This is a genomic window from Bacillus sp. B.PNR1, assembly GCF_030386235.1.
GTDB lineage: Bacteria > Bacillota > Bacilli > Bacillales > Bacillaceae > Bacillus > Bacillus stercoris.
Genome location: NZ_JANYMN010000002.1, coordinates 458250 through 573592, shown reverse-complemented (window position 1 = coordinate 573592; position 115343 = coordinate 458250). Strand labels below are relative to the sequence as shown.

Below are 115343 nucleotides of genomic sequence, written 5' to 3'. Positions count from 1 at the left end.
CAAACCGCACCAGACTTCTCGGCATCTATTTTCATGGAACGAAGCTTATAAAGCTTAAATGGTTTCCCGCCTTTCCCTACGCGTTCCTGCGTATAAATGGCAGGCCCCGGCGTCTCCAAACAAATCAATATTGAAAATACCGCAATCATTGGCAGCGCAATCGCCAACCCAATGAGCGCAAACCAAATATCCATTACGCGCTTTATTGCCAAATAACGAGCCGTCTTTTCAGATAATGTAAAAGAATGTATTTGCTGAACTGAGAATTCACGACTCACATTCATGCTTTTCTCTGCACTCACTGACACACACCTCACGATTTGTTTGGGATGTTATGATGACCTATGCCAGTCAGTTTAGCAGACGGATGTTAATTGGATGTAAATGGTATGTTAAGAAGTGTGAATTAAGTGTTTTTTCTGATAAATGTTGTTAATACTCTTTTACTATTTTATATACAAGTCCTATTTGTTTTAATCATTTCATATAAAAAAGAGACAAATCTGTGATTAGATTTGTCTCTTTCGATTATCTGTAATAAGATACTGTGCCGTCATGAATAGCTTGTGCAGCTTTATCTTTATAAACCGCTTGCTTCAATTTACTCGCATCGGATGCATTAGTGATAAAGGCAGTTTCAACTAAAACACTCGGCATTTTAGAATATTTAATAACGTAGAAAGCAGCTGTTTTTACTCCCCGGTCTCTCGTTCCAAGATTAGTAGCTAACTTGGGTTGAATTTGTTCAGCTAGCCTCCTGCTATTTGTTGCTTGATATGTTGCATCGTAGTACGTCTCACTTCCATCTGGTGATGAGCTGTCATTAGCATTAGCATGTATACTGATAAATAAATCTGCTTGTGCTGAAGCTGCTTTATTTACTCTCTCCTGTAAAGAATAAAACGTATCATTAGATCTCGACATGACTGGAAGAGCACCTGAAGCATCTAGCTTTGTATTGACTCTTTTCGCTATATCAAGGTTGACTTCTTTTTCGAGGAGTCCATTGCCGATTGCTCCTGAATCTTGATCACCGTGACCCGGGTCAATAAAGATTGTTTCACCAACTACCGGATTTTTTAGCTGATTAGCAACCTTGGTGCTTACAGCAGGAGTGTTTCCGATAATCGTGAAGTTTGACATGTTTTTACTTCCAATGATTTTACGGGCTCCTGTAGATAAATTTTCACCATTTGTAAGGATAAGAGATTGCTTCTTCTTAGCTGCCAGTGTAGCTCCTGCAATAGAGTCAGGATAGCTGAATCCATTGCTTACATATACGGTGCTTGTTGATAAATTAAGTTTTTGTACGATATTTGCAGCAAGCTCATATCTGTTCGAACCGCTAATTCTTGTAGGAGAAGGTAACTTGTTGTATACCGTATTGCTGATACTTCCAGTTCCTCCAACAACAACGGTACTTGAAATTCCCTTATCTTTTATCACAGACGTTGTCGCACTATTTATAGATGTTTTATTTGTAAAAAGAATTGGATACCCGTTTTTCGCTGCATAAGGAATGACGGCCGGAGCGTCTGCATATAAGAAGCCATTCAAAATAACAGCTTTTGAAGTCGCACCCATCGCTTTTGCCACCCGTGCAGCCGTATCATAACGGTTGCTTCCTGCAATTCGTTTAATACTTATCCCCAAACTTTTAATCTGGTTAGCAGTGTTGGAAGAAACAGCAGGTGTTCCGCCTACAATAATTACATTTTTAGTCTGCATCTCTTTCAATCTTGTTTTCGTTTCATACGAAAGCTTATCAGAGTTAGTGTAAAGCAGTGGCGCATTCTTCTGATAAGCAAGAGGAGCTGCTGAAATTGCATCTGCATAAGAACTCCCACCGACAATTACAGCTGTACTTGCAGTTGAATACATTTGCTTTGATATTTGAACAGCAGTGCCGTATCTATTGCTTCCCCCGACTCTTTTCACCGAGTTATCAGCCAAAGCTGTTGGTACAAAAAGTATGAGTCCCAAAAAACACATTGTTAGGACTTTTATATAAGAACGCAATTGATTTCCTCCTTAAAAGGCGTTTATCCTAAAATAATTAATAAGTTGTCAGAGTTGTACCTGGATAGTAAAATTTCAAAATTGAACTATATGAATCTCCAGCTTCTGCTCTTGCTTTTGCTCCATATTGACTCATTCCGATCCCGTGACCATATCCTTTACCGCTAATTGTGTACTTTGAAGTATCTTTTTTTACAGTCACATAAGTACTTTTAAATACAGTCGCTCCAATCATTGTTCTTAACTCACTCGTTGGTACACTTATGGTTGTAATTTTGCTCAAGTTATAAGAGCCAGTACTGCTTTTAACAAAATACTTCACTTTCATTGATGCTGTTTTAGCGCGCTGCCCCTGCGTCGTACCGCTAAAGCTCAAATCTTCAATACTTGCAATTTTGACAGAATCAGCGCTTGTTTCTTTATTTTTCAAGATCCAGTTCTTAACTCCAGAAAGTCTTGCAGAATCAGTTTCAGTTGCTGAAGACCACCATGAAGAAGGCTTCGTTAAGTCCAGAGAATTCGTATCTAGCTGTTGTTTTGCTAAGGTAAGCGTCCAGCCAATTTGAGGATCCTTTGTATCTTTTTTTGCAATCAAGTAAGGTACACTTGACGACCATACTTCATTACTAGCTTCTGTGTAACCTCCATTACTGGAAGAATAAGCTGCAGTTATAAGTGATCCATTATATTTCAGAACTTTCCCTTTCGTTTGCTCAACCGCTTTATTGGTATTTGAATTCCAACTGTATCCTCCATAAACTTGAAAAGCGGTTGTATCAGGTACAGTAGCTCCTGTTTTTGTTATTGAGTACGTTCTTGCAGCAACAGTTTGTGCTTTAAGAGCCTCAAGTGACCAGCTAGCAGGCATTTCATTCGGAATCACTCCTTTTAAGTAATCCTCAAATGGAATATTTTCATTTACCGGTCGGATATATTTAGTAGATTCAATTGAGAAATTAACCGTGCCAAGATACTGCTTTCCATCAAGACTAATCCTGTTTGAAGTAGAATAGTTTTCTGGTTTAATTCTTAGAGAGTTTCCGTAAGTTTTGATGTTTGCAAGATTTAATTTTCCGCTGCTGATTTTTAAATTATAGGTGTTACCGTTAGCTAAATAAAATTCATCAGCAAGTGAATTCTCAACTTCAGCAGAAATTGAACTGGTACTTCCAATAAAGTCGTATGCATATGTGGCTTTATCTTTCGTTATACTTTTAGCCGCAGCCGGAACGCTATCTTGTTTAATATATAAAATTTGGCTGTTTTTCTTCGAGGCAAGCGTTGCGCCTACCAATACGTCTGCATATTTTGTCCCGTTCGTCATTACGACTTTATCAGCCTTCAACTTTAGTTGTTTAATTATATTTGCCGTGAGTTCATATCTGGTCGATCCAGGAATCCTTTGCACAGTTGAAGTTTTTTTAATTTGGTTTTCTACACTATCACTGACGCTAAATGAACTGCCTATAATGATGACTTGTTTTGGCAAATCATAATCCGGAAGCTTGTCTTTATCTGTAAGCAAAATAGGATATCCGTGTGCTGCTGCGTATGGAGCAATGGCTAAAGCGTCTTGAAAAACTCTTCCGGTTACAACGATCGCTTTATCATAGCTGCCCATTTGCTTTGCAATGTTTTCTGATAATACATATCTATTTTTTCCGCTTATTCTTTTTACAGCGCCATATGATTTCAGCTTGTTTTCTACATCTTTTGAAATGCTTCGCGCTCCCCCAATGATTAAAATATTATCAGGGCTATACTTAGCAATTTGTCTTTCAGTAGTCTTTGTTAACGTATCAGGCTGAGTAAATAAAACTGGCGCATCCAGCTTTTTTGCCAACGGAATAACAGGCAATGCATCAATAAAAATATCTCGGTTTACCAATATCACTGTATTAGGATTTTTCCACTGACTGCTGGATGCAAGAGTTGCAGTTTCATAGCGTGAAGCGCCTGCAAAGCGATTTGTAACAGCAACATTATCTCCAGTTACTTTATAAAATCCTGTAGGCGATAGACTGATGCTTGATTTATTTCCAATATAATTTGACAACTTAACTGAGATGTTTGAGTCTGCTGCAAAAGTAATTGATGGAATCAATAATAAGATTGCAGCAAGTGAACACACTATCAATTGTTTGCAAGATTTCAAAATTTCAGGTTCCTCCCTATATCTTAGTTGGCACGTTCAATATCTTTTAACAGAAGCTGACCCTCATTACTTTTTTCATATGTAATCGTGACCTTATCTCCATTGTTAAACTTATCAAGATCACTTGTCGATTCTTCAGTGATATCAAGACTAACCGCTTCATTATCTACTGTTACTTCTATTGTATGAGTATCAGCTAACCCTACATAAGTACCTTCTTTTGTTTCAATGTTACTGTCTGGCGATACTTCTTCACCTTGACTCTTTTGACTATTAACCCCACAACCCGAGAGAAGCAATATAAAGAACAGTAAAGCAATAAATTTTTTCATTTTTTTCACCTCATTATATTTTATCGTCAACCTATTTTATATTTTAAAGAAAAATTAAGAAACAGTGAAACTTTTTTTTATAAAAAACGACTATTTTAGGATTTCATTCTTGTATTAAATAGAGTTGTATTTATTGGAAATTTAACTCATAATGAAAATAATTTAACAGACGAGGTGCAAAGGATGAGGAACGAACGCAGAAAGAAGAAAAAAACTTTATTACTGACAATTTTAACGATTATCGGACTTCTTGTACTCGGAACTGGCGGCTATGCATACTACTTATGGCATAAAGCAGCATCAACCGTGGCAAGTATTCATGAAAGCATTGATAAATCGAAAAAGCGGGATAAAGAGGTGAGTATCAATAAAAAGGATCCTTTTTCCGTCTTAATCATGGGTGTGGATGAACGCGACGGCGATAAAGGCCGTGCCGATACGCTCATTTATATGACCGTTAACCCAAAAACGAATACAACCGACATGGTCAGCATTCCGCGTGACACGTATACAAAAATTATCGGAAAAGGCACAATGGATAAAATCAACCATTCATATGCTTTCGGCGGCACGCAGATGACGGTTGACACGGTTGAGAACTTCCTCGATGTTCCAGTTGATTATTTTGTAAAAGTGAACATGGAAAGCTTTAGAGACGTTGTTGATACACTTGGCGGCGTCACAGTAAACAGCACATTCGCGTTCAGCTATGACGGTTATTCGTTCGGCAAAGGAGAAATCACGCTGAACGGAAAAGAAGCGCTCGCTTATACCCGGATGAGAAAAGAGGATCCGAGAGGCGATTTCGGACGCCAGGACCGTCAGCGACAAGTCATAGAAGGAATCATTAATAAAGGCGCAAATATTTCATCCATCACGAAATTCGGAGATATGTTTAAAGTCGTTGAAAATAATGTGAAAACGAACTTGACCTTCGATGACATGTGGGATATCCAATCCGATTACAAAGGCGCGCGTAAAAAGATTAAACAGCACGAACTGAAAGGCACAGGCACGAAAATCAATGGAATTTACTACTACCAAGCTGATGAAAGCGCCCTTTCCGATATCACAAAAGAGCTGAAGGAAAGCCTCGAAAAGTAAAACAAAAAAGAAGCTTCGCACAATGTGCAAAGCTTCTTTTTTATTTGCCTGTAAATGAATCCGGATGCTCTTTCTTATACCCGTAATGAAACAGTAATTCTTCCACAATCCGGCGGGAAGCCTCTCCATCTCCATACGGATTAGAAGCGTGGGACATTTTCTTGTACTCACCATGATCAGTTAACAGCTGTTTTGTCAGCTGATAAATGTTTTCCTCGTCCGTCCCTGCAAGTTTCAGTGTTCCCGCCTCCACTCCTTCAGGCCGTTCCGTCGTATCACGCAGCACAAGCACCGGCTTTCCGAGAGACGGCGCTTCCTCCTGCACACCGCCCGAATCTGTCAGAATAAAATGCGATTTTGCCGCAAAGTTATGGAAATCAATCACTTCTAACGGTTCAATCAAATGCACTCTGTCCGAATCGCCAAAATGCTTCTGCGCCGCTTCCCGGACAACAGGATTCAGGTGCACAGGGTAAACGACCTGTACATCGTTAAACTCCTCAACAATTCTGCGGATGGCCTTGAACATGTTTCCCATTGGCTCACCCAAATTTTCCCGGCGGTGCGCGGTCAGCAGAATCATCTTATCATCGCCCACCTGATCGAGGACAGGATGTGAATAGCCGTCCCTAACCGTTGTGCGAAGTGCGTCAATCGCTGTGTTTCCCGTTACAAAAATAGAATCGGCTTTTTTATTTTCTTTTAATAAATTGTCTTTCGCCTGGCCTGTCGGGGCAAAATGCAAATCAGCAATCGCTCCTGTCATCTGGCGATTGAGCTCTTCCGGAAATGGGGAATACTTATTCCCTGTACGGAGCCCTGCCTCCACATGGCCGACAGCAATTTGATGATAAAAAGCGGCTAGGCTTCCGGCAAATGTCGTCGTCGTATCACCATGGACAAGCACAATATCGGGTTTGATATCTTTAAACAGCTCATCCAATTTCACAAGTGCGTTGGACGTAATCTCTGCCAGTGTCTGCCGCTCCTTCATAATGTTCAAATCGAAGTCAGGCTTGATGTGAAACGCATCTAACACCTGATCTAGCATTTGCCTGTGCTGTGCAGTGACCGTTACGTAGGAATCTATTTCAGGATATTTTTTCAATTCAAGCACTAGAGGTGCCATCTTGATCGCTTCAGGCCTGGTCCCGAAAACGGTCATAACTTTTAGTTTTTTCATATTTGTCACCTGATTTTCTGCTATAGTAAATAAATTCATACCACATATTCTACATGAAAATGTAGTATTTTAAATCATTTCATCCTTGATTCAAATAAAATGATATGAGTTTTTAATATTAAGGATAAAGCTTGTTTAAAAATGGTTTATCCTATATCATAAAAATGTGTAAAAACATAATGAAAAGGGTAAATAGAGAATAGTTTAACCATAAATTTTTTCGATCATAAGGAAGGTGCCTTTTAAATGAAAAAAGTACGTAAAGCCATAATTCCAGCAGCAGGCTTAGGAACACGTTTTCTCCCGGCTACGAAAGCAATGCCGAAAGAAATGCTTCCTATCGTTGACAAACCTACCATTCAATACATAATTGAAGAAGCTGTTGAAGCCGGTATTGAAGATATTATTATCGTAACAGGAAAAAGCAAGCGTGCAATCGAGGATCATTTTGATTACTCCCCTGAGCTCGAAAGAAATCTGGAAGAAAAAGGAAAAACTGAACTGCTTGAAAAAGTGAAAAAGGCTTCTAACCTGGCTGACATTCACTATATCCGCCAAAAAGAACCTAAAGGTCTCGGACACGCTGTCTGGTGCGCGCGTAACTTTATCGGCGATGAGCCGTTCGCGGTTCTGCTTGGAGACGATATTGTTCAAGCAGAAACACCAGGGTTGCGCCAATTAATGGATGAATATGAAAAAACACTTTCTTCTATTATCGGTGTTCAGCAGGTGCCTGAAGAAGAAACACACCGCTACGGCATTATCGACCCGCTGACAAGTGAAGGCCGCCGTTATCAGGTGAAAAACTTCGTTGAGAAGCCGCCTAAAGGCACAGCACCCTCTAATCTTGCCATCTTAGGCCGCTACGTATTCACGCCTGAGATTTTCATGTACTTAGAGGAGCAGCAGGTTGGCGCCGGCGGAGAAATTCAGCTCACAGACGCCATTCAAAAACTGAATGAAATTCAAAGAGTATTTGCGTACGATTTTGAAGGCAAGCGTTATGATGTTGGTGAAAAGCTCGGCTTTATCACAACAACTCTAGAATTTGCGATGCAGGATAAAGAGCTTCGCGAGCAGCTCGTTCCATTTATGGAAGGTTTACTAAACAAAGAAGAAATCTAAACAAAAAGGCTATTGGACATTCATCCAATAGCCTTTTTTTATTTCGGCATCAGTGTCAGTGTATGCTCTTCATTATCAACTGCGAAGACAAGATCAGCTGTATTCACAAGAAAACGATTCTTGCTGCTGTCATACAATACATCACTGTCACTTAAAGACAATGACGCCGGCGTAACAGAAGAAATGTTATGGAAGATAAGCTCTGATGCCTTATCATTCTCCAGTACATAGCTGATTTTTTCATAATCAAAATCTAACGTTTTTCTGACGTCAGTTGTATCTCCTTCAGTATATCCATTCAATTTCGATTGAATGCTGGTTCTGCTGTCTCCCAGGAATTTCAGAAAGTATTCATAGGAAGATGCTGCATTTTGCGAGACATAAGGCGCAAAGGCAGCGGCATGCAATTTAGCATGTTTCATATTAGTTGCAACGGCGCTCTTTTTCACAAAATAAGACTGTCCGTTAAACTTTATTTTCGCTGCTTGTTTGCCTTTTGCAGCTACCGTCACCTCTGTACCGAATGGCAGTGTAACGTCAGCCTTCTGTTTTAAACCTTGATCCTTATAAGCAGGGGCTTTTTCATTTGCTATAAACCCTTGCTTATTGACTGCGGTTAAGCGTTCCTCTGACTTGCCCTTTGCATTGCCATGATGATTCTTCACTTCATTTTGCGGGATAGCGCCAAACGAAGCAATTGTACGAAGCGGGGCATTAAAAAACATCGTTCCTGCCATGAATACAGTCAGGATAGACAAAATAGCAATTTGAACCGCATTAGCCAATGATTTTGGCTTTTTCTTCTTTTGGCGGAAACGGGCAAACGCTTCAGGATCTTCTTTCTTCCGCTCTTCCGTTTGCTCTTTTTTATATGTCTCTTTTTCTTTTTTCGAGAGCTTATTAAACCAGTCAATAAACGCTTTATACTCTTTGACAACCGTTTTTGTTTCATCAAACATACGAAGCTCGCCGTAGTGCATCCAAGCGACGCGGTCACACATCTTTTCAATCTGACCGATCGAGTGGCTGACAAAGAAAATGGTTTTTCCTTGCTTCTTAAACTCATTTATTCTGTCTACACACTTCTGATAAAACGTTTGGTCCCCTACGGAGAGCGCTTCGTCAATAATTAAGATGTCAGGGTCAATATGCACGGAAATCGCGAAACCGAGACGCGACTTCATACCGCTGGAATAGTTTTTAACCGGCTGATTAATAAAATCGCCAATTTCGGCAAATTCCACAATGCTGTCGTACATATCATCAATTTCTTTATTGGTTAACCCCATCATCAAACACTTAAGCCGGACATTGTCCCGGCCTGTTAATTGGTTATTTAAACCGGCAGCAATCGCAATCAGCGACGGCTGGCCGTTCATTTCAATTTCACCGCTGGTCGGCGGAATAATTTTAGCCAGCAGGTTAGACATGGTCGATTTCCCTGATCCATTTATCCCTACAAAACCGATTGTCTCTCCCTCATACACGTCAAAGGAGACATTCCGCACAGCAAAAAAACCATTATCCTTAGCCGGAAAAAACAACCCTTTAATCTTGTCCGATTGTTTTTTATACAAATGATATTGCTTTGAAACATTTCGAAACGAAACTTTTAGTTTCATCGTAAAATCTCCTTACGTATTAAAGAAAGTCAACAAACTTGTCTCTGAATTTCATATGCAGGATAGAACCCACTAACAATAAAAGGAATGTGACCAACCAAAAGTACAGCGTGTACTTCATGTCATGGAAAAACCACGCCCCGTCTAAGAAGCTGTTCCGGAATCCTTCAATAATATAGAATAGTGGATTCAACTTCAGAACAGGCACTAATTCGGGGTGGCTATGGCCGAGTTTCGCATTAACATCCCAAAAAATTGGCAACAAGAAAAACAAAAGTCTTGTTACGGCCTGCAGCAAAAATTGATAATCCCTAATCAGCACACTGATCGTTGAGTTAAACAAACTAAAAGAAAACATAAAAGCAATCATACAGATGAAGTAATAAATATATTGTAACCAATGCACACTCGGGAAAACACCATTAACTAGTAGTACAATGATATAAATCCCCATCATAATCATATAACTAAATAAGTTAGACGCAATGGCCACGGATGGTAGAGAACTAATCGGAAAGTTCATTTTAGCCACCATATTAATGCGCTTAAATACACTGTTTGAGCCATCAAGTATAGTTGGACTGATGAAAAACCATGGGATTAATCCCGCCAGCATCCAAATAATAAAAGGCACTTCGCCCGCTCCGGTTGCCACAGGACCGCCCTTTCTAATCCCCATACCAAAAACGAACCAGTAGGCCAGCATTTGGATAAGCGGATTTAAGAACTGCCATAAGACACCTAAATAATTCATTTGATATTTAGACTTGGTTTCATAAGCCGCCAATCTTAAAATTAAAGGAAATGACGTTATTTGCTCTCTGAGTATTCGCAACAAATCATTCATTTTTTATCTTCCTTAGACTTAATTGTTTTTGGGAATCTTTCGTTTGAAAATTTGAAAGCACCGCTGACTATTGTAACAGATCCTGCATTTTTTTTCACTTCTCAACAAGTATCTAAAAAGCTGCCGAAATATCGACAGCTATACATTTTACAAAATAACGCAAATTATTCAGCTTTAAATACAGTATTAACTACCTTTTCTGATGAACGTCCTGACTCTAAATAGCAGAATTTCTCATAAAAGGGATCAAAAGAAACCGGAAGCTTATAATTAGGCGATGAGATTTGCTTAATAGCCTCAATCGTTTCTTCAGTAGTTTTTACCAATGGACCAGGAGCTTCTTTTTCAAAATCAAAGTAGAAGCCACGCAACTTATCCCGGTAGGTTTCGATATCAGGGACAAAGAAAAGCATTGGCCGTTTTAAATTTGCAAAATCAAAGAATACAGAAGAATAATCAGTAATCAGCAAATCAGAAACCATATACAATTCTCGAATATCCTCATAAGCAGAAAAATCATATGCAAATCCTTCAAAAGGACCTAAATCAAAATTCTCAGCTACCAGATAATGCATTCTTAAGATTACGATATAATCATTTCCAAGCTCTTGTCTAAGTTGATGCAAATCTAAATCAAGATCGAACTTATAACGCCCTTTTGCATAGAACTGATCATCTCTCCATGTAGGAGCATATAAAATGACCTTTTTATCACGAGGTATATTTAATCTACTCTTTATCAATGATATTGTTTCTTCATTATTATCATTATGAAGAAAATCATTTCTAGGGTATCCAGATTCAATCATTGTTTTGTTAAACTGGAATGCCCGTGTAAAGATCTCAGTTGAATAACCATTTGGCGAAATCAAATAATCCCAATTAGAAGCTTCCTTGATAAAATTCCTTTTATATTTTTTGGTGTTTGTACCAGGCATATGGACTTCTTCCATATCCATTGCCAATCTTTTTAAAGGTGTGCCATGCCATGTTTGTAAATATGTTGTATGACTAGGTTTCGGAATCCATAATGGAAGCCTGCTGTTAACAACCCAATACTCAGCTCTTGCCATAGCGAAGAGCCATTTTAATGAGAGGCGATTAATATAAGGAATTCCCTTTTCGTCAAATGGCGCTGAATATTGTTTGTTTACACTCCAATACATTTTATATTCAGGGTGGTTTTCCCGCATATATTCGTAAATCGCTCTCGGGTTACAACTGTATTGTTTCCCATTAAAACTTTCAAAAATGACTGTTTTCCTTTTAACTGGCATTCTGCTAGCCATCACGAATAGTGATTTGTATGTTTTAGTGATAATCTTGTTTCTCAATTTCGTGATCTTTTTTATTTTTGATACTAATCTCTTCTTCTTTCCTTTAACAAAGTATTTAATCCTTGTCTTAAGACTGTAGTCGTTTACTCTGATACCTAGAGTCTGCTTTTTCTTTTTCTTAAAGACCTCGTAACGAACTGGTGCGTTGTTTGTTTTTATAACACTTACTAGTCCTTTTAATTTGTTTTTTCGATTTCCTAGAACAAGAGCAGTGCTGTTAAACTGAATATCCGTTCCTTCTTCGTCAATGCAAATATATTCCATAAAAAGACGATAAACATAACGTTTTTCATTTGAGAAAGGAATTTCTTTTAAAGGCACTTTCACTTCAAAATCATACAGTTCCGGGACAAAACCGTCTGCTCTCATATCTTCAAGCCCATGTTTTTTTCTTTCTAGCTCGATTGGAAACTTTTCCTCAATCGGTGTTTCTCCACCCTTTTTTAAAATAAGGTTCAAGTTTTTTATCCGGTATTGATTTTCAGAACTCAGGTAGCCCGCATAACCTGTTATGCTTATTTCTTTAGAGCTAATCTCGATTTGATCAAATCTGATGATTTTGGCCTCTCTCTTCACCTTAATAGAAAAGTTGCCTTTATCAGTTGTATAAGGTAAAATCAAAAGTTCTGTGGTTTGATCGACATGAAAGGCGCGCTCAATTGACTCTACTTCAGTAGTAAGACGCTTCAAGAGTGGTTCCTGCTCCGCATCTTCATGTTTTTGTCGAAATTCAACATAAAAATCATATGTTTGTCCCATTTCAACAGGCATTGGCAAAACATGAGCATTTACCTCAGCTTTATACTCTAATGAGCCAGTGTTTTGAAGTGGAAATTCAGATTCTGTTCCTGAACGTCTCTCTTTCAACTTTAAAAATAACTGGTGATCTTCTAAAAATTGGTGTTCTGAATCAATTGAGATCAACAATTCAAGATTTCCTAAATTGTTTTTCAAGCTTTTCAAAATACATTTAATCACAGTGTTTTCAATCATTACTTTTTTCTGCTCCTCTGTATAAAAGCTCTTTCCTTTTTGCTTCCTTTTATTAGTATCAACTACTAAGGACATACCCAAAATATTAACTCTCTTTTATTTCTGTGACCCTCCAAGAGAAATTGCCTTTTACTGTTGTATAGGACTCTACTCTATAGCCATTCGTGTCTATACTGTTTCCTGACAACTCTGTTTCTTCACTCGAAAGTCTTCGCATTGTTTTAATATGGTTATTTGCATTGAAAAGAATATAAAAATCAATGACTTTGGTTTTATTAGCCGCTATCTTTTCGATATCCACATCTTTTTCCAGATCAATTGCAAACAGTTGATCATTTTGTAAGTTTGTTGAAATAATTTCGGCCTTATTCTTTCTGTCCAAGCCCACTAAACTTATTTTTTTAATATCATCATGATCAAAGTTCTCAATGTCAATTTCTATTTTAGTTTTATCAAAATCCTCAGTATAGGAACTAATAGAAGGATCTTTTTTTCCAACCTTTTTAGAGAACTTCTCTCTCTCTACACGCACTTCAATCATCTGATTAAGAGCGAAAGCCCAATTTTCAATATAGTTGGGTCTTGAATATTTTTCAGCCATTTTAAAGGCTTGTTCTGAAAATTTCTGATGAGTACTTTCGTCTTTCATCAAAGAAATAATAGCTTGACCCAATTTCTCTATATTATACTGTTCAATGACATACCCATTTACTCCGTCAGTCACTAAACTCCTTGCTCCATAATCATAATCGTATGTTACAACTGGACACCCATTGCTCAGTGCCTCCATATTTGACAGACCGAATCCTTCAAAGTGAGAGGTTGAAATGGTTAGCCAAGCTTTTTGAAACTCTGCGTCAGGGTTATCTGTATAGCCTTTCAAAAAGACATTATTCTGCAGTTTAGTATCTTCAATCTCTTTTTTTATTTTTTCGAAATCTTCACCCGATCCAAATATATCTAGTTTTGCTTCAGGAATTTCTTTCACGACTAGACTAAATGCTTTTACTGCATGTATCAGATTCTTCATAGATGCAAGTCTTGAAATAATTACAGCTTTGTATTTTTCACTCGGCACATTCAATACAGCGGGATCAAGGGGCTTATCAATTGTATGCGGAGTAAAGAAAAACGTCTCTTGTTCCCCTGAGATCAATTTAAAATCTTCTAGCTGTTCCTCAGTTATAAAAAAGATAGCGTCTAAATTATACATCTGGCTAAATACTTCTTTATAGCGGCCTTTAATTTGATATTTATTGTTGCCGTAATGCTTGTTATGAATAATTGCTCCATAATAGGAAGAAGGTGATTTTTTCACTTTAAACACATGTTTGTCTTGCGGTCTGCTGTCCACTAAAAACAACTTAGGTTTATCATTTTCTTTTTGCAGATATTCTATCCAATATTGACGCAGTTCCGATTCATCTTTTACTTTTATCTCACCTTCAAGGGAGTACCATATAATATGAGATAATTGAACATCTTTTTCTTCATTGTTCCATACATAGAGTTTGTCTAAATATACTTGATTTTTGTCATTAATATATTCCTGCAGATACATCTTGTTTAGCTGCACATCATAATGAGTAACGAGAACTAAGTTTCCGTTCTTGGTATATTCCTCTCTCTTTATAAGCTGGTTTTTATCGTTCCAATAGTCGACATAACGGATAGTCTCTCCATCTCCATAATAGGATACAGAAATTTCATTACTATTCTTACCAAGTAATCTTGACATGGCTTTCGCAAACTTCCCCATGCCTACTTGCTTTTTCACCTGGTCAAGGCCTATCCTTTCGTCATATGATCTTTTCTCATTTGTTCTTTTACTTAAAAAATCATCGAATAGATTAATAACTTTTGTGAATTTTTCATCAATCTTACCGTTGCTGTACAATTCATCAATCTTTGAAGACAACTCTAAATCAAAACGAAACGTTAAGAAAAAGGTGTTTTGGTTACACTCTTCTCCGAATAATTTAGAACGCAATAATAATGATTTCGTCAGACCGCCATAATTACTTGGCAGTCCGCCAGAGATAAAATAATAATCCATGTCAGGAATTTTTTTTATATTAGATTCACTCACCGCATGTAATGACAATTTATTACTCCCTTTCGGCATCTAGAATAAATGATCATTGAAATTTATATCTACCCGGACACTTTAGCCACAAAAACCAATGCAAGCATCAAAAAGTACTTCTTATTTCAATAAGAAGTACTTTAATTAGATATTGAACCAATGATATCAGGATCCTAAATTATAAACCAGCAATTTCCTCTTTGATCTTTGTTGTAGAGATGCCTTCAGTTCTTGGGAGGTAAACAACCTCACACTGATCCTTGAGAAAGTCAAATTTACCTTCCCAGTCATCCCCCATAACAAAAACATCAATATTATGATCAATAATATCTTGCTTTTTTTGTTCCCAGTTTTTCTCAGGGATTACTTCATCCACATATCGAATGGTTTCTAAAATTAATTTACGGTGCTCATAGCTGTGATAAGCTTTTTTTTGCTTTTGTAAATTGAATTCATCCGTTGAAATAGCAACAACTAAATAATCACCAAGCTGCTTTGCACGCTCAAGCAATTTAATGTGACCCCAATGCAATAAATCAAAAGTTCCATATGTGATAACTTTTTTCATTTAAAGAAACTCTCCTTCCTAATGTTAAACACTATTAAAAACACTACTGACGTTAGCGATTAAATTCTAAAAAACCTGTTTGTGTTCCTTATATCGACATATTTCTCGTATGTCTTCACTGATCATTAATTATAGCATACCGCCTAAAAAAGGTTAAGTACTCACAAGGAGAAAAACATTCCAAAATATGTAATTACATTCAGACCCCATTAGCACCAAGGACTGTTGTTCATTCGTTCATTCAATTGTAAAATTGGAAACATATTTAAATTTAATGTAAAGATAATGTTAATCCTTTGTTGAAGATTTGTGTTAAAATATAAGATAGCTTGATTTTGCTTTCAGAAACTCTCGGTTTTTAACTATATAAATAGAATCTTAAAGGAAGGAGGAGCCAGACATGCAAACAGAGACTATTCACCATATTCCTTATGTTAACAGTAACTTAACATCATTTATCAATTACTTAGAGAAACATTATATTGATCAAAAGATCGGTGCTGTCATTTCCACAGTCAACCCTGAAATTGCATTTGCAGCTAGTAAAGATCGGGACTACTTTGATGTACTATCTTCTTCAAACTTCATCTTGCCTGATGGGATCGGTGTAGTCATGATGTCACGTTTGACTAACAACAGGCTTCAGTCCCGAATTGCAGGTTACGATGTTTTTAAAGAGCTTCTTGGCATTGCTGACAAAAAGAAAAAACGTATATTTCTGTACGGTGCGAAGAAAGATGTTATCAAAGGTGTTGTATCCAAAATTTCTTCCGAATACCCTGACATTAAAATCGCAGGTTATTCAGATGGTTATGTTCAAGATCGCACCCTAGTGGCAAAACAAATCGCCAAAGCAAATCCTGATATGGTATTCGTAGCTTTAGGGTATCCTCATCAAGAGAAATTCATTCATAACTACAGACATTTGTTCCCTAAAGCCGTATCTATCGGTCTAGGAGGAAGCTTTGATGTATTTAGCGGTAATGTCAAACGGGCTCCTTCCTGGATGATACGTTTAAATTTAGAATGGTTCTACCGTTTAATCTTGAATCCATGGCGATGGAAAAGAATGCTAAGCATCCCTAAGTATGCTTTAACAGTTTTAAAAGAAGAAAAAAACAAAAAAACTTTCTATCCAAAGCCTGAAAAAGATCATACAAAACAGATATAAAACGAAAACTTTTTTATAAATGGATTGATAAAAATGAAAATAAGATCATTACTGGCGAATTGCTACTTGTATTTTTTATCGGCAATCGCCTTTTTTCTGCAATGGGTGAAACCCGAAGGCAAAGTGACCCTCCTGATCTCATTCCAAGCAAACGCAAAAGCGATTCTGGAGGAATATGAACAAGGGCAATACTCATATAAACTTAACATCCTGTATACCCAACAGGCCTCGTCTATTGCCGAGAGCTTCCCTAATGTAGATGCGTATTTATTACAAGAAAAAAACCCTTTCCATCTCATTAAAGCTGTATACCTAATGTTTAACAGTAAAGTAGTTATAACAGATAATTACTTTCTATTAACAAGTGTGTTAAATAAGCGGAAGCAAACAAAATGCATTCAGGTATGGCACGCAAATGGCTCACTCAAAAAATTTGGTTTGGAAGACATTACAAATCTGCAACGGACAAAAGGTGATATTAAAAGATTCAAAAAAGTATATAATTCGTATGATTATTTAACTGTTGGATCTGAAGAAATGGCAGATATCTTTAAGAAATCTTTCGGTGTAAAAGATCATCAAATTTTAAAAATAGGTATGCCTTTAACAGATCCTTATTACAAAGAAAACAAGAAGAATAATTCGGCTACTCTAAACAAACAAAGAAAGAAGATAATCCTATATGCACCGACGTTTAGGGACTATGATATGCAATCAATTCAATTGCCCTTTACAGAAAAACAATTAATTCATCAGTTAAAAGAAGAATATGTTTTATTTGTTAAGTTGCATCCCGCCATTCAAAACAATATAACTATTAAATATTCTAGTGATTATATTAAAGATGTTTCTAATTATGCCTTGTTTGATCTGCTCATGGCTGCAGACATATTAATTACTGACTATTCTTCCATTCCATTTGAATTTTCGATTTTAAATAAACCCATTCTTTTTTATACTTATGATTTAAAACTTTATCAAGAGAAGCGGGGATTGGTTGATCATTATCTTTCCTTAATACCTGGAAAGGCCTGCTGTGACAGGGAAACATTAATAAATGAAATACAAACACCATTTAATTATTCCAAAATAAAAAATTTTTCCGATAGATGGAATAAGTATTCTAAAGGAAACTCAAGTGGAAACTTATTGCTGTTCGTCGAAAATTTAATGAGCTAAATCCTGACACTTGTCCAATACAGAACAAGTGTTCTTTTTTCTCTTGACTAGCGAACGTGTGTTTGGTTTAATGTATTTAGTTGCTTATGGCAGCAAATAATTATAGAGGTGGTAAATTCATGAGAAAAAAAGAACTGTTTGATTTCACCAACATCACACCAAAATTATTTACTGAACTTCGTGTAGCAGACAAAACCGTACTTCAATCATTCAATTTTGATGAGAAAAACCACCAAATTTATACAACCCAAGTCGCAAGCGGATTAGGAAAAGACAATACCCAAAGCTATCGCATAACTCGTCTATCTCTTGAAGGATTACAATTAGACAGCATGCTGTTGAAACATGGAGGTCATGGTACAAATATAGGAATTGAAAACCGTAATGGCACCATTTATATTTGGTCACTATACGATAAACCAAACGAAACAGATAAAAGTGAATTAGTTTGTTTTCCATATAAAGCAGGCGCGACTTTAGATGAAAATTCTAAAGAACTTCAGCGATTCTCGAATATGCCTTTCGATCATAGGGTTACACCTGCTCTTGATATGAAGAATAGACAGTTGGCAATTAGACAATACGATACAAAAAATAATAATAATAAACAGTGGGTGACAATCTTTAATCTGGACGATGCAATAGCAAATAAAAACAATCCTCTTTATACTATTAACATTCCTGACGAACTTCATTATTTACAAGGTTTCTTTTTAGATGACGGTTATTTATATTGGTATACAGGAGATACAAACAGCAAAAGCTATCCGAATCTCATAACTGTATTTGATTCCGATAATAAAATAGTGCTGCAAAAAGAAATTACTGTTGGCAAAGACTTGTCCACTAGATATGAGAATAACTTCCGGGAACCGGAAGGGATCTGTATGTACACCAATCCTGAAACCGGGGCAAAATCATTAATGGTAGGAATTACAAGTGGAAAAGAAGGAAATCGTATAAGCAGAATTTATGCGTATCATTCTTATGAAAACTTTATGAATCATGTGCCTATGCTTCGGTCCCCTTTATTAAAAACGGTGGGGCACCAAGATACACCTCCTGAAAGATTTCAACCATTTATTCAAACCTTCATTTTAGAATATAATGCTCAAAACAAAAAATGGATGGTTCCGACTTCAGGTTATTTACCATCTTACACATCAAATTTAGTCCGAAATATTACTATCAATGCTGATGGCAACTTGCAAGTCACATTAAATGAACGCTATATTAGTTTACTGCATCAATCGATAGAAGGAGATTTCCGCTTAAAACAAAAGGATATCCGAATGGGGTCCTGGTATTTTGCCGGCGGAGAAAAATCAAATGTACTTGAAATAGGTTTTATGAAAGGGAGCACAAAAATTAGACCTGATGATGCAGCCATCTCAAATGCTTCAAGAATGAGTACTTTTATGATTGTTGCGGACAAGATTGAGGTGTGATGAACAAATAGGCTGTAGCTATTAAATAGCTACAGCCTATTTGCAACTTTCTTAGTTTTTATTGATATTCCGGAACATCAAAGTAAAGTGTGTAACCGTCCAGCAATGAGTACAGGCTGTACATGCGGTTTACTTGTTTGTACGCCCAGCCGATGTCTGTTGCGTATTGGTGTGTCGCTGTAGCTGACCATCTCATTTTGTACAGTGTGTCCTGATTGTATGCTGTGTTGTGAATATACGATGAGCCTATGAATTTGGCTCCGCCGATAATGGCCGCTTCTGGTGTGAACCAGCCTTGCTCGTACGCGTATTTAGCGCCGTAGTAATTTGGGTTGCTGTCGTAAGCGCCAATTCCGTACATGTTATATACGGTTTTTCCGTTATAGGTTAACCCATTGGCTAAATCAGATGTTCCATTGCCTGTTTCAAGGAGAGCGTGTGAGATTAAGTACAGCTCGTTGATGCCGTATTTATTGGCGGCATCGATAAATGCTTTTGCTTTCCCTGTCAGGATGCCTTTACCCGCAAGCACTTTCTGATTGACTTCAGTAGCGTTTAATCCGGCCGTCTGTGATAGCTTGAGAAATTGGAAGTAGTATTTGCTGTCTCTGGAAAAGTTATTCGGGTCCACGTATTGAACCACTTCATCACTGCTTGCGTTTCGCCAGCCTAAATTAATTTTGGCCCAGCCGTTTGTCTGGCCGATGATTTTTACCTTATCGCCTTTTTTAAATTGGCCGATCACGTTCGTCGGGCTGACTTCCGGCGTTGACCGGATATTTAGTGCATCAGCCGTAACGGTTGATGTTGCTGTATTAATGTACGTGAGCGATACGTAAGCCGCCCCGTCTGTTTGCGGACTTACTGTCATTTGTTTTTGGACCATATCACGAAGCGAGAGATTGTAATTTGTTTTCATGATTTGCGGACCGTTTTTGACTTTCACGATAGATGATGCCCATCCGTATAATTGTTTTAGCTTGGATGATGCTGCAGCAGCTGTATCATTGCCTGTGAACTGTTCGTTTACGCTGATTTTATAAAGTGTATTGCTTTTCGTTGTGTAGCTCGGAGTTAAACCTTGCGATTTAAGATAGGTTAACCCATTGTTCAATGCAGTTTTGCTGCTGAGCTGGGCTGTCACGATTTTGTATTGTGTATATGCCGTTTCACTTGTTTTTGCCGTTGTGCCGGAGGTATTGTTTTGTTTAAAAAATGCTAAAACGCGGTCAATGTCTTCTTGGCTGATGATGGCTTCAGTTGTGATTCGATAGCTGCTTGCTGCCGACTGGCCGGTTTTCTGGCTTGCTGCTGATATATGATTCGACTTGTTGAAAAACGTGAGTGCCTGATTGACTTTCGTTTGATCAAGCAGAGATTCAGTTGTGATCTTGAATGTGTCAGCTATTTGTTTTTTGACTGATTTCGCAGAAGCACTCAGCTGATTTTTCTTTAATAAGTTCAATCCCTTTGTGACTTTTGATTGGTCTGATGTTTCTTCTGAGATGAGCTGATATTGATTTTCTGCTGTAGTTCCAGCTGTTGTTTTTGTGGCTTTTACTTTTTTCTGAGCAAAGAAGGCTGCTGCTTTGTTTGCTTGCTGCTCGCCTAACATTTTTGCTGTCGTGATTTGGTAAGCCGCAGACGTTGTTGTTTTTTTGACGCTGGATGACGTATAATGCCATTTTTTCTTTTTAAAGAAAGTATCTACTTTTTGGAGCTGCTGTTTTGTTATCCCCTTCATATTCACGGTATATGATGTGCTTTTTCCAACCTGTTGGTAACTGCCTGATAAGCCGGTGTTTTTCTTGATCTGGCTGATGGCGTCCTTTACTGTATTCAGGCCTTTGAAATAAGCTGATTGGACATTGTATGACTCAACGGTTGTTTTTTGATTGATTGACTTGTAGCTGCCTGTGATGCCAGTGCTTTGTTTCAGCTGCTGCAATAGAGTTTTGGCATTCGCTTCACCTGAAATGGCGGCAGTTGTAAACGTATAATAGGCTTGTCCTTTCACCGTTTCCTTTAATGATGCCTGCAGCCCCGATTCCTTTTGAAAGGCGCTTTTGATCTGCGCTGCTCTGCTGTCTCCGACGATTGTGCCTGACTGGATGGTTGTGACAGACACCGAGTGTGTGATGGGCTGATACGAGCTTTTAATCCCCGTTTGCTTAGCCAGGCTCTGGATAAGCGCCTTGACTTTTGTCTCATCAGCAATGTCTGATGTCATGACATTCATATAGGGCTGAGGTGCTCCGTACGCTTTTACAGCGCCAGCTACTCCCGTCTCCTGCTTCAGCTTTGCCAGGATTGTGTTGGCCTGTTTTTCTCCGGAAATGGCACCTGACGAGATGGTGACATATGGCTGTTTGCTTCCGACAGGACTTGACGTTCCGGTAATCGATGTCTGTTTGGTGAGTCCGCTCAGTATTGCTTTCGCTTCTGAGTCACTATGAATGCCTGAGGCGGAAATTTGGTAGGTCGTTGTTGTGCCTGAAGCCTGATAGGATGCATCCCAGCCAGTATCTTTTTCCAGTTTGGCGACAGCTTGTGAGGCTTGGCTTTCTGTACTGAACGTATTCGACGGCTCTACCTTATATATGGAGTAGTCGGTATACGCGGCGGCCTGGGCGGAACCAGACATGGCAAAAAAGGCAAGGGACGCGGCGGATAGAAGCATAGGTGCGATTAATCTCTTTTTCATTCCTTCTCCTCTTTCTTATTCTATGAGTATATAAAACTAGTTTATTTATCGGCACGCGCATGCTTCATTTATAGGTGAATCACTTCCATTTTCTAATAAAAAAAACTTAATCTCGAAGTGAGATTAAGTTTAAATATGAGATACGATAAGCGTACAAGTTCCTTTCATCGTAAAATCGGGCATTTGAGCCGGCAAAATAAAGTGATCGCCTTTTTTGAGCGGACATGTTTCGCCCTCATACATCAGCAAACCGCTTCCTTCTGTCACGCTGCAAATCAGAAAGGATTCATCCTGAGCCATTTCAGCTTCGCCATTGATGTCCCATTTATATACCGAAAAATATTCCCCTTGAACAAACGTTTTAATGGTTATTCCTTTTCTTGATTCGGTCGATTCATCTATATACCCATCCACATGGGGAACTGTAGCGGCATTGACCGCTTTGGCAAAATGAAGCTCTCTCGGATTCCCGTTGCTATCAAGACGGTCATAATCGTACACCCGGTATGTGGCATCTGAATTTTGCTGAGTCTCTAAAACTAGTGCCCCCTTGCACAATGCGTGCAGCGTTCCGCTTGGCACATAATAAAAATCACCCGGTTTAATTTTGATCCTTCGCAGCAGGCCCTCCCAGTCACCACTGTTGATCATTGTGACAAGTTCGGTTTTTGAGCGGGCCGTATGACCGTAAATGATTTCCGCGTTTTCCTTACAGTCGATAATGTACCAGCATTCCGTCTTGCCGAGTTCTCCCTCTTCGTATTCTCCGGCATAGTAATCATCAGGGTGAACTTTAATTGACGTATCTTCCTTCACATCCAGCAGCTTTGTCAGAAGCGGAAACCGGTTCCCCTCTACGCCGCCGAATAGTTCACGGTGCTCTTCCCAAAGCTCGATCAATGTCTTTCCTTTATACGGGCCATTCGCAACAGTGCTCGGTCCTTTTGGATGAGCGGAAATGGCCCAGCATTCCCCCGTTGATTCTGAAGGAATACCGTATCCAAATCTATCTCGTAAAGCGGTTCCGCCCCAGATTTTTTCTTTACACACAGGCGTTAGAAAAATTGGTGATTGCGTCATGATCCGTACCCCTCCCCTGTAAATAACTGATCATCATTTTCCCGGTGCGCCCCTCTTACAAACGCCCGTATAAGCTGCTTTTTTCAGATGACAACATATGTACAAAGCATCATCTTTTCATGATCCCTTCAAAGAAAACGCTTCCTTTCTATTATATCACGTTGAAAAGAAGCTTTGTTTCAGCCTTTTCCTCGAGAAGAATAATTCTCCTTTTTTGATACAAATTAATAAAAACCGTCAATCTGTTTATGAAGGAGAGAAACTATGCAAATCGACTCTGATCTCCAGAACAATTTAGACACACTGAAAAAAACATTGGGACAAAACGACGATATGATGTTTTATACATTTGCTTTCGGAGATAGCAGACGGAAGGCGTGTTTACTGTATATTGACGGTCTGACAGAGAATAAAATGCTGGCGCAATATGTCATTTCTCCTTTACAAAAAGAGGCTTTAGCCCATAAGGAATGCTCGATTGAAGACTTATCTGCCTTTTTTTTCGGCTTTCATCATAGCGTTGTTTCAACAATGAAAGAAATAGAGCAGCTCGTCTTTACAGGGCAAGCCATTTTGCTAGCTGATGGCTATCGCGGAGGATTAGCTTTTGACACAAAGTCAGTTAAAACACGCACTCTTGAAGAACCCTCCTCCGAAGTTGTGGAACGCGGTCCTAAAGTAGGGTTTATTGAAAACCTGCGGACAAACACGGCGCTTTTGCGGGAAAGGACGAGTGACCCTAACCTTATCATCAAGGAAATGACTCTCGGAAAAAGGACGAAAAAGAAAGTCGCTGTCGCTTATATTCAGGATATCGCCCCAGATTATGTCATCAAGGAAGTGTTTAAAAGGCTGAAATCAGTCAATATAGATGATTTGCCAGAATCGGGGACGCTTGAACAGCTGATTGAAGATGAACCTTTTTCAATTTTCCCTACGATTTTAAGCACAGAACGGCCAGATCGTGTAGAGGCTGCACTGTTAGAAGGACGAGTGTCCATATTAGTGGATGGTACGCCGTTTGCTTTGATTGTACCGGCTACGGTAGACGAATTTATTCATTCTCCCGATGATTACAGCCAGCGCTGGATTCCAATGTCACTTGTACGACTTCTCCGTTATTCCAGCATCCTGATCACCATTTATTTGCCGGGTCTGTATATTTCTCTCGTTTCTTTTCACACCGGGCTATTGCCGACTAGAATGGCCATTTCCATTGCAGGCAGCAGGCTAAACGTACCGTTCCCGCCTTTTGTAGAGGCCTTTATCATGATCTTTACGATCGAATTGATTCGAGAAGCCGGATTAAGGCTTCCTAAACCGATTGGACAGACGATCGGCCTTATCGGCGGCGTTGTCATTGGGCAGGCAGCTGTTCAGGCGCAAATCGTCAGTGCGCTTATGGTCATTGTCGTTTCTGTCACTGCACTGGCATCCTTTACCGTTCCTTCATACGCTTATAACTTTCCGTTGCGGCTGATACGCATAGCAGCAATGATAAGCGCAGCAGTACTTGGTGCGTATGGTGTCATTATGGTCTTTCTGTTTGTAATCGGTCACTTAATGCGCCTGAAAAGCTTTGGCGAGGATTACATTATCCCGATCATGGCGCAGCCTGGACAGGATTTGAAAGACACAGTCATCCGTATTCCCACAATGTTTTTAAAAAGAAGACCGACACGAAACGATCCCGAAGATAACAACAGACAAAGGTGATGGCTATGAGGAAATCAGAGCATAAACTGACATTTATGCAGACGCTCATTATGATCAGCAGCACATTGATCGGTGCCGGGGTGTTAACTCTTCCCCGCTCAGCCGCCGAAACCGACAGTCCGAGCGGATGGCTTATGATCCTGCTGCAGGGCGTTATTTTTATTATCATCGTTCTGCTTTTTTTGCCTTTTCTTCAAAAAAACAGCGGAAAAACTCTTTATAAGCTCAACAGCATTGTAGCTGGAAAATTCATCGGCCTTCTATTAAATTTGTATATCTGTCTTTATTTCATTGGGATTGTCGGCTATCAAGCACGGATTTTAGGGGAGGTTGTCGGTTTCTTTTTGTTGAAAAATACGCCAATGGCAGTTGTGGTGTTTATATTTCTTGCAGTCGCCATCTATCATGTGGGCGGAGGCGTTTATTCAATTGCAAAGGTATACGCTTATATTTTCCCCATTACCCTTATTATTTTTATGATGCTTCTGATGTTCAGCTTTCGCTTGTTCCAGCTCGATTTTATCCGGCCGGTTTTTGAAGGAGGCTATCAAAGCTTTTTCTCTTTATTCCCAAAAACACTATTATATTTCTCAGGATTTGAAATCATTTTTTACCTGGTCCCTTTTATGAGAGATCCGAAGCAAGTAAAAAAGGCTGTCGCTCTGGGCATCGCGATTTCCACAGTGTTCTACAGCATTACTTTGCTCATTGTGATTGGCTGTATGACTGTGGCTGAGGCAAAAACGGTGACATGGCCGACCATTTCCCTTATTCATGCATTAGAGGTTCCGGGTATCTTTATTGAACGATTTGATTTGTTCTTACAGCTGACCTGGACAGCCCAGCAATTTGCCTGTATGCTCGGATCCTTTAAAGGCGCCCATATCGGGTTAACGGAAATCTTTCATCTGAAAAATAAAAATAATGCATGGCTGCTGACTGCAATGCTGGCTGCGACATTTTTCATAACGATGTATCCCAAGGACTTGAACGATGTGTTTTATTACGGGACACTTCTTGGATATGCTTTCTTAATTGTGATTACAATTCCATTCTTCGTCTGGTTTTTAAGCTGGATACAGAAAAAATTAGGGAGGGGTCAGCTGCAATGAAAACAGCAACAAAGCTCGCAGTCATGTTTTTTATGCTGCTGGCCCTCTGCGGGTGCTGGGATGTCAAAAATATCGAGAAACTATCCTTTGCCAGAGGGCTGGCAATCGATGAGACAGATGATCACCAGTACAAACTGACGTATCAAAACCTGCTTCCCCAAAGCGAAGACAGCCAATCATCCGGAAAACCCGAATTTGTTAATGTGACATCCCACGGGAAGACGATCCTGGAAGCAGTCAGTGATGTATCCATCAAGGACCCTCCTGTTTACAGCGATCATTTAAAAGTGATTCTTTTGGGAGAAAAACTGATGAGAAATCAAAATGTTGACCAAGTCTTCAACCACTTTATCCGGGATGATGAGTTGCGGCGAAGCAGCTATTTGATGGCAGCCAGAGGGAAGGCGGCTGATATCTTTACAAAAGGAAACCCCAATCAGCAGCAGCCAATGCCCTCCGAAAAACTGATTGATTTGACTACTCACAGCGGGTATAACGGTAAGATTATGATACCGCTGCGCATCGGAAGAGCTTCTGTCTACTCTCAGAACGGGTACAGTTATCTTATTCAAGCCGTGAAAAACGAAAAGGGAAAAGCCAAGTATGACGGAGCAGGCATTATCAAAAGGGGCAGCAATAAACTCGTTGGGTTTCTTTCAGCTGATGAAACCCAAACACTGTCATGGGTCATGGGGACGATCCAAGGCGGTGTCATGCCGACAACAGATAAAGGGCATCCGATTACGTTTGAAATCAAAAAGTCGAAAACCAAAATTAAGCCGGAAATTGAAAACGGTAAGCCTATCTTTCATATTTCTGTTAAAACGAAGGGCATCCTGACAGAAGACCAAAACCCGAATGAAAACTCCTTTAGCAAAAGTTATTTGCACAGGCTGGAAAACATTTTTGAAAAAAAGCTTGAACGAGATGTAAAACAGGTGATGGATAAACTGCAGCACGAGTATAAAACCGATCCAGTCTTTTTCTCAAACCACATAAGGATTCAATACCCTGACTACTGGAATAAAGTAAAAGGGCATTGGGATGAAATATTTACTGAGGCTGATTTTAGGTACAATATTTCTTTTAAAATCATTAATTTTGGCTCGGTAGGAAAGTGAGCAATTAAAAAGGTGCGCATGGATTGCGCACCTTTTTTATGTTCCGACAGTTTGCTGTTTTCCGGCCTGTCCTCCTTGTCCGTTTTTGTCCCGTAAATCCTGCTCAATTTCTTCAAGGCTTTTTCCCTTTGTCTCTGTCACTTTAAATCGGACAAATAAGAAGGCCATGATACCGATTGCGGCATAAATCAGGAATAAATAACTGATTCCGATCGCTTCCATTAACATTGGATAGGTTAGTGAAACAATGAGTGTCCCAACGTGCAGCATTAAGGTCGAAACACCCGTCCCGATTCCTCTGACGTGAAGCGGGAACAATTCAGGAAGCATCACCCAGACAACCGGCCCCCAGCTGACTGCAAAGACAACGATAAACACACCTAAACAAATGACGGTCGTCCATGAGGCAGCCGGAGTGTCACCGAAAAAGAGATTTACTAAAGCGAGAACGATCAAGCTGATCACCATCCCCGCATTCCCGAATAGCAATAACGGCTTTCTTCCGATCTTGTCGATGACTTTAATCGCTACTAATGTCATGAGAACATTGACTGTGCCGATTCCGACCGTTCCTAAAATTGAAGCGGAGTTTCCGAACCCGACGTTTGTAAAGGTTTTTGGCGCATAGTAGATGATCGTATTCGTTCCGATAAATTGCTGCAAAAATGCCAATCCCAAACCGGCAATCAGGGCTGGGCGCACCCATGGATCGAACAGCTCCTTCAGGCCGCCTTCATCCTGCTTTTCCGCTTCTTTTATATCATGTATTTCCTGATCAATATCTGTTGTGCCACGCAACTTTTCAAGAATTTTCTTCGCTTTGTTTTCTTCGCCATTCGTGAACAGCCACCGCGGGCTCTCCGGCATAAACAAAATGCCAATGAGCAGGAGCAGTGACGGTACAGCAGCCAATCCAAGCATCCAGCGCCACGCTTCAGCATCGGCAAATATGTAATTGACAATATAAGAAAGAAGGATGCCGACCGTGATCATCAGCTGATTCAGTGATGACAGCGCCCCGCGCTTATGCTTTGGCGCCAGTTCAGATAAATAAAGCGGCACGATTGTTGTCGATGTTCCGACTGCAAGTCCCAAAATGATGCGAAACAGCACCATGACTCCCGTATTTGGGGCCAGTGCCACACCAAGACCGCCTATACAAAACAACAGCGCGGCCGCCATAATTGCTTTTTTTCTTCCGAAACGGTCAGTCAGCTTGCCGGCCGCTCCCGAGCCTAGTATCGCCCCAACCAGTAAGGAGCTGACAACAAGCCCTTCTGTAAACGCATTCAATCCTAATTCCTTTTTCATAAATAAAATAGCTCCGGAAATCACTCCGGTATCATAGCCATATAACGCGCCACCAAGAGCTCCGAAAAAATAAAGCCATATATTTGACTGCTTTTTCATAAAAATGACTCCCTTTCTCCATCAGCTGCAATGAGATAGTCTGTGGGATTTTTTTAGAAATCTTTTAGCCTCTTTTTCCGGTCATTAAACCTTTTAATTTTGTAGATCATGAGTCTTCCAATCATTTACTTGAATTTTTTTCAATGTCACCGAAACATTTTACCTGTTCCAGCGTCCAATATAAGGTGATTCAGCACATCATCGTTATCAATTTTCAAAAACAAGAAATTATAAATATAGGAATATTTATCGGAAAATGTCTTTCGAGGAGTTGCCCCATGGCAAAATGAATGGTACGCTTCAAATATTAAAGAAACGTGAGGTATTGATATATGGAAGAACGATCACAGCGCAGAAAGAAAAAGAGAAAACTGAGAAAATGGGTGAAAGTCGTTGTCGGTTTAATGGCTTTCTTAGTCATTGCGGCAGGCTCTGTCGGCGCCTATGCTTTTGTAAAGCTGAACAATGCTTCTAAAGAAGCGCACGTCAGCCTAGCACGCGGAGAACAATCAGTAAAACGGATTAAAGAATTTGATCCTGGAAAGGATTCTTTTTCTGTATTGCTCTTAGGGATTGATGCCAGAGAGAAAAACGGCGAGACCGTCGATCAGGCAAGAAGTGACGCGAATGTGCTGGTTACATTTAATCGGAAAGAAAAAACAGCTAAAATGCTGAGCATCCCGCGTGACGCCTATGTCAACATCCCCGGCCACGGGTATGATAAATTCACACATGCTCACGCCTACGGCGGCGTTGATCTGACTGTGAAAACAGTTGAAGAGATGCTGGATATTCCCGTGGATTATGTCGTAGAAAGCAATTTCACGGCTTTTGAAGACGTCGTAAACGAGTTAAATGGCGTCAAAGTAACAGTAAAAAGCGATAAGGTCATTCAGCAAATCAAAAAAGATACAAAAGGCAAAGTCGTTCTTCAAAAAGGAACACATACGCTTGATGGGGAAGAAGCGCTCGCTTACGTAAGAACACGTAAAGCGGACAGTGACCTTTTACGCGGGCAAAGACAAATGGAAGTGCTGAGCGCTATTATAGATAAGTCAAAATCATTGAGCTCAATACCAGCTTATGATGATATTGTCGATACGATGGGACAAAATTTGAAAATGAACTTATCTCTTAAAGATGCTATCGGCCTGTTCCCGTTCATCACTTCATTGAAATCAGTTGAGTCTATTCAGCTGACGGGTTATGATTACGAACCTGCCGGCGTTTATTATTTCAAATTGGATCAGCAAAAGCTGCAGGAAGTGAAAAAAGAGCTGCAAAATGATTTAGGTGTATAATGAACGGGATGGCGATTACGCCATCCCGTTTTACATATTTCCTTGTTGAAAATTTTCAAAGTAACGTTTAGCCTTGGTTTATATGGATTATGTTTCGCAGGCAAGCTGAACATACTACACGAAGCAGCTTCATTTTTAAGGAGGTTTCCCCTACATATGAAATGTATTGCGATTGATTTAGATGGAACATTGTTAAATAAAGAAAGCGTCATTTCTGCAGAAAACAGAGCGGCAATCAAGCGGGCCGTTGATGCCGGCATTCTCGTCACCATTTGCACGGGAAGAGCAACATTTGATGTAAAAGCGCTGCTGGATGACTTGGACATCCCAATCATTGCGGCTAATGGCGGCACGATCCACGACACGGGTTACCGTTTGATCAGCCGGACATTAATGGATCAGGAAGCCGGCAAAGCGATTGCTGATTACTTACTGTCAAAAAACATTTACTTTGAGGTATATACAGATGACCATCTGCTTTCTCCTTTTGACGGCGAAGCTAAGCTGCACGCGGAGCTAGACATTCTAAAGAGCGCAAATCCAAACGAACAGACAGATGAATTGTGGCAAGGGGCCATGACTCAATTCAAGCAGTTTGGCATTAAACCAATCCCTCATATCGAATCTGTTTTTGAGGGCGGTGAAAACATTTATAAGCTTCTTTGCTTCTCCTTTGATATGGACAAGCTGAAACAAGCGAAGGAAGAGCTGAAGCATCATAAAAAACTGGCGCAAACCTCTTCCGGAAAACATATTATTGAAATCCTGCCGGCCTCTTCAGGAAAAGGACGCGCGTTAACAAAGCTGGCTGACATATACGGAATTGAAACACAGGATATCTATGCGATCGGCGACAGTCCGAACGATTTGTCCATGTTTGAAGTCGCCGGACACCGTATCGCCATGGAAAATGCGATTGATGAATTAAAAGAAAAAAGCACCTTTGTCACAAAAAGCAATGACGAAAATGGTGTGGCCTACTTTATAGATCAGCTTCTTTCAGGGCAATATGCATAAAGAAAAGACTCCAGAGATTCTGGAGTCTTTTTTTTTATTGCACCCGTATACTTCCTGCGTATTTATCCTTCCAATACGTGCTCGTGTTCATATTGGTGATGGTCACGCCGTTTGATAATGTGACATGAACAACTTGTCCGTTTCCGATATAGATGGCGGGATTTAAGCTTGTTGATTGGAAGAACACAATGTCTCCCGGCTTCAGGTCCGCCTTCTCAATCTTAGTGCCGGCTGTGTACTGGCTTGTTGCGTATCGAGGCAGGGAAATACCGGCTGCTTTCTGGTATACATACTGGACAAATCCAGCTGTATCAAATCCTGTCTCTGGAGACACTCCGCCCTGTTTGTAAGGCACTTCTCCGACATAAAGCGTAGCTTCGGATACAATCGGATTTTCTTTCGGGATTGTCAGGTTGTCAAATCGGCGAATGCCCGTCATTTTCGATTTCCAGTAATCCTCTGATAAATAGGAAATGGTTACTTTTTCTGATCGGCTTGCCTGGATAAACCTGCCCCCGCCCGCATAAATGCCTGCATGCGAAATTCCTGTTTTATACGTATTGCTGAAATAGACGACATCACCTGGTTTTATATTCTGAGGGGCTACCTTCTCGCCCACTGCCCACTGCTGTTCGGCTGATCGCGGCAGATAAATGCCGAGTGCCTGTTGAAACACATATTGCACAAGCCCCGAGCAATCAAAGCCCTCTGACGGTGTGCTGCCGCCAAACACATATGGAATGCCGATATATTTTTCAGCCTCCTGAACGACAGGAACATCAGCCGTTGCCGGATCGGCAGCGATACGTCTCGCCCCGATATAAGACCCGCTCCAATAGCTGCTTTTTTTGTAATTGGTGATGATAACCCCTTTTGACTGTGTACTGTGAATCATTTGGCCGTCTCCGATATAGAGAGCGTTGTGTGTCGGAACAGTGCCGCTGCTTCCCTCTTTCTTGAAAAACAAAATATCACCCGGCTTCAGGTCTTCCGGTTTTACAGCTGTTCCGATTTTATACTGGTCGTTTACAGATCTCGGCAGATGAATATCAGCCTTACTGAAAACATATTGTATTAATCCTGAAGGGTCGAAGCCCTCTTTCGGCGATTCACCGCCGTATTTATACTGATAACCAAGCAGGCTTTTTGCTTCGCTGATGATCAATTCAGATGATGTATCAGCCTCCGCAATCTCCGCTTTTGTCATAATGGGAACCAAAAAACAAATGATAACCGCCACAAGCAAAAACTTCTTCCAGTTTGCTAGTGAGTTCACTTTTAGTATCTCCTCCTCTTTTTGCAGTTTTAACATCGGTATTTTTTTGAATATGTTAAGCAACATTTTGAAATTTTTACAGAATGAATATGCTGGGTAAATAAAAAGAGAGTGTCTCATCAGACACTCTCTTTTTTGAATTATTTATTGGTGCTTGCCGTTTCTTCCTGCTGTTGGATTTTATGCATCTCTGTATCAATCTTCTGTTTTTCCTGATCTGTCAGCTGATCATTGAATTTAAAAGCTGACATAAACATGAACACGATGGCTACGGCAACAAACGGCCAGATGGCTTTGACAAATTTCATCTTTATCACTCCGATTATTTAGATTTTAGTTTGTCACTATGATCAACATCAAACGTCAGTTTTCCGTCTTCTACTTTCCAAGCGAAATTAGAGTCTTTCGTCAGTTCGCGAATAATTGTTTTCTGTTTAAGGCTGTCTTTTTTCACAGGTGCAGGTGTCGCTTCATGGATATCGATCGGTGTCACTTCAAAGCGGCCTGTTCCATTTTTCTTCAGGTGATACTGAACAAGTGCACTGTCTCTCGTTCTCGTCCAGCCCTGGTCAAAGACAAAGTTTCCGAGACTGTAGAAAATAACGGTTCCGTTATATACTTCAATCGGTTCTAAGACGTGCGGGTGATGGCCGACGATGATGTCAGCTCCCGCATCGGACATGGCTCTTGCAAGCTGGCGCTGGCGGTCGTTTGGATCATTGTCATACTCTTGGCCCCAGTGTGACTGCACAACCACGATGTCCGCATATTTTTTCGCTTCTGAAATCATAGGGATGAAGATTTCAGGATCTGCGGGAAGCACGCCAGGTGTATTCTTTTTAGCTGCGAAGCCTTTCCCGGACACATCGGTAAAGCCAAGCGTCGCAATCGTTATCCCATTGACTTTCTGGTACGAAATTTTCTTTTTCGCATCACTTAAGCTGTACCCCGCTCCAACGATATCAAGGTTTTGCTTCGCAAATTCTCCAAGTGTATCTTTCATCCCCTGAACGCCGTAATCCATGGCGTGGTTGTTTGCGCTGTTGAGAACCGTGAAATTCATATCCTTCAATACTTTCACCGATTCTTTATTCGTCTGCAGATGAATCTCTTTATCTGCTTGTTTATAATTCTTTTGATAGGTTACCGGGTTTTCAAAGTTTCCTGCTACATAATCCGAGGATTTAAAGATCGGTTCAACATATTGAAAAATACTGTCTGCCCCTTTTTGCTCCGTTACTTTTTCAACATAGCGGCCCATCATAATATCGCCGACAAATGAGGCGGAGAGTACGTCGTCAGAATACGTTTTGACCTTCGGTGTTTCTGCTTGTCCCGCCCACATGAAAGCGAACATGAGGACAAAAACGATCGGAATGGCAATAAATACGTGCTTATTGGTTTTCTTTTTTTGCTGTTTTGTCAGCTTTAGCAGCTTTTCATGAAAGCTCAGTTCTTTTTTCATCGTTTGACACACCTTACATTAAATTAAGTAGTAAACAAACATGATAGCAAAGGTCGCTCCGCTCAATAGCAGCGTGCTTCCGAACGTAATCGTTAAACCTTGTTTCTGAATGGTATTGGCAATTAAACCTGGCACGATGATGCCGATTCCTCGAAATTCTGCGATTTCAAATGGTACAATCGGGTATAGAAAATCAAATGCGATTTTCAGTACGATCCCTGTTATCAGCATGGCAGCGAATTTTCTGCGTCCGTACAAAATCATAAATTTGGATAAACCGTATTTCACAATGACATACGTGAGCAAGCTCACTAGCAAAACAAGTAAAATAAAGACCGGCTGATTAAACACAAGTCCTAAATATCCCGGTACAACCAGTCCTGCCGGCACGATCCCTGTTTTTTCCGCGAAAATTAAACTGAGTAGTACACCTAAAATGAGTGCGATGTATAAATCTGATCCGAACATGTCTGCATTTCCCCCTAGCTTACGAGCTGCTTAACCTTGTATTCGTGGATTTTTTCAATTAAAGGCTCTGCGGCACCATGAATATTGCCGACGCCATATATGACACGATTGTGCATTCTTTTCTTTAATAATTCCATAATTTCATCTGTTGACTTATACTCTAGATCATGCAGTTTGTCTGCAGGAATTTTGCCTTCTTCATAGGCTTTTACGATCGGTTCTGTTGTTTCACCGATTAAGATCAGTTCACTTGCTTCAATATAAGGCAATACGTCATTTGCGAATTGCTGTGTCCGATCGACACGGTCTGCGCGGCAGTTCATGATGATGATCGGATCATCGGTCGGGTAACCGATTTCTTTTACACGTTTCCATATATTCAAAGTAGAAGAAGCGTCGTTTGCGGCAAACCCATTAACAAAGTGCCCAGGCTCGCTCGGACTGATCAACGGAAGAATTCTCATTGCTCCCGGATCTGGCGGCGCATTCAGCATTCCCTTAAATGCTGTTTCTTCATCAATGCCGAGTGCTTGAGCCACACCCAAGGCCAGAGAAGCGTTATCAGGGAATACCATGTATTCAAATTTACGTAAATATTCATCTGTAATTTTTGAGTTATCAGCAATGATGACTTTTGTGTTTCGTTCTTTTGCTTTTTGTTTAAAGAACTCGGTATATTCACTATCTGTAATGACAAGATGGCCATTATAAGGAATAGTAGCGGTAAACGCTTCCGCAATTTCATCCAGCGTCGGCCCCATGACATCCATATGATCCTCTAAAACGTTAACAATGACGCCGATATTGGCCTGCAGAAGTTCTTCCTGAAAGATGATTTGATAATCCGGGTTAACAGCCATGCACTCACTGACAATCGCGTTAGCCCCTCTTTCTACAGTTTCTCTCATGACTTCTTTTTGCTCTCCGATATTCGGCCCCTGTGGTTTCCGTTTAATCGGCTTTTCCTCTGGTGTGTCCCAGTAAATCATTCTTGCATCTGTACCTGTTGTTTTTCCAACAGTCTTGTAACCGGCTTCTATTAATATTCCGGTTGTCAGCCTTGTCACAGTCGATTTTCCTCGGATGCCGTTAATATTCACCCGAACAGGGAGGGCATCAATGTTTTTCTGATGTCGTCGTTTTTCTAATATTCCGATGACCAGTATGACAGCACAGGCTATAATGAGTAACCACATTGCTTTTCGACATCTCCTTCTATATTGTTGTAAATTCATTCATCAGTATATAGAATCACTATGAATTCTCAATCGGCATTATGTAACATAATCTCCCCTCATCGACTAAGCCAAAATTCTCTTTTGAAAGAGATTTTATACCTACAAACTGTTTTCTATTTTTGGTAAACAGCAGGACTTATACCTTATCTCTTTTTTTAAAAATCAAAAGGAATGCGCTTTCATTTTTCTTCTGATATCCTTCTGTACGTATAGTCACAGCCTGCTGTTTAAATTTAATATGCATTTCAAATCAATCTTTTTTTCAGCCTGTATTATCAAACTTCTCCTGCTCTCATGCATGTTTCCGGTTCTTATGAACACAAAATAGTTTGATCCTGTTTCTTAAGGATAAGGTCATAATGTCATCCTTTCTGCATGGAATAAGCAATATGAGGCCCATTCCAAAATGACTAAGGAGTTCCAAGATGAAAACGCTAAATTTACGAGTCCGAATTCTCTAACATAATTAAACATTTTCTGGGCTGATAGTCTTTCCTGTTTCTTTTCATTTACAGGTCTAAACGCATGACATTGAAACAATTTTAATAAAACTTAATATTTGTTCAAGAAATCTTCATCCATATTTGTGAAGACTTTGTCAAAAAAAGAGTGAAAACCTTAAATTTTTCAATTATATATACAATTTACAAATAGATTTCTTTTGATATTTTTATTGCCAACTTCGGATCACCCATGATAATCTATCTATGTAAACGGTTACATAAATGAGGAGGAGCTGTTTTGGCTACAATTAAAGATGTCGCCGGAGCGGCGGGCGTTTCAGTTGCGACGGTTTCCCGCGTCCTGAATGATAACGGCTATGTACACGAAGAAACGCGAACCCGTGTCATAGCGGCGATGGAGAAGCTGAACTATTACCCGAATGAAGTCGCCAGATCTTTATATAAAAGAGAATCCCGGCTGATCGGACTTTTGCTCCCGGATATCACAAACCCTTTCTTCCCCCAGCTTGCCCGCGGTGCGGAGGATGAATTGAACCAGGAGGGCTATCGCCTTATTTTCGGCAACAGTGACGAGGAATTGAAAAAGGAACTTGAGTACCTTCAAACATTTAAGCAAAACCATGTTGCAGGCATTATTGCCGCAACGAATTACCCGGATCTTGAGGAATACAGCGGCATGAATTATCCGGTCGTTTTTCTGGACAGAACTCTTGAAGGGGCCCCTTCTGTGTCCAGTGATGGCTTTACAGGAGGAAAGTTAGCCGCCAAAGCTATCATTAACGGAAAAAGCCGGCGCATTACGCTCTTGAGAGGCCCCGCTCACCTGCCGACCGCTCAGGACCGCTTTAACGGCGCTTTGGAAATCTTACAGCAGGCTGAAGTTGATTTTCAGGTCATTGAGACGGCTTCGTTTTCTATTCAAGATGCACAATCAATGGCGGAGAAGCTGTTTGCCGCTTATCCAGCGACAGACGGTGTGATCACGAGTAACGATATTCAAGCCGCTGCAGTTTTACATGAAGCATTGCGGCGCGGAAAAAAAGTGCCGGAGGACATTCAAATTATCGGCTATGATGATATTCCGCAAAGCGAGCTGCTGTTCCCGCCACTGTCTACAATTAAACAGCCATCATATGATATGGGGAAAGAAGCAGCCAGACTGCTTTTGCGTATCATCAAAAAACAGCCGCTGGCAGAAACGGCCATTCAAATGCCTGTCACCTATATAGGAAGAAAGACGACAAGAAAGGAAGATGATGATGCGTAATATTTGTGTGATTGGAAGTTGTTCTATGGATTTAGTGGTCACCTCAGACAAACGCCCAAAAGCCGGTGAAACGGTTCTTGGCACGTCGTTTCAAACTGTGCCGGGCGGCAAAGGAGCAAATCAGGCGGTTGCCGCAGCAAGACTTGGGGCTCAAGTATTTATGGTCGGGAAGGTTGGAGACGATCATTATGGAACAGCTATTTTGAATAACTTAAAAGCAAACGGTGTTCGCATTGACTATATGGAACCGGTTACACACAAAGAAAGCGGAACCGCCCACATTGTGCTTGCTGAAGGTGATAACAGCATTGTCGTTGTCAAAGGCGCGAACGATGACATCACTCCAGCGTATGCGATACATGCGCTTGAACAGATTGAAAAGGTCGATATGGTCCTGATTCAGCAGGAAATCCCAGAGGAAACCGTTGATGAGGTGTGCAAATACTGCCATTCCCACGATATCCCGATCATGCTAAACCCGGCACCGGCCCGCCCGCTGAAGCAGGAAACAATTGATCACGCCACCTATCTCACGCCGAATGAACACGAGGCTTCGCTCTTATTCCCTGAGCTTACCATTTCTGAAGTTCTGGCGCTTTATCCGGCAAAACTCTTTATTACAGAAGGAAAACAAGGCGTCCGCTATTCAGCTGGCAGCAAAGAGGTGCTCATCCCGTCCTTCCCTGTTGAGCCCGTGGATACAACCGGAGCTGGTGATACGTTTAATGCAGCGTTTGCCGTGGCTCTGGCTGAAGGAAAAGACATTGAAGCTGCATTGCGGTTTGCCAATCGTGCTGCTTCCCTTTCTGTCTGTTCCTTCGGTGCCCAAGGCGGAATGCCGACAAGAAATGAAGTAGAGGAGCTGCTGTCATGAAAAAACACGGTATACTGAACAGCCATCTTGCCAAGCTTTTAGCTGACCTTGGCCACACTGATAAAGTTGTCATTGCGGATGCCGGATTGCCGGTCCCTGACGGTGTTTTGAAAATTGATCTTTCATTAAAGCCGGGTCTTCCGGCTTTCCAAGATACAGTGGCAGTGCTCGCTGACGAGATGGTCGTCGAAAAAGTCATTGCCGCAGCTGAAATAAAAGCATCTAATCAGGAGAATGCGAGATTTCTAGAAAATCTTTTCTCTAAACAAAAGATTGAATACCTTTCGCACGAGGAGTTTAAGCTGCTGACAAAAGAAGCAAAAGCCATCATTAGAACGGGTGAATTCACACCATATGCCAACTGCATCCTGCAGGCGGGTGTGCTTTTCTAGAAAGGAGGAGAAAACATGCAGATTGAAATGAAAGACATTCATAAAGCATTTGGAAAAAACCAGGTGCTATCAGGCGTTTCCTTTCAGCTCTTACCTGGCGAGGTTCACGCGTTAATGGGAGAAAACGGCGCCGGCAAGTCCACGCTTATGAACATTCTTACAGGCCTGCACAAATCGGATCAAGGTCAAATCAGCATAAATGGAAACGAAACGTATTTTTCCAATCCAAAAGAAGCGGAACAGCATGGGATAGCCTTTATCCATCAGGAATTGAATATCTGGCCGGAAATGACTGTTCTGGAGAATCTATTTATCGGTAAGGAGATATCCTCCAAGCTGGGCGTTTTACAAACAAGAAAAATGAAAGCGCTAGCAAAAGAGCAATTTGATAAACTCTCTGTCTCTCTTTCTCTCGATCAAGAAGCTGGTGAATGTTCTGTTGGACAGCAGCAAATGATTGAAATCGCAAAAGCGCTTATGACAAATGCCGAAGTGATCATTATGGATGAGCCGACCGCTGCTTTGACCGAACGAGAAATCAGCAAGCTCTTTGAGGTCATTACAGCATTAAAAAAGAACGGCGTCTCCATTGTCTATATTTCTCATCGCATGGAAGAAATTTTTGCGATTTGCGACAGAATTACCATCATGCGTGACGGAAAAACGGTGGATACAACAAACATCTCAGAAACTGATTTTGATGACGTCGTCAAAAAAATGGTCGGACGGGAGCTGACTGAACGATATCCAAAACGCGCTCCTTCTCTCGGTGACAAAGTATTCGAGGTGAAAAATGCCTCCGTAAAAGGGCGTTTTGAAGATGTCAGCTTTTATGTTCGTTCCGGTGAGATCGTCGGTGTATCAGGATTAATGGGAGCCGGCCGGACAGAAATGATGAGAGCGCTGTTCGGCATTGACAGGCTGGACACGGGCGAAATATGGATCGCTGGGAAAAAGACAGCTATTAAGAACCCGCAGGAAGCGGTGAAAAAAGGACTCGGCTTTATTACAGAGAACCGCAAGGATGAAGGGCTTCTGCTCGACACCTCGATTCGCGAGAATATTGCCCTGCCCAATCTGTCCAGCTTTTCACCAAAGGGTCTGATTGATCACAAGCGGGAGGCTGAATTTGTCGATCTGTTAATCAAACGCCTGACTATCAAAACAGCATCACCGGAAACGCACGCACGCCATTTGTCAGGTGGAAACCAGCAAAAAGTGGTGATAGCCAAGTGGATCGGCATCGGACCGAAAGTGCTTATCTTGGATGAGCCAACCAGAGGTGTGGATGTTGGAGCCAAACGAGAGATTTATACGCTGATGAATGAGCTGACCGAACGCGGCGTCGCTATCATCATGGTGTCATCAGAGCTGCCGGAAGTCCTCGGAATGAGCGATCGGATTATCGTGATCCATGAAGGCAGAATCAGCGGAGAAATCAATGCGCGAGAAGCAACACAAGAACGAATTATGACACTTGCCACGGGAGGGCGGTAATATGAAAACGGAACAACTGCAAACAGAACAAAAACGGATTCACTTCGACGGAGTCATGCAAAAACTCGGCCCGTTTCTTGGTTTATTTATTCTCGTAATCATTGTATCTATTTTAAATCCCAGCTTTCTTGAACCGCTGAATATATTAAACCTGCTTCGCCAGGTCGCCATTAACGGATTAATCGCGTTCGGCATGACGTTTGTGATTTTGACAGGCGGCATTGATCTTTCTGTCGGCGCTATTCTTGCTCTGTCCAGCGCTTTAGTTGCGGGAATGATTGTATCCGGTGTTGATCCGGTTCTCGCGATCATCCTTGGCTGTATCATTGGTGCCATGCTCGGCATGATCAACGGATTATTGATCACAAAAGGAAAAATGGCGCCCTTTATCGCCACACTTGCGACTATGACTGTGTTTCGCGGACTGACGCTTGTGTATACTGACGGAAATCCAATTACCGGACTTGGCACAAACTACGCTTTTCAGATGTTCGGACGCGGTTACTTTTTAGGCATTCCTGTACCGGCAATTACGATGGTTCTTGCCTTTGTCATCCTTTGGGTGCTTCTTCATAAAACACCATTTGGACGCCGAACATACGCTATCGGCGGCAACGAAAAAGCCGCGCTCATTTCAGGCATCAAAGTGACACGCGTGAAAGTGATAATCTATTCTTTAGCCGGACTTTTGTCCGCTCTTGCAGGTGCCATATTGACTTCCCGCCTGCATTCAGCCCAGCCGACTGCCGGGGAATCGTACGAACTTGATGCTATCGCGGCAGTCGTCTTAGGCGGGACAAGTCTTTCCGGCGGCCGCGGACGCATTGTCGGCACGTTAATCGGGGTGCTGATCATCGGCACACTTAATAACGGGCTTAATCTGCTTGGCGTCTCATCATTTTATCAGCTGGTTGTCAAAGGGATTGTCATCTTAATTGCGGTATTGTTAGACCGCAAGAAGTCAGCATAGGAGGGTTTTCACATGAAAAAGGCTGTATCCGTCATTTTAACGTTATCATTATTTTTGTTAACCGCCTGTTCGCTTGAGCCTCCCCAATGGGCAAAGCCGTCAAACTCGGGGAACAAAAAGGAATTCACCATCGGCTTGTCCGTCTCAACGCTTAATAATCCTTTTTTTGTCTCATTAAAAAAGGGCATCGAAAAAGAAGCTGAAAAACGGGGAATGAAAGTGATCATTGTGGATGCACAAAATGATTCATCGAAACAGACAAGTGACGTGGAAGATTTAATTCAGCAAGGCGTTGATGCATTATTAATCAACCCGACTGATTCTTCGGCGATCTCAACGGCAGTAGAATCTGCAAACGCAGTCGGTGTGCCCGTCGTCACAATCGATCGATCCGCCGAACAAGGAAAAGTTGAAACTCTCGTTGCTTCCGATAATATAAAAGGCGGTGAAATGGCCGCGGCGTTTATTGCCGACAAACTTGGAAAAGGAGCAAAGGTAGCAGAGCTAGAAGGCGTGCCTGGCGCATCTGCCACACGGGAACGCGGCTCAGGCTTCCATCACATTGCAGATAAAAAGCTCAATGTCGTCACAAAACAATCAGCTGACTTTGACCGCACCAAAGGCCTGACAGTCATGGAAAATCTGCTGCAGGGGCATCCTGATATCCAAGCTGTTTTTGCTCACAATGACGAAATGGCGCTCGGTGCTCTCGAGGCAATTAACAGTTCGGGGAAAGACATATTGGTGATCGGTTTTGACGGCAATAAAGATGCGCTCGCTTCCATTAAAGACGGAAAGCTATCAGCCACCGTCGCTCAGCAGCCTGAATTAATCGGTAAACTGGCTACAGAAGCAGCAGATGACATTTTGCACGGAAAAAAAGTAAAAAAATCAATATCCGCGCCTCTCAAACTAGAAACACAAAAATAATAGTCAAGGATCAGATTTTTATCTGATCCTTTTTCATGTTTAGAAACCTGCGATAACGTGAATAGGGATATAGAATGAATTATTTCTCTTACGTGAGGAGAGGAACGACATGAACAAACCAATAAAGATATTTTCAACTTTAGCACTTGCGGCTGGAATGACTGCGGCTGCTGCAGGCGGCGCTGACACGATCCATGCTCAACAGCCAGAAACAACTGTAAGCATTGACGATTTATACAGTTATCCGATTGATTCTTATTTGGTGTCAGCAGAGGCTCTAAATGTCAGAACGAAGGCTTCCGCATCAAGCCAGAAAGCCGATACACTGCACTTAGGCGATAGCTTAAAGCTGATTTCCTTCTCAAGTGCTGACTGGGCAAAGGTTCATTATAAAAACGGAAAAACAGGCTTTGTCTCCACTCATTACATTGTAAAAGCAGCAACAACAGTAAAAACCAAAACAAAAACGAAAGTATACACATCCGCTGACGGAAAGAGCATTAAGACTCTCCCAGCAAACACAAGCGTTTCTTTTTTAGGCTGGAGTAAAACGAATAAAGGCGGTTTTGATTTTGATTGGGTATTCGTTGATTACGGCGGTGCGACAGGTTATATGAAAACACAGGATTTACGCATGACAAAATAACTGAGAGGGATTCCGTATTTGTGCGGAATCCCTTTTATTATGAATGGATTTGTCACATTCCCAAGATATTTCTCAGGAAATATTGTCGTATGCTGTGTCAAAACCTTACATGATCATCGACATTTTTGTTCACGCTAAAAAGCGGAGGTGTAAATATGGATCAATTTGAAGCAGCATACGAATCGTATAAAGCCCGGCAAACAACTGCCGATCAGGAAAATGTTCCATCTGGAAAAGAAGAAATTATTGCGGTTAGAAGAAATGAGGAAGACAATATTATCGCAGTGAAAACCAATACAGGAAGAGAGCTCGATTACCCTACAGCTCTGTCAGAAGCAAAAGCAGGAAAGCTCGCTCATGTTGATGTCTTTCATAAATACGGGCGTGACATTTTGCGAAGTGAACCGGACGGCACGAAGGAAAATAACCTGTCTGAACTGCCGGATTTTTAATCACAAACAGCCCTGCCATATGTCGGGCAGGGCTTTCTTTTAAACAAAAGGCTGCTGGATGTATTCGGCTAATCGTTTTGCACTGAGAGAAATATCCTCTGAAGTTGCATAATTCACACCATAGAACACATATGGAGGCAGATACTTCATACCGATCAGATTACTCGTGGCCTGAAATGGTTTCAATAGCTCACTGATCGAGTAATGATTGGCGCCGCCGGCTTGATATTTTTCCGCTTCGCTTCCTGTTGACACAGCCAGCATCAGCTCCTTGCCATGCAAAGCATTTCCTTCTGAACCAAATGCCCAGCCGTAAGTCAGCACAAGATCCTGCCATTTTTTCAAGAGTGGCGGAGAGCTGTACCAATATAGCGGGAATTGAAAGACAATCCGATCGTATTGCTCGCACAACTGCTGTTCCTTCGCAACATCTATCGCTTCGTCCGGGTATTCCTTATAAAGATCCCGTACTGTGATATTGTCATGTTTGCTCAATTCTTCAGCCCACGCCTTATTAACAACTGAGGTCTCCATATGAGGATGAACTGCCAAAACCAATATTTTCATCAGACCACACCCTTACTGTTTTGATGTTATTTTATCTAAAATCAGGAAAAGAGCCAAATAAAAAGAAAGCCCTGCAAAAAGGGGCTTTCTTTTTTTCTTTTATTCAGGGCTTCCTTCAGTTGTTTCGATATCTTTCGCAAAATCAGGGTTATCCAGATTCGCATTAAAGAAATCCGCTGTGTTCGGAAGTCTGAGATTCATGTTCATTTTTTGAGAAATCGTAACCGTGCAATCCTCTAGCACATAGTCAAAAACGTGTCCGCCTGAATTGCGTCCTTCGTCAATGAAGTGCAGGTGATAGCCAGAAACGGCGATTCCGTTTGCATAAGCTGGTGTCAAGAAACCTACGATCGTTCCTCTCACGTTGTCGAAGTTGAAGATCGGCTGTGTTTTGACCGCTTCAACCATTGGCACGTAAGGTTTTTCTTGCAATTCTACCGTTCTTGTCTGCACCTTTTTAAACAGTCCGTCAATACGGATTGCGTAAAATAAGTTTTTGCTTGGCAGAATGCTGTTGATCTCTTTTTCAAATTCTTCACGTGTCATTTTCGCATCAATTTTGTGCGTCATGTCCGGTGTAAAGAATGTAAATGAACAGAACGGTGAACGGTCCCCTTTTTGGACCGGTGTCGCGGTTCCGTCTGAGCGGAGACGGTAAAATTCCCCGTCAAACCCAATCAGCTCTCCGTCAAGCTTGTTAAAGGTTCCGATACCGAAGTCCCCATATTTCGGAATCTCTGACAGTTCAAAATCCCCGTCATATACTCCGTCTAATAGAGAAGTCATTGTTGATACTTGATAAATCTGGCTCACAGGCTGATCTTTTTGGCCGCGGTGGAGCACTTGAATGTTGCTTTCGCGTTTCATATTTCCCTTCACTCCTTTTAATTAGTGCTGTTCATAAAACAGTGTCGTGATGCGCAGAGTGCTAGAGAGCTTTCGTTTTCATGAGTTCCCCGAATTCTTTCGGAAGCTTGTCACTTGCTAAATTAATGTTATCACTATAGTCAACCGGGACATCAATGATAACAGGACCTTCAGCGTTCATGCCTTGACGCAGAACATCTGCCAGCTGGTCTGGTGATTCTACGCGCAAGCCAGTTGCCCCGAAGCTTTCCGCATATTTCACGATATCGATATTTCCGAAATCGACCGCAGATGTACGGTTATATTTTTTCAATTGCTGGAATGCAACCATGTCATATGTGCTGTCGTTCCATACAATGTGTACAATTGGTGCGTTTAGTCGAACTGCTGTCTCTAACTCCATTGCTGAGAATAAGAAACCGCCGTCACCAGAGACAGAAACCACTTTTTCTCCCGGTTTCACCAATGAAGCGCCGATTGCCCAAGGAAGCGCAACGCCGAGTGTTTGCATACCGTTACTGATCATTAATGTTAACGGCTCGTAGCTGCGGAAATAACGTGACATCCAAATCGCGTGTGAACCGATGTCACAGGTCACTGTAACATGATCATCGACTGCATTACGCAATTCTTTAACGATTTCAAGAGGATGCACTCTGTCTGATTTCCAATCTGCAGGCACCTGCTCACCCTCATGCATATATTGTTTTAAATCAGAAAGGATTTTCTGCTCACGTTCTGCAAAGTCCACTTTTACAGCATCGTGTTCGATATGATTGATCGTGGACGGAATGTCACCAATCAATTCAAGTTCCGGCTGGTAAGCATGGTCAATGTCAGCAATAATCTCGTCTAAATGGATGATTGTCCGGTCTCCATTGACATTCCAGAATTTCGGATCATATTCAATTGGGTCATAGCCGATAGTCAGAACGACATCCGCCTGCTCAAGCAGCAAATCGCCAGGCTGGTTGCGGAATAAACCGATCCGGCCGAAGTACTGATCCTCTAAATCTCTTGAAAGGGTACCGGCAGCCTGATATGTTTCAACAAATGGAAGCTGAACCTTTTTCAAAAGCTTGCGAACCGCTTTAATCGCTTCCGGTCTGCCGCCTTTCATGCCGACTAAAACGACAGGAAGTTTTGCTGTTTGGATTTTTGCGATGGCCGCACTGATTGCATCATCTGCTGCAGGACCGAGTTTTGGCGCTGCAACAGCGCGCACGTTTTTCGTATTTGTGACTTCATTCACAACATCTTGCGGAAAGCTCACAAAAGCGGCCCCAGCCTGCCCTGCTGACGCTATCCTAAATGCATTTGTAACAGCTTCCGGTATATTTTTTACATCTTGAACCTCTACACTGTATTTTGTAATCGGCTGAAATAGCGCCGCATTATCTAAAGATTGATGTGTCCGTTTTAAACGATCTGAACGGATCACGTTTCCAGCAAGCGCAACGACAGGGTCTCCTTCAGTGTTCGCTGTCAGCAAACCTGTTGCCAAGTTAGATGCACCCGGCCCTGATGTGACTAACACGACTCCCGGTTTTCCAGTTAAACGGCCGACTGCTTGCGCCATAAATGCTGCATTTTGTTCGTGCCGGGCAACGATAATTTCAGGTCCTCTATCTTGTAAAGCATCGAATACCGCATCAATTTTTGCACCCGGAATGCCAAATACATGTGTGACACCTTGCTCCACTAAGCAATCAACAACAAGCTCCGCCCCTCTGTTTTTCACAAGGGATTTTTGTTCTTTTGTTGCTTTTGTCAACACCCTCACTCCTTATTATGCATTTTAACGTAAAATTTTAAATGACTTGTGATACGTTTCACTATACACTCTTTGGAAATTGACCTCCAATATCGATTCGCCTTATGATTAATATGTAATACGAATTATTAACCTATGGAAAGGAATGCATATTTAATGGAGCTTCGCCATCTTCAATACTTTATCGCGGTAGCCGAAGAGCTTCATTTCGGAAAGGCTGCCCGACGGCTGAACATGACGCAGCCTCCTCTCAGCCAGCAGATCAAACAGCTGGAGGAAGAAGTCGGGGTGACGCTTCTGAAAAGGACAAAACGATTTGTCGAGCTTACCGCAGCAGGAGAAATCTTTTTAAATCATTGCCGCATGGCATTGATGCAAATCGGACAAGGAATTGAACTGGCACGGCGGACGGCCCGAGGCGAGCACGGCCATCTCGTAATCGGTTTTGTCGGATCAGCTACATATGAATTTCTGCCGCCGATTGTCCGGGAATACCGCAAAAAATTCCCATCTGTAAAAATAGAGTTACGTGAAATATCCTCGTCTAGGCAGCAGGAGGAGCTACTAAAGGGCAACATTGATATTGGTATACTTCATCCTCCCTTACAGCATACAGCTTTGCATATCGAAACCGCCCAAAGCAGCCCTTGTGTTTTAGCTTTGCCTAAGCAGCACCCATTGACTTCTAAGGAATCAATTACGATTGAGGATTTAAAAGATGAACCAATTATTACTGTAGCTAAAGAAGCATGGCCTACTCTATACATGGATTTTATTCAGTTCTGTGAGCAAGCGGGCTTCAAACCCAACATCGTCCAGGAAGCTACAGAATACCAAATGGTGATTGGTTTAGTCAGTGCTGGAATTGGTATTACATTTGTTCCTTCCTCAGCCAAAAAATTATTTAATTTGGATGTAACTTATCGAAATATGGACCAAATACAGCTTAATGCAGAATGGGTTATCGCTTACCGCAAAGACAATCATAATCCGCTTTTAAAGCACTTTATTCATATTTCAAATTGTCAGCAGACAAGAACTAAAGAGAGTGATGCAGGTACATGAACGTTACTTGCAATCTCTTTTTTCTTTTGGGATTCTTATGGAATTTTTATTAATTTAATATAATCGCTTAGTACAACTTCATATCAGTATACGTATACATACAGTACAAATAGTTGGCAAGGACATTAGTAAGCGCATGACAATCGTCTGATTTTAATAATGAAAGATAGAGAGGTGAAGTAAATTATTGAGTTCACCAGCATATTAACATTGCTCGCTTTTTTCGCAACACTGATTTTTATTTACTGGAGGCCAAAAGGACTAAATGAAGCTATCCCCGCAACATTAGGCGCTTTAATGGTTTTATTGTGCGGAAGTGTGTCATTGGCAGACTTAGGGGAAATAGGAACAAAAGTCACGGGTGCATCGGTTACAATCCTTGCCACTATGATTATGGCCATTGCACTGGAGAGCTTTGGTTTCTTTTATTGGGTGGCTGCAAAACTGCTCCAACAATCCAGGGGTTCTGGCATCAAGCTTTTTTGGCTAACCAATTTGCTCTGCTTTCTCATGACCATTTTCCTAAATAATGATGGGAGCGTTTTGATTACAACCCCAATCCTTTTGCTTGTACTAAAATATTTAGGTTTAAAAAAACATCAAAAAACCCCATATTTATTAAGCGGTGTTTTAATAGCCACAGCCTCTAGCGCACCGATTGGCGTAAGTAATATTGTGAATTTAATTTCTCTCAAAATCATTGGAATGGATCTTTATCTTCATACCGCCATGATGTTTGTCCCTAGTATGATGGGACTCATTTTTATGACTTGTCTACTGTTTATGTTCTTTTATAAACGTCTTCCCAAGAGCCTGCCAGATATACCGGGCCATTTTCAGTCTCTGCAGCATAGAAGGTACCATCCTCTTCATTCGCCGTCAGCTCCTTTACGAGAACGAAATCAAACAAAAATCATGCTGTTTGTGCTTGCATTTGTTTTTCTCGTCAGATTAAGTCTATTTGCAGCATCATATACTGGTATTTCTGTTCCTCTTGTCGCTGTCATCGGGTCTTTTATTCTTTTGGGCTGGAGATGGATTTATTTCAAAACCTCCCCAAAAGACTTGTTATACAAATCTCCTTGGCACATTTTTATATTCGCTTTTACTATGTATGTCTTAATTTATGGTCTGCATAATATCGGATTCACTGAGTTACTTGTGAGCTATTTTGAACCAGTGGTTTCTGGAAGCCTCGCCCATGCAACTTTCGCATCGGGTATCTCTACTTCAGTCTTTTCTAATCTATTTAACAACCATCCAGCTTTAATGATCAGTACTTTTACCTTAACTGAAATGCCACTGAATCCTTCAACAACAAAAATCATCTACTTGGCAAATATTATCGGCAGTGATATCGGTTCATTATTATTGCCTATAGGAACCTTGGCAACACTTATTTGGATGCATATACTAAAACAGCATGATGAAAGTATTTCATGGGGCGAATATATCAAAACGACCATTATCATCATTCCGCTGACTGTTCTTTTTACGTTGACATGTTTATATGTTTGGATCAGTTGGTTATTTCTTTAGCCAGTATGGAATGAAAAACTGCCTTCCGCTATTCAAGAGGGCAGTTCTTATAAACTAGGGAAGATGCATTGTCTTTAGATGATTCAACTTCCAAATGATCGGCTCTCCACTTGCGTTAATCAGCTCAATTATATTATTGGAAACATCTTTTAATAGTCCGACTTTTTCTGGCACCTCTCCCATATCGAAGATGACCAATTCACCAATATATTTTTTGATCTGCTCCTCAAAATTACGGACAAGAGGAACATTGGAAGGCACGACAGGCAATTGTGAGTTATCAAGAGTATACGGTGTTTGTTCAGTTGAATAAGGGGTAAACCATTTTAAATGATGCATAGATATAAAAAGGATTTTAAATACGGGTGAGAAAAATACAATATAATCGTTTAAAATGTTTGTAACATACCCATGTATCGATCGACCCCCAGTTACATAAACTTCAATAAATTGGCCTTTGACCTTGTTTAATGTATTTCTATATGAAAAAGCTTGAGTTTCTGCCTCCGTCATTGGATCTTCCGGATTGATCAAAATTGATTTCTTATTGCTGGTCATAATTTTCGCCTTGTTCATTTGATGAAGATGCAATAATGGAATATAAAGATAATTGCAGCCATCAAATATAACAAAAATATCCTGTCCGACATCTATGAGGGTGCCAACAAACCTTGTATCTCCTGAAATGACAACCTCAACATCTGTGTCAAGTAATTGATTCAAACCTTTCACTATTCTCCTCCTTTAACTGAAAAAGGGCATCACTCAATCTGATGCTCCCCGTTATCAATTAAAATTTGCGTTTCCAGTGATAGTCTATCGTTCTGACAATCGTTTCATGGCTATAATCTTCTTTTTGTCTTCCTGAACTTTTGAAGGAACTTGAATAATCTGATGATCTTGGTGATCGTTTAGATGATTTTGATGAACTTCTTGAACCTGATGAGCTGTAAGACTTTGATGATTGATAATCTGAAGATTTTGATGATCGTTTAGATGATTTTGAAGAACTTTTTGAACGTGACGAACGATAAGATTTTGATGATTGATAATCCGAAGATTTTAGTGATCGTTTAGATGATTTTGAAGAACTTTTTGAACGTGACGAACGACCAGATTTGGATGATTGATTATCTGAAGATTTTAGTGATCGTTTATATGATTTTGATGAAATGAACGAACTGCTGTCTTTATCATGATTGTCTTCTTGGTTTTGCTCATTCTTTTGATCCTCTTTTTTGTGCGACCCTTTTGGACCTAAGCTGATGCTTTTTATGTGAAAAGGATAGATGCGAAGCACCTCTTGATTTTTCACTAAAGTATAATGGCCGTCAGCATTATCTACAAGGATACCCTCAATTGCTTCCGGACCTCCACGATTAATGGAAACCCATTTATGAGTTAGGCTCTTAAAAACCTCGCTTAATTCATCAGCTTCCAGGACACCCGCTGGCGTCTGTTCTTCTGTTTTCAAATCGGGCTCATGTTTACTTATGCTTTTGATGTGATGGATAGCAAAATACACTACCCCATCCTCATTTGTGTTTAACGCAGCGTAATCATCTCCCAGCCAGACTAATCTTCCTTTTTTAGATTCCGGACCCCCTTGATTAAATTGAACTGATTGGTTCATTAATTGTCCGATTAAGCTATGAAAATCATCAGCATCGGGCATTTCCTCAGTCTCAATTGTTGTGGTGCTATTATTGGTATCCTCAGTAATGCTTTTCACATGATCCAACTGATAATAAATTATTTTTTTTTCAGCTTGTAAAGCAATATAATCTGATTTTACAGCTGCTAATTTTCCTTTTTTAGATTCCGGACCTCCACGATATACAGTAACAATTTTATCTTTCATTGAGTGCAAAAAGTTATAATAAGATATTTCATTATTTGAATGATATTTCATTCTCCTCTTGCTCATTCAAATTCCTCCTAGTCACTTATACATAGATGATAAACATACTGCATATATACGTGTCACATTTATTTGTTGAACTAATTCAATAGCCTAATTGTCGCTTTTTCAGCGGATACCCATTTTCACACATTTATAAAATACTTAAATGATTTTTGAGGTATTGTGAACGGTTTATAATATACTCGCAGATAACATCCGGCTCACGGTCAAAACGCTCAATATCATTCTTTTTATACGGGTCCATCAGGACAAACGGCCTAATTCGTTCATACATCGCCATGATTTTCGGTTTCATATATTCTATTGTAAAAAGAGATTGGAGCGTTTTTTCTAACAGGCGCTTGTAAGACCTGCGAAAATCGGGTTCATCCAATATCCGGGCGGTTAGTGTATTAAATCCTTGAATCCTTACATAATCGGCAGCCATCCGCTCTCCATGGATATCCCTGCCCCAGGTCGCGTCATAATCCCAAGGAATCACCTCAAATAATCCGGTTTCTCCGCTTCTGTATAATGCGTAGTTGTGGACAAACCCGTCATAGTTTGAGGTGAATACAATACCGGCAAGCCATCGCAAATACTTATCGACATCCACATGCTTTGTCACTTCTGATTTAAACTGAGCTTTAGGGACAGTATTAATTTTAAAAATCATATCCTGTAAATAAAAATCATCCTCCTCAGTCCCTGTCTTCTTTTCATATCCAAGCTCCAGCGAGGTCTTCGTTTCTCTTTCCAAATCGCTCATCAGAGAAAAGTTAGCATCATCATCCACCGCGTAAAAAATCGCACCGTCCGCCAGCTTCCTTTTTGCTAAGTAATATTCATCAACGGATTCTAGTTCAAGATAAACCCCTTCATTCTTCCCATTCAGCTTTACAAACACAAACTCTGCCTTTGGAGACAGCGTCCCTAGCTCTGAGAAAAAATCCAGAGACAATTTATTTCTCATCAAAGAAGGATCTTTATACTCCGCATTTAAGTGAATCTCTCGTGCGCCGCGGAATAACTTAGGCTGATAAAAGGAAATATGGTATGACTTCTTTTTGAAGTCTCTGATATGTGACCCCCGATACGCGATATCAATATCCAGCCTTTTTTGGTTTACCTTCATCACAGCCGGCACCGGATCATCGTCCCATATATCCTTTTTTAATTCACGCAAATCTTTTGGATGAACAAACAGCTGATAAAGCGGTAAATTGGATTGATTCTTCATCCATAATCCCCCTTACAAATTTTAGGCGTTTATTTTTATGCGATCTCAGCGGAACACTTATACACTTTTTAAAACCGCGCGTACTATGAGGGTAGTAAGGATCTTCATCCTTAACATATTTTTAAAAAGGAGGATTTCAAATTGGGCCACTACTCCCATTCTGACATCAAAGAAGCGGTGAAATCCGCTAAAAAAGAAGGTTTAAAGGATTATTTATACCAAGAGCCTCATGGAAAAAAACGCAGTCATAAAAAGTCGCACCGTACTCACAAAAAATCCCGCAGCCATAAAAAATCATACTGCTCTCACAAAAAATCTCGCAGCCACAAAAAATATTACTGTTCTCACAAAAAATCTCGCAGCCACAAAAAATATTACTGTTCTCACAAAAAATCTCGCAGCCACAAAAAATCATACCGTTCTCACAGAAAATCTCGCAGCCACAAAAAATCTCGCAGCTTCAAAAGATCGTTCTGTTCTCACAAAAGATCTCGCAGCTTTAAAAAGTCACGTCGCACACACAAAAGATCTCGCAGCTTTAAAAAATCATGCCGTACACACAAAAGATCTCGCAGCTTTAAAAAATCATGCCGCACACACAAAAAATCTTACCGTTCCCATAAGAAACACTGCAAAAAGCACGATGATTATGACAGCAAAAAAGAATACTGGAAAGACGGCAATTGCTGGGTAGTCAAAAAGAAATACAAATAATTTAAGTTTCCATTGTTTCAATAGGCTGCCGGCTGAGGTACGGAAGCCTATTTTTTCATTTCCCCTGTATTAGATATATGTCATGACATAACATATGCAACCCGCATCATTTGGTTTCCTCGAAACCATTTCGTTATAATCAAGATATCCTAACGATAAAGGCGGTTGTTGCCATGTACATATTTCAAGCTGACCAACTTAGTGCCAAAGACACATACAAGCTATTGTCAGGTACCGTTATTCCCCGCCCCATTGCATTTGTGACAACACTTTCTTCAGGAGGAACGGTAAATGCCGCGCCTTTCAGCTTTTATAACGTCGTCAGCTCAGATCCTCCGCTCCTCAGTATTTCTGTGAACAGGGCGGGAGGGCGCCAAAAAGATACAGCGCGAAACGCAGTGGAAAACGGAGAATTTGTCGTTCATGTCAGTGATGAAGCCATCATTGAAGATATCAATGAAACGGCTGCAAACTTAGGGCCGGATGAAAGCGAGCTTACGCGCACCTCGCTTCACCCTGTTGAAAGCAACGCTGTTTCGGTTCCCGGCATTCAGGAAGCCCGTGTTCGCTTTGAGTGCACATTAGAGCGGCATATTACCTTTAACAATGATCAAGGAGTCACTACAGCAGATCTGCTCATCGGAAGAGTTGTCTGCTTCCACCTAGACGAAAAGGTGTATGATGCAGAAAAGGGATATATTTCGACAGATGAATTAAAGCCAGCCTCACGATTGGCGGGAAACATTTATGCCAAGCTCGGGGAAGAATTCACACTGATTCGTCCCAGCTGAACAGAAGGACTATTTAAATAGAAGAAACTAGTCAAAAAGACCTTGTGATTACATAATGTTACCTATAAAAAAAGAACACCCGGAGAAAGCTTCGGGTGTTCTTTTATGAAACGTTTTTCCTTTTTCTTCGTATAAAGGTAGATTAGGAGGAATTGGAATGACAAACTTTTGGATTTTAATGCTGATCGCTATTACCACCAGCATGGCCTCTCAATTTTTTATAAAGAAAAAATACGGTATTGATAATTCCGGCTGGCGATATAAACATGTCAGCAGTACACACAAATGGATCGAAATCATTTTACTTATTTTGTTTGTGTTTTCACTCTCCTTTTTTCCAGTTGAATATTTGCTTCTCTTATTTTTTATTGTGATTGACTCAATACGTATTTTTGTGGAGTGGAATTATAGACCTGAAGATAAACAGTATATGTACCACATTGTAGAGGTCTCCCTCCTGTTTATGCTTTTGATTTATATTTGTATCCTATAGTTATTTAAACCCCCACAGCCGCTCCGTCTCCCCGGGGATCAGCTCCGCCTTGGAGAAATCCTTCTTCATCAACTTTGATTGCTGCCGCATGTCCCATCAGCGGATCATAGTCACCGACAACCTCCACGAGATGTCCGCTGTCTTTCAGTTTTTGGATTGTTTTCTCTGTGAATCTGCCCTCGACTCTGAGGCCTTCGTATTCCTCTCCCCACGTTCTGCCCCATACCCAGCGCGGTTCGCTGATTGCCTGCTGTGGATCCATTCCGTAATCCAGCATTCGGGTAATGATGGCCGTCTGGGTCTGCGGCTGGCCTTCGCCGCCTTGTGTTCCGTACAGGATTTTCGGCTTTCCGCCTTTACAGACCATAGCCGGCATCAGCGTATGGAAGGTGCGCTTTCCCGGTTCAAGTGTGTTGACATGATGTTCATCCAATGAGAAAAATGACCCGCGATTTTGCAGCAAAATGCCTGTATCACCGGCAGTGACTGCCGAGCCAAATTCAAAGTACAAGCTTTGAATGAATGACACTGCGTTGCCATCCGCATCGATTACGGCCGCATATGCCGTATCACTTCCCACCGGTCTGCTTGCAGCCGGTACTGCGAGATAGCCGATTTCTTCTGCCAATCGTTTTGCATAACCTTTGTCCAATAGCCTTTCAAGCGGGATGTCTGCAAACGCCGGATCAGTCAGGACGGCATTCCGATCTAGAAAACTCTTTTTCAATGCCTCCACAAGCACATGATAATACGTAAAAGATCCATGTTCGATTTTGGTGAAATCATAGTTTTCCAAAATGTTCAGTGTTAATAAACCGGTAAATCCCTGAGAATTCGGCGGCGCCTGATACACACTGTATCCTCGATAATCACTTGATACAGGCTCCGTCCACTCGCCCCGGTGCGCTTTAAAATCATCGAGTGTCATGTAACTGCCGTTATTTTGTAAATACGAGACAATCCGCTGAGCGATATCTCCTTCATAAAATGCGCTTCTTCCTTTTTTGGCAATCATGTTCAAGCTCTCTGCAAGATCTTTTTGCACAAACCGCTCTCCCGGAATAGGTGCTTTGCCTCTTCTTGTAAAAATGTCGGCTGTGTAAGGCGTGGAGACGAGCAGTTCAAGATTCGTTTCTGTGTGACGGCACTGATCGGCTGATACAGGAAACCCATTTTGGGCATAATCGTGTGCTGGCTCCAACACGTCCTCAAGAGACATGCGACCATACTCCTTCAGTACCGCATCCCAGCTATCAACCATCCCGGGCACAGTAATGGCACTGTCAATTCCCCGCAGCGGAATCACGCTTTTTCCCTTATATACATCTCTCGTTACGTTTTTTCCTGAACGTCCGGTGCCATTGTAGACTTTTACTGATTTTGTTTTCTGATGAAAGGTCAGCCAAAAGGCATCCCCGCCAAGTCCGGTCATATGCGGATACACAACCGCCAGGCAAGCACTCACCGCAACGGCGGCGTCAAATGCGTTACCTCCTTTGTCCAGTATGCGGTTTCCGGCCTGAGAAGCAAGATAATGCGGACTAACGACCATTTGCTTTGTACCGATGACAGATTTGTTCATCACAAGTCCCCTTTTTAAGAGATTTTCTTCAGTATAGGGAGCCTGATTTTTCACATCTACTGATCCGGCAGAAAAACTGACGAACTTTCTTCTTTTCGCAAACAATAAGATATTTATTCGTTCATTTCGAAAACAAATAAATTTTTTTTCGTTCGAAACGTAACTTTTTATGATAAAATGATGGCTAAAAGGCTACGAAAGCAGGTGGAGCAATTGAGTCATGAATATCAAATCCCCAACCTTGTACTTGATGAGACTGATAAACAAATTCTCACGATTTTGCATGAAGAAGGCAGAATTTCTTATACGGATCTTGGCAAAAGAGTCGATTTGTCCCGAGTCGCCGTCCAGTCTCGTATCAACCAATTAATTGAAGCTGGCGTTATTGAAAAATTCACCGCGGTCATCAATCCCGCTAAAATCGGCATCCATGTATCCGTGTTTTTCAATGTCGAGGTAGAACCGCAGTTTTTAGAAGAGGTCGCTCTTAAGCTTGAGGAAGAGCCTGCGGTCACCAGCCTTTATCACATGACAGGTCCGAGCAAGCTGCATATGCATGGGATCTTTGCCAACGATCAAGAAATGGAAGAGTTTTTAACAAAACGGCTGTATCCATTGCGAGGCGTCGTCAGTGTTGATTGCCAGATGCTGATCAAACGATACAAAAGCCGTATGGGAATGAAGCTGTAAAGGAGAGAAACAAATGAAAAAGCATCCTTATCGGGATATGGCGGCCGCGATGGTGCGCACCGGCATATTAGGATTCGGCGGCGGACCTTCCGTGATTCCGCTGATCCGCCATGAAGCGGTCAATAAATATAAATGGATTGACGATGATGAATTCGGAGAAATATTAGCAATCGCTAATGCGCTTCCCGGGCCGATTGCCACAAAAATGGCTGCGTATCTGGGCTTTAAGCTTAAAGGCACATTAGGTGCCATTGTGGCGACACTCACCCACATTCTGCCTACATGTCTTGCGATGGTGGGCTTGTTTGCGGCAGTAAATGTGTTAAGCCATTCAGCAGTTGTTGCCGGCATGATAGGCGCCGTCACGCCGGTGATTGCAGTAATGCTCGGAATTATGGCGTACGAGTTTGGCCAAAAAGCGCTTAAAGGTTTCGGCTGGGTCACCGGAATCCTGTTTTTTATCATCGCTTTTATCGGCCTGCAAACGTTTCAGATCAATCCCGGCCTTGTCATTATCATTTTCTTAGCGTACGGGGCGTTTCATTTTAAACTGAAAGACAAAGTCACAAATAAACATGATAAAGGAATGTCGGCCTCATGATATCGATCTATTTATTTATGGCGTTTTTTATCGCAAACCTACTGGGATATGGCGGCGGACCTGCATCTATCCCGCTAATGTTTGAAGAAGTCGTAAACAGATACAGCTGGCTTTCAAACGATCAATTCTCAAATATGCTCGCACTTGCGAACGCATTGCCGGGCCCCATCGCCACCAAAATCGCCGCGTATGTCGGCTACAGCGCAGGCGGTTGGCCCGGCTTCCTGATTGCCCTGATTGCAACCGTTGTACCGTCGGCGCTCGCATTGATCGTCCTGCTGCGCATCATCCAGCGCTTCCGTCAATCCCCTGTTATCAAAGGCATGACACTGTCCGTTCAGCCTGTCATCGCGGTCATGATGCTCATTCTTACCTGGCAAATCGGCGCAGACGGCATCAAAGCAATCGGATGGATCCAATCTATTGTAATTGCGGGGATCTCCCTCCTTGCCATGACAAAATTCAAAATGCATCCGGCATTTTTGATTATTGCGGCGTTTTTATATGGAGGCCTTGTAATTCCTCATTTGTAGAAAAAAGCACCCTGAAAGGTGCTTTTTTATTTTGGACCAGAAATGCCGTTCGATATGACAGCTGTTTCTTCTCCTGCGTCACTCTTGATGATGTGCTTGACTTGCAGCGTGGTTCCTGCCATTCTCACAGATTTCTTCAACTGGGGTGAATCGGTTTCAACATGTATCCAAACAGGAGGCTGGACCTTCCAAAATAAAAAGAATGCAAGAATCAGCATGCCAGCAATGACCGACAGCAAAAACTTCATATCGCATCGCTTCTTTTCAGTAAGCGGCTCGCAACGGACAGCGCCTGATGATCACGAAGAATATCGCCTGGACGATTGCCTTCTCCCAGCACATAACCTTTAAAGGGCATTCCCATAAAATGAAAAATATGTTCAAATTGCTGAATCAGCGGCAGCCCTTTTATTTTTGGATTGTCTCCGCCCACTGCTGTTACATATGCCTGTTTCGCTGACATTTGCTGTTTAAAATCAGGAAATCTCGGATCTCTCAACGTCTGTGACCAGCGATCAATAAACAGCTTTAATGTCCCTGACATGCCAAACCAATAAATTGGGGTGGCGAATACAAGAATATCGCACGGCAATATCCGCTCAATGATAGAATCGTAGTCATCTTGAACAGGACGAAAGCCGTCTTGGTCGTGGCGCAGATCTTCAATTGGCTGGATTCGATATTTCCGCAAATGAATGTGCTCTGCATCAAATCCTTGAACAGCCTTCTCCGCAAGAATATCCGTATTTCCGCCAGACCGAGTTCCGCCATTTATAACCGCAATTTTCATGATGCATCTGCTCCTTTGTTTACGAATGATTTTCTTCATTTTATAATGGATTCATCAATCAATACAGATGATTATTTCGATTAATCCAATCGCTAAAACCGATTTAGAAAGGAAGAGAACAAGTGGAATTGAAGCAGCTGATCACCTTTATTACGGCGGCAGAACATGTAAACTTCACCCTAACCGCCAAAATGCTTAATTATGCACAATCAAGCGTTACCTCTCAGATCAAATCACTTGAAGAAGAAATCGGGACGCCTTTATTTGAACGGCTCGGCAAGCGGCTTATCTTGACAGAAGCAGGAAAAACGTTCAAATCTTATGCACAGAAGATTATTGCGTTAACAGAAGAAGCGAAAATGGCCGCAAATCAAGTAAAAGAAACAACCGGAACCTTAAAAATCGGGGCGACGGAAAGCCAGTGCACATACCGCCTGCCGCCTATCATAAAAGAATTTAAACAGGCATTTCCCCAAGTAAAGCTCATATTCAAACCATATATCTCCAATGAACAAGCGAAAGAACAGCTCTTACAGGGCCAGCTTGATATCACCTTCATCTTGGATGTAAACCGGACGGAAGACGCACTGCACGTTGAATCTTTGATTCAGGATGAGATCAAAATGGTGGCTGCTAATGACCATCCTTTTCCTGCGGATTTACCAGTAACATTGAAGGATCTTCAAAACGAAACTCTTCTGCTGACAGAGGACGGCTGCTCGTACCGCACGCTCTTTGAGAACAATTTGCATGACTCCGGTGTCTATCCTAACAAATTGGAATTCGTCAGCATAGAAGCCATCAAACAATGCGTGATGGCCGGACTTGGGATTGGAATCTTGCCTGAAATGACAGTAAAAGATGATATTGCAGCAGGCCGAATGAAAGAACTCAATTGGCAGAGCGATTGCCCCGTTTTCACTCAATTAGCATGGCATAAGGACAAGTGGATGTCTGCGCCATTAAAGGCTTTTATCGATTTGACGCGGAAAACATTCAAATAAAATCTTTCCACAAGGACAAGGTTTTTGAGATCAGGAAAGCACACAGCATACAAAAAAACACTTGATGGCTTGGAGCCCCAAGTGTTACCCGTGATTTTTCTGATAAAACGTTCGCAAGACATGTGTTTCAAGGTCAGCCAGGCGGACAGGGATCGGCAGCCTGCTTTCTTGATTGATTAAGCTCATCGTGATCTGATAGCTGCTTTCTAAATCAATATAATTACCGCAAGACAAGAAAATAGGCTTCACGTCCCGCCGCGTCCGCAGCGCCCGTCCATATACTTCGTTGTCAATGAGAATATCGGTAAATGCGCCTACTTCATTTTCAGGCATCACGAAATCACAGCCTTTGATTTTGAGATAGGTTTTCGCAATCCCAATCGTCGGCTTACCCAGAAAAAAAGCCGCATGGGTGGCAACGCCCATATGATTGTAATGCAGATATCCGTTGCCATCAAACAAGAAGACATCCGGCTCCGTCTCCAGCTTTTTCGCCGCTTCAATGATCAAAGGCAGCTCGCGAAATGCAAGAAAACCCGAAACGTACGGTACGCTGATTTTCCCCATGCTATGCACTTTTTCAATGACTTCTTTTGTATCAGCGTCAACCACGATAATACTGCACACCCCGTATGGTTCTCCATTCTGCTCCCAATAGGCTAGATCGACGCCTGCGCAGGTGTTAATGGAGTCTGGATGGATCGTGGGGGATAGGTTGATTTTATGGATAAGAAATTGTTGTGTTTTTACAAATTCTTCTCTGTTTAGGTTGAAAGAATGTATTTGTTTAACATGCATCTAAAATCAATCCTACCTCCTGTTAACTAGTGTCTGTTTTTCGTTGTATTCATTTTCACTTTGAAAATTCCAGTTTTAATACTTGCCACTTCAAGTTCTGCAATCTTTTTTAATAGTTTTAGTTGAATGTTTAACTACATTTCATTATTCGTAACTTTGTTTAATATAAATTCTATATTTTTAACTATTTCAATATGACTATTTGTTTGAAATTCATACATGGGTTGATCCCAATCCTCATTTTGTATCATAACTAGCTGATAAAATCCATTAGCATCCGCATCTGGATACCAACCTAAATCAAGTAAGTAGTTTTTTCGAGAGTATGTTAATTGCATTAAATCTTGTGAAAAAAACAACCATTTTTCATCGTCTGGTGCTAGGTTTTTCGGATCAATTTCTCTAAAACTGTTTTGATTTATGGTCCATCCTTTTGGAATCCTTAAGGGTTGTAAACTTATTTCTGGCATTTTTTTTATCTTTCTCATAAAAGCCTCCTATTACTTATCAATACCAAGTTGTTTTAAATACTTATCTAATCGACTTCCAGCTATCGGATGACCATGATATTCACCACCAGAAAACTCCGCTCTAATCCAGCTTGTTGGTGTACCTAGATCATAACCGACTGTTTTTCCTGCATCATAAATGAAATAATAGTTGTTATTTCCATTATCAATAATATGACCTTTTAGAAGTGCCTCTTTTTCTAAAGCTTTGTTATTCACATCTGGTAAGTACTGAGCAGCTTTTTTACCTGTCATACTAAATCGTTTTGCTTCTTCAGGTGTTTTAGCCTTAACATGTTTATGGCCATGCGGAGTAAACGAAGCATTATTAAGCATTGTTCTAAATTCTTTACGACCATAATATCCATCGTGCGCTACTTTATCGTGATTTTTAGAAATGTTAGGACTATGAGATATTCCCTTACGGCCGCCATCACTAACCATCTTCACAATCCCAAGATCCTTAACAGCCGTCTTTTCCACATCGACACGGACTGTCGGGATTCCGAATGTGAAGCCGTCAGGAGTTACTGGGCGTTCTGCGTATACACGGACGTTTGTTGGGACTTTAAATTGTTTTACTTTTTCTAGGGTTTTGTTAGCTTTTTGAACTTTTGAATGGGTTGCAAGCGGGATGCCTTTATCAATGTGTTTCGCCAATGCGCCGGCTCCAACTAAGCTCAGTACAGCTTCGAGCGCCCCCTGTTTCCGCTTCTCCTCAGACACTTTGTTTCCAAACATATCCCGTCCCGTGACGGCTTCTGAGAATCCGTTTGACGCAACAAGGCCGTATGCACTCATTTCTGTCATTTTGAGAATGTCTAAGGATTTGCCTGTTTTGTAGGCGTCTAAAGCGTGTTCAGCAGCGATAGCTGCTTTTCCGGTTTTGCAGATGGCTTTTCCGCCTTTGAAGGCGCGGCCTGCCCAGCCGACAACCGATATGAATCTGGCTGCGGCCATGGCGCTGGCTATGACGCGTTCAAAGCCTATACTTATTTACGCTATATAAAACAGAAGACAACAATCTAATAAAAAAACCTTGAAAGGCTTCAGTGCCAATCAAGGTAGAAAATCAAACCAACTCGAAGCGTTTATTTGTTTTTAATAATGCCTTAAGATTTTTTAACAATACTATTAATTCCTTCAAATATAATATCTCTCATAACTTCATTATTACTGTTATAATTTCTTTCATTTCTAATTTTATTAAAAACCTGCTTTATAACCCCATCAATCATTATTGTTAATCCTTCTATATCTTCTTCACTACCCTCCTTTTTAAAACTTTCATTTATTATTACCAAGCTATCATCTTTTGACATTTTATTTTCTCCTTTACTCTCTTTCTTTCTCATTAAAAACTTTGTCTATATAATTTACATCATCAAAAATCCAGTATCTATCCTCTTCAGGAATATAACTAGTAAAGTCTTCCCGAACCCCTGTCCAATTATTAGGAACATAATTTTCAAAAGGTAATAACTCAGGATACAGCGAAAGAAGCATTTTTTGATTAAAGTCTATATATAATGATGGCCTTAATTCTAGAATAGTACTTTCATAATCCTGATGTTCAACTAACTTTTTTAATTCTGAAGACGGGATAATGTAGTCAGTATATTCTTTTAAATAAAGACGATAATTATCTTCATTTACAACTAAAATGTTATTTCTTAGAGAAAGAGCAAAGTCCATATCAAAACTAAACCCGTTTTTTTCATAGGCTTCTTTATATTTCATGATATCTAGTATCCAAACATCTCTTTCTGTTAGATACCATGAGAATTGAGAAGAAGCCTTTACCCCGACTATTATATTTTGGGCATACTCCGGTTTTAATAACAACGAAAACACCACTTTCTCATTCTATTTTTTTGGCGGAATGCCCATATTCCTCTAACCACTCTATCCATGGTTCCGCCGGAAGTTCATAACTAACTCCTGGTGTGGTAGGATCAACAAGCTTTGGAGCAGTCCTTCCCTGGTTACGAGGGTTTTTAGTATATCCATACTGATCAATGACTGTCTCCTTAATTAAATCATCAACCTCTTTAGGCACTTTAAATTCTACAATTTCTCCGCCTGGTCTTGCTACATCTCGATAATATTTAGCGTGTTCTAAATTGTAAGCACTTATGTTTAAATCAGCATTTTTAATAGGAATAGTAATGCTTCCGTCACTATTTACTTTAATTCTATACTGACTTGTTTTATTTCCTGCTCCTCCTCCTTGAACTCTGTAATAACTTACTGAGTGTTCAACAGGATCGACAGATTTTTCACTTGATTGTAACTTATCATTATTCACTTTTTTCGTATATAATTGTTTCTTCTCTGGCTTTAAGTCAAATGTATGGCCAGTCGAAGTAACAATCTGTTCTTTATTTATATGACCACTTTGCTTAATTTTAGAAAAAGAATAACTCTTGTCAAGATTTCTTCCCATCGATAACGTATTGTCAACCGACTTCGCCAGTGCCCCTGCACCAACCAAACTCAATGCCGCTTCCAGCGCACCCGTTTTCCGCTTCTCCTCAGACACTTTGTTTCCGAACATATCCCGGCCTGTGACGGCTTCTGAGAATCCGTTTGACGCTATAAGGCCGTATGCACCCATTTCTGTCATTTTGAGAATGTCTAAGGATTTGCCTGTTTTGTAGGCGTCTAAAGCGTGTTCAGCAGCGATAGCTGCTTTTCCGGTTTTGTAGATGGCTTTTCCGCCTTTGAAGGCCCGGCCTGCCCAGCCGACGACCGGTATGAATCCGGCAGCGGCCATAGCTCCTGCTGTCACACGTTCTGCGGTGGAGAGTTTTTCTCCGGTAACCGGATCAACGCCTTCGGTTGCTCTTTTATAATCATAATAGCCAGTGACTTCTCCAGTAAAGTTGCAAACTCCATCCCATGTTTTTTCGTACCATGGTTTGTTTGCTTCTTCCTCGGCTTTTTCCTGGAGACGTCTTGCTTCTGCTTGCTGGGCTTTTGCATCGATATAGGTTGTTCCTTGATTTTCTACTTCAATGACGCTTTTGTAGACTTCATTGCTGTGGAAGGCTTTTTTGTCATAGTACATAGGGGATGCGCTCTTCCCGTTGCTGGTGGCCTGCATGAGAACGGAATATTTGGTGAGCACTGCTTTGTCTAGAGATTCTAAATTTTGATATTCAGTGGTCAGGGATTCATCAAGCTTATCGACAGCTGTGATCGTGTCACGTCTGATTTTTTGGGCATCGCCCATCTTATCTGCATAGTCGTCAAGCGTATACATGTCGAGGTCAATAATATCGCTGATGCCTGACAAAATAGAATCGATTTCTTCTTTATGGGCGGAGACTATCTCTGAGGCTTTCAGGTCTCCATTGGGCAGCTCATGATCCAAAAAAGAAGTTTCCACATATGAATCATTCAGTTCTTGATCTTTAATATCTCCTGAAATGCCATTTAAAAACGCAATTTGAGCAGAGACAAGCGTCAGCCAGCTGTCTACGATTTCCGCCTGCCCCTGAAAAAAATCTTTAATATTATCCGCGCCTTTTCCTTTAAAATTGTCGCCTAAATCGGCAACTCCCTGAAACGCTTTTTTCAGCGTATTCAGCTGCTCTTCAAGCGTCTCATATTGCTTTTTTCTGCTCTTCGCTTCTTCGATTAAAGATTTTGATTCAAATACTTTACTCATCGCACTGCCCTTTCTGTTCTATTTTACAGCTATCGCCTCGTCCTGTTCTTTGAGTGAATCTACGTTATCCTTTGTATCCTCAATATTTTTCTGTACCGCTTTTTTGTAATCTCCGAGCATGGTTTTGATGTTCTCCTCACGCTCATGATATTTTTTCGTATAATCGAGTTTGTTTTTTCCATTGGATCCCGCGGCGCCGATTGATACGTCAGCAAGCGCATCTTTGACAGAATCTAATGTTTTGATGACTGTGTCGTACTTCAGCTTAATTTCTGACATAAAAAAAGATCACCACCATTTTAGTTTACTAATTTGTCTTCCTGCTTCTTCTACAAAGTCTTCTCCTTTAGCAAGAAGGTCGCCTGCGGCATTCGCTGCGCTTTTTGTCAAATTCAGCTCAAATTTCTCTGTCTCAAGCCAGAATATTTTGCTTTGAATCGAAGCCATATACTCGTTATATTTATCATTCACAATCTTGGATGCTTCCGATTTCGCCTCTTCTCTTCCCTTGTCGAAATCATCCGCTTTTGTTCCCGTCCAGTGCTTGCCCAATTCTGGTTTTACAATTTCTTTGATTTCAGTGATTGCCTCTTCTTGCAGTGTGTCTATGTCCTTTTTTGCTTTTTTCAGCTTTTCGATCTTGTCTTCCACGTCGGAAATTTTTCCGTTAAGCGAACTTTTGATATCCGCCAGCATACTTTCATAACCCATCTGAATCACCTCTTAATACTCAAAAAGTCGTATGGAGGGGCTGATGAAGATAGACTTTTCCATACTTTATTTCCATATATTATATTTTAAAATAGCCAGAAGGCGGCTTAAATAGGGTAAATGGCTTAATTTAGGCTTATAACACTCTTAAAACATAGGTATATGCTCTTGTTTTTGTTCGTTATACAGCTAATAAAAGCGTTTTATTAAATAGAAATACCTAAAGTCATAGTAATAAAGGCACTTGAAAGAGGCAGATGTTGTTGATCTGCCTCTGTTCATGTTTATGTCTTCATCGGTTCGGCCACGTCTGATTTTGTCATTCGGCTTATATTATTTCCGCTTCTAATCAAGTATGACCCTTTGGATCAAAAGCTTGTATTAGCTGCAGTCCCAGTTGTACAGAACGTTTGAAAAATCTTTTTTCCTTAAATCGTCAGGTGTGATGAAAAAATTGGCGATGCCGACGTCTCCCCACATTGAATCGATATCATCGTCTGAATCAATTTGTAAAAGCATGATGGTGTGTTCTTTATACGCGTATTCCCGCGGATCATGCTGGGTAAAAGAAGCGTAGCCGCCAATTTTATGGCCAAATCCGTTTTCAGCCAGTTCATTATAAACGTCTTCTTCATCCTCGCCGAACTGGCCAAAGAACTCCATTGTTTCCATGCCCGTATACTGCTCAAATTGAAAATCTGTCGGCAGGACCCATTCCGAAGATTTCACAGGCTCAACTGCTGCTTCTGATAAAATCGGAAAATCACATTCGCCTGTTCCAATAAATGAAAAATCAGAAACAAGCTCGTCTTCGTTTTCTATGATATTTTCAAAATAGATCACTCTGAAATCCTTTTGTTCACATCGATCGTCAAAATTCAAGCCATAAACATCATCATGAACAGAAATGTAGAACTGCAGGATACCCGAAGAAGGATAGCCGTCAAGCTGGGGAATGTGCGAGAAATTAATCTGCGCCAGAAGCTTCATCGGCTGTCCATTTTCATCAGTCGGGTATGTTTCATGCTTGGGGAAATAGGGATCACCGGCAATTTTACTGTCATATCGTCCTGTTTTCCCTTTTCGGACATTCAATTTTACGTATTCTTTCGCTGATTTCTCCAGCAATTCGCGGTACGGTCTCATTTTTTCAGGCAGATGATTCATCAGATGACTCTCCTTTTCCGGCATCTCCAATAATTTTTGAAAGATTTTATTTTCTGGTTTTCTTCGTTTCTTCTAATGTTTTATCAAACGATTGTGTAAAGAAGCTCTAATTCTGCATACTTTTCCAAACAATAGTTAAATAGTAGCAAATGTATTCAGCACACCGCAATAGACGAAAAAAAGACTGGTGCGCAACCAGCCTTTCTTTTTCAATTATTGAATTAAACCTGACGGCACAACCGCCTTTCGTCCGACAGAATAATACTCCACTCCTGCAGCCAAAGCTTCATCCAATGTGTAGCAGTTTCTGCCGTCAAATATGAGCGGCGTTTCCATCAAATCCGGATAAGCCTCTAACGGGAATTGTTTAATGTCAGACCAGTCGGTTAAAATCATGACGGCGTCGGACCCTTTGACAGCTTCCTCGATCGTCTCTTTATATTCAACAGCTTGCGGGAGAACATGCTTTGCATGGCTAACTGCAATGGGATCGTAGGCTCTAATACGGGCGTCGAGCGCAGCGAGACGGTCTGCAATGACAATTGACGGCGCTTCCCTCATATCGTCCGTATTCGGTTTAAATGACAGGCCTAAAAGGGCAATCGTTTTTCCCGTCACCCCGCCGAGCCTGTTCAGCGCTTTATCAACCAGCATCGCCTGCTGATTGTTGTTGACTTTGATAACCGATTTCAGCAGTTCAAAATCATGCTCGACATTGCCGGCAATTTGCACGAGGGCGTTTGTGTCCTTTGGAAAACAAGAACCGCCGTAGCCAATGCCCGCTTTTAAAAACTGGCTCCCGATCCGCTTATCCTGTCCCATCCCGTAGGCGACCGCTTCGATATCGGCGCCGACCTTTTCACATATATTCGAAATTTCGTTTATAAAACTGATCTTAGTGGCCAGAAAAGCATTTGAGGCATATTTGATCATCTCAGCGCTTCTGATATCCGTTTTGTAAATCGGGATTTGAAACGGACGGAAGAGCTCCTCAAGCGTATCGGCTGTTTTCTTATCGGCTGTTCCGATCACGATCCTGTCTCCATGAAACGTGTCAAAGATCGCCGACCCCTCACGCAAAAATTCCGGATTGGATGCGACCGATATACTGATAGGCTCAGCTAGATGTTCAGTGATCAGTCCATTAATCAAATCGTTTGTCCCGACGGGCACTGTGCTTTTCGTTACCACAATGGCATCTCGTTTGACATGCTGTGCGATGCGTTTGGCCGCATCTGTAATTTGCTCCAGATTGGCGTGTCCGTCGCTTTTCTGCGGAGTGCCGACCGCTATAAAAATGATATCTGCCTGTTCCAAGCCTTTCTCATAGCTCGTTTCAAAGTTCAGCCGTCCATCAGCTGTATTTTTTCTCATCAGCTCTTCAAGACCAGGTTCAAATATGGGGGAAATGCCCTTTCTCATTTCATCAATCTTGTGAGCGTCAATATCAATGCAGGTTACATGATGTCCAATCTCAGAAAGAGAAACACCTGTCACAAGACCGACATAGCCTGTTCCGATGACTGTAATATTCATTGTTTCCCTCCAACAGTTAAATTGCTGCTTTGCAGCTTCCGTAATATCGTATGAGAACATCCTATCATGAATGCGAATGATCTCCCGCATAGCCTGTCGGGTACAGCCTGTACAGATTTCTGAAATGTGATTCAATCATACAATACACTATTATATCGCTCTCAAAAAGAAAGTGGTGAAATGAGAATCGGCTGTTAAAAGAGACCAAACAATTTTCTTCTTTTGACCGGCTGCGGAGGCTGTCTGAAGATGGTCTGGTTCCGCAGGAGAAGCTCCGCATTTTCCGTCAGCATGTAAGGGAAGTCCGGGCCGAATTCTTTCTGTAAAACATAAAGGGCCTCTTGAGTGTGAAAATTTCTCGTTTTCACATTATGGGCATCTGAGGCTACGAAATGGATCAAATTGGCTTCAACTAGCCGGAGAGAAAATGCTTTCAGCTGCTTGCCGAAGGTCCCCGCAAGACTTCCTGAAGTCATCTGAGATGCTGCTCCTTTTTCCACAAGATGATACAGCAAGGAGGGGTTTTCGCGAATTTCCCTGTTGCGTTCAGGATGGGCGATAACCGGAATATATCCTTTCAGCTGCAAATCATAAAAAAGCTGCTCCGCATATCGGGGAACGTGATCAAACGGAAACTCAATCAAGATGTATTTTGTGTCATTCAGCGAAAGAAGCTGCCGTTTCGCAAGGTCTTGTTCCACATCGCCGTAGATTCTGATTTCCTGTCCCGGAAGCACATGTAAAGGGATGTCTTCTTTGATTAAACGTTTGTTTAACTGATCTGCCGCTTCTTTGACTGCGGCTGGCTCATTTTCATACACACCGTTTTTATGATGAGGTGTCGCAATGATCGTCCGGATTCCCTGACGAACAGCGGCCTTTGCCATTTCTATGCTGTCAGCTGAATCACCTGCCCCGTCATCCATTGCCGAAAGAATGTGACAGTGAATATCGATCATGTCCTAGCCCCCTTTTTCACAAAAATAAATAACGGGCACGATGCACGTTATTTATTTTGCATGAAATTGTCTTTATTTCCGTAATAACCGTATTCAGAGTGCTTTGAAAGCTTTTTGCCGTTCATAATCGCCCCAAGGAGCTTGCTTTTGCACGTTTCAAGCGCTTCTTTCGCTTTTGCGGCTTGTTCTTTTTCTGTTTTTCCGCTTGAAATAACCAGAACAGAACCGTCTGCCACGTTGCCTAAAATCTGTGCGTCTGCTACGGCAAGAATAGGCGGCGTATCAAAAATCACCATATCATATGCCACACTCGCTTCGTCGGCAAGCTCCTTCATCCACTTCGAGGAGAGAAGCTCGGCAGGGTTTGGCGGGATCGGGCCGCTCGTCAGCACGTCAAGATGTTTTTCATTTGAGGCTTGCACAGCTTGCTCCATTGAGCTTTTCTTTAATAAAACAGATGTTAAGCCAACCGTGTTTTCAAGAAAAAAGGCCGTATGTACTGTTGGTTTCCGCAAATCAGCATCAATCAGGAGCACTTTTTTTCCCTGTTGGGCAAATACGACAGCCAAATTGGCGGCCGTTGTTGATTTCCCTTCCCCCGGACAAGCCGATGTGATCATAACTGATTTCATTTGCCGGTCCACTGAAGCAAATTCGATATTCGTGCGAATCGTCCGATATTGTTCAGAGTTCAAAGATTTCGGTTCTGTCATTGCAATGACATTCCTGCGCATCCAAGAGCCTCTGCTTTTTCTAAGCGCCAAAATGTCCACTCCCCGCTTTTTCAGATTGGAAACCCTGTATGGCCTTTGCTGTTTTCTGCTCATTCGCAATGGTGGAAACCGTCCCTAAAACAGGTATGTCCAGCAGGGATTCGAGCTGCTCTTCCGATTTGATCGTATTATCCAAATGCTCAAGCAGGAAGGCCAGTCCGATGCTTCCCGCCAATCCGGCCGCAAACGCGATGGCGATGTTTAGAAGCGGCTTTGGCGATACAGGGGACGGATGTTCTGAAACCTCGGCTTTTGACAAAATGCTGACATTGTCAACATTCATAATGGATGTGATTTTGTCTTGAAAGACAGACGCGATGGTATTGGCAATATGAGCCGCTGTTTCCGCGTTTTCATCCCTGACCGATATGTTGACCACTTGGGAGTCCTGTTCGCTGGATACGGTAATTTTGTCATTCAGTTCTTGGGATGTCATCGACAGGCCCATTTCTTTAATGACTTCATCTAAGATTGCAGGGCTCTTAATGATGACATTGTACGTATTGATTAACTGAAGGTTGGTTTGAACATCGTTAAATTGGACTTCTTTTCGGTCGTTTTTCGATTGATTGACTAGAATCTGAGTTGAATTTTCATAGATGGGTGTAAGTGCGAAGAAACTAATGAGTCCGCCTGCAGCAGTGGCAGCTGCGGTTACAATCATAATCAAAAGTATGCGTTTTGTTAACGTTGATAATATCTCTTTTAAGCTAGTAGATTCTCCCATGATACCTCCAAATCTCTTATAACATCCTTTTCCATCTACGATTATACAACGTTGAAACCGCATTTCTAAAGCTTTTCACGTGACATAATTCGACATTTTTTTACAAAACGTTATGTTCCTTCATTTTATGTAAGCGCTTTACCAACCGTCTTGACACTGCTGCCTCTTTTTCTCTTATTCAGGCAGTCACGTCATCTCGCATAAAAAAATCCCGCAAAAGGCGTGCGGGATTTTTATGTTGCATATCCATTTTTAATATGAGAAATCAAATTTTCAAGCATTTCCTTCGTCGTCATTTCAGATGACTGCTCACCAATTTCATGTGCATGCATCAAAATTTTCAGAAATTCTTCTTGATTCAATTTCTTTTCACTCATCTTTTTTTTCCTTTCAGCTTCCATAAGTTGAAAACACGATTATTATATGATGCCGGTTATCAATTTGCAATCTCTAATACATCATTCGACACATCCCATTTTTTATGTCCTTTTTTAGGAAAAACTTTTTAAGGCCGATGTGTTGCGATATAATAGAGAAATTGGATCTTTTTATTACGTGACTCGGTTAGGAGCGATAATCATGCTTCAGAATATGATTTCCAAAGACGATGTGCTGGCATCTGCTGAACAGTTAAAGGAACTTCTTCCTTACAATGAGGAAAATGTTCAGCTGATCAAAAAAGCCCTTATTTTATATCGGCAGGATTCAGTCTATCGTTTACAAGCAGTGAGTCCGACGGAAATTACGGCTTACGTGCAGGATGTTGTGCCTGTGCGGGTCACATTGAACTTGTTTGTCATAGTCAAAAGCGGCTGTTCATGTCCGTCCGGAAGAATCTGCCGCCATATGCTGGCTGTGTTTTTATATGTATATGCAATGTTCGAGCGAGTGGGTACTTTTACAGAGTATTGGCTGGAGAGGGAAAAGCTTGAGGAAAGCAAGGAGCTCGTCCGCCGCCAGTTTCAGGAAAAGGTGCTGCCGAATGAAGAATCGCTTTCAAGCTGGCTCACTTTTTTTGATTCAGAGTTTTCTCTCTGGCAGGCACGCACGCCAGAAGGCAGCCAAAACATGCAGGGCCTCTATTACGGCTACCTGTCCGCATTAAAAAAACATGCGCCGAACAAACCGGAGCTGAAAAGCCTGTATCAGATTCATTCTGCGATTGCGGTTTGGCTTCGCATGTTCACATTGATCGAAGCAGGCAAGCTGAACCCCGAACAAGATTTTTATTCCCTCAATCCGTACGTTGAACAGCTGATGGATACAATCTACAGCTCTATTGATAAATTAAAAACGTACGCACTGTCTTTTGCGCTCGATCCATTTTTGGATAAAACACCGGATGTTATCCGGCATTTGCTGTTGAAAGAAGAAATTTTCCAATATGAACGCATCCGTGTCTTTGGTGAAATTTGGAGTGCGCTGCTTTCGCGTCCAAAATGGGTGACACGCGAACAGGAGATATTGAAAAAAGAAGCAGGACGGCGTTTTTCTCCTGAATTGCAATTCGGGCGCCTGCATTTGGAGTTCCTGCAAAAGAATGATGACGTGATTTTTGCGGAAGTTGATCAATTCCCGCCGGAAGCGCTCCCTTATACGTTCCAATGGCTGAGTGAAATGACTGCCAAGAAGGACTGGAAACGGCTTAAAACATGGTACCAGCAAATTGAACCGATTGCGATGGGTTATACGAAGCTGGATAAGCCGTTTAAAGAGATTCGCGATGTGATCGGCGAGCTGTTCCTTCTGCTGAATGCCTATGTGAAGCAAACCAATGATCAAGCGCTGTTTGAACGCTATGCCGCGGGCTGTCTGCCGTATACGTTCACAGAATACAGCCATCATTTATATGAAAAAAAACGCTATGCCGAGTGGATTGAAATTCACAGCCTTGTCGGCTTTTCCATCAATGAAATGGATAAAATCATGCTGAAGGAAATTGGAGCGAGCGACCCAGAGGCGCTTATACCCGCTTACCATAGAGAAGTGTCCTTTTTTATCGATCAGAAGAACCGCAGCTCGTACAAGGAAGCCGCACGGTATTTGAAAAAACTGCGCACCCTGTACAGAAAAGCGAAGAAGCTGAAGGTGTGGGAGCGGTATATTCAGCAGCTGAGCTCACATTACAAGCGCCTGCGCGCGCTTCAAGAAGAACTGCAGAAAGGAAAGTTGATTGATGGCGAGTCTTAAAGAAATTCTCATCCACGTCGAACAAATGGAAGATGGATCATTTACGCTCTCGGCCTTTGATGAGAATGAGCAGCCTCTTCCCTACACCCATATGAAAAAGCATTTGTTCCAATGGCATGAATCCTCATTTTATGGAACCTTTCTTGAGGATGTCAGCTTCATCGGGACGACTGCTGTTCTGCTATCTCCATGGATGACTGTAGAGCTTCTCGGCAAAAACTCGTTCAACTCATTCAGCTCCGTGCAGCTTACAAAAGAAACGGAGCCGCTGATCGAGGCGGCATCGACCATCTATGAATTTATCGCAGACGGCGATTTTATGCCTGACTATGAAGCATGGACAAACGGTGTTTTTCGCTGGAAGGACCGCGACAATATATTGGAAGGCTTTACTGCGGAATGGTTTTCCGCTGCCGTTCAGGATTACATCCAATATGACGATGACCTGCGGGAGAAATGGGAACACATCAAGGAGAAATCGCCTGCGGTTACGACATTCCGCGGCCATTTTCTTGATGAAGAGGATTTTTTGGAGGGGATTGGCTGGATTGACGGTCAATCTCCATTTACAGTCGGCTTGCGCTTAAATGAACCGGACTTTGACGGAGACGATTGGAAAATCGAAATGTTTTTACGTGATAAAAAGAGCGGTGCTGTAGAATTTTTTGACGGGCTGAAGAGCCTCAAAAAATCGTGGCAGGCGTACAGCGATAAAATTGCGCGTGAGCAGGACCGCTTTCACAGAACGGTTCCGTGGCTGTCATTTGATTCAGGGACAACGCTGATCTCTGAGGAAGAAGCCTGGATCTTCCTATCAGAAGCAAGTGAGACGCTTGTCGATATGGGCGTTGAAATTCTGCTCCCATCCTGGTGGCAGATCGTCAGAGACAGCAACATGATGCTGAAGGCAAAAGTGTCGTCGGCCCCGCGCGGCGAGTCATTTGTCGGCATGAATGCGCTGCTTGATTTCAATTGGCGGTTTGCGACAAATGGAATCGAGCTGACCGAGGCTGAATTTAATGAGCTCGTCGCCAGCAACAGGCGCCTCGTTAATATACGGGGGCAATGGGTAAAAATCGATCCGCAGTTTATCAAACAGATGAAACGCCTGATGGAAAAAGCGGAATCGGAAGGACTCCACATGTCTGATATTCTGGCGCGCGAACTAATGGATCAGGGGGAAGGCGGGCTTGAGGATTCAGATCTGATTGATACATCCGCTTTTGCCGGTATTCAATTTGATCTGTCCAAACAGCTCAGGTCACTGATTCGAAAGCTCACTGCCGCAGAAAACCTGCCGGAGCACGAAGTCAGCCCTTCTTTCCAAGGGACACTCCGCCCTTATCAGAAATACGGCATGAACTGGCTGCTATTTCTGCGGGAAAGCGGTTTTGGCGCCTGTCTGGCTGACGATATGGGGCTTGGGAAAACGATTCAAATGATCGCCTATTTCCTGCACGTGAAGGAAAGCGGCCGGCAAAAAACGCCTCATTTGATTATCGCGCCGACATCCGTACTCGGCAACTGGCAGCGGGAGCTTCAAACCTTTGCCCCTAATCTGTCTGTCGCGCTCCATTATGGGCCGCGCCGTATAAAGGGTGATGATTTCACCGCTCATTACGAAAACGCAGACGTGGTGCTCACTTCATACGGGCTGTCACATGCCGATGCTGAAGAGCTTTCTTCTGTGACCTGGAACACGATTTGCCTTGATGAAGCGCAAAATATTAAAAACGCGCATACAAAGCAATCACGCGCAATCAGAAAGCTGAAGGGGCTTCATCATATTGCGCTGAGCGGCACGCCGATGGAAAACCGTCTGACTGAGCTGTGGTCCATTTTTGACTTCATGAATAAAGGCTACCTCGGCAGTTTGACAGGCTTCCACAAACGCTATGTGCTGCCGATCGAGAAAGACCGGGACGAAAAGAGAATCGGACAGCTTCAGCAGTTAATCCGGCCGTTCCTTCTGCGGCGGACCAAACGTGATGAAGAGGTCGCGCTTAATCTTCCTGAGAAGCTGGAAGAAAAAGAATTTATCCCGCTGTCAGCCGAACAGGCATCACTTTATGAGCAGCTTGTCAAAGACACGTTTGACCATATGACATCACTGACCGGCATGCAGCGAAAAGCACTGATCCTCAGCATGCTCGGACGGCTTAAGCAAATATGCGATCATCCCGCGCTCTATTTAAAGGAAGAGCAAACCGAGCTGCTGGCTGGCAGATCAGTCAAGCTCGAAAAATTGCTGGAACTGATGACAGCGATCCGCGCCCAAAACGAAAGCTGCCTGATTTTCACGCAATACATTCAGATGGGGAACATGATGAAGCGGCTGCTTGAAAAAACGTTCGGGGAACCTGTGCAATTTTTAAACGGGAGTCTCTCCAAGCAGGAGCGGGATACACTCGTTGAGAAATTCCAGAGGAAAGAATATCCGACACTGATACTTTCACTCAAAGCTGGAGGTACGGGACTTAATTTGACCGCCGCCAATCACGTCATCCATTATGACAGATGGTGGAACCCCGCGGTTGAAAATCAAGCGACTGACCGTGCATACCGCATAGGCCAAGAGCGCTTTGTCCACGTTCATAAAATGATTACGACTGGAACAATCGAAGAAAAAATTGATGCCATGCTCGAATCGAAGCAAACCCTGAACGATCAAATTATCCAAAGTGAAAACTGGATTACCGAGCTTTCCACACAGGAGCTCGAAGAACTGTTTACATTAAGCGCAACAGCGCAATGATCATGACTAAAAAAGCTGGCTCTATAGAGCCAGCTTTTTTCCGTTCATAGCCGTCACGCCGAATTTCCAAGAATCCGTTACGCCGGTTATCAACAAGGATGCACTTTTGGTGCAGCACCTATACCTATAGCAAATGCTTAATCATATGTGCAACACCATGTTCGTCATTGGTCAAGGTGACAGCGTCGGCTATCGCTTTAATATCTTTCCGGGCATTGCCCATCGCTACCCCTTTTCCCGCAGCCTCAAGCATCGATTTGTCATTTAAACTGTCACCTACAGCCGCGGTTTCCTCGAGCGGAATGCTCAGCCGTTCCGCAAGCCTCTTCAGCGCCTGCCCCTTGGAAGCTTTGCGGGAAGAAAGCTCAAAGTTGTGCTCAGCCGAACTGACAAGCGTCAAATCTTCAGCGTGCTCATATCTTTTCCAGCCTGCCTCAAGCTTTTCTTTAAAGAAAGAAAAGCCGAGAATATTATAAAAATCGATTGGCTGATCCGCTTCAAACAGCTCTTGAAAGGAATTAATGTAAGCAAAGCCCGATTGGCTGTATTGCACCTCGGCCGCCTGCATAAGAACAGAAAGATCTGCTTCCGGATTTGCGCTTCTGAATCGGTCCAGTTCAACGTCTAGAAGTTCTCTGCCGTTTTGCGGTGTATAAATGGCTGAACCTGAGAATACCTCGTAATAATAGTTTTCTGATTCAAGCCATGAGAGAATGTCATACGCCCTTTGCTTATCAATGGTTTCGTGATGATAAAGCCTGCCGTCGGGATCGTGAATGACGGCGCCGTTTGCGCTGATGACCCACGTTTTGATCCCCAGCGGTTCAAAAATTGACCTGACATCAAAATGAGCGCGCCCAGTTGACACCACTACTTCAATGCCGTCCCGCTGCGCCTGCCGCAGTGCGTTTTCATTTTCCAAGCTCACCTGATGCTTGCTGTTGAGTAAGGTTCCATCTAAGTCAATCGCAATTAATTTCATGTTTGTCAGCCCTTTCCTTCATCCTGCTCTGTCACGAGAAGCTCCACGCCGTTGCGGTCAAGCAAGTCACAAAATGCCTGATTCGGCAGCCTGTCTGTGATCAAGAGATCGATTTCATTCAGCTCTGCATACTGATAAAAACTGGTGCTGCCCAGCTTCGAATGGTCTGCAAGCGCGATTACCTGCTTTGCCTGCTGAATCATTTTCCGCTTCACCATGCCATCTTCTTCATGCGCAATGGTAATGCCGTGTTCGGAAATACCGACCACACCGATCACCGCTTTATCGACGTGGTAGCTTGAGAGCTTTTCAATCACAGAGGCGCCGTACAGAAAGCGGTGCTCCTTTTCCAGCTTGCCTCCCAGCAGATAAATTTCAATTCCTTCTTTATCGGACAGCACATCCGCAAGATTAATTGAGTTGGTGATTACGGTACAATCAACCGCTTGCAAATGCTTTGCACAGGCCTGAACGGTTGTCGAAGCATCTAAAATCACCCGGTCACCATCATGAATAAGCGATGCTGCAAGCCTGCCGATCTTGTTTTTTTCCTCTGATACTGTTTTCAAGCGGCCGGAATAGCTTTGAATTTTCTGATGAACAGTCGGCAAAATGGCGCCGCCTCTAGTGCGGATGATGACATTCTGTTCCTCCAGCTTTACTAGATCGCGTCTCGCTGTATCCCTTGACACTTTCAAGAGCGTACAGATTTGCTCTGTTGTAATTCGGTTATGCTGTTTTAAAAAATCCAAAATCGCTACTAATCTTTCTTCTTGATACACGCCCTCATTCCTTTTCTTAGCAATCATCTTTAAGTAATTATAAGTTTTTTATCGATTTTATTCAACACTATTAAGTGTTTTTAAGCGAAAATGCATCATATGAACCAATTTTTCCTAAATAAACAAAAAGAAAGAACCAGTCTGGTCGACTGGTCATTTTCGAGGGGATGATGCGGAGATCCGACTGAGTGAATGGATAGAAAACGGGAGGAGCGGGGGTTGTCAATCAGCAGCTTTTTCCCGGGGTTTAGGGTCCATAAAACGAACAGTGTCAGCCAATACTTCTGTTACATACACGTTAACCCCTTCTGCGTTTTCATAGCTTCTTGTCTGAATCCGTCCGCTTACGCCGACAAGAGAACCTTTTTGGCAATACAACGCGGTGTTTTCAGCTGTCTTTCTCCAAAGTGTGCAATTGACGTAATCAGCTTCGATTTCACCTGAAGCATTTTTGAAGCTGCGGTTCACCGCGAGCGTAACGTGGGCGACTGCCGCACCGGCGGAAGTATAGCGAAGCTCGGGATCTTTTGTAAGACGTCCGACAAGCATGACCTGATTGAACATGCGATTCCTCCTCTCCTTGCGGTTGTATGTATTGTAAATGATGCAACAAGAAAAGAAAAACGCTTAAAAATGGCTTTCAGCCTCTGTTTTTATCTTTCGTTTTCATTTTCCCTTCAGCTAAAAACATCTTTTGCTTTTTCCCTTTAAAGAAATATGTACTTTTTAAAAAACGGAAAAAGATTTGCTTCGTCAGCCAATTTTGCGTATTCATGCGCACATAGGAAGAACCATCCCACGCAAACCACTGAAAGCTCAACTTTTTTTCCGGCATTGACAGCTTGATTTTATACTGCTCCATGCCATCTTGTGTTTCGTATAAAAAACTTATCCTTCCTTTTTTGTTCAGATGGACCTCAAACACTTCCTTACGGCTTAACATATATGTTACTTCCTTTTGAATCAAATGGTTTTCAGAAGGAGCGCCGTCAATATAAATTTCCTTTAAACGAAATTGATTCATACCACATCTCTCCGTAATCCATAGTCAGTTACAGTATAATGAAAAAATAGAAATTATTAAATGTTTCACTCATACAAAATTCTTTAGCCTTAGCATTGCAGCATTTTTTCCTCGAAAACGTTTATGTTATAATGGAAGGCAAGAAATCTTTGGAAGTAATCGGGGTGAGAAGAAATGAAAACCTTTAAACTGGTTGACCTGAATGTGGAACGAGTGGACAAGGAAGAACAATCAATTGAACAGTTTCCTCTTATTGACGGACTGATTATCAATAAAGAAGACGGTGAAAATCACTGGCTGATTGAAGCGCTTGTACAGAAAGAACATCTTTCTTTTTTTGAACAGCTTCAAAACAGCCAATCTGAAGCCAAAGTATTTGTAACGATTACGAAAAAAAGCAATCGCCCCGCCCAGCTGACAGCAGCAGTGAAAAATATCGTCAAGCTGGAAGAAAGCATACAGGTTTTACTCTACGGACAAATGGTCACAAGAAAACAGCAGGGAACTGAGACCATACTCGAATCCCTTGTAAAAGAGGGCTATACAGGAACAAAACTTATTGAGGCATTTAAGCAAAAAATATAAAAAAGAAGCGAAAAAGCCGCCGTTCTAAAACGGCAGCTTTTTTTCACTCTAGCATAATTAATTGGTATGGCCAAAAGAATCAACCAATTCCCCTTTCACAACGAGGCGCCCTTCGGTTTTGACCGCCTTGTCACATGTGATTAACGTAATCTCCTTTTTGTTTGTCTCCTCAATTACATCTGCATCCATTTCCGATATGATGTCTTTAGATGTCACAGAATAGATATAATCCTTTTTAAAATCCGTGATAACAATTTGGGCACCTGTTTTTACGTTTTCCAGAGGCCCGAACAGAAGACTCTTTTGCTTCAAATGATGGCCTGCCAACGGATAATTCCCCTCGCCCATTTTTTGATCCGGGCGCATTGTTGCCGCCCCTATCAATAGATTTTCGTTGGTTGTTCCTTTTACGATCGGAAGCTCCAGATCGACGCTTTTAATCGTTATCCGTCCAATAACCGCTTTTTGATCGTGTTCAAAGCCGGCCTTTATGGCATCCATCAACTCAGGCGGTTCGATTGAATCAAATTCAAATTCCGCTTCTCTCTCATTATTTTTTTTCAGCTGCTCTACAGTTAAGGCCGACTCACTTTGGCTTTTGCTAAGATAGGCTATGATTCCTCCTTTGATATAAGGAGAAGAGATCAGCAGCAGTCCTAAAAGAATGAACACCGTAATGATCATTTTTTTGTACATGCAAAAAACCCTTTCTTATGCTTCCTTCTAAAAATGCGCCTTGTCAGTTTCACTTTTAAAAAAGCACCTGATCGGTTCTTCATTGATCAGGTGCCTTCCTATTTATCCTTTTTTTTGCTTCTTTCTTGAGGCAACAGCTAAGCCTCCGCCTGCCATAAGCAGCAGGATGCCAATCATGGCCGTCAGCATGCTGTCTGTATCTCCGGTTTTTGGAAGAGTGTTGTCTGTGTTCGTCTGACCATCCGAGCTGCCATCTGTACCATTGGTTTTCGAATGATCTCCATCATCTTTACCATTTCCGTCCGGTGTAGGTTTATTAGGATGATCATGTTTATCTGGCGTTGGTGTTTTCACTTTTTGATTAGAAACAACGATCTCAACAGCTTTTGACTGTCCTTTTTCAATTGTGAATTCAATTGGTGTTTCATCAAGTTTGTAACCTTCGGGAGCCTTTGTTTCAATCAACTGATAGCTTCCAGGCGCAAGGCCTTTTACAGTGAACTGTCCATCGTGATCCGTTTTCCAGAGTTCAGAAAGCTCTTTTCCATATCCGTCAGTTTTTACAGGCTTGCCGCTTTCATCCAATAACTTGAATTCAGCGCCTTCCAAAACGGTATTTTTATCATCTTGATCCACTTTTTTCACATTTACGTCACCTGGTGCCAAAATGTTTTCCGCGGTGATTTCGACTGTTTTCGTGTCTGTGTTTGTGATCTTGAACGATATAGGAGTTTGGTTCAACTCATAATCTTTAGGCGCTTTTGTTTCAACAAACTGATATTCGCCAGCTTTAAGGCCGTGCACCGTGATTTGTCCTTTGTCATCGGTAACCAAACCGGACTTCAGCACTTTGCCGTTGGCATCTGCCAAATTGAACTCCGCACCTTGCAGAACTTTATTTTTATCATGCTGATCCACTTTGGTGAGAACGACAAGGTTCTTTGTATTAACCGCTGTCACTTTCACTTGCTCAGGTTTGCCGCCATATTCTGCTTTAATGGTGAATAGCACTGGTTTTTCGGATAAAAGATATCCATCTGGCGCCTGTTTTTCAACAAATTGATAGCTTCCCGGCGCTAACCCGTCAACTTCAATTTTACCGCCTTCTTTTGAGACTAGATCGTCCCTCACAGTGTTCCCATCGCTGTCCGTGATTTTGAATACCGCACCTGCTAAGCCTTTTCCATCTTGGTCTTCCTTCGTCAGCTGAACCGATCCTTGATAGTTCACGACGATCCCGGCATCTGCGGATTTTGGCCTTCCTGCGGCTGATTCAGAAATGATAAACTCTTTTTTCTCCGTGTTCAGCACATAACCGGCTGGCGCTTTCGTTTCCACAAAGGCGTAGCGTCCCGGCGCAAGACCCGTAGCCTTCACTTTTCCGTCTTTATCGGAAGTCAGCTCTTCTTGAACCGTATTTCCTTTTTCGTCGACAATGTTGAAAACTGCACCTTCAAGCTTCTCGCCTTCAGCATTTTCCTTCGTCAACTCAACGGAGCCTTTATGGTTAATGGCTACCCCGGCATCTGTAGCTGCAGGCTTTCCTTCAAAGGAATCAGAGATCTCAAACTCAATTTTCTCTGTATTCAGCACATAGCCCGCTGGCGCTTTCGTTTCAACAAAAGCGTAGCGTCCCGGTGCAAGGCCTGAGGCTGCGACTTTCCCGTTTTTATCCGAGGTCAGTCCTTCTTGAACCGTATTGCCTTCGTTGTCGATAATTTTAAAGACGGCTCCTTCAAGCTTCTTGCCATCGGCATCTTCCTTCGTCAGCTCAACAGAGCCTTTATCGTTAACGACGATTCCGGCATCTGCGGCTTCAGGTTTTCCTGCTGCAGATTCTGAGATGGTAAATTCTTTTTTCTTTGTATTCAGCACATAACCCGCTGGCGCTTTTGTTTCCACAAGGGCGTAGCGTCCCGGCGCAAGGCCCGAAGCCTCAATTTTACCGTCTTTATCTGAAGTCAGCTTCTCTTGAACGACCTTCCCATCTTGATCGACAATGTTGAATACTGCGCCTTCAAGTTTTTGGCCTTCAGCATTTTCTTTCGTCAGTGAGACTTTCCCTTGATAGTTGGTCATTTTTCCTAAATTCACATCAGACACTTGATTCTTTTCATTCTTTGCGATTGAGAAGTGAATCGCTTTTGTATTTACGATAAAGCCTTCAGGAGCTTGTGTTTCTGTCAAGCGATAGTATCCCGCCGGCAAACCGTTCATTTCTACTTTTCCGTTTTTATCCGATTTGATATCTGTTCGTATGAGAGTATAGGTGCCGTCATTTGACTTTTTCTCCAGCTTGAAAACAGCACCTGCCAAAGGATTGTTTTGTTCGTCTTGTTTGATAAGCGTCACCTTGTTCTGTTGATTTACGACTTTGTACAGCGCTCCTGTCTTGGAGGAGTTGCTGTCTATTTTCACAGAGACTCCTTTTGCATAAGCATCACTGATGGTATATCCGTCAGGCGCTTTTACTTCTTTTAATACATAGGAACCATAGCTAATATTTCCAAATGCAAGCTTCCCGCCGGCATCCGTCGTGCCAGTGCGGAGGAGCTGTTTGGAGTCCTCAGACCATAACTGGAATTCTGCTCCTTCTAGAGCTTTATCGTCCTCTCCAGTCTTAAAAATCGTCAGGCTTCCTTTTTCTCCAGATCCGGAACCGTCACCGCTTGAAATGGCAACAAAGATCGAGCTGCTGTTTTCTTGAGTCTGCTCCTTCACATTAGTTCCTGAAATGGACACCTTATTTTTAACATGGCCGCTCGTGCCGGCTATGTTAATTAGAGACCGGTATTTAATCACATAGGCACGGTCAATTTGTTTATAGCTTCCTATAAATGTAAGGACAAATGATTGTTCACCTGTTGTATTGTCCGTTTTGATGTCTAACGTGTAATCCTTGTCTTTTTGAAGCTCAAGATCGCCCGCGGTCAGATTTCCGCTGCTGTCTTTGACCACTCCGTTTTCATCATATTTTGCTTGATATACTTTAAAAGAATCTGCATCTAAAATTTGATTTTCATCCGGCGTGTCTGTGACTTTTACATCATCCAGCGTTGATTGGCTGGAGTTGACATTGATGTTCCAATCGATGTAGTTTCCATTTTGTTTGCCGCCTTTGAAAACCAGGCTTCCTCCGTTCGTAACTGAAACAGAGCCCGTCAACGTACGGTCTGCATAGCCGTCATTATAGTAGGTTGCCTTGTTTGTGTACTGATTCTGATCAATGACCTGTCCTTTGAGTGATGTCTTAAACTCAATCAGATATGGTACAGAATCGCCTGTTTTAAGATGTACCGTCAGAGTGCGTTCATTATTCGCAGAAGGCTCTTCGACATCATACTTGGAAGGATCAAGCGCGTCTCCTTCTGTGATCGAGCCGTTTTTATTGATCGTATAACTCTTAACGACAACGGAACCCGGCACAAATTGCTGAGGATCTGTTATGGCATCTTTGATATAAGGATTTTTCGTCGGCTCGCCGTTATAGTTGACGCCGATTTTCCACGTGATTTCCTTTGAAACCGCGTTATACGAACCGTTTTTAAACCCATTATTTGAAGTCTGGTGATTCGGCGTAAAACCGTTTGATACTTTATTCGCGCGCTCATTGCCGTTTTGATCAGTCCATGTCGACTGAGCTGTATTCTTAACGATTTCGTTAGAATAATCGGCATTGAATGTTGTCGTATAAGTGATCTTAAATTGACTGTCTGTTTTTGCATAATCCCCGATCAATGCCAAAGTAAAGCCTTTATGATCCGGTTTTTTTGTTAACGTGTAGTCTTTGTCTTTCTGCAATGTTTTGTTGTTCGTTATGTCTTGAAGCTTGAACGATTCATCAAGCAGAACCATTCCGCCGCTTTCAAATTGATCATCCAAAGCCCAATTGTGCATCAAGTATTTATTTTTATTAACGGTAATCGTCCAATCAACCGTCTTCTTTTCATAATCTACGTTTGAATATCCTTTGATGAGATTCTGCTGAATGGCTATTCCGGAAGCTTCTTTTGAATCCCCTGTTCCGGTCACCACGCTATTGGTATATGTTGTAGATTTATCAATGATCACTCCGGTGTTGACCTTTGTTTGATATGTGATTTTGTAAGCGCTGGTAATGGTTTTATTAAATTTGATTTCAAATCCGTTTCCATTATCGATCAGCGTGTAGTCCTCGCCTTCCTTTAAAGGCGATCCCGCTTGCTCGCCGCCATTCTGTCCGAAGGTAATAGGAACAACCTTCAAAGAATCTTTTACAAGATGCAAATCGCCAGTTCCAAAAGAATCTTTAATGCTGGCCTTGGATTGGTCGATCTGTTTCTCACCGTAGTTGTATGCAAGAGCCCAGCTGAATGTTTGAGATTCTCCATCATAGCCTGTTGATGATTTCGCGATCATTTTTCCATATTTGGCTGCAACAGTGGCTTCTGCAGAAATGGGCTCCAGTTGATCTCCGCTGAATGCTGCCTTGTTCATCAGCGTTATATTTCCGCCTTCACTCGGCTTCGCACTATTGTCAATGTCGGTTTCGTATATAAGGCGGTAGGCTGAATCAATTGTTCCGTCAAATGTGACATTTCCTTTTGAATCAACACTGTAGCCGGAAGAAACTTCATTTCCTCTGCTGACAGAACCATCAATGTTCACATTGAGTTCATACACTTTAACTGAACGGTAGATTACGCCATCTGGAAGGCTCTCCGTGAGTTTGGCATTTTTGACTTGATCCAACTTTTTATTGACATCGACCGTCCATGTTACTTTACCAGGGTTGATGCCTTTATCCAGCACACCTGATTTATCAATGGTTTTACTCACATTGGGTTTAAAATAAACTGTTGTTTCAGGCGTATCGGCATTCACAGGGAATGGAATCTTTTGTGTTGTCGAACCCGTAATTTTTTTCTCGTTGAACTGCGTATTGATAACCAAAGTACCTTTGACATGAGAACTTTCTTTTATCTCGCTGTTAAATGTCATCACCACATGTCCGTTCGTATCAATAGAAAATGTCCCGAAGGTGGTGTCTCCGGCGCTTAACGGCAGGTTCACAATGTCATTATGCATAATAAATTCTTTAGGCAAATCAAATTCATATTTATCGCCGGCATTGATTGTTTTTCCTAAATCGTCAGGAATGGCCCAATCAATTGAAATTTTCACCGGAGAATTCGTATTGGCGCGATTGCCCTTGTCATATGGCTCTCCGTTTGCATCCGTCAATGTCACGCCGGTTAAAATATTTTGCGTGATTTGTTTTTCTTCAGTTTGCAAGCTTTTGAAAGCTGATTGACTTGAGGATGACACTTTTTTTGAATCATCACTCTTAGAGGATTCGCCGCTCTTAGAATCCGCTGACGGCTGCTGTTCTTCCTCTTTTTGCTCCTTGCTGACTGAAGGTGCAGATTTGTCATCTGCTCCTTTCTGATCACCCGCAGTATCAGAAGAGTCGTTTTTTGGCTCTTCCTCCTCATCATCTGGTGTCTCCTCTTTCTTAACAGGGATGATCACCTGCTGGGTTTTGCCTCCCCCTAGCTGAAAAAGAGCTGCTGCTGTGTGTTCATCGTCTTTTACATCTGCAGTAAACTTAGCTGGCAGTGTAATGGTCCCCTTGGCATCAGGAGAATCCGCGGATGCAGTTGTTAATTTTACCGTCATGGTGCTGCTGCCCGCCTGCACTTGATAGCTGCCGATGACCTGATCAGCAGATTTGATCTCACCTTCTGCACCTTTATCAAATGTAAAGCTTTTAGGTATCTCCACATTGATATCCTGTTCGCTATCTGCTTTTTTGACTTTTTCCAATGACCATTCATATGTCAGTGTCACGTCGTCCCCCGGTGTTAGTGCCGGTTCGCTTCCTTTTGATCCGTCAACAATCCGGCCCTTGGCGTCCTTAACTGTTACCGAATCGAAGAATTGACTGTCACTTGGCGTTATACCTACAGCCTGCGCTGTAAGAGTATAGCTGGCGATCTGGCTGAAGAAGAAAAAGATGGCAAGGCTTATGATCATGACGATCCGCCCGCTTTTTTTCAGCCCTAAGGGAAAACTCCTCGTTCTCAACTTTTCATTCCTCCCTCTCCTATCTATTTTTCACTTGCCGATTGATCCGCGAGACCATAAAATCATGTCTCATCCCCCACAATGAACTGCTAATACCGAATGTGCTCCAAAACTAAGATTTGCCATCCGAACCAAACTACATTGTATGAAATGGAACTATACAATTTCTGTACAACTCAAAAATCATGTATGATTGAAGTGAATTGGAGAGTTGAAGATTCAACCAGGAGACATATGGCGAGGGCCTTCCCTTTAGCTGACATGCACAAAAAAACCAGTGTGCATCGAAAGGCAATCGACACATACTGGTTTGGAGTTTTTTAATTAATTTGATCCTTCATTTGTTTGTAACGCTGATATTCTTTTATCGCCTCTTCTACCTTCCCGTTTTTGTTAAATAGCTGCAGCTTGTATTGCATGATTTTATGATCACAAGGCTCAATTTTCTCGGCTTGCAGGCAAACGTCCATCGCTTGGTGATCGTTCATTTCCTGAATATGATAATCGATCAGTTCATAGGCCTTTCCAAGCCAAAGCTGGGAAAGACGCGCTTTTTCCGGTTCTGCCCAAAGATAGCCGTGCTCCATTAGATAATGATTTTGATAGGACAGGAAAATATCCATGTGCAGATGTAATGTAGCTTCATTGAGCGGAGGCGCCCCTTTGAGTGATTTTTCCCATTCCACAACATCGATTTTTGCGTCTGAAAGCCGAAGAATATATCCAGTATCAGTCTTCTCGATTGTTTGGCTGAAAGGGATCTGGCTGAATAATTTTCGTATTTGATAAATGGTGGAGTAAAGCTGGGTGCTTGCTTTTGAAATATCATAATGAGGCCAAAAAAGATCGATCAGCATGTCTTTACTGACCACACGGCCATGATTGTGAAGTAAAAATAAGTATATTTCACGTGCTTTCGACGTTCTCCACTTGACTGGAATATTTGTTTTGATACCCTTTAAGATTTGATGAAACTGCAGGCTTCCAAAGCATTGGATCGAAAAATGCGCCTCGGTATTTTCTGCATTTTGTCTGAGCATATGATTCGTTTTGATTCGTTCAACAGTAGTCTCAAGCCGCTTGTATACGACAGGCTTCAGCAAATAATCAATGGCATTCAGCTCAAACGCTTTGATAGCAAACTCATTATAAGCCGTGATGAAAACGACTTGGATGTTTTCATTCATCGATTGAATGGCCTCAGCAAGCTCAATGCCGTTTACCCCCGGCATTTCAATATCAAGAAACACCGCATCTACAGCAGGAGTCTCAGGATGCTCCAAGGCTTCAACCGGATCTTGATACGCCATAATAGATTGAAAGGCGTTTGTTCGTTCAAGCATTTTCTTAAAATGAAGCAATGCCAAGCGCTCATCATCAACAATTAACGCTTTCACAAAACATCCCACCCTATATGTAAAATCGAGATATCAGTAAATAACTTCTATTATATCATGACAAATAACCCCTTTATCTGGATTCTTTTTCTTTCTATTGTAGTTTTTGAAATTTTACACTTACAATATTTATAAAAAAATAGGAATTTAGAATGATCTGATCCTATTTGAATAAAGGAGCCATGATATGAAAGAGAAATTCATCTTTACTTCGATTATTTTTGGTTACGCTGCATTCTTTATGGTTTTCATTGCCATTGACCATTCTTCCGGGTCAACGCTTCCTGAGGCAAGGCATGGGGTCATGAACTTAGAGAATTGGGATTTTCAGAAGGATGGGAATGTACAGCTGAACGGAAAATGGACATTGTATCCAAATCAGATTCTGTCACCAAAAGAGATCGCTACAGCAAAAGGAAAAGATCCTCTCTTCGTTGATGTTCCCAGCAATGTAAAGCTGTCCAAACAAGGTATGAATGTGGATTACGGAACATATAAGCTAACCATAAGATCAAAGCAAGACCATCAGGTATTTGGGATCAGCACGTCGTTTATTTACAGCGCCAATCGCATCTATTTTAATGGACAACGCATTGGCCAAAGCGGAAGCCCTACAGATAACCCTGATTTCGCGGCACAAAACCGCCCATATACGAGCTTTTTTACGCTTCACAAGGGTGACAATGAACTTGTCGTACAATTTTCGAACTTCGGAAAAACGCCCGGATGGGGAATCGCAAAGCCAATTACTTTTGGCACTCAGGACCAAATAGTGCGGGAAAACAAAATTTCCTTTCTTAATGATACGATCATGATTACAGCTTTTTTCATTACCGGATTATATTTTCTGGGCTTTTTCCTGCAAAGAAAAAGAGATAAACATTTGTTGTTTTTTTCTGTTATGTGTCTTCTGTTTTCGTTCATTATTCTGATGATCGGAAAAGAGCGGATTATATTTCTCCTTTATCCGTCAATCTCATTTTCATTGCTAAATTCATTGAGGGCCATCTCTACAGTGTTTGTCAGCATTGCGGTTTTTCTTTATCTCTATTTTGCTTACAGAGAGATTGTTTCAAAGCGTTTTATTCGCATAGCCACCGTCTCTTCCGGACTGGTCTTAGTCACAGATTTTTTAACCGTCGGTTTTATCGGCCATACCTCGTACATCTTACATTCTGTGCTAGCCGTCTCGACTCTGGTTTATATTACATATATTTTTACGATTGCTGCGATCCGCAAAATGGAAGGAAGTCTGTATCTGACCATCGCCTCTATATCAATGAGTGCTTTTGTCATTTTAACCACCATATCAGCTTATAGCGGCAAAACAGCCTTTTCCTTTAATTCGATTTATTCATTGCCAACAGTTATCGCTTTGCTGGCGATCGTTCTGCTAATGGCACAGCAATTCGCCGGGGCATTCCGTGAAAATGAAGTGCTCTCGTGGAAATTGCTCAAAAGTGACCGTTTAAAAGATGAATTTATCGCCAAAACTTCACATGAATTCAAAACACCGCTGAACAGCATCATTAATATATGCCAGACCCTGCTGGCCGGCAAAAGAAAAAGAACAATAGAAGAAGAAAAGGAAAATATGCAGCTCGTCATCCGCATGGGCTACAGGCTGTCCAATCTCGTAAATGACATCTTGGATTTAGAAAAAATAAAGCAGGGCATGCTTCAAATCCACCCGGTTCCTGTTGATATTTATACTTTAGTTTGTTCGGAAATGAATTTCTACAATCTTTTATCGAGACATAAAAACTTGAATATGGTGAATCATATCCCGGACGATCTTCCTTTAGTGCTCGCGGATGAAAACCGCTTCCGCCAAATATTAACCAATTTAGTCGATAATGCAATTAAATATACAACAGAGGGCCAAATCACACTTTCTGCTTCAAGACTGAACGACAGCATGATCAAAGTGACAGTAACGGATACGGGAAGCGGCATTTCAGAAGCTGATCGCCAAACCATCTTTGAGTCTTTTCAGCAAGCCGAAGCGAATAAAGACGATGGTGCCGGTCTTGGCCTTAGCATTGTCAAACAGCTGGTTCAGCTCCAAAACGGAGACATTTGGGTCGAATCGAAAGAGGGAAAAGGTTCGGCATTCCATTTCACATTGCCAATCGCCCAAAATGAATCTGTATCTGAAACAAAGAAACGTCTTCCTGAATTGCATTCCAAGAAAGATCTGTCGGATATCTCATTTAGCACACCTTATTACTCTGAGCGTATTGACGCTCCAACCATTCTGATAGTCGATGATAACATTGATAGTTTGAAAATTTTGAGCGATATGCTTGAAGGTGTACCCTACAATGTGATTGCTGCGAAGAATGGAAAGGAAGCATTAGAAATCATCTCTTGCACGAAGCTTGATTTGGTTATTTTGGACTTGATGATGCCGGATATGACTGGTTTTGAAGTCTGTATGAAAATTCGCGAACGATTCAGCATGGTCGATCTCCCGGTTCTGATGATTACAGCAGCCATTATCGGCCATGACAAATACAAGGCGTTTCATGCCGGAGCGAATGATATTTTGCAAAAACCTTATCATTACTCTGAATTTATGGCGCGTATTCAAAACCTGATCATGATGAAACATACAGCAAATCAAGCGACAAGAATGGAAATGGCATTTCTCCAATCGCAAATCAAGCCTCATTTTCTTTATAATGTCTTAAACACGATTATTTCTCTCACTCATTTGGATATTGAAAAGGCCCGGGAGGTAACAGAGGAATTTACCAACTATTTGAGAATGAGTTTTGACTTTCAAAATACATCTGCCATCAGTTCCTTCAGACATGAGCTTTCGATTATCAATTCCTATCTTTCTATAGAAAAAACGCGATTCGGCAATCGGCTTGAGGTTCTTTTTGATATAGATGAAGACATTGACTTTATCCTTCCGCCTTTAATGATTCAGCCCTTGGTGGAAAATGCCGTTCTTCACGGTGTCAGCAAGAAAAGAGGCGGAGGATGGATTAAACTGACAGCTAAAAAACAAAGCAAAAATGAGTATTACATTAAAGTAGAGGATAACGGTGCGGGGATGCATCCGGAAAAACAAAAAGATCTCTTATCTGCGGATTTCGATCGCAGCGTCGGATTAAAGAATATCAATCAGCGGCTGAAACATTTTTGCGGAAGCGAGTTGATGATCAGCAGCAATCCGGATGCAGGCACCTCAGTCTCAATGCTCATTCATCTCGCTGAAACAACGGAAAGCCCCCCGGGACTGAAGGACATAGAACGCACCTAAACGAAAAAAGAGATAAAAAAAGACGCCGTTTCTAACGGCATCTTTTTTATTCCGGCGACTTCGTTTGCTGCTTCAGCAGGTCTCTGATTTCTTTCAGCAGCTCCTCCTGCGCATCCGCAGCTTCCTCCGCCGCCTCTTCTTCTGCTGCTTCTTTTTTGCGCCTTAATCCATTCAAAGTCCGAATGACGATAAAAATGGAGAACGATATAATTAAGAAGTTCACAATCGTCTGTATAAAGCTGCCATACTTCACTACAGCGTCGCCAAACGTAAACGACAGGCCTGAGAAGTCAAGCCCTCCCAGCAGCAAACCGACCAAAGGCATAATGATATCATTTACTAGAGATGTGACAATCTTGCCGAAAGCGCCGCCTATCACAACACCAATCGCTAAGTCTACGATATTTCCCCGCATGGCAAAGGCTTTAAATTCATTCCACATACAATCACCTGCTTTTCTATTTTTGTAAAGAAAAAGACAAATGTGCCCCTGGCCATCTGCCTTTTTTCATTTATTCTCCGAGGGCAAAAGTCAGTTCAACTTCGCAAACGACTTCGCCATCAACTGTGGCAACGCCTTTTCCGCGCCCGATTGTGCCGCGGGCACGAATGATTTCAACCTCTAGGTGAAGCTGGTCACCAGGCTTGACTTGTTTTTTAAAGCGGCAGTTATCAATGCCTGCAAAAAAAGCCAGTCTGCCGCGGTTTTCTTCTTTAATCAGCATCGCAACAGCTCCGACTTGAGCAAGCGCTTCTACGATTAATACGCCGGGCATAACCGGATACTGAGGAAAATGTCCGTTAAAGAACTCTTCATTTGCGGTTACATTTTTATAGCCTTTCGCCCGTTTGCCTTCTTCAACTTCCGTAATCCGATCCACAAGCAAAAACGGATAACGGTGAGGAATAATTTCTTTAATTTGCTGAGTATCAAGCATTGTCTTGACATCTCCTTCATCTGCATTAGTATGTATAGCAATCATCAAAGATCCAATCTGTACATTTGAAAAGTATATTATGAATTAATCTCTTTTTCAACTGCACTAACTATGTAACCAACTGTCAATGAGAGCCGTCAAAAGTTATGATATGATAATTATAGATTTTACCAATAGCAAAGAGGTAGGAAAATGATTTCGAAGTTTATTGAAAAAAGAATGCTAAACATGTTAGACGAGTGGTATTCCGCAATGAGCAAACGCAAAATGAATCACGTTTGCACACTGAAAGAGAAAATTGACCAGCACCTTCCGAAGATCAAAAAGAACACAAAGCTTTGGATGCGTTATCAATTGTTTCAGGCCCGCCATCAGCTGCTTTTTGAAAACCAGAACGGACTCGATTCATTGTTCGATGACCTATATGGCCTGGAAGACAAAATGGATGATGAATTGAAGTATTATCTGTATTTTTTCTCTGGATTATATGAAATGGTAAAAACAGCTCCGAAACATGCAGTACATCATTTTAAAAAAGCTGAACAGTACCTGGCCGCCATTCAAAATACGTTTGAAGCCGCTGATTTATATTATCAAACCGCCGGCGCCTATTACTTGATGAAATCACCGCCGCTTTCCATCCAATACGTCAAAAAAGCATTACACATCTATTTGCACCAATTCGGCTATATCAAAAAGGTAATCACCTGTAAACTTTTGCTCGCCGTGAATTATATTGATCAAGAACGCTATGAAAAAGCTGAACAGCTTTTCAAAGAAATCATTAACAAAACCCAGCAACTACATGACGAAAACCTGCTTTGCCACGCTTATTATAACCTTGGCTTTTTAAAAGCGACCGAGAAAAAAGACCAGGAGGCGCTTCTTCACTTTAGAAAAGTATTAAAGAATCAAGAATTTGAATTGAATTCACCAGTCTCATATCTTCATTGTGTGTACGAGTCTGTCAGAGCGCTGTTTAAAACAGGTAACATCACAGAAGCTAAAGCCGTCCTTCAAAAAGGAAAAGAATTATCTGAAAAGGTAGACATTCAAACCATTTATTTAAAATTAAAAACGCTTGAAGCCCTCTACACATCAGCGGAAGATCCCTATGAGCAGCTGCTCGAATATGTGATTGAATTAGAAAAAATCGAGGCTTGGGTGGATTTAGAAGTCCTGCTAGAAGATATTACGGAATACTACAAAAAAAAGGACGATTTCGAAAAAGCCGCTTTTTTTATCATGCGCGGCTGAGTGAAAACGCCCATTTTCTTATTATCTGACTGAATTGATTAAACCCAGCATTTGATCTCCCATTGTGATCGTTCTGCTGTTCAGCTGATATGAACGCTGAGACGTAATCAAATCTGTCATTTGTTCTGAAATATCGACATTGGACATCTCAAGTGAGCCCTGCTGCATGCCAATGTTTTGTCTATTTGCGCCATTCAGCTCTTCAAAAGCTGCCGCATTATCAATAGAGAAAAGGTTATTCCCTTCCGATTTCAGCTCTTGAGGGTTATTCACTTGGACAACCCCAAGGTTAAACCGCTGAACCGCATTTCCGTTAGAGGCGGTTAACGTGCCGTTCTTATTGATGGTGATATTCTTCATTGAACTGTCGATGTTCACTGTATTGCCTTTTTCATCAAGAACCGGATACCCATTTCCAGTAACGAGCTGAAGCTGGTTGGCATTATTGGCTGAAGGCGTTAAATATAATGCTCCGTCTCTCGTATACTGGCGGTTTCCATTTACATTCACCTGAAGATATTGGTATGGTGACGTAAACGCGATATCAAGATCACGATCCGTCTTCTGAACGCTTCCTTGATCAGAGACAAGGCGTGAATTCATCATCGCTCCGACGCCAAGGCGCAAGCCGGGCGGCGTTTTTCGGGCTTTTGCCACTTCCTCGTTTTTTTCATCAACCTGATCGAATTGCTGTCTGACAAGCTCAGAAAAATTCGTATCTTTTGCCTTATAGCCGGTTGTGTTGCTGTTTGAAAGGTTGCTGCTGATGGTGTCAATCTGCTGCTGCAGCTGGTTTAAGGTTGTTGATGCTGTTAGCATTGACCTGAGCATGGTTCATGTCCCCCGTTTTTTTCTTCCGTTATCTTAAATTTTTCCGATTTCATTCGCTGCTTTATCCATACTTTTATCGTAAGCCTGAATAACCTTCTGATTCGCCTCAAACGATCTGTACGCTTCAGTCATTTCTGTATAGGCGCTCGTCACATCCACGTTTGAAAGCTCTGAGATGCCTTGTTTTAATGAATAGGATACTTGATTATTTCCAGCTGCGCTTGGCAGATCATTGCCGTCCGCCGTGCTGTACAAATCGTTTCCGTCCCTTTTCAGATTGCGGACATCTTCCGCCATTCTGACATCAATCTGGCCGGCTGTCCGTCCGTTTGTTGTCACAGTACCATTTTCAGACACAGTGAAATTCTCATTATCAACAGTAATTGGCTGGCCATCCGTCGATAAAACAGGGCGTCCGTTGATCGTCAGCTGATTATTCTCATTTAGTGAAAATGTGCTGCTTTTTGAATAACGGATTCCATCCGCTGTTTGAACCGGATAAAAAAGAGCCGCGTTTTCATTGGTTTCCGCATTGATCGGAACTTGATTTTCGACCAATGCAATGTCTGTAGGCTGTTCTGTAGACTTCAGGCTCCCCTGTGTAAGGAGTGGCTTAAGCTCCTGCATGTACACTCCCGTATTCACGGAACCGATTTCCGTCCTCGATGTTCCGGCCGGAGATTTTGATTCAATTCTGCTGAGCAGCATCTCAGGGAACGCTCGCATCGAGCCTTGATCAGCTTTATATCCTGATGTATTTGCGTTTGCAATGTTATTTGAAAGCATTTCCGTTCTTCTTTGCTGGGCAATCATTGCGGATGTTGCTGTATATAATCCTTTTAACAAATTTTCCACCTCTAAAAATGGCATTTTTTCCAGTTGTCATATAGGAACGTTTGTTCTATAATGAAAATCAGTATTTTATCCTATTATCGTCATTTAATATCTTTTCGTGAAGGCTTTTCATAAAAAAACCTCATTCTTTTTCAGAATGAGGTTTGTGAAATCAGCTTAGTTTGCGTTTAGGAAGCTTGTCCATATTATCAAGCATGACACCTGTGCCGATGGCTACGCAATCCATAGGATTTTCAGCAACGAGGACCGGTACCCTCAGCTCTTCGGCAAGCAGCTGGTCAAGGCCGTTTAAGAGCGCGCCTCCGCCGGTAATAATCACGCCGCGGTCAATGATATCAGCAGAAAGTTCAGGCGGTGTTCTTTCAAGCACTTGTTTCGCAGCCTGCACAATAACAGCGACAGATTCACGAAGGGCTTCTTCAACTTCTTTACTGTTGACTGTAATTGTTCTTGGAAGACCGGAAACCATGTCCCGTCCGCGAATGGAAATTTCCTCGTGACGTGCGTCTGGGAAAACCGTTGCGACTTTAATCTTAATATCCTCCGCAGTACGTTCACCGATCAGCAGCTTGTACTCGCGTTTGATATAATTTAAGATTTCCATGTCAAACTTGTCCCCAGCCATTTTAATAGAAGAGGAGGTGACAATATCGCCCATTGAAATAACCGCGATATCCGTCGTACCGCCTCCGATGTCTACAACCATGTTACCGCTTGGCTGGAATATTTCCATACCCGCGCCGATAGCGGCAACTTTAGGTTCTTCTTCAAGGTATACATGTTTCCCGCCGCTTTTTTCTGCAGCTTCTTTGATTGCTTTTTGCTCAACAGATGTAATATTCGTCGGGCAGCAAATGAGCATGCGCGGCTTTGAAAACAGGCCTTTTACATTTAGCTTGTTAATAAAATGTTTCAGCATTGCTTCTGTTACTTCAAAGTCAGCAATAACTCCGTCTTTCAGCGGGCGAATCGCAACAATATTCCCAGGTGTACGTCCAACCATTCGTCTTGCCTCTTCGCCAACCGCCAGCACTTTGCCGCTGTTTTTATCAAGTGCAACTACGGAAGGTTCATTCAGAACAATTCCTTTACCTTTAACATGGATCAGTACATTTGCAGTACCGAGGTCAATACCAATATCCCTTGCAAACATCTATTTATATCCTCCTTGAAAATCTGTTTCACAGTAAATATCCACATTGTGCCCTAATTATATATATTATCATAAAATATAGAAAAAAAGTTGGAAGCACATTAAGTTCTTTACAAATTTTTGCGGATGTTTTATGAACGATTTCAAGAAGACAACGCCAGGCGATTACGATTGCTGAACAGGCTCTCCCTCAAGTATTTCATCTTTTTTATATTTGAGTTTTGTCGCTTCTCCTCCTCTTAAATGCCTGATGGATTTATGATAATCGAGTATTTCTTTCACTTCGTTTGCCAAGTCGGGGTTAATTTCAGGCAGACGCTCTGTTAAATCCTTGTGTACTGTACTTTTGGAAACACCAAATTCCTTCGCAATGACACGAACGGTTTTCTTTGTCTCCACGATGTACTTCCCTATCTTGATTGTTCGCTCTTTGATGTAATCGTGCACACCACTCGACCTCCCTAAAATGGATGTGAGAAGTGTGAAATGAGATCCGTATTCTGTAAAGAGTCATTCATTATGCCGCTTCTTCGTTGTATGGTTTTAAAAGTAAGTTTGTGAAATATGCCCACGATCCCTCACCTCAAACACTCTCTTTGTTAGGTTTGTAACAGTGTATTAGCATTCTTTTGGGAATATGCTAAAAACTCAATAAGGACAAGGGGTGAAACGAACTTTTTCAGCGTCAGCAAACTATTTCGCGTCACTAAATTTTCATCTTTACATCTATTCACCGCTCCTGTAGAATGAAATAAGCAATTAGTTACTTAGGTAAGTTTTTTAGAAGGAGACAGACATGACCTACGTCAACAGACACCTCATTCATCAAATCAACCAAAGCGCCCGCCTGATTGCCAAGAAAGCCAATGAACAGTTGGAGCCATTCGGCCTTTATTCATCTCAATGGTCAGTTTTATATTGTTTGCGTACGATCGGACCAATGACTCAAAAAGAGATTTGGTCCTATTTAAATGTGGAAGCGCCGACTGTCACACGGACGATCAAACGCCTGGAGGAGAACGGCTGGGTCCAGAGACGGCAAGGTGAAGACAAACGGGAAAAACTTGTTGTCCTCACCAAAGAAGCCGAGAAAAAATACGAAGAAATCAATGTGAAAATGCTGAAATTTGAGGAAGAGCTGCTTGCAGATTTCCGGGATGAAGATAAAGAAGCCTTTTCTCATTTATTCCGCATGTTTTTACAACAATGATAATAAGGAAGTGACATACATTTGAAAAAAGCGGATGCGATATGGACCAAGGATTTTATTATGGTCCTGCTTGTCAATTTATTTGTGTTTGTGTTCTTTTATACATTTTTAACTGTATTGCCGATCTATACGCTTCAAGAGCTTGGCGGCACAGAATCACAAGGCGGGCTTTTAATCAGCCTGTTCCTTCTGTCTGCGATCATTACTCGGCCATTCTCCGGGGCCATTATTGAGCGTTTCGGAAAGAAAAGAATGGCGATTGTATCGATGGCGTTATTCGCCCTATCATCTTTTCTGTATATGCCGATTCATAACTTTTCCCTGCTGCTCGGATTGCGGTTCTTCCAAGGGATTTGGTTCAGCATTTTAACGACTGTCACAGGTGCAATTGCCGCTGATATTATTCCAGCCAAACGGCGCGGTGAAGGGCTTGGATACTTTGCCATGTCCATGAACCTGGCTATGGCGATCGGGCCTTTCCTTGGCCTGAATTTGATGAGGGTGGTCAGCTTCCCTGTATTCTTTACAGCCTTTGCGCTGTTTATGGTTGCGGGCTTACTTGTTTCGTTCTTAATAAAAGTGCCGCAAAGTAAAGACAGCGGCACGACTGTATTCCGTTTTGCGTTCTCGGATATGTTTGAAAAAGGCGCACTCAAAATTGCGACGGTCGGTTTGTTTATTTCTTTCTGTTATTCAACTGTTACATCATATCTGTCTGTATTCGCCAAATCAGTTGATCTTTCGGATATCAGCGGATATTTCTTTGTTTGCTTTGCGGTGACAATGATGATTGCACGTCCGTTCACAGGGAAACTGTTCGACAAAGTCGGACCTGGCATTGTCATTTACCCATCAATCCTGATTTTCTCTGTGGGACTCTGCATGCTGTCCTTCACACACAGCGGCTTGATGCTTCTGCTTTCAGGAGCGGTTATCGGGCTTGGATACGGATCAATCGTTCCATGTATGCAAACATTGGCGATTCAGAAATCTCCGGCTCACCGCTCCGGTTTTGCAACGGCAACGTTCTTTACCTTCTTTGACAGCGGAATTGCTGTAGGATCGTATGTATTCGGATTGTTTGTAGCATCTGCCGGCTTCTCTGCCATTTATTTAACAGCGGGGCTGTTCGTTTTAATTGCCCTGCTCCTCTACACGTGGAGCCAGAAAAAACCTGCAGAGGCTGAAGGAAAAGTGTCTATTGCAGAATAACTTGTCAGACTGCCGGGAAATCCCGGCAGTCTTTTTTGCATCTAAAAAAAATGTTCCGCTCGATTGAACGAGAGAACGCCGCTTATAGCAATTATTCAATGACTTTCCGCGCAGGTGAATCAGGATCTAGCGTAAAGTCATACGACTCTTCATCACGATACATCGGATCGGCATAAATGGATTGCGAATCGTTATTTGTTGCTTTTCGATACGACGAAAACGAATCATATTCTTTCTTTTTCCACATCCATATTCCGTCTTGATCCGCTTCCTTGTGGTACACGTTATGATTGACCGTATTTCCTTCATTTTCTGTAAAATCGTTTCCGATAAATAACCTGGAATCACCGGCCGTCAAGATATTCTTTTCAATAGTGTTGTTTTTCGTATCGTACTGCAGCAGCAGCTGTCCGCCGTACAGTCCCTTTGTGTCATTCCGGTACATAATATTGCGGGCAATCAGAGAATTGCTGGTGCCGCCCCGCTTTTTGTCATATCCTCCGATTGAAATACCGGTGTACGCATTGTTGTACACTTTGTTATCTGTGATCTGAATGGCATTTGCATACTTTCCTTTGTGTTCAGATGTTGCTTCAATCCCAATATCGTTATCGTAAACTGTGTTGTTCTTAATCTCGATACCGTTTCCGCCATCGACATAAATCCCGCCCGCTGAGTAGTCGTCCCCATAGGCAGGATTGCCGTAAGTCGAGTTTTGATAAACCGTATTGTTTTCCACGACACCGTTTCGCACGTAATCGTTTTTATCTGCGGTTCCCTCATAACCAATTAGGTCAATCCCGATGTTGTTATTATTGCGGACCACATTGCCTGCAACAGTGAAGCCATCGATATTACCGTTCAGCACAACTGCTTCACTCGCTCCAAGCGTCAGTTTCTCAACTGTATTGTCCTCGATTCGGATGTCCTTCATGCTGCCAGTCCCATAAACTGCGATTCCATGGGCATTTCCTTCATCCGCTGTTGTCTTAATACCCTGGATATGATTATCCTTAATGGCGATATGACTGCTGGACCCTGACACATAAATCCCCATAGCAGTTGCTTTCTCAGATGAAACAGAAAGATCTTGAATCGTTAAACCGCTGATGGCAATGTCATGTTTATCGTGAATGCGAATCAGCGGTGTTTCATATTCAGCGTTCGCAACGGATTCACCGGTAATCACGACGTTTTCATTTTCATAGTTTCGGAACGTGATAGGCTTTCCGTTCGTACCGCTGTGCTTCACATCAAGGGTCTCATGATATGTGCCCTCCCGAATCATGACAGTTGTGCCGGGAGCTGCCTTCTCAGATGCGTGTGCCAATGTACGAAACGGCTTTTCTTTTGTTCCTTCATTTTGATCACTGCCATTTGGCGAAACATATAGGCAGTCTTCATCTCTTTCCTCATTCGCTTTTGTCTTATCAAACACGAAAGCAAGGATGCCCAGCGCTAAAACACCTGCCAAAAGAATAAAATACCTTTTTCTCATTTTCGATTCCCATTTCGTTTTAGAATAGATTTCTAAAACCATTATAAATGCTCTATTTATGGAAAACCATTTCAAAAATATGAAAATATACCGTTTATATAGATCTTATTCAGCCTGGCGGACCTGTGCAGGTTCAACCGTTTCAATTGCCGACGATGCAGGCGGGTGAACACGCATCAGAACAATGTAGAAAAGAAAGGAGATCAGCACACCTACAAACCAAGAGATATCGTATAAGCTCTTTAATGCAGGAACATACATGCCAATCAGCGAAATCAGCGCGCCTAACATTGTGGCTGCGAACGCACGGTAATTGTAGCCCTTCCAATACACATACCGTCCTGTTTCGGAATACAAGTCATCTACCGAGAGCTCACGTTTGCGAATGATAAAATAATCGGCCATCATCACGCCTGCCACCGGTCCAAGCATGCCGCCTATTAAACCGAGAAATGCATACACGCTTGTCGCACTCTCCATCAGCTTCCACGGAACCGTAAATAAAGCGAGCAACGCTGTGATAAAGCTGCCGCGTTTGAAATTAATATATTTCGGCAGGGCATTCGCTATATCATAAGCGGGCGATACGATGTTCGCCGCGACGTTTACAGAGATCGTGGCGATGCAGAGCGTGATGACGGACAAGACGATGACATAAGGGTTATCAAACCGCGCCAAAATATCGACAACATCCCAAATCGGTTCTCCGAACGCGACCTGCGAGCCGGAGGTCACCGTAATACTGGCGAAAGCGAACAGCGCGAATGTTCCCGGCAAACCGTAAAATTGCCCTTTGATTTGCTCCTTTTGCGTTTCTGCAAACCGTGTAAAATCAGGTATATTTAAAATTAATGTCGCCCAGATGCCGATGATGCCGGTCACTCCGGCAGCAAACGGCCAGAATGTTTCTGAGAACGTATGGAACTTTCCTGGCTGAGAGTATATCGGTCCCAATCCTCCGGCAATATCGACGGCCCACCATACCATGCCGCCAAATACCAGATACACTAAAGGCCCTGCCCATACCTCAAAACGTTTAATTGACTCCATGCCATGATGCAATACGAGTAAATGAACGGCCCAAAAGAATACAAAAGAAAGCAAACCAGACAAGTGAAGGCCGAGAATGTTCCACTCGCCGCCAATTTCACCCCAGCCCGGCCACATATTCAAAAGCAAAATGTTCAGTGCCGTGCTGCCCGCAAAAGTCTGGATACCAAGCCACATGATGGCTGTAAACGCCCTCAGAAGCGCGGGGACATTTGCGCCGTATATCCCGTAAGAAGCCCGGATGATCACTGGAAACGGCAGCCCGTATTTTGTCCCCGCATGGCCGTTTAAGGCAAGAGCGCCAAATAAGATAAGCGATGCCGTAATAATGATCGCCAGCACCTGCCAAGGCGAAAGGCCGATCGCAATTAATCCTCCCACCGTCGCGTATGTCGGTATATTATGTATACATCCCATCCAAATGGAGGCAAAGTTCATTGCTCTCCATGTCCGTTTTTCCTGCCCCAAAGGCACCAGATCTTCATTGCTCAGCCTGTTGGATTGCTGCTGAATCTCTTTTAATTTCATAGCCGGCTCCCCTTTCGATATTGTCTGCTTTCCATTTCATGTATCGTTTTCTGACATTCGATGTCACTTAATATAACTGAAGAATCAGACAATAACATTGGCTATGATGTACAATTTTCTTATTTGTATTTGAACAGCCTAAACAAGAAAAAGAGACAGACCCTCAGAGCCCGTCTCTTTCTCAAGATGCAATTTTCATTAATGCAGCAAATCTCACAGCCATTAACAGGCTTGCTCCTCCCGTGATGATCATAATGATTCCCATCATATCAAAATGGGCTGCCGTGATTTCCTCACCAAAAAGAATGCCAAGAATCACCGAAGACAAAATCGATCCTAGGTAACGGCAGGTTTGAAACAGGCCGGAAGTCGTTCCTACCATGTTGGAAGGACTCGTTTTCAGCATTGCTGCCTGAAGCGCGACATTTCCCAGTCCGTAGCCTATGCCCAAGAGCGATAGAATGAGGCCTTTCCCGATGGTCTCGACATTGATAAAAAAGATGGTTAAGAGCACAGCTCCAGCCGTCATCAAAAGCGCTCCAGCAAAGATTGGCTTGACAACACCTGATCGGTCGATCCATTTGCCCGTAACAGGTGACACAATGATGCTCATTCCAGACATAAACAGCATAAACAGGCCGCTCGTTTGAACAGAAAGGTGCATTTCATCCTGAAAATAACTTGGCAGGCCAAAAAATAAACAATAGAAGAAAACATTCAGCAAAATAAATTGAACATATACAGCTGACAGGTTTCGCTGTGTTTTAAACAGACGGACATCAATGAAGGGCTTATCCGTTTTCAGCTCGCGCCAGACAAACGCACAGAGCAGAAGCACGCCAAGCACACCTTCAACTGCATGCGGCGACGTGCTGAACGACAGCAGGAAGGATAGAAGGAAAATGATTCCCCCGGCAAATAAAACAATTCCAAGAATGTCGAGCTGCCGAATAATCGTTTTGATTCCTGCCCCTTTTTTCTGATCCTCCGGGAACATATACAGGCCCAAAAAGAAGCTGAGGATAATAAACGGCAAATTAACGATAAAGATCGCCGGCCAGCCGCCCCACACAATCAAAAATCCGCCGACTGTCGGCCCCAGCGCCGTCATGGCGGACGCAAAGATCGAAAGTACAGCCAGGGCTGAAGCTTGGCGCTCATGAATATGATTCCGAATCAATCCGACACCTGACGGATAAATCGCACTGCTCCCCACCGATTGAAACAGCCGCATGACCAATAATGTCATAAATGTTGGCGCAAACGGCGCTCCGATGGCTGAAACCGCTACAAGAATAAGCCCGAATAAAAACAAGCGTTTCCGCCCAATTAAATCACCGAGCTTTCCCGTTACAGGCTGCGCTACGGCACTTGCCAGGTAAAACGAGGAAATCAGCCAGGAAACCGTTGTAAACGAGAGGTGAAACTCATGCTGGATGCTATGGAGCGCGAGAGAAATCATAGACGAGTTCAGCGGATTCAGCATTGTTCCAGAAGCCACCGCTGTTAAAAAAACAGCCCGGCTTTTTTTCGATAACATCATTTCACTTGTTCCAGAAATTCTTCCGTTGTCCGCGATTTACCGATTCTCGGGAAAATAAAGCGCAGTGTGGCTTCATGCTCTTCATCGCTAAACGTGGACATGGCATCTGTAATAAAAATCTGCTGATAGCCAAGCTGAAAGGCCTCGCGCGCTGTACTTTCCACCCCAATGTTCGTTGCAATGCCGCACAATACAATCGTATCAATGCCGCGGCGTCTCAGCTGCAAGTCTAAATCCGTGCCAAAAAACGCACCCCACTGCCGTTTTGTCACCGTGTAATCTCCATCCTGCACACCGATTTCCGGAACAAATTCGGCCCAGTCCGCCGGCATCTCCCCTGAACCTTCCTGCGCGGGCTCATCCGTTTGCGGCTTCAGAGCGTCGGCTCCATCGTGAAAGGCTACATTTACAAAGCTGATGAACCCGTTCTGTTTCCGAAATTCATCTACAAGCTTTTTCGCATTCGGGACAACCTGGCCGCTTTGATCAATCGGCACAATTCCCTTTTGTAAATCAATGATCACCAATGCTGTTTTTTGAAAATCAATGTTGAGTGTATTCATCAACGTCTCCTCCTGATACTGTTAGTGTTTCTCACATCGCATATTTTACTCTTCACACTGCCTAAGTTCTTTTTTGATGCTTGTGAAATTCTCAGAAGGAGCGTTTTCTCATGATTTTTCTTTTATGTAATAGTAACAAGTTGTGCATACGAACAAACCGGCAAGCACTGTAATCATAAGGGGCGTCATCACTTCATCACCTGCCTGCCGTCTATCGGTTCCTGCCTGAAAATGCCTATGAATTTGCGGCGATCCACCCAAAGCAGGATGAGACACATAACCATTAATATCGTGCTAAGATCCTGCACGCCAATATCAAAACAATAGTTAATCAAGACGATGTTCACTATAATGGGCATAAAAATAACTGCCCCTAATGCAGCCGTTCGCGGAATCAGTAATAAAACAGCTGCTAGGATTTCACCAAAACCTATAAACAATTCATAGACATGAGAATAACCGAAAAATGTCCACGCGATGGTAAACCCCTTCCCGGCAGCCGCCTCGATTTCAGGCGTCACCTCGCCAAACTGGCCAATCACCACTTTCGCCAAACCATACACAAAAAAATTAAAGGCTAAAAACAATCGGAACGTCGCGGGAATCGACTTACATATCGCTCTCCTCAACCTGCCGCCTTTATTCATCATACATCCCCCTCAGTGTATTATTTGATTTAGTACACTTAATACAGTATAGAGCTTTCTAATCAATGTCAATTCCCTTTTCCGCTCATATGAACAGCTTCTTTTATAGATATAAAGTCTTATATCATAAAAAATGCTGTTCTCCTTTCTTTCCATCCCTCGATAACATTCACTCAAAAACCATGTTAGGAAATCTTACATGAAAATGTTTTATCGTTCTTTTTTCTCTATAATGAAGAACTATAATAATTGCTTTTTATTCTGAAAGATACGGAGGAATGAGACATGCAAATGGGCGATACAGTTTTTATGTTCTTTTGCGCTTTACTCGTGTGGCTGATGACCCCGGGATTAGCGTTATTTTATGGAGGGATGGTAAAAAGCAAAAATGTGCTGAGCACTGCCATGCACAGTTTCTCTTCCATTGCCATCGTTTCCATCGTTTGGGTGCTGTTCGGATATACACTTGCCTTCGCACCAGGCAATTCCATCATCGGCGGACTGGAGTGGGCAGGCCTCAAAGGGGTCGGATTTGATCCGGGAGATTACAGCGATACCATTCCCCACTCGTTATTCATGATGTTCCAAATGACGTTCGCTGTCCTGACTACAGCGATTATTTCCGGGGCTTTCGCAGAGCGGATGCGATTCGGCGCTTTTCTTTTATTCTCGGTTTTATGGTCCTCCTTGGTTTACACACCCGTAGCGCATTGGGTATGGGGCGGCGGCTGGATCGGCCAGCTTGGGGCGCTCGATTTCGCCGGCGGCAACGTTGTTCATATTTCCTCCGGTGTGGCAGGACTTGTTCTTGCTATTGTGCTAGGCAAACGGAAAGATGGCACAGCGTCTTCTCCGCATAACCTTATTTACACCTTCTTAGGAGGAGCCTTGATTTGGTTCGGCTGGTTCGGCTTTAACGTCGGCAGCGCTTTGACCTTAGATGGCGTGGCCATGTATGCCTTCATCAACACAAACACCGCGGCAGCAGCCGGAATTGCCGGCTGGATCTTAGTTGAGTGGATCATTAACAAAAAACCGACAATGCTCGGAGCAGTATCCGGCGCGATTGCCGGGCTTGTCGCCATTACGCCGGCAGCCGGATTTGTCACACCGTTTTCTTCCATTATTATTGGCATCATCGGCGGGGCCGTCTGTTTCTGGGGTGTATTCTCGCTGAAAAAGAAATTCGGATACGATGACGCGCTTGACGCCTTTGGCCTGCACGGGATCGGCGGGACATGGGGCGGAATCGCGACAGGATTATTCGCAACAACCTCTGTTAACTCAGCGGGAGCAAATGGGTTATTCTACGGTGACGCAAGCTTAATCTGGAAACAAATTCTCGCGATAGCCGCCACTTATGTTTTTGTATTTATTGTCACTTTCGTTATTATTAAATTTGTAAGCCTCTTCCTTCCCCTTCGTGCAACCGAAGAAGAAGAATCACTTGGGCTTGACTTAACGATGCACGGGGAAAAAGCATATCAAGATTCTATGTGAGGAGTGACGTTATGAGCGGTCAAATGTTCAAGGTAGAGATTGTAACGCGTCCGGCAAATTTTGAAAAGCTGAAGCAGGAACTCGGAAAAATCGGTGTCACCTCTCTCACCTTCTCCAATGTTCACGGCTGCGGCCTTCAAAAAGCACATACGGAGCTCTATCGAGGGGTAAAAATAGAAAGCAATGTATACGAGCGTCTAAAAATTGAAATCGTGGTCAGCAAGGTGCCTGTTGATCAAGTGACTGAGATCGCTAAAAGGGTGCTGAAAACAGGATCGCCGGGTGACGGTAAAATATTTGTCTATGAAATCAGCAATACGATCAACATCCGCACAGGCGAAGAAGGACCTGAAGCACTTTAATGGTTTAGAAGAGATCCGAAATTCCGGGGTCTCTTTTTTTGTCCCCCATAAACACTGCTCCCTCTTCGAATTCTCTTCAAGCGTCATTCTTTCTGACAAACTCTTTTTGATTTGAAACTTTTTATGAGTATAATGAGTCTATTATTAAAAATGTAAAAGGTGATTATTTGAACTACGAAATTTTTAAAGCCATCCATGGTCTATCTCATCACAATTCCGTTCTCGATTCTATTATGGTCTTCATCACGGAATATGCCATTGTCGCCTATGCCCTTATCCTATTGGCGATCTGGCTGTTCGGGAACACACAAAGCAGAAAAAATGTACTTTACGCAGGCATCACAGGAATTGCAGGTCTTGTGATCAACTATTTGATTACACTTGTTTATTTCGAACCGCGCCCGTTCGTTGCGCATACTGTGCATACATTGATACCGCATGCTGCGGATGCTTCATTTCCAAGTGACCATACGACAGGTGCATTAGCGATTTCTATCGCGATGCTTTTCAGAAACCGTAAAATCGGCTGGCCGCTTGTCATTTTCGGGCTTTTGACAGGCTTTTCGAGAATTTGGGTGGGACATCACTATCCGGTAGATGTATTAGGCAGCCTCGTTGTCGCCATCATTATCGGGTTCCTATTCTTTAGATTTTCAGAACTGCTTCGCCCGTTCGTCGATTTGGTCGTGAGGATCTATGAAGCCATGATCAATAAACTGACGAAAAAACCAACCGATCAAAATTTCTAAAAAGACAAAAGCCGGCGTCTTTAACCAAGACAGCCGGCTTTAATATTTTTCATACATCTCTTGTTTTCTCCGCTTCGCCAACACATATAATCCATAAAACAATCCAATTCCAACAGCATCGATGAGCACATCTCGAATGCATCCATTCCTGCTGAAGAAGAGCTGAAGAACTTCTGTGAAAAAAGCAAACGCGAATGAGCCAACTGCTGCTGATCTTATGCTGCCCCGCTGTTTCCACAGCAAATAAGTCAGCACAAAGAAGGAAAACGCGTGCCCGATTTTTTGAATACACGCTTCAGGTACAGTAAGCTCAGTAAAATCCATAACGAAAAATTGAGACAGGTCAGGGTGCGGCTGAAAATGAAAAGCCACCGTTTGCGATACGACCATACCACTGAAGCTTTCCGTACAAACAGAAAGCAGGATAAAAAAGATCCAGCCTGCGAGCAATAGGCGGTTCATGACATAACCTCCTTTATAGTCTACGTGCTTATGTGTAACTACATAGACGATTAAATAAAGCAGAAAGTAACAAAAAAAACGCCCATCACACGGATAGACGTTTTCTAGATTAAGACTGTTCAGTGTCTTCTGTTGTGCTGCTTTCTTTAGAACCAGATTTGTCAGTTGAATCGTCCTTTTTCTCACCGGACTTTTCTTCTGTTCCTTTTTCAGTTGATCCATCCTTTTTTTCGGAAGATTGCTGAATGGATTCTTCTGTTTCTTGTGTGGCAGCTTTTTCTTCAGCAGCTGCTGCTTTTTCAATAGAAGAAACCGGCTTGTCCATAAAGTTTAACGGATTCATTGCGACTCCATCTTTACGGATTTCAAAGTGCACGTGGTTTCCGCTGTCTTCACTGTAAAGGTTCTTGCCAGATTTTCCGATCACTTGGTTTTGTTTTACTTTGTCACCTTGCTCAACACTTGCTTCAGAAAGGGATTGATACACAGTCGACAAACCGTCGGCATGTTCAACTTCCACAACATATCCCAGCACTGGATCTTTTTCAGCTTTGACAACCGTACCGCTCAGAGAAGCAGAAACATCGAAATCTTTTCCGTCTTTCTCAGCTAAGTCAATTCCTTTGCTTAGGCTGTACGTGTTATTATAGGTAACGAGTGCTGCTTCTTTCTCTTCTTTTGCGGCATCGGTTTCATAGAACTTTTTCACAACAGAAACGTTTTCAGAATCAACAACCGGCATTGCGACATTTTCCATTGACTTTCCTACTTCAACTGCATCGTCGTTGTTGTCATATGCAGAGTTTCCGCCGTTATCAGCTAACTGATCCTTTACCTCATCATTTGATACTGATTGATACCAAAGGACAGCTGTTAAAATGACGGCCGCACTGACTAAGTAAATTGCAGGGAACACCCAGCGTTTACGAAAAAACTGCTGAAGTTTTTTGACTTGAGAAGTTTTCTTTTCTTCCTCTCTCATTGTTTCATCACCTCAGCAACATTCTGAACACTTTTCTGAAAATATATACACCTATCCAAAAAAACTTTTTTTAGATGTAGTTTGCGCAGACTAATACGAAAATATGTCATTTTTTTGAGAGGAGTGCCAAATACGCATGAACATGACATTGCGTCTTGCTGAACATAAAGATCTGGAGGCTGTTGTTGCGATTTATAATTCAACGATTGCTTCTCGAATGGTAACAGCCGATACCGAACCGGTAACTCCTGAAGATCGGATGGAATGGTTTTTGGGACATACAGAGTCACGTCCGCTCTATGTTGCCGAGGACGAAAACGGAAACGTCGCTGCCTGGATCAGTTTTGAAACATTTTATGGAAGGCCGGCCTATAATAAAACAGCGGAGGTCAGCATATACATTGACGAAGCATGCCGCGGCAAAGGTGTTGGATCATTTTTGCTTCAGGAAGCGCTCCGCATTGCGCCGGATCTTGGCATCCGCTCACTTATGGCCTTCATTTTCGGACATAATAAACCAAGCCTGAAGCTGTTTGAGAAGCACGGGTTTGCAGAATGGGGACTATTCCCCGGCATCGCCGAAATGGACGGGAAAAGATACGATTTAAAAATTTTAGGGAGAGAGCTGTCATGATTAGTTTGGATAAAGATGAAAACGAAATGGAAAATCATAATGAGGAAAACAGCCCCGTTGAGCAGGAGACTGCGCCTGCGGAAAATGAGAGCCGCCAGCTGAGCGCCTCTGCTGTCAAGTCTCTATCCGCCATTGCCAAGTGGGGCAAAATTTCCGGCATCTTGTTCATTATTATGGGATCGCTTGTTACTCTGTCTGCTTTAATGACAGTGATTGGCGCCATTCCGGGCGTACTGCTCATTATTTCAGGCGTATTTTTAATGCGCTCGGCAAAAGCAGCCGCTGAAGCCGAAGGAAATTTAGCCGGCAGCGCTGGCGAAAGCATGCTTGAAAATTACGCGACATTTATTAAAATGCAGCTGTTTTACGCAGCATCCAGTATCGTCACCTGCCTGATCGGAATCATTGTAGCCATTTTCGTGCTGGTGATAATCGGCATTGCTGCTTTTGAAAATACCCCTTCGTATGATGATCCGGATTCTTACTATTATGAGGACGATCCGGTGTTTGAATAATGATGAAGCAGGACAGGGCATGAGTTCCGGATCAAATGGAACCATGCCTTTTTTATTTGTCGATTTCCGTAAAATTGTCAATCAAAGCAGGCTGGCGTAAACACCAAGTATTGAAGCAAGCATACAATCAGACATCATTAGTGGAGGAAAATCAACCCAGAAATAAATAATAAAAAAACTGTCCATGAGGTCTGGTATCTGCATACAAAAAAACACCCGGATTGTCTGGAAAATCCAACAATCCGGGTGCAGCTTTTATTCATACATTTTCTTGCGTCTGTCTTCCTCAGTCAAAAATTCAACAAAACTCCGCATCGCAAACGGTTCTTCCTTTATCTGTCGTGCGTAGGAGTTTTTCCGTTCTTCTGAAAGGATGTCGCTCTTTTTGATCCTGTTCAGCATATAGATGTGAACCGTTTTTTGGATTTGTTTGTGCTGATAGCCTGCCTCTTTAAAAAACGCCAGCCCGAGCGCCGCCAAAAGAGCGAATATGCCCGCACTGATCAGGGATCCCCTGTCAGCTGAAGCGTGAAATAGAAAAGCAGCTAAATTAAAGAGAGAGAATGCAGCAAGCGGAATAGCAAGAAAACGGTAAATGACGGTTTTTTTCATGAAAGGCTGTACAGCCTTTTGAATTTTTTGCATTTCTGTTTTGATGAACCCCGGCATTTGTTCGACTCTGTAAAAGTTCATGTTATCCTCCCCCTTTATTTGTTGTTGCAAGGCTTCACGAACGTTATCATATGTGTTTATTTTAACGCAGGTGCAAGCCGGTTTTAAAGAAATCTGCCCGTATTTTTCACGAAGAATCTGGATCGCCGCTCTTTATTCTTTTAAAATGTGAGTGTTATAATTTGTAATGGGAATCAGATTACTGTTATTCATGGAATACTAATGGCAATCTTCTTGATAAATATGAATGAGCGGGGTTACAAAGTGAGTATTTCTTCCATCCTTTTATCACTTTTTTTCATTTTAAATATTCTTTTGGCGATCGTTGTCATCTTCAAAGAACGGCGCGATGCCAGCGCATCTTGGGCGTGGCTGCTTGTTCTTTTCTTTATTCCCGTTTTAGGCTTTATTTTATACCTATTATTCGGCCATAATCTTAGACGCAAGCATTTGTTTCAATGGGAAGACCGAAAAAAGATTGGAATCGAAAGGCTGCTGAAGCATCAGCTTGAAGATTTAGAAACCAAGCAATTCCAGTTCAACAACCGGGCAACCTTTGATAACAAAGATTTAATTTATATGCTGATCATGAATAATCATGCTGTGTTTACAGAGGATAATTCAGTTGACGTCATTACAGACGGAAGGGATAAATTTCAGCGGCTGCTGAATGACATTTCAAAGGCTAAGGATCATATCCACTTACAGTATTATATTTATAAAGGTGATGAATTAGGCAAAAAATTGCGGGACGCTCTCATCCAAAAAGCGAAAGAAGGTGTTCAGGTCAGAGTGCTTTATGATGAACTCGGGTCCAGAACGCTGAGAAAAAAGTTTTTTAAAGAGCTTCGCGAGGCTGGCGGGCATGTGGAGGTCTTTTTTCCTTCAAAGCTCAGGCCGATTAACCTGCGGCTGAATTACCGGAACCACCGAAAGCTTGTGATCATAGACGGCATGACCGGTTATGTCGGTGGTTTTAATGTCGGAGATGAGTATCTGGGGCTTAATCCGAAATTCGGTTATTGGCGGGATACGCATATCAGGCTGCAAGGGACGGCCGTGCACGCCATCCAAACACGGTTCATCCTTGACTGGAACCAAGCTTCACATCACCATACGCTGACATATATTCCGAATCACTTTCCTGATTACGGCCCAAAAGGCAACGTCGGGATGCAGATTGTCACAAGCGGCCCTGATTCGGAATGGGAACAAATTAAAAATGGCTACATTAAAATGATATCGAACGCCAAGCGTTCCATTTTGATTCAAACGCCTTATTTTATCCCGGATGCAAGCCTTCTGGATGCATTAAGGATCGCTTGCCTTTCGGGCATTGACGTCAACATTATGATTCCGAACAAGCCTGATCACGCCTTCGTATACTGGGCCACGCTTTCATACATCGGCGATCTGCTGAAGGCCGGAGCGACTGTCTATATTTATGATAACGGCTTTATTCACGCGAAAACCATCGTGGTGGATGACGAAATCGCTTCAGTCGGCACAGCGAACATTGATGTCCGAAGCTTCAGGCTGAATTTTGAGGTTAATGCATTTATTTACGATATCACCATTGCTAAAAAACTGGTTTCAACTTTTAAAGAAGATTTGCTAGTATCCAGAAAATTCACCTATGAGGAGTACCTGCAGCGCCCGTTGTGGATTCGAATAAAAGAATCTGTCTCGCGGCTGTTGTCGCCGATCTTATAAGATGCGCCAAAAACCCGGCCTTTACGGCCGGGTTTTGTCTTGATGGTCACAGTAAATAATGATCGCCTCCCGCAAAAAAGCGGCAAGACCTTCTCCATATTGATCGATCGAATCAGTAAATCGCGCGTCAGTGATATACACTTCTCCAAGTCCCCTGAAAATGTCGAGTGTGCAATCGTAATGATATTGGCAAATATGATCGCGAAATGCCCCCACTGCGGCCTGAACCTCTGTATCATCGGGCCCATGTTTCATTCGTGCCGCAATTCGTCTGTAAATCGAATCGAATTCAGACATGATCGACCGCCAATCATCTGCCGAGTAAGAAGACGTCTTTTTCTCTGTTTCTTCTGCGATTTCCTTTCCATACAGCTTTCTGACTTCATCAGCGTATGTCCGCTGGTGCTCTTCAATGTCTTTCATGCTTAATCCGGCAAATAAATCCCGCTTATTCATCGTTTCCCCTCCATCAACGGACAAAAGCGTCCTGTCTATTGTTTGAATCATTTCTTCCATTCTTTGATTTTTCTTCATCAATATTTCCTTTTGCGACTGAAGCGCCGCTTTCCGGTCAAAATTCGGATGATCCAGCATCTCTTTAATTTCATCCAGACGAAACCCAATTTCCTTGAAAAATAAAATCTGCTGCAGTCGTTCCAGATCTGCGTCACTGTACAATCGATACCCAGCATCAGTAAGCGCTGAAGGAATCAGAAGCTCAATATGGTCATAGTGATGAAGCGTCCGAATGCTGACGCCCGATATTTCCGCCACTTGTTTGACTTGATATTTCATACATAACACCTCCTCTTTTTTATCGTAAACAATCACGCAGCGTTAGGGTCAATCCCAAAAATGTTGTTTTCTATATACAAAACTTCTCACAAATAGTGTATAAAAGAAAAGTGAGTATTTTTTTGTAAAGGGGAGCTACTATACATGAATCCTGAAACAATGAACAAAACCCTCATCAGCATTTCAAAATGGGGAAAAGCTACAGGCATTTTATTTATTATTATGGGCGCAATTACCGCGCTTTCAGGCGCGTTCTTTTTTCTAATCGGTGCCGTGCCGGGCGTGCTTCAAATTATTTCCGGCATCTTTTTGATGAGGTCAGCTAGAGAAGCAGGCCAAATGGCTGAACACAATAGCGGACAGTCTGAAGACTTAATGCTGGAGAATTACGCGAAATTCGTAAAGATGCAAGGGATTTATTTGATCGTAAGTATTGCTGTATCCATTCTTGCGATTATCGCCTTCTTCATCTTTTTAATGCTTGGGATTGCTGACGGCCTTTTCAGCGATACGTACAGCACTTATTAATGAGAAAAACCCGGAGCTGGCTCCGGGTTTTTTATTATTCCGCTTCGCTTACTACTGTGAAGCGCTCATTTTTGTGTTCGGGATTTTCAAGCTCATCCAACACGGCAATCGCATAATCTGCATAGCTGATATAGCTGTCGCCTTTGGCATTTACGATGACATTGTCTTTCCCTTTTTGGTAAGAGCCAGTCCGTTTTCCTGCCGGATCAAAAAATGCCGCAGGACTGAGGAATGTCCAGGAAATAGAGTCTGTCTGCTGCAAGTCTTTCAGGTTCTCGCCTTGATTTGATGCAGTTGGCAAATATTCTTTCGGAAATTCGGGCGTATCCATTAAACGGATTGTTTTGGCTTCATCAACAAACAGGCTTCCCGCTCCGCCAACAACAAGCAATCTTGTGTGCTTCGCGTCTTTTAATATGCTGATGAGTGCTCTGCCTGCTTCTACATGAAGATGTTCCTGGCCGGGCGCTGCCCCAAAAGCATTTACGACCGCGTCAAAAGGCTTGATGTCTTCTGCAGTCAGTTCAAACACATCTTTCTCCAAAACCGCTACGTCCTGTTCCTGCACTTTTGAAGCATTTCGGACGATGGCAGTCACTTCATGGCCTCTTGTTTTCGCTTCTTTCAAAATCTCATTTCCTGCTTTTCCGCTTGCCCCGATAATTCCAATTTTCATTTTTCATTTCCTCCTTGTTTGTAACAACTTTAGTTACATGTTGGCAGTGAGAAGTCATCCCTTTTGTCTAAAAGAGATGATTCATAACATCTTTTAATGACTTGCTTGCCAGTTCATTTTCCATCGCTCTTTGGACACTTTCAAACGTTTCATCCAGGGCGTTCTGAATTTTTTTCCCTACCGGACATTTCGGGTTTGGGTTTTCATGAACCGCAAAGAGTTCTTCTTGCTTTTGGACAGCCCGGTACACTTCTAAAAGAGAAATATCCGCCGGATCTTTTCTGAGGCTTGCACCAGGCACACCTGCGCGTGAGGTGAGAATATCAGCTTTTTTCAGCAGGCTGATCATTCTTCGGACCACTACCGGATTTGTGTTGACACTGTCAGCAATGATTTCTGAAGATGTTTTTTCATCCATCGAGATGAGGGATAAAATATGAATGGCAACAGCAAGACGGCTGTTAATCATGTTTTTTCACCACCGTTGTAACTATAATAGTTACATTTAGTTCGTTTGTCAACATCTAATATACACTAAATACACGTGTTTTGTGCACCGTTTTTAGTCAATAGAACGGCCGGATGCACTCCGGCCGCGTCTTATCAGAATAAAAAATATCTTTGTCCAAGCGGAACATAATCGACAGGCTGGCAAGACAATTCCTCCCCATCAGCGAAGACCTGATAGGTTTTTGGATCAACCTCAATTTTCGGCAAAGCTGAGTTCAATTTCATATCCAGCTTGCTCAGCTTTCTGATATTTTTGACAGGAGAAATTCTTTTTTGCAACCCTAACCTTTCCGCCACACCCCGCTCTATGCTTGCCTGTGACATGAATGTAATCGAGGTTGAGTTGTTGGCTTTTCCGTAAGACGCATACATTTGGCGCATGAAAACCGGTTCAGGAGTCGGGATGGAAGCGTTTGGATCTCCCATTTGCGCACGTGCAATCATGCCGCCCTTTAAGACCAATTCCGGTTTTACACCGAAAAATACCGGGTCCCACAGAACGAGATCGGCAAGCTTCCCTTTTTCTACCGAGCCGACTTCATGGCTGAGCCCGTGCGTAATTGCCGGATTTATCGTGTATTTGGCAATGTACCGTTTTGCGCGCACATTGTCGTTCCCATTTTCGCCGGCAAGAGCGCCTCGCTGCTTTTTCATTTTATCGGCTACCTGCCACGTTCGGATGATCACTTCACCGACCCGTCCCATCGCTTGGGAATCCGATGATGTCATGCTGATCGCACCGATATCATGGAGAATATCCTCCGCGGCAATCGTCGCAGCCCTGATTCTGGAATGGCTGAACGCCACATCTTCAGGCACTTTCGCATCTAAATGGTGACAGACCATCATCATATCAAGATGCTCATCCATCGTATTAACGGTATAAGGAATGGTTGGCGTTGTAGATGACGGCAGAATGTTCGCGTAAGAGGCAAGCTTCATAATATCCGGGGCGTGGCCGCCGCCTGCACCTTCAATGTGATAGGTATGAATGACCCGGTCCCCAATCGCGTCGAGCGTGTTTTCCAAAAACCCCGCTTCGTTAATCGTATCTGTATGGATGGCAACTTGAATATCAGCCTCATCCACGACTTCCATACACGTTTTAATGGCGCTTGGCGTCGTGCCCCAATCTTCATGAAGCTTAAGGCCGATGGCGCCGGCTTCCACCTGCTCGATCAGCGGCGCTTTATCGGATGCATTCCCTTTCCCTAAGAAACCGACATTGATTGGAAACGCTTCGGCCGCTTCCAGCATTCTCGCCATATACCATGCGCCGGATGTACAAGTGGTCGCTTTGCTGCCAGTTGCGGGTCCTGTTCCGCCTCCCAAAAGGGTCGTCACACCTGAAGAAAGCGCAACTTCCATCTGCTGCGGACAAATAAAATGAATGTGTGTGTCCACTCCCCCGGCTGTTAAAATTTTGCCTTCACCGGAAATCACCTCTGTACCCGCTCCGATGACCATATGCGGATCGACACCATCCATGATATCAGGATTTCCGCTTTTTCCGACGCCGACAATCCGGCCATCCTTCACACCGACATCAGCTTTGACAATGCCTGTGTAATCCAATAGCACGACGTTGGTGATAACCAAATCCAAAGCGCCGTCCTTCCCTGTAATTCTGCCGTTTTGGCCCATGCCATCGCGGATCGTTTTTCCACCGCCAAAGATCATTTCTTCACCGTAGACTGTGAAATCCTTTTCGACTTCGATCCATAAATCCGTGTCGCCCAATCTGATTTTATCGCCCGTTGTCGGGCCAAACAGCTCCGCATATTCCTTCCGTGACATTTTCATCGGATTACACCCTCCATCCAGCCGGCTTGTTTTAAGTTGGCCAACGTTTTTTCTTTGCCGCGTTCATCGATAAACGTGTCAGCCATTCCGTTCAGGCCTCTAATTGTCTTGCGTCCCCCGATTTCCACAAGTGTGACCGTTTTCTGCTCTCCAGGCTCAAAACGGACCGACGTGCCCGAAGGAACATCAAGGCGCATGCCGATCGCCAGCTCACGGTCAAATAATAAAGACCCGTTTGCTTCCGCAAAATGAAAATGCGAGCCGACTTGAATGGAGCGTGATCCGGTGTTTTTTACCGTAATCTCCCGTGTCTCACGGCCTTCATTAATCGTTATCATTCCCTCAGCAATTTGAAATGCCCCCGGCTTCATGACTTCACCTCCGCAGAAATTGGCTGATGTACCGTAACAAGCTTTACTCCATCCGGGAATGTGGCCTCTACCTGAATGCTGTCCAGCATCTCAGGCACACCCTCCATCACATCTTTTTCCGTTAACACATGGCGGCCGGCTTCCATCAGCTCTGCTACTCCCTTCCCATCACGCGCGCCTTCCATAATAAAGCAGGTGATATAAGCGGCAGCCTCAGGATAGTTCAGCAGAACGCCCCGCGCCTTTCGCTGTTTGGCTAATTCCCCCGCTGCAAAAATGAGCAATTTTTCTTGTTCAACCGGTGTCAGTTTCATCTGTAATCCTCCTTCTTTTGTCATATAAAGCGGATGCGGTTACTACGAATTTTTGGAGCATGCAGGCGGGACATCACCTCCCTTTCTTCAAGTACCGGGTCATACGGTAAGATGCCTTTCAAAGCGGTGTGCCGTTTCTTCATCGG

At 42.3% G+C, this 115343-nt stretch carries 110 protein-coding genes and 3 pseudogenes (2 of these 113 cut by a window edge); 42 read left to right on the top strand and 71 right to left on the bottom strand.

All coding sequences use genetic code 11. The features are described 5' to 3' along the window. The 4 genes from NZD81_RS14260 to lytA all read right to left on the bottom strand — a co-directional run. Positions 1 to 302, bottom strand: the 5' end (the start) of a protein-coding gene (locus tag NZD81_RS14260) for a sugar transferase (RefSeq protein WP_003242561.1). 358 nt of this gene lie to the left of the window's left edge; the window shows 302 of its 660 coding nt (coding positions 1–302); the start codon lies at positions 300 to 302; its stop codon lies off the left edge, out of view. Positions 303 to 528: 226 nt separating this feature from the next. After that, on the bottom strand, positions 529 to 2019 hold the full coding sequence (gene lytC, locus NZD81_RS14255; RefSeq protein ID WP_040081652.1) for an N-acetylmuramoyl-L-alanine amidase LytC: 1491 nt from the start codon (positions 2017 to 2019) through the stop codon (positions 529 to 531). 37 nt (positions 2020 to 2056) lie between these two features. Then, a complete protein-coding gene (locus tag NZD81_RS14250) occupies positions 2057 to 4174 on the bottom strand; it encodes a SpoIID/LytB domain-containing protein (RefSeq protein WP_282373692.1) in 2118 nt (705 codons plus the stop codon). A 23-nt stretch (positions 4175 to 4197) separates the two neighbouring features. Further along, the gene (gene lytA, locus NZD81_RS14245) at positions 4198 to 4506 is read right to left on the bottom strand and encodes a membrane-bound protein LytA (RefSeq protein ID WP_282373693.1); all 309 of its coding nucleotides are present in this window, start codon (positions 4504 to 4506) and stop codon (positions 4198 to 4200) included. Between the two features lie 183 nt (positions 4507 to 4689). On the opposite strand from lytA, the gene tagU reads away from it, so the two are divergent. Beyond that, entirely contained in the window at positions 4690 to 5610 is a 921-nt protein-coding gene (gene tagU / locus NZD81_RS14240; RefSeq protein WP_040081649.1) for a polyisoprenyl-teichoic acid--peptidoglycan teichoic acid transferase TagU, read from the top strand. Positions 5611 to 5650: 40 nt separating this feature from the next. Here the strand turns inward: tagU and wecB are convergent, their stop codons facing one another. Continuing rightward, on the bottom strand, positions 5651 to 6793 hold the full coding sequence (wecB, locus tag NZD81_RS14235) for a non-hydrolyzing UDP-N-acetylglucosamine 2-epimerase (RefSeq protein WP_172640945.1): 1143 nt from the start codon (positions 6791 to 6793) through the stop codon (positions 5651 to 5653). A gap of 246 nt (positions 6794 to 7039) precedes the next feature. On the opposite strand from wecB, the gene galU reads away from it, so the two are divergent. After that, a complete protein-coding gene (gene galU, locus NZD81_RS14230; protein WP_040081646.1) occupies positions 7040 to 7918 on the top strand; it encodes a UTP--glucose-1-phosphate uridylyltransferase GalU in 879 nt (292 codons plus the stop codon). 38 nt (positions 7919 to 7956) lie between these two features. On the opposite strand, the gene tagH is transcribed toward galU, so the two are convergent. From tagH to tagD, 5 genes are all read right to left on the bottom strand, one after another. Next, positions 7957 to 9540 (bottom strand): teichoic acids export ABC transporter ATP-binding subunit TagH, encoded by a 1584-nt coding sequence (gene tagH, locus NZD81_RS14225; RefSeq protein WP_282373701.1) that lies wholly within the window; start codon positions 9538 to 9540, stop codon positions 7957 to 7959. Positions 9541 to 9559: 19 nt separating this feature from the next. Further along, the gene (gene tagG / locus NZD81_RS14220; RefSeq protein ID WP_040081639.1) at positions 9560 to 10387 is read right to left on the bottom strand and encodes a teichoic acids export ABC transporter permease subunit TagG; all 828 of its coding nucleotides are present in this window, start codon (positions 10385 to 10387) and stop codon (positions 9560 to 9562) included. 164 nt (positions 10388 to 10551) lie between these two features. After that, entirely contained in the window at positions 10552 to 12792 is a 2241-nt protein-coding gene (tagF, locus tag NZD81_RS14215) for a teichoic acid poly(glycerol phosphate) polymerase (protein ID WP_282374357.1), read from the bottom strand. Between the two features lie 10 nt (positions 12793 to 12802). Further along, on the bottom strand, positions 12803 to 14821 hold the full coding sequence (gene tagE / locus NZD81_RS14210) for a poly(glycerol-phosphate) alpha-glucosyltransferase (RefSeq protein WP_282373703.1): 2019 nt from the start codon (positions 14819 to 14821) through the stop codon (positions 12803 to 12805). 160 nt (positions 14822 to 14981) lie between these two features. Then, on the bottom strand, positions 14982 to 15371 hold the full coding sequence (gene tagD, locus NZD81_RS14205) for a glycerol-3-phosphate cytidylyltransferase (protein WP_003227921.1): 390 nt from the start codon (positions 15369 to 15371) through the stop codon (positions 14982 to 14984). Between the two features lie 400 nt (positions 15372 to 15771). On the opposite strand from tagD, the gene tagA reads away from it, so the two are divergent. The 3 genes from tagA to NZD81_RS14190 all read left to right on the top strand — a co-directional run bounded on the left by tagA (position 15772) and on the right by NZD81_RS14190 (position 19169). Continuing rightward, positions 15772 to 16542 carry an N-acetylglucosaminyldiphosphoundecaprenol N-acetyl-beta-D- mannosaminyltransferase gene (gene tagA / locus NZD81_RS14200; protein ID WP_282373705.1) on the top strand — a complete coding sequence of 257 codons (771 nt, stop codon included), beginning with the start codon at positions 15772 to 15774 and terminating at the stop codon, positions 16540 to 16542. A 33-nt stretch (positions 16543 to 16575) separates the two neighbouring features. Then, complete coding sequence (locus NZD81_RS14195) at positions 16576 to 17721, top strand: CDP-glycerol glycerophosphotransferase family protein (protein WP_282373706.1); 1146 nt, start codon at positions 16576 to 16578, stop codon at positions 17719 to 17721. 119 nt (positions 17722 to 17840) lie between these two features. After that, on the top strand, positions 17841 to 19169 hold the full coding sequence (locus NZD81_RS14190) for a phage baseplate protein (RefSeq protein WP_040081632.1): 1329 nt from the start codon (positions 17841 to 17843) through the stop codon (positions 19167 to 19169). A gap of 58 nt (positions 19170 to 19227) precedes the next feature. Here the strand turns inward: NZD81_RS14190 and lytD are convergent, their stop codons facing one another. Both lytD and manA read right to left on the bottom strand, forming a co-directional pair. Then, positions 19228 to 21873: a beta-N-acetylglucosaminidase LytD gene (lytD, locus tag NZD81_RS14185; protein ID WP_282373708.1), complete on the bottom strand. Its 2646-nt coding sequence runs from the start codon at positions 21871 to 21873 to the stop codon at positions 19228 to 19230. A gap of 129 nt (positions 21874 to 22002) precedes the next feature. Beyond that, positions 22003 to 22953, bottom strand: a complete 951-nt coding sequence (gene manA, locus NZD81_RS14180) for a mannose-6-phosphate isomerase, class I (RefSeq protein WP_069150441.1) — start codon at positions 22951 to 22953, stop codon at positions 22003 to 22005. 264 nt (positions 22954 to 23217) lie between these two features. On the opposite strand from manA, the gene gerBA reads away from it, so the two are divergent. The 3 genes from gerBA to gerBC are packed head-to-tail and all read left to right on the top strand — an operon-like array spanning position 23218 to position 26902. Beyond that, the gene (gene gerBA, locus NZD81_RS14175) at positions 23218 to 24669 is read left to right on the top strand and encodes a spore germination protein GerBA (RefSeq protein WP_282373711.1); all 1452 of its coding nucleotides are present in this window, start codon (positions 23218 to 23220) and stop codon (positions 24667 to 24669) included. A gap of 5 nt (positions 24670 to 24674) precedes the next feature. Next, positions 24675 to 25781 (top strand): spore germination protein GerBB, encoded by a 1107-nt coding sequence (gerBB, locus tag NZD81_RS14170; protein WP_282373712.1) that lies wholly within the window; start codon positions 24675 to 24677, stop codon positions 25779 to 25781. Further along, positions 25778 to 26902: a spore germination protein GerBC gene (gene gerBC, locus NZD81_RS14165; RefSeq protein WP_282373714.1), complete on the top strand. Its 1125-nt coding sequence runs from the start codon at positions 25778 to 25780 to the stop codon at positions 26900 to 26902. The genes gerBB and gerBC overlap by 4 nt, the downstream gene beginning before the upstream one ends. 36 nt (positions 26903 to 26938) lie before the next feature. Here gerBC and NZD81_RS14160 read toward each other — a convergent pair whose 3' ends face one another. Next, positions 26939 to 28312 (bottom strand): sugar porter family MFS transporter, encoded by a 1374-nt coding sequence (locus NZD81_RS14160; protein WP_040081624.1) that lies wholly within the window; start codon positions 28310 to 28312, stop codon positions 26939 to 26941. 332 nt (positions 28313 to 28644) lie between these two features. On the opposite strand from NZD81_RS14160, the gene tagT reads away from it, so the two are divergent. Both tagT and ywtE read left to right on the top strand, forming a co-directional pair. Then, complete coding sequence (tagT, locus tag NZD81_RS14155; protein WP_014665604.1) at positions 28645 to 29613, top strand: polyisoprenyl-teichoic acid--peptidoglycan teichoic acid transferase TagT; 969 nt, start codon at positions 28645 to 28647, stop codon at positions 29611 to 29613. Between the two features lie 156 nt (positions 29614 to 29769). Beyond that, positions 29770 to 30630 (top strand): 5-amino-6-(5-phospho-D-ribitylamino)uracil phosphatase YwtE, encoded by an 861-nt coding sequence (gene ywtE, locus NZD81_RS14150; protein WP_014665605.1) that lies wholly within the window; start codon positions 29770 to 29772, stop codon positions 30628 to 30630. Positions 30631 to 30664: 34 nt separating this feature from the next. Here the strand turns inward: ywtE and pgdS are convergent, their stop codons facing one another. From pgdS to pgsB, 5 genes are all read right to left on the bottom strand, one after another. Further along, the gene (pgdS, locus tag NZD81_RS14145) at positions 30665 to 31906 is read right to left on the bottom strand and encodes a gamma-DL-glutamyl hydrolase (protein WP_282373718.1); all 1242 of its coding nucleotides are present in this window, start codon (positions 31904 to 31906) and stop codon (positions 30665 to 30667) included. A 140-nt stretch (positions 31907 to 32046) separates the two neighbouring features. Continuing rightward, positions 32047 to 32214 carry an extrachromosomal elements maintenance protein EdmS gene (gene edmS / locus NZD81_RS14140; RefSeq protein WP_014665607.1) on the bottom strand — a complete coding sequence of 56 codons (168 nt, stop codon included), beginning with the start codon at positions 32212 to 32214 and terminating at the stop codon, positions 32047 to 32049. Positions 32215 to 32228: 14 nt separating this feature from the next. After that, positions 32229 to 33371 (bottom strand): capsular polyglutamate synthetase PgsA, encoded by a 1143-nt coding sequence (gene pgsA, locus NZD81_RS14135; RefSeq protein ID WP_040081622.1) that lies wholly within the window; start codon positions 33369 to 33371, stop codon positions 32229 to 32231. 18 nt (positions 33372 to 33389) lie between these two features. Then, positions 33390 to 33839 (bottom strand): poly-gamma-glutamate biosynthesis protein PgsC, encoded by a 450-nt coding sequence (gene pgsC / locus NZD81_RS14130; protein WP_003227889.1) that lies wholly within the window; start codon positions 33837 to 33839, stop codon positions 33390 to 33392. 14 nt (positions 33840 to 33853) lie between these two features. Further along, positions 33854 to 35035 (bottom strand): poly-gamma-glutamate synthase PgsB, encoded by a 1182-nt coding sequence (gene pgsB, locus NZD81_RS14125; protein WP_003227883.1) that lies wholly within the window; start codon positions 35033 to 35035, stop codon positions 33854 to 33856. Positions 35036 to 35818: 783 nt separating this feature from the next. On the opposite strand from pgsB, the gene NZD81_RS14120 reads away from it, so the two are divergent. The 8 genes from NZD81_RS14120 (at position 35819) to NZD81_RS14085 (ending at position 42569) form a co-directional block, all read left to right on the top strand. Further along, positions 35819 to 36808, top strand: a complete 990-nt coding sequence (locus tag NZD81_RS14120; protein ID WP_282373719.1) for a LacI family DNA-binding transcriptional regulator — start codon at positions 35819 to 35821, stop codon at positions 36806 to 36808. Further along, the gene (gene rbsK, locus NZD81_RS14115; RefSeq protein ID WP_136653835.1) at positions 36801 to 37682 is read left to right on the top strand and encodes a ribokinase; all 882 of its coding nucleotides are present in this window, start codon (positions 36801 to 36803) and stop codon (positions 37680 to 37682) included. The genes NZD81_RS14120 and rbsK overlap by 8 nt, the downstream gene beginning before the upstream one ends. Beyond that, a complete protein-coding gene (gene rbsD / locus NZD81_RS14110; protein WP_282373720.1) occupies positions 37679 to 38074 on the top strand; it encodes a D-ribose pyranase in 396 nt (131 codons plus the stop codon). Before rbsK ends, rbsD begins: the two co-directional genes overlap by 4 nt. A gap of 15 nt (positions 38075 to 38089) precedes the next feature. After that, positions 38090 to 39571, top strand: coding sequence for a ribose ABC transporter ATP-binding protein RbsA (gene rbsA / locus NZD81_RS14105; RefSeq protein ID WP_282373721.1), 1482 nt, complete (start codon positions 38090 to 38092; stop codon positions 39569 to 39571). 1 nt (position 39572) lies between these two features. Beyond that, complete coding sequence (gene rbsC, locus NZD81_RS14100; protein ID WP_282373722.1) at positions 39573 to 40541, top strand: ribose ABC transporter permease RbsC; 969 nt, start codon at positions 39573 to 39575, stop codon at positions 40539 to 40541. A gap of 12 nt (positions 40542 to 40553) precedes the next feature. Further along, positions 40554 to 41471 carry a ribose ABC transporter substrate-binding protein RbsB gene (gene rbsB / locus NZD81_RS14095; protein ID WP_069150446.1) on the top strand — a complete coding sequence of 306 codons (918 nt, stop codon included), beginning with the start codon at positions 40554 to 40556 and terminating at the stop codon, positions 41469 to 41471. Between the two features lie 109 nt (positions 41472 to 41580). Further along, complete coding sequence (locus tag NZD81_RS14090) at positions 41581 to 42117, top strand: SH3 domain-containing protein (RefSeq protein WP_136653838.1); 537 nt, start codon at positions 41581 to 41583, stop codon at positions 42115 to 42117. A 155-nt stretch (positions 42118 to 42272) separates the two neighbouring features. After that, positions 42273 to 42569 carry a DUF3892 domain-containing protein gene (locus NZD81_RS14085; protein WP_014665619.1) on the top strand — a complete coding sequence of 99 codons (297 nt, stop codon included), beginning with the start codon at positions 42273 to 42275 and terminating at the stop codon, positions 42567 to 42569. A 39-nt stretch (positions 42570 to 42608) separates the two neighbouring features. Here the strand turns inward: NZD81_RS14085 and NZD81_RS14080 are convergent, their stop codons facing one another. The 3 genes from NZD81_RS14080 to alsS form a co-directional block, all read right to left on the bottom strand. Next, entirely contained in the window at positions 42609 to 43136 is a 528-nt protein-coding gene (locus tag NZD81_RS14080) for an NAD(P)H-dependent oxidoreductase (protein WP_014665620.1), read from the bottom strand. A gap of 99 nt (positions 43137 to 43235) precedes the next feature. Further along, entirely contained in the window at positions 43236 to 44003 is a 768-nt protein-coding gene (gene budA / locus NZD81_RS14075; protein ID WP_014665621.1) for an acetolactate decarboxylase, read from the bottom strand. A 61-nt stretch (positions 44004 to 44064) separates the two neighbouring features. Continuing rightward, the gene (gene alsS / locus NZD81_RS14070; RefSeq protein WP_040081612.1) at positions 44065 to 45777 is read right to left on the bottom strand and encodes an acetolactate synthase AlsS; all 1713 of its coding nucleotides are present in this window, start codon (positions 45775 to 45777) and stop codon (positions 44065 to 44067) included. Positions 45778 to 45933: 156 nt separating this feature from the next. On the opposite strand from alsS, the gene alsR reads away from it, so the two are divergent. Then, on the top strand, positions 45934 to 46842 hold the full coding sequence (gene alsR / locus NZD81_RS14065; RefSeq protein WP_147772617.1) for an acetoin biosynthesis transcriptional regulator AlsR: 909 nt from the start codon (positions 45934 to 45936) through the stop codon (positions 46840 to 46842). Positions 46843 to 47052: 210 nt separating this feature from the next. Next, the gene (locus NZD81_RS14060; protein WP_069150448.1) at positions 47053 to 48381 is read left to right on the top strand and encodes an arsenic transporter; all 1329 of its coding nucleotides are present in this window, start codon (positions 47053 to 47055) and stop codon (positions 48379 to 48381) included. A 54-nt stretch (positions 48382 to 48435) separates the two neighbouring features. Here the strand turns inward: NZD81_RS14060 and NZD81_RS14055 are convergent, their stop codons facing one another. The 3 genes from NZD81_RS14055 to cotH all read right to left on the bottom strand — a co-directional run bounded on the left by NZD81_RS14055 (position 48436) and on the right by cotH (position 51524). Further along, on the bottom strand, positions 48436 to 49113 hold the full coding sequence (locus tag NZD81_RS14055; RefSeq protein WP_282373730.1) for a DUF2642 domain-containing protein: 678 nt from the start codon (positions 49111 to 49113) through the stop codon (positions 48436 to 48438). Between the two features lie 58 nt (positions 49114 to 49171). Beyond that, a complete protein-coding gene (locus NZD81_RS14050) occupies positions 49172 to 50308 on the bottom strand; it encodes a spore coat protein CotH (protein WP_282373731.1) in 1137 nt (378 codons plus the stop codon). 127 nt (positions 50309 to 50435) lie between these two features. Continuing rightward, positions 50436 to 51524, bottom strand: a complete 1089-nt coding sequence (gene cotH, locus NZD81_RS14045) for a spore coat protein CotH (RefSeq protein WP_014665627.1) — start codon at positions 51522 to 51524, stop codon at positions 50436 to 50438. 141 nt (positions 51525 to 51665) lie between these two features. Between cotH and NZD81_RS14040 the strand changes: the two genes are divergently transcribed. The 3 genes from NZD81_RS14040 to NZD81_RS14030 all read left to right on the top strand — a co-directional run bounded on the left by NZD81_RS14040 (position 51666) and on the right by NZD81_RS14030 (position 53522). After that, complete coding sequence (locus NZD81_RS14040; protein WP_081483647.1) at positions 51666 to 52238, top strand: CotG/ExsB N-terminal domain-containing protein; 573 nt, start codon at positions 51666 to 51668, stop codon at positions 52236 to 52238. 173 nt (positions 52239 to 52411) lie between these two features. Continuing rightward, positions 52412 to 53029 carry a flavin reductase family protein gene (locus tag NZD81_RS14035; RefSeq protein WP_282373733.1) on the top strand — a complete coding sequence of 206 codons (618 nt, stop codon included), beginning with the start codon at positions 52412 to 52414 and terminating at the stop codon, positions 53027 to 53029. Between the two features lie 157 nt (positions 53030 to 53186). Beyond that, entirely contained in the window at positions 53187 to 53522 is a 336-nt protein-coding gene (locus tag NZD81_RS14030) for a DUF4181 domain-containing protein (protein WP_040081604.1), read from the top strand. 4 nt (positions 53523 to 53526) lie between these two features. On the opposite strand, the gene ggt is transcribed toward NZD81_RS14030, so the two are convergent. Further along, positions 53527 to 55104 (bottom strand): gamma-glutamyltransferase, encoded by a 1578-nt coding sequence (ggt, locus tag NZD81_RS14025; RefSeq protein WP_282373736.1) that lies wholly within the window; start codon positions 55102 to 55104, stop codon positions 53527 to 53529. A 213-nt stretch (positions 55105 to 55317) separates the two neighbouring features. On the opposite strand from ggt, the gene chrS reads away from it, so the two are divergent. Genes chrS through chrA form a run of 3 tightly spaced genes read left to right on the top strand, consistent with a single transcriptional unit; the run spans position 55318 to position 56928 of the window. Then, complete coding sequence (gene chrS / locus NZD81_RS14020) at positions 55318 to 55794, top strand: chromate efflux transcriptional regulator ChrS (RefSeq protein WP_014665632.1); 477 nt, start codon at positions 55318 to 55320, stop codon at positions 55792 to 55794. 13 nt (positions 55795 to 55807) lie between these two features. After that, the gene (chrB, locus tag NZD81_RS14015) at positions 55808 to 56395 is read left to right on the top strand and encodes a chromate efflux transporter subunit ChrB (RefSeq protein ID WP_014665633.1); all 588 of its coding nucleotides are present in this window, start codon (positions 55808 to 55810) and stop codon (positions 56393 to 56395) included. Then, a complete protein-coding gene (chrA, locus tag NZD81_RS14010) occupies positions 56392 to 56928 on the top strand; it encodes a chromate resistance efflux protein ChrA (RefSeq protein WP_014665634.1) in 537 nt (178 codons plus the stop codon). Before chrB ends, chrA begins: the two co-directional genes overlap by 4 nt. 26 nt (positions 56929 to 56954) lie before the next feature. On the opposite strand, the gene NZD81_RS14005 is transcribed toward chrA, so the two are convergent. Then, entirely contained in the window at positions 56955 to 57176 is a 222-nt protein-coding gene (locus tag NZD81_RS14005) for a hypothetical protein (RefSeq protein ID WP_014665635.1), read from the bottom strand. Further along, positions 57173 to 57718, bottom strand: a complete 546-nt coding sequence (locus NZD81_RS14000; protein WP_014665636.1) for a flavodoxin family protein — start codon at positions 57716 to 57718, stop codon at positions 57173 to 57175. Before NZD81_RS14000 ends, NZD81_RS14005 begins: the two co-directional genes overlap by 4 nt. Positions 57719 to 57840: 122 nt before the next feature. Between NZD81_RS14000 and NZD81_RS13995 the strand changes: the two genes are divergently transcribed. Next, entirely contained in the window at positions 57841 to 58722 is an 882-nt protein-coding gene (locus tag NZD81_RS13995; protein WP_040081599.1) for a LysR family transcriptional regulator, read from the top strand. An 84-nt stretch (positions 58723 to 58806) separates the two neighbouring features. On the opposite strand, the gene NZD81_RS13990 is transcribed toward NZD81_RS13995, so the two are convergent. The 15 genes and pseudogenes from NZD81_RS13990 to NZD81_RS13920 all read right to left on the bottom strand — a co-directional run bounded on the left by NZD81_RS13990 (position 58807) and on the right by NZD81_RS13920 (position 69952). After that, entirely contained in the window at positions 58807 to 59520 is a 714-nt protein-coding gene (locus NZD81_RS13990) for an endonuclease V (RefSeq protein ID WP_282373746.1), read from the bottom strand. Positions 59521 to 59654: 134 nt separating this feature from the next. Then, complete coding sequence (locus NZD81_RS13985; RefSeq protein WP_282373748.1) at positions 59655 to 60008, bottom strand: hypothetical protein; 354 nt, start codon at positions 60006 to 60008, stop codon at positions 59655 to 59657. Between the two features lie 12 nt (positions 60009 to 60020). After that, a pseudogene (locus NZD81_RS13980) lies at positions 60021 to 61010 on the bottom strand (T7SS effector LXG polymorphic toxin); the annotation flags it as partial. Positions 61011 to 61141: 131 nt separating this feature from the next. Then, a complete protein-coding gene (locus NZD81_RS13975) occupies positions 61142 to 61351 on the bottom strand; it encodes a hypothetical protein (RefSeq protein WP_021480772.1) in 210 nt (69 codons plus the stop codon). A gap of 13 nt (positions 61352 to 61364) precedes the next feature. Next, on the bottom strand, positions 61365 to 61883 hold the full coding sequence (locus NZD81_RS13970; RefSeq protein WP_014665644.1) for a hypothetical protein: 519 nt from the start codon (positions 61881 to 61883) through the stop codon (positions 61365 to 61367). Between the two features lie 7 nt (positions 61884 to 61890). Next, positions 61891 to 63702, bottom strand: coding sequence for a ribonuclease YeeF family protein (locus NZD81_RS21215; RefSeq protein WP_206868695.1), 1812 nt, complete (start codon positions 63700 to 63702; stop codon positions 61891 to 61893). 18 nt (positions 63703 to 63720) lie between these two features. Beyond that, positions 63721 to 63981: a YwqI/YxiC family protein gene (locus NZD81_RS13960; protein ID WP_003227825.1), complete on the bottom strand. Its 261-nt coding sequence runs from the start codon at positions 63979 to 63981 to the stop codon at positions 63721 to 63723. Between the two features lie 9 nt (positions 63982 to 63990). Then, positions 63991 to 64413, bottom strand: coding sequence for a YwqH-like family protein (locus NZD81_RS13955; RefSeq protein WP_010332155.1), 423 nt, complete (start codon positions 64411 to 64413; stop codon positions 63991 to 63993). Positions 64414 to 64632: 219 nt separating this feature from the next. Next, positions 64633 to 64736 (bottom strand): annotated as a pseudogene (locus NZD81_RS13950) (hypothetical protein); the annotation flags it as partial. A 58-nt stretch (positions 64737 to 64794) separates the two neighbouring features. Further along, complete coding sequence (locus NZD81_RS13945) at positions 64795 to 65580, bottom strand: YwqG family protein (RefSeq protein ID WP_040081592.1); 786 nt, start codon at positions 65578 to 65580, stop codon at positions 64795 to 64797. Positions 65581 to 65793: 213 nt separating this feature from the next. Next, a complete protein-coding gene (gene uglF, locus NZD81_RS13940) occupies positions 65794 to 67116 on the bottom strand; it encodes a UDP-glucose 6-dehydrogenase UglF (RefSeq protein WP_014665649.1) in 1323 nt (440 codons plus the stop codon). Between the two features lie 194 nt (positions 67117 to 67310). Next, positions 67311 to 68075, bottom strand: coding sequence for a tyrosine-protein phosphatase (locus NZD81_RS13935; protein WP_014665650.1), 765 nt, complete (start codon positions 68073 to 68075; stop codon positions 67311 to 67313). A 47-nt stretch (positions 68076 to 68122) separates the two neighbouring features. Then, complete coding sequence (ptkA, locus tag NZD81_RS13930) at positions 68123 to 68839, bottom strand: tyrosine-protein kinase PtkA (RefSeq protein ID WP_148343272.1); 717 nt, start codon at positions 68837 to 68839, stop codon at positions 68123 to 68125. Next, positions 68829 to 69575 (bottom strand): protein-tyrosine kinase activator TkmA, encoded by a 747-nt coding sequence (tkmA, locus tag NZD81_RS13925; RefSeq protein ID WP_014665652.1) that lies wholly within the window; start codon positions 69573 to 69575, stop codon positions 68829 to 68831. Before tkmA ends, ptkA begins: the two co-directional genes overlap by 11 nt. 233 nt (positions 69576 to 69808) lie before the next feature. Further along, positions 69809 to 69952, bottom strand: coding sequence for a YwzD family small protein (locus NZD81_RS13920; RefSeq protein WP_003242876.1), 144 nt, complete (start codon positions 69950 to 69952; stop codon positions 69809 to 69811). A 202-nt stretch (positions 69953 to 70154) separates the two neighbouring features. Between NZD81_RS13920 and NZD81_RS13915 the strand changes: the two genes are divergently transcribed. Together NZD81_RS13915 and NZD81_RS13910 are read left to right on the top strand one after the other, a co-directional pair. Continuing rightward, complete coding sequence (locus NZD81_RS13915; RefSeq protein WP_069838559.1) at positions 70155 to 71765, top strand: SWIM zinc finger family protein; 1611 nt, start codon at positions 70155 to 70157, stop codon at positions 71763 to 71765. Further along, a complete protein-coding gene (locus NZD81_RS13910) occupies positions 71752 to 74520 on the top strand; it encodes a DEAD/DEAH box helicase (protein WP_282373751.1) in 2769 nt (922 codons plus the stop codon). Before NZD81_RS13915 ends, NZD81_RS13910 begins: the two co-directional genes overlap by 14 nt. 124 nt (positions 74521 to 74644) lie before the next feature. Here NZD81_RS13910 and ywpJ read toward each other — a convergent pair whose 3' ends face one another. The 4 genes from ywpJ to ywpG all read right to left on the bottom strand — a co-directional run bounded on the left by ywpJ (position 74645) and on the right by ywpG (position 77308). Beyond that, positions 74645 to 75502 carry a phosphatase YwpJ gene (gene ywpJ / locus NZD81_RS13905; RefSeq protein ID WP_014665655.1) on the bottom strand — a complete coding sequence of 286 codons (858 nt, stop codon included), beginning with the start codon at positions 75500 to 75502 and terminating at the stop codon, positions 74645 to 74647. 5 nt (positions 75503 to 75507) lie between these two features. Next, positions 75508 to 76284, bottom strand: a complete 777-nt coding sequence (glcR, locus tag NZD81_RS13900; RefSeq protein WP_040081586.1) for a transcriptional regulator GlcR — start codon at positions 76282 to 76284, stop codon at positions 75508 to 75510. Positions 76285 to 76506: 222 nt separating this feature from the next. After that, positions 76507 to 76848 carry a single-stranded DNA-binding protein SsbB gene (ssbB, locus tag NZD81_RS13895; RefSeq protein ID WP_014665657.1) on the bottom strand — a complete coding sequence of 114 codons (342 nt, stop codon included), beginning with the start codon at positions 76846 to 76848 and terminating at the stop codon, positions 76507 to 76509. Between the two features lie 76 nt (positions 76849 to 76924). Continuing rightward, a complete protein-coding gene (ywpG, locus tag NZD81_RS13890) occupies positions 76925 to 77308 on the bottom strand; it encodes a DynA interaction protein YwpG (protein WP_014665658.1) in 384 nt (127 codons plus the stop codon). Positions 77309 to 77482: 174 nt separating this feature from the next. Between ywpG and NZD81_RS13885 the strand changes: the two genes are divergently transcribed. Beyond that, on the top strand, positions 77483 to 77893 hold the full coding sequence (locus tag NZD81_RS13885) for a YwpF-like family protein (protein ID WP_014665659.1): 411 nt from the start codon (positions 77483 to 77485) through the stop codon (positions 77891 to 77893). 57 nt (positions 77894 to 77950) lie between these two features. On the opposite strand, the gene NZD81_RS13880 is transcribed toward NZD81_RS13885, so the two are convergent. The 3 genes from NZD81_RS13880 to NZD81_RS13870 all read right to left on the bottom strand — a co-directional run bounded on the left by NZD81_RS13880 (position 77951) and on the right by NZD81_RS13870 (position 86052). Beyond that, positions 77951 to 78589 carry a class A sortase gene (locus tag NZD81_RS13880; RefSeq protein ID WP_040081584.1) on the bottom strand — a complete coding sequence of 213 codons (639 nt, stop codon included), beginning with the start codon at positions 78587 to 78589 and terminating at the stop codon, positions 77951 to 77953. A gap of 102 nt (positions 78590 to 78691) precedes the next feature. Continuing rightward, positions 78692 to 84655, bottom strand: a complete 5964-nt coding sequence (locus tag NZD81_RS13875; RefSeq protein WP_289860852.1) for a SpaA isopeptide-forming pilin-related protein — start codon at positions 84653 to 84655, stop codon at positions 78692 to 78694. Between the two features lie 320 nt (positions 84656 to 84975). Continuing rightward, the gene (locus tag NZD81_RS13870; RefSeq protein ID WP_282373753.1) at positions 84976 to 86052 is read right to left on the bottom strand and encodes a response regulator; all 1077 of its coding nucleotides are present in this window, start codon (positions 86050 to 86052) and stop codon (positions 84976 to 84978) included. A gap of 187 nt (positions 86053 to 86239) precedes the next feature. On the opposite strand from NZD81_RS13870, the pseudogene NZD81_RS13865 reads away from it, so the two are divergent. Together NZD81_RS13865 and NZD81_RS13860 are read left to right on the top strand one after the other, a co-directional pair. Continuing rightward, a pseudogene (locus NZD81_RS13865) lies at positions 86240 to 88177 on the top strand (sensor histidine kinase); the annotation flags it as partial. Between the two features lie 177 nt (positions 88178 to 88354). Beyond that, positions 88355 to 89326: a histidine kinase gene (locus tag NZD81_RS13860; RefSeq protein ID WP_231560767.1), complete on the top strand. Its 972-nt coding sequence runs from the start codon at positions 88355 to 88357 to the stop codon at positions 89324 to 89326. Positions 89327 to 89372: 46 nt separating this feature from the next. On the opposite strand, the gene mscL is transcribed toward NZD81_RS13860, so the two are convergent. Both mscL and fabZ read right to left on the bottom strand, forming a co-directional pair. Next, positions 89373 to 89768, bottom strand: coding sequence for a large conductance mechanosensitive channel protein MscL (gene mscL, locus NZD81_RS13855; protein WP_014665664.1), 396 nt, complete (start codon positions 89766 to 89768; stop codon positions 89373 to 89375). 70 nt (positions 89769 to 89838) lie between these two features. Further along, on the bottom strand, positions 89839 to 90264 hold the full coding sequence (gene fabZ, locus NZD81_RS13850) for a 3-hydroxyacyl-ACP dehydratase FabZ (RefSeq protein WP_003221796.1): 426 nt from the start codon (positions 90262 to 90264) through the stop codon (positions 89839 to 89841). 192 nt (positions 90265 to 90456) lie between these two features. Between fabZ and rapD the strand changes: the two genes are divergently transcribed. Beyond that, entirely contained in the window at positions 90457 to 91521 is a 1065-nt protein-coding gene (gene rapD, locus NZD81_RS13845) for an aspartate phosphatase RapD (protein WP_040081579.1), read from the top strand. Positions 91522 to 91542: 21 nt separating this feature from the next. On the opposite strand, the gene flhP is transcribed toward rapD, so the two are convergent. The 5 genes from flhP to NZD81_RS13820 all read right to left on the bottom strand — a co-directional run bounded on the left by flhP (position 91543) and on the right by NZD81_RS13820 (position 94932). Next, on the bottom strand, positions 91543 to 92352 hold the full coding sequence (gene flhP, locus NZD81_RS13840; RefSeq protein WP_014665666.1) for a flagellar hook-basal body complex protein FlhP: 810 nt from the start codon (positions 92350 to 92352) through the stop codon (positions 91543 to 91545). A gap of 33 nt (positions 92353 to 92385) precedes the next feature. After that, the gene (flhO, locus tag NZD81_RS13835) at positions 92386 to 93198 is read right to left on the bottom strand and encodes a flagellar hook-basal body complex protein FlhO (RefSeq protein WP_014665667.1); all 813 of its coding nucleotides are present in this window, start codon (positions 93196 to 93198) and stop codon (positions 92386 to 92388) included. Positions 93199 to 93358: 160 nt separating this feature from the next. Then, positions 93359 to 94360 carry a cell shape-determining protein Mbl gene (gene mbl / locus NZD81_RS13830; RefSeq protein ID WP_014665668.1) on the bottom strand — a complete coding sequence of 334 codons (1002 nt, stop codon included), beginning with the start codon at positions 94358 to 94360 and terminating at the stop codon, positions 93359 to 93361. Positions 94361 to 94525: 165 nt separating this feature from the next. Continuing rightward, positions 94526 to 94807: a sporulation transcriptional regulator SpoIIID gene (gene spoIIID / locus NZD81_RS13825; protein WP_003221804.1), complete on the bottom strand. Its 282-nt coding sequence runs from the start codon at positions 94805 to 94807 to the stop codon at positions 94526 to 94528. A 14-nt stretch (positions 94808 to 94821) separates the two neighbouring features. Beyond that, the gene (locus NZD81_RS13820) at positions 94822 to 94932 is read right to left on the bottom strand and encodes a protein usd (RefSeq protein ID WP_010886628.1); all 111 of its coding nucleotides are present in this window, start codon (positions 94930 to 94932) and stop codon (positions 94822 to 94824) included. 224 nt (positions 94933 to 95156) lie between these two features. On the opposite strand from NZD81_RS13820, the gene NZD81_RS13815 reads away from it, so the two are divergent. Together NZD81_RS13815 and NZD81_RS13810 are read left to right on the top strand one after the other, a co-directional pair. Next, positions 95157 to 95570, top strand: coding sequence for a MarR family winged helix-turn-helix transcriptional regulator (locus tag NZD81_RS13815; protein ID WP_003235672.1), 414 nt, complete (start codon positions 95157 to 95159; stop codon positions 95568 to 95570). A gap of 21 nt (positions 95571 to 95591) precedes the next feature. Beyond that, complete coding sequence (locus tag NZD81_RS13810; protein ID WP_040081577.1) at positions 95592 to 96782, top strand: MFS transporter; 1191 nt, start codon at positions 95592 to 95594, stop codon at positions 96780 to 96782. Positions 96783 to 96873: 91 nt separating this feature from the next. On the opposite strand, the gene NZD81_RS13805 is transcribed toward NZD81_RS13810, so the two are convergent. The 5 genes from NZD81_RS13805 to NZD81_RS13785 form a co-directional block, all read right to left on the bottom strand. After that, positions 96874 to 98280 (bottom strand): right-handed parallel beta-helix repeat-containing protein, encoded by a 1407-nt coding sequence (locus NZD81_RS13805; RefSeq protein WP_282374358.1) that lies wholly within the window; start codon positions 98278 to 98280, stop codon positions 96874 to 96876. A gap of 105 nt (positions 98281 to 98385) precedes the next feature. Beyond that, on the bottom strand, positions 98386 to 99858 hold the full coding sequence (gene pucI / locus NZD81_RS13800) for an allantoin permease (RefSeq protein ID WP_282373755.1): 1473 nt from the start codon (positions 99856 to 99858) through the stop codon (positions 98386 to 98388). A 181-nt stretch (positions 99859 to 100039) separates the two neighbouring features. After that, positions 100040 to 101398 (bottom strand): MFS transporter, encoded by a 1359-nt coding sequence (locus tag NZD81_RS13795; RefSeq protein ID WP_282374359.1) that lies wholly within the window; start codon positions 101396 to 101398, stop codon positions 100040 to 100042. Next, entirely contained in the window at positions 101398 to 101967 is a 570-nt protein-coding gene (locus NZD81_RS13790) for a hydrolase (protein WP_081483648.1), read from the bottom strand. Before NZD81_RS13790 ends, NZD81_RS13795 begins: the two co-directional genes overlap by 1 nt. A 185-nt stretch (positions 101968 to 102152) precedes the next feature. Continuing rightward, positions 102153 to 102614 carry a hypothetical protein gene (locus NZD81_RS13785; protein ID WP_014665676.1) on the bottom strand — a complete coding sequence of 154 codons (462 nt, stop codon included), beginning with the start codon at positions 102612 to 102614 and terminating at the stop codon, positions 102153 to 102155. Positions 102615 to 102896: 282 nt separating this feature from the next. On the opposite strand from NZD81_RS13785, the gene amtB reads away from it, so the two are divergent. The 3 genes from amtB (at position 102897) to bcrC (ending at position 105222) form a co-directional block, all read left to right on the top strand. After that, a complete protein-coding gene (amtB, locus tag NZD81_RS13780) occupies positions 102897 to 104111 on the top strand; it encodes an ammonium transporter AmtB (protein ID WP_014665677.1) in 1215 nt (404 codons plus the stop codon). Between the two features lie 11 nt (positions 104112 to 104122). Next, the gene (locus NZD81_RS13775) at positions 104123 to 104473 is read left to right on the top strand and encodes a P-II family nitrogen regulator (protein ID WP_014665678.1); all 351 of its coding nucleotides are present in this window, start codon (positions 104123 to 104125) and stop codon (positions 104471 to 104473) included. Between the two features lie 167 nt (positions 104474 to 104640). After that, positions 104641 to 105222 (top strand): undecaprenyl-diphosphate phosphatase BcrC, encoded by a 582-nt coding sequence (gene bcrC, locus NZD81_RS13770; RefSeq protein WP_014665679.1) that lies wholly within the window; start codon positions 104641 to 104643, stop codon positions 105220 to 105222. Between the two features lie 39 nt (positions 105223 to 105261). Here bcrC and NZD81_RS13765 read toward each other — a convergent pair whose 3' ends face one another. Together NZD81_RS13765 and spoIIQ are read right to left on the bottom strand one after the other, a co-directional pair. After that, on the bottom strand, positions 105262 to 105684 hold the full coding sequence (locus tag NZD81_RS13765; protein WP_014665680.1) for a VanZ family protein: 423 nt from the start codon (positions 105682 to 105684) through the stop codon (positions 105262 to 105264). Between the two features lie 109 nt (positions 105685 to 105793). Then, on the bottom strand, positions 105794 to 106666 hold the full coding sequence (gene spoIIQ / locus NZD81_RS13760) for a stage II sporulation protein SpoIIQ (RefSeq protein WP_014665681.1): 873 nt from the start codon (positions 106664 to 106666) through the stop codon (positions 105794 to 105796). 142 nt (positions 106667 to 106808) lie between these two features. Between spoIIQ and NZD81_RS13755 the strand changes: the two genes are divergently transcribed. Both NZD81_RS13755 and NZD81_RS13750 read left to right on the top strand, forming a co-directional pair. Beyond that, positions 106809 to 107300 (top strand): GNAT family N-acetyltransferase, encoded by a 492-nt coding sequence (locus tag NZD81_RS13755; RefSeq protein WP_080488051.1) that lies wholly within the window; start codon positions 106809 to 106811, stop codon positions 107298 to 107300. Then, positions 107297 to 107815, top strand: coding sequence for a DUF5362 family protein (locus NZD81_RS13750; protein WP_014665683.1), 519 nt, complete (start codon positions 107297 to 107299; stop codon positions 107813 to 107815). Before NZD81_RS13755 ends, NZD81_RS13750 begins: the two co-directional genes overlap by 4 nt. Before the next feature lie 255 nt (positions 107816 to 108070). Here NZD81_RS13750 and NZD81_RS13745 read toward each other — a convergent pair whose 3' ends face one another. Beyond that, complete coding sequence (locus NZD81_RS13745; RefSeq protein ID WP_014665686.1) at positions 108071 to 108508, bottom strand: DUF5392 family protein; 438 nt, start codon at positions 108506 to 108508, stop codon at positions 108071 to 108073. Between the two features lie 243 nt (positions 108509 to 108751). Between NZD81_RS13745 and cls the strand changes: the two genes are divergently transcribed. Next, the gene (cls, locus tag NZD81_RS13740; protein WP_040081569.1) at positions 108752 to 110200 is read left to right on the top strand and encodes a cardiolipin synthase; all 1449 of its coding nucleotides are present in this window, start codon (positions 108752 to 108754) and stop codon (positions 110198 to 110200) included. Positions 110201 to 110221: 21 nt separating this feature from the next. Here cls and NZD81_RS13735 read toward each other — a convergent pair whose 3' ends face one another. After that, positions 110222 to 110995: a MerR family transcriptional regulator gene (locus tag NZD81_RS13735; protein WP_289860831.1), complete on the bottom strand. Its 774-nt coding sequence runs from the start codon at positions 110993 to 110995 to the stop codon at positions 110222 to 110224. Positions 110996 to 111139: 144 nt separating this feature from the next. Between NZD81_RS13735 and NZD81_RS13730 the strand changes: the two genes are divergently transcribed. Continuing rightward, a complete protein-coding gene (locus tag NZD81_RS13730) occupies positions 111140 to 111523 on the top strand; it encodes a DUF5362 family protein (RefSeq protein ID WP_003227738.1) in 384 nt (127 codons plus the stop codon). A gap of 34 nt (positions 111524 to 111557) precedes the next feature. Here NZD81_RS13730 and NZD81_RS13725 read toward each other — a convergent pair whose 3' ends face one another. From NZD81_RS13725 to NZD81_RS21295, 6 genes are all read right to left on the bottom strand, one after another. Next, on the bottom strand, positions 111558 to 112199 hold the full coding sequence (locus NZD81_RS13725) for an NAD(P)-dependent oxidoreductase (protein ID WP_069150476.1): 642 nt from the start codon (positions 112197 to 112199) through the stop codon (positions 111558 to 111560). A 67-nt stretch (positions 112200 to 112266) separates the two neighbouring features. Then, positions 112267 to 112668, bottom strand: a complete 402-nt coding sequence (locus NZD81_RS13720) for an Rrf2 family transcriptional regulator (RefSeq protein ID WP_014665691.1) — start codon at positions 112666 to 112668, stop codon at positions 112267 to 112269. A gap of 134 nt (positions 112669 to 112802) precedes the next feature. Further along, on the bottom strand, positions 112803 to 114512 hold the full coding sequence (gene ureC, locus NZD81_RS13715) for an urease subunit alpha (protein WP_014665692.1): 1710 nt from the start codon (positions 114510 to 114512) through the stop codon (positions 112803 to 112805). Then, entirely contained in the window at positions 114509 to 114883 is a 375-nt protein-coding gene (gene ureB, locus NZD81_RS13710) for an urease subunit beta (protein WP_134975004.1), read from the bottom strand. The genes ureC and ureB overlap by 4 nt, the downstream gene beginning before the upstream one ends. Next, a complete protein-coding gene (gene ureA / locus NZD81_RS13705) occupies positions 114880 to 115197 on the bottom strand; it encodes an urease subunit gamma (RefSeq protein ID WP_003227724.1) in 318 nt (105 codons plus the stop codon). The genes ureB and ureA overlap by 4 nt, the downstream gene beginning before the upstream one ends. Before the next feature lie 99 nt (positions 115198 to 115296). Continuing rightward, positions 115297 to 115343 carry the final stretch of an urea ABC transporter ATP-binding protein gene (locus NZD81_RS21295; protein WP_282373756.1) on the bottom strand. 238 nt of this gene lie beyond the right edge of the window, so 47 of the gene's 285 nt are visible here — the last part of the coding sequence; its start codon lies beyond the right edge, outside the window — the gene reads right to left on this strand; the stop codon is at positions 115297 to 115299.

Excerpts from the sequence above, each read along its gene's own strand:
- lytA (WP_282373693.1), bottom strand. The coding sequence starts at position 4,506 with ATGAAAAAATTTATTGCTTTACTGTTCTTTATATTGCTTCTCTCGGGT.
- tagU (WP_040081649.1), top strand. The coding sequence starts at position 4,690 with ATGAGGAACGAACGCAGAAAGAAGAAAAAAACTTTATTACTGACAATT.
- wecB (WP_172640945.1), bottom strand. The coding sequence starts at position 6,793 with ATGAAAAAACTAAAAGTTATGACCGTTTTCGGGACCAGGCCTGAAGCG.
- galU (WP_040081646.1), top strand. The coding sequence starts at position 7,040 with ATGAAAAAAGTACGTAAAGCCATAATTCCAGCAGCAGGCTTAGGAACA.
- tagH (WP_282373701.1), bottom strand. The coding sequence starts at position 9,540 with ATGAAACTAAAAGTTTCGTTTCGAAATGTTTCAAAGCAATATCATTTG.
- tagG (WP_040081639.1), bottom strand. The coding sequence starts at position 10,387 with ATGAATGATTTGTTGCGAATACTCAGAGAGCAAATAACGTCATTTCCT.
- tagF (WP_282374357.1), bottom strand. The coding sequence starts at position 12,792 with ATGTCCTTAGTAGTTGATACTAATAAAAGGAAGCAAAAAGGAAAGAGC.
- tagD (WP_003227921.1), bottom strand. The coding sequence starts at position 15,371 with ATGAAAAAAGTTATCACATATGGAACTTTTGATTTATTGCATTGGGGT.
- tagA (WP_282373705.1), top strand. The coding sequence starts at position 15,772 with ATGCAAACAGAGACTATTCACCATATTCCTTATGTTAACAGTAACTTA.
- NZD81_RS14195 (WP_282373706.1), top strand. The coding sequence starts at position 16,576 with ATGAAAATAAGATCATTACTGGCGAATTGCTACTTGTATTTTTTATCG.
- NZD81_RS14190 (WP_040081632.1), top strand. The coding sequence starts at position 17,841 with ATGAGAAAAAAAGAACTGTTTGATTTCACCAACATCACACCAAAATTA.
- lytD (WP_282373708.1), bottom strand. The coding sequence starts at position 21,873 with ATGAAAAAGAGATTAATCGCACCTATGCTTCTATCCGCCGCGTCCCTT.
- manA (WP_069150441.1), bottom strand. The coding sequence starts at position 22,953 with ATGACGCAATCACCAATTTTTCTAACGCCTGTGTGTAAAGAAAAAATC.
- gerBA (WP_282373711.1), top strand. The coding sequence starts at position 23,218 with ATGCAAATCGACTCTGATCTCCAGAACAATTTAGACACACTGAAAAAA.
- gerBB (WP_282373712.1), top strand. The coding sequence starts at position 24,675 with ATGAGGAAATCAGAGCATAAACTGACATTTATGCAGACGCTCATTATG.
- gerBC (WP_282373714.1), top strand. The coding sequence starts at position 25,778 with ATGAAAACAGCAACAAAGCTCGCAGTCATGTTTTTTATGCTGCTGGCC.
- NZD81_RS14160 (WP_040081624.1), bottom strand. The coding sequence starts at position 28,312 with ATGAAAAAGCAGTCAAATATATGGCTTTATTTTTTCGGAGCTCTTGGT.
- tagT (WP_014665604.1), top strand. The coding sequence starts at position 28,645 with ATGGAAGAACGATCACAGCGCAGAAAGAAAAAGAGAAAACTGAGAAAA.
- ywtE (WP_014665605.1), top strand. The coding sequence starts at position 29,770 with ATGAAATGTATTGCGATTGATTTAGATGGAACATTGTTAAATAAAGAA.
- edmS (WP_014665607.1), bottom strand. The coding sequence starts at position 32,214 with ATGAAATTTGTCAAAGCCATCTGGCCGTTTGTTGCCGTAGCCATCGTG.
- pgsA (WP_040081622.1), bottom strand. The coding sequence starts at position 33,371 with ATGAAAAAAGAACTGAGCTTTCATGAAAAGCTGCTAAAGCTGACAAAA.
- pgsC (WP_003227889.1), bottom strand. The coding sequence starts at position 33,839 with ATGTTCGGATCAGATTTATACATCGCACTCATTTTAGGTGTACTACTC.
- pgsB (WP_003227883.1), bottom strand. The coding sequence starts at position 35,035 with ATGTGGTTACTCATTATAGCCTGTGCTGTCATACTGGTCATCGGAATA.
- rbsK (WP_136653835.1), top strand. The coding sequence starts at position 36,801 with ATGCGTAATATTTGTGTGATTGGAAGTTGTTCTATGGATTTAGTGGTC.
- rbsD (WP_282373720.1), top strand. The coding sequence starts at position 37,679 with ATGAAAAAACACGGTATACTGAACAGCCATCTTGCCAAGCTTTTAGCT.
- rbsA (WP_282373721.1), top strand. The coding sequence starts at position 38,090 with ATGCAGATTGAAATGAAAGACATTCATAAAGCATTTGGAAAAAACCAG.
- rbsC (WP_282373722.1), top strand. The coding sequence starts at position 39,573 with ATGAAAACGGAACAACTGCAAACAGAACAAAAACGGATTCACTTCGAC.
- rbsB (WP_069150446.1), top strand. The coding sequence starts at position 40,554 with ATGAAAAAGGCTGTATCCGTCATTTTAACGTTATCATTATTTTTGTTA.
- NZD81_RS14090 (WP_136653838.1), top strand. The coding sequence starts at position 41,581 with ATGAACAAACCAATAAAGATATTTTCAACTTTAGCACTTGCGGCTGGA.
- NZD81_RS14085 (WP_014665619.1), top strand. The coding sequence starts at position 42,273 with ATGGATCAATTTGAAGCAGCATACGAATCGTATAAAGCCCGGCAAACA.
- NZD81_RS14080 (WP_014665620.1), bottom strand. The coding sequence starts at position 43,136 with ATGAAAATATTGGTTTTGGCAGTTCATCCTCATATGGAGACCTCAGTT.
- budA (WP_014665621.1), bottom strand. The coding sequence starts at position 44,003 with ATGAAACGCGAAAGCAACATTCAAGTGCTCCACCGCGGCCAAAAAGAT.
- alsR (WP_147772617.1), top strand. The coding sequence starts at position 45,934 with ATGGAGCTTCGCCATCTTCAATACTTTATCGCGGTAGCCGAAGAGCTT.
- NZD81_RS14050 (WP_282373731.1), bottom strand. The coding sequence starts at position 50,308 with ATGAGCAAGAGGAGAATGAAATATCATTCAAATAATGAAATATCTTAT.
- cotH (WP_014665627.1), bottom strand. The coding sequence starts at position 51,524 with ATGAAGAATCAATCCAATTTACCGCTTTATCAGCTGTTTGTTCATCCA.
- NZD81_RS14035 (WP_282373733.1), top strand. The coding sequence starts at position 52,412 with ATGTACATATTTCAAGCTGACCAACTTAGTGCCAAAGACACATACAAG.
- NZD81_RS14030 (WP_040081604.1), top strand. The coding sequence starts at position 53,187 with ATGACAAACTTTTGGATTTTAATGCTGATCGCTATTACCACCAGCATG.
- ggt (WP_282373736.1), bottom strand. The coding sequence starts at position 55,104 with ATGAACAAATCTGTCATCGGTACAAAGCAAATGGTCGTTAGTCCGCAT.
- chrB (WP_014665633.1), top strand. The coding sequence starts at position 55,808 with ATGAAAAAGCATCCTTATCGGGATATGGCGGCCGCGATGGTGCGCACC.
- chrA (WP_014665634.1), top strand. The coding sequence starts at position 56,392 with ATGATATCGATCTATTTATTTATGGCGTTTTTTATCGCAAACCTACTG.
- NZD81_RS14005 (WP_014665635.1), bottom strand. The coding sequence starts at position 57,176 with ATGAAGTTTTTGCTGTCGGTCATTGCTGGCATGCTGATTCTTGCATTC.
- NZD81_RS14000 (WP_014665636.1), bottom strand. The coding sequence starts at position 57,718 with ATGAAAATTGCGGTTATAAATGGCGGAACTCGGTCTGGCGGAAATACG.
- NZD81_RS13990 (WP_282373746.1), bottom strand. The coding sequence starts at position 59,520 with ATGCATGTTAAACAAATACATTCTTTCAACCTAAACAGAGAAGAATTT.
- NZD81_RS13985 (WP_282373748.1), bottom strand. The coding sequence starts at position 60,008 with ATGAGAAAGATAAAAAAAATGCCAGAAATAAGTTTACAACCCTTAAGG.
- NZD81_RS13975 (WP_021480772.1), bottom strand. The coding sequence starts at position 61,351 with ATGTCAAAAGATGATAGCTTGGTAATAATAAATGAAAGTTTTAAAAAG.
- NZD81_RS21215 (WP_206868695.1), bottom strand. The coding sequence starts at position 63,702 with ATGAGTAAAGTATTTGAATCAAAATCTTTAATCGAAGAAGCGAAGAGC.
- NZD81_RS13960 (WP_003227825.1), bottom strand. The coding sequence starts at position 63,981 with ATGTCAGAAATTAAGCTGAAGTACGACACAGTCATCAAAACATTAGAT.
- NZD81_RS13955 (WP_010332155.1), bottom strand. The coding sequence starts at position 64,413 with ATGGGTTATGAAAGTATGCTGGCGGATATCAAAAGTTCGCTTAACGGA.
- NZD81_RS13945 (WP_040081592.1), bottom strand. The coding sequence starts at position 65,580 with ATGAATCATCTGCCTGAAAAAATGAGACCGTACCGCGAATTGCTGGAG.
- uglF (WP_014665649.1), bottom strand. The coding sequence starts at position 67,116 with ATGAATATTACAGTCATCGGAACAGGCTATGTCGGTCTTGTGACAGGT.
- NZD81_RS13935 (WP_014665650.1), bottom strand. The coding sequence starts at position 68,075 with ATGATCGATATTCACTGTCACATTCTTTCGGCAATGGATGACGGGGCA.
- tkmA (WP_014665652.1), bottom strand. The coding sequence starts at position 69,575 with ATGGGAGAATCTACTAGCTTAAAAGAGATATTATCAACGTTAACAAAA.
- NZD81_RS13920 (WP_003242876.1), bottom strand. The coding sequence starts at position 69,952 with ATGAGTGAAAAGAAATTGAATCAAGAAGAATTTCTGAAAATTTTGATG.
- NZD81_RS13915 (WP_069838559.1), top strand. The coding sequence starts at position 70,155 with ATGCTTCAGAATATGATTTCCAAAGACGATGTGCTGGCATCTGCTGAA.
- NZD81_RS13910 (WP_282373751.1), top strand. The coding sequence starts at position 71,752 with ATGGCGAGTCTTAAAGAAATTCTCATCCACGTCGAACAAATGGAAGAT.
- ywpJ (WP_014665655.1), bottom strand. The coding sequence starts at position 75,502 with ATGAAATTAATTGCGATTGACTTAGATGGAACCTTACTCAACAGCAAG.
- ssbB (WP_014665657.1), bottom strand. The coding sequence starts at position 76,848 with ATGTTCAATCAGGTCATGCTTGTCGGACGTCTTACAAAAGATCCCGAG.
- ywpG (WP_014665658.1), bottom strand. The coding sequence starts at position 77,308 with ATGAATCAATTTCGTTTAAAGGAAATTTATATTGACGGCGCTCCTTCT.
- NZD81_RS13885 (WP_014665659.1), top strand. The coding sequence starts at position 77,483 with ATGAAAACCTTTAAACTGGTTGACCTGAATGTGGAACGAGTGGACAAG.
- NZD81_RS13880 (WP_040081584.1), bottom strand. The coding sequence starts at position 78,589 with ATGTACAAAAAAATGATCATTACGGTGTTCATTCTTTTAGGACTGCTG.
- NZD81_RS13860 (WP_231560767.1), top strand. The coding sequence starts at position 88,355 with ATGCTTGAAGGTGTACCCTACAATGTGATTGCTGCGAAGAATGGAAAG.
- mscL (WP_014665664.1), bottom strand. The coding sequence starts at position 89,768 with ATGTGGAATGAATTTAAAGCCTTTGCCATGCGGGGAAATATCGTAGAC.
- fabZ (WP_003221796.1), bottom strand. The coding sequence starts at position 90,264 with ATGCTTGATACTCAGCAAATTAAAGAAATTATTCCTCACCGTTATCCG.
- rapD (WP_040081579.1), top strand. The coding sequence starts at position 90,457 with ATGATTTCGAAGTTTATTGAAAAAAGAATGCTAAACATGTTAGACGAG.
- flhP (WP_014665666.1), bottom strand. The coding sequence starts at position 92,352 with ATGCTCAGGTCAATGCTAACAGCATCAACAACCTTAAACCAGCTGCAG.
- mbl (WP_014665668.1), bottom strand. The coding sequence starts at position 94,360 with ATGTTTGCAAGGGATATTGGTATTGACCTCGGTACTGCAAATGTACTG.
- NZD81_RS13815 (WP_003235672.1), top strand. The coding sequence starts at position 95,157 with ATGACCTACGTCAACAGACACCTCATTCATCAAATCAACCAAAGCGCC.
- NZD81_RS13805 (WP_282374358.1), bottom strand. The coding sequence starts at position 98,280 with ATGAGAAAAAGGTATTTTATTCTTTTGGCAGGTGTTTTAGCGCTGGGC.
- pucI (WP_282373755.1), bottom strand. The coding sequence starts at position 99,858 with ATGAAATTAAAAGAGATTCAGCAGCAATCCAACAGGCTGAGCAATGAA.
- NZD81_RS13795 (WP_282374359.1), bottom strand. The coding sequence starts at position 101,398 with ATGTTATCGAAAAAAAGCCGGGCTGTTTTTTTAACAGCGGTGGCTTCT.
- NZD81_RS13785 (WP_014665676.1), bottom strand. The coding sequence starts at position 102,614 with ATGATGAATAAAGGCGGCAGGTTGAGGAGAGCGATATGTAAGTCGATT.
- amtB (WP_014665677.1), top strand. The coding sequence starts at position 102,897 with ATGCAAATGGGCGATACAGTTTTTATGTTCTTTTGCGCTTTACTCGTG.
- NZD81_RS13775 (WP_014665678.1), top strand. The coding sequence starts at position 104,123 with ATGAGCGGTCAAATGTTCAAGGTAGAGATTGTAACGCGTCCGGCAAAT.
- NZD81_RS13765 (WP_014665680.1), bottom strand. The coding sequence starts at position 105,684 with ATGAACCGCCTATTGCTCGCAGGCTGGATCTTTTTTATCCTGCTTTCT.
- spoIIQ (WP_014665681.1), bottom strand. The coding sequence starts at position 106,666 with ATGAGAGAGGAAGAAAAGAAAACTTCTCAAGTCAAAAAACTTCAGCAG.
- NZD81_RS13755 (WP_080488051.1), top strand. The coding sequence starts at position 106,809 with ATGACATTGCGTCTTGCTGAACATAAAGATCTGGAGGCTGTTGTTGCG.
- NZD81_RS13750 (WP_014665683.1), top strand. The coding sequence starts at position 107,297 with ATGATTAGTTTGGATAAAGATGAAAACGAAATGGAAAATCATAATGAG.
- NZD81_RS13745 (WP_014665686.1), bottom strand. The coding sequence starts at position 108,508 with ATGAACTTTTACAGAGTCGAACAAATGCCGGGGTTCATCAAAACAGAA.
- NZD81_RS13735 (WP_289860831.1), bottom strand. The coding sequence starts at position 110,995 with ATGAAATATCAAGTCAAACAAGTGGCGGAAATATCGGGCGTCAGCATT.
- NZD81_RS13730 (WP_003227738.1), top strand. The coding sequence starts at position 111,140 with ATGAATCCTGAAACAATGAACAAAACCCTCATCAGCATTTCAAAATGG.
- NZD81_RS13725 (WP_069150476.1), bottom strand. The coding sequence starts at position 112,199 with ATGAAAATTGGAATTATCGGGGCAAGCGGAAAAGCAGGAAATGAGATT.
- NZD81_RS13720 (WP_014665691.1), bottom strand. The coding sequence starts at position 112,668 with ATGATTAACAGCCGTCTTGCTGTTGCCATTCATATTTTATCCCTCATC.
- ureC (WP_014665692.1), bottom strand. The coding sequence starts at position 114,512 with ATGAAAATGTCACGGAAGGAATATGCGGAGCTGTTTGGCCCGACAACG.
- ureB (WP_134975004.1), bottom strand. The coding sequence starts at position 114,883 with ATGAAGCCGGGGGCATTTCAAATTGCTGAGGGAATGATAACGATTAAT.
- ureA (WP_003227724.1), bottom strand. The coding sequence starts at position 115,197 with ATGAAACTGACACCGGTTGAACAAGAAAAATTGCTCATTTTTGCAGCG.